The 115343-nt window shown below is 64.2% G+C and carries 101 protein-coding genes and 1 tRNA gene (1 of these 102 running past the window's edge); 67 read left to right on the top strand and 35 right to left on the bottom strand.

The genetic code is table 11. The features are described from left to right. The 3 genes from PI87_RS04895 to PI87_RS04885 all read left to right on the top strand — a co-directional run. Nucleotides 1-1729 carry the 3' portion of a 3-hydroxyacyl-CoA dehydrogenase NAD-binding domain-containing protein gene (locus tag PI87_RS04895; protein WP_039596573.1) on the top strand. Its footprint begins 398 nt before the window's first position, so 1729 of the gene's 2127 nt are visible here — the last part of the coding sequence; the start codon falls outside the window, past its left edge; it ends in the stop codon at nt 1727-1729. 29 nt (nt 1730-1758) lie between these two features. Next, complete coding sequence (locus PI87_RS04890) at nt 1759-2718, top strand: fatty acid desaturase family protein (protein WP_052321399.1); 960 nt, start codon at nt 1759-1761, stop codon at nt 2716-2718. A gap of 226 nt (nt 2719-2944) precedes the next feature. Beyond that, nucleotides 2945-5623 (top strand): bifunctional diguanylate cyclase/phosphodiesterase, encoded by a 2679-nt coding sequence (locus PI87_RS04885; protein WP_039596572.1) that lies wholly within the window; start codon nt 2945-2947, stop codon nt 5621-5623. Here the strand turns inward: PI87_RS04885 and PI87_RS04880 are convergent. From PI87_RS04880 to PI87_RS04840, 9 genes are all read right to left on the bottom strand, one after another. Beyond that, complete coding sequence (locus tag PI87_RS04880) at nt 5620-6717, bottom strand: diguanylate cyclase domain-containing protein (RefSeq protein WP_039596571.1); 1098 nt, start codon at nt 6715-6717, stop codon at nt 5620-5622. The two genes, PI87_RS04885 and PI87_RS04880, sit on opposite strands and share 4 nt — an antisense overlap. A gap of 53 nt (nt 6718-6770) precedes the next feature. Beyond that, nucleotides 6771-7778: a chemotaxis response regulator protein-glutamate methylesterase gene (locus tag PI87_RS04875; protein ID WP_039596570.1), complete on the bottom strand. Its 1008-nt coding sequence runs from the start codon at nt 7776-7778 to the stop codon at nt 6771-6773. Continuing rightward, complete coding sequence (locus PI87_RS04870; RefSeq protein ID WP_039596569.1) at nt 7775-10126, bottom strand: hybrid sensor histidine kinase/response regulator; 2352 nt, start codon at nt 10124-10126, stop codon at nt 7775-7777. The genes PI87_RS04875 and PI87_RS04870 overlap by 4 nt, the downstream gene beginning before the upstream one ends. Continuing rightward, entirely contained in the window at nt 10123-10827 is a 705-nt protein-coding gene (locus PI87_RS04865) for a chemotaxis protein CheW (RefSeq protein ID WP_039596568.1), read from the bottom strand. Before PI87_RS04865 ends, PI87_RS04870 begins: the two co-directional genes overlap by 4 nt. Continuing rightward, nucleotides 10808-12235: a CheR family methyltransferase gene (locus PI87_RS04860; protein WP_039596567.1), complete on the bottom strand. Its 1428-nt coding sequence runs from the start codon at nt 12233-12235 to the stop codon at nt 10808-10810. Before PI87_RS04860 ends, PI87_RS04865 begins: the two co-directional genes overlap by 20 nt. A 5-nt stretch (nt 12236-12240) precedes the next feature. Beyond that, nucleotides 12241-12717, bottom strand: a complete 477-nt coding sequence (locus tag PI87_RS04855) for a chemotaxis protein CheW (RefSeq protein ID WP_039596566.1) — start codon at nt 12715-12717, stop codon at nt 12241-12243. Between the two features lie 36 nt (nt 12718-12753). Continuing rightward, nucleotides 12754-14430 carry a methyl-accepting chemotaxis protein gene (locus tag PI87_RS04850; RefSeq protein WP_039596565.1) on the bottom strand — a complete coding sequence of 559 codons (1677 nt, stop codon included), beginning with the start codon at nt 14428-14430 and terminating at the stop codon, nt 12754-12756. 252 nt (nt 14431-14682) lie between these two features. Then, complete coding sequence (locus tag PI87_RS04845) at nt 14683-15516, bottom strand: anti-sigma factor family protein (protein ID WP_039596564.1); 834 nt, start codon at nt 15514-15516, stop codon at nt 14683-14685. Next, on the bottom strand, nt 15506-16156 hold the full coding sequence (locus tag PI87_RS04840) for an RNA polymerase sigma factor (RefSeq protein ID WP_039596563.1): 651 nt from the start codon (nt 16154-16156) through the stop codon (nt 15506-15508). The genes PI87_RS04845 and PI87_RS04840 overlap by 11 nt, the downstream gene beginning before the upstream one ends. A gap of 186 nt (nt 16157-16342) precedes the next feature. Here PI87_RS04840 and PI87_RS04835 point away from each other — a divergent pair, with 186 nt between their 5' ends. Together PI87_RS04835 and PI87_RS04830 are read left to right on the top strand one after the other, a co-directional pair. Next, complete coding sequence (locus tag PI87_RS04835) at nt 16343-17296, top strand: metallophosphoesterase family protein (protein WP_039596562.1); 954 nt, start codon at nt 16343-16345, stop codon at nt 17294-17296. A gap of 1 nt (nt 17297) precedes the next feature. Continuing rightward, the gene (locus PI87_RS04830) at nt 17298-17675 is read left to right on the top strand and encodes a cupredoxin domain-containing protein (RefSeq protein WP_039596561.1); all 378 of its coding nucleotides are present in this window, start codon (nt 17298-17300) and stop codon (nt 17673-17675) included. A gap of 214 nt (nt 17676-17889) precedes the next feature. Here the strand turns inward: PI87_RS04830 and PI87_RS28990 are convergent, their stop codons facing one another. Continuing rightward, a complete protein-coding gene (locus PI87_RS28990) occupies nt 17890-18294 on the bottom strand; it encodes a hypothetical protein (protein WP_157003080.1) in 405 nt (134 codons plus the stop codon). A gap of 272 nt (nt 18295-18566) precedes the next feature. Between PI87_RS28990 and PI87_RS04825 the strand changes: the two genes are divergently transcribed. The 3 genes from PI87_RS04825 (at nt 18567) to PI87_RS04815 (ending at nt 20337) form a co-directional block, all read left to right on the top strand. Then, a complete protein-coding gene (locus PI87_RS04825; protein ID WP_039596560.1) occupies nt 18567-18755 on the top strand; it encodes a hypothetical protein in 189 nt (62 codons plus the stop codon). 151 nt (nt 18756-18906) lie between these two features. Further along, on the top strand, nt 18907-19770 hold the full coding sequence (locus tag PI87_RS04820) for a hypothetical protein (protein ID WP_039596559.1): 864 nt from the start codon (nt 18907-18909) through the stop codon (nt 19768-19770). Nucleotides 19771-19944: 174 nt separating this feature from the next. After that, the gene (locus PI87_RS04815) at nt 19945-20337 is read left to right on the top strand and encodes a hypothetical protein (RefSeq protein WP_157003079.1); all 393 of its coding nucleotides are present in this window, start codon (nt 19945-19947) and stop codon (nt 20335-20337) included. Nucleotides 20338-20495: 158 nt separating this feature from the next. Here PI87_RS04815 and PI87_RS04810 read toward each other — a convergent pair whose 3' ends face one another. The 3 genes from PI87_RS04810 to PI87_RS04800 form a co-directional block, all read right to left on the bottom strand. Next, the gene (locus PI87_RS04810; protein ID WP_039596557.1) at nt 20496-21629 is read right to left on the bottom strand and encodes an AAA family ATPase; all 1134 of its coding nucleotides are present in this window, start codon (nt 21627-21629) and stop codon (nt 20496-20498) included. Further along, nucleotides 21629-22534: an RNA ligase family protein gene (locus tag PI87_RS04805; protein ID WP_052321398.1), complete on the bottom strand. Its 906-nt coding sequence runs from the start codon at nt 22532-22534 to the stop codon at nt 21629-21631. The genes PI87_RS04810 and PI87_RS04805 overlap by 1 nt, the downstream gene beginning before the upstream one ends. A gap of 330 nt (nt 22535-22864) precedes the next feature. Continuing rightward, nucleotides 22865-24127, bottom strand: coding sequence for an MFS transporter (locus tag PI87_RS04800; RefSeq protein WP_052321433.1), 1263 nt, complete (start codon nt 24125-24127; stop codon nt 22865-22867). Between the two features lie 284 nt (nt 24128-24411). Here PI87_RS04800 and PI87_RS04795 point away from each other — a divergent pair, with 284 nt between their 5' ends. The 5 genes from PI87_RS04795 to PI87_RS04775 all read left to right on the top strand — a co-directional run bounded on the left by PI87_RS04795 (nt 24412) and on the right by PI87_RS04775 (nt 30541). Next, nucleotides 24412-25017, top strand: coding sequence for a J domain-containing protein (locus PI87_RS04795; protein WP_039596556.1), 606 nt, complete (start codon nt 24412-24414; stop codon nt 25015-25017). Nucleotides 25018-25190: 173 nt separating this feature from the next. Then, the gene (locus PI87_RS28985; protein WP_157003077.1) at nt 25191-25520 is read left to right on the top strand and encodes a hypothetical protein; all 330 of its coding nucleotides are present in this window, start codon (nt 25191-25193) and stop codon (nt 25518-25520) included. Beyond that, nucleotides 25481-26770 (top strand): ABC transporter substrate-binding protein, encoded by a 1290-nt coding sequence (locus PI87_RS04785; protein ID WP_052321397.1) that lies wholly within the window; start codon nt 25481-25483, stop codon nt 26768-26770. The genes PI87_RS28985 and PI87_RS04785 overlap by 40 nt, the downstream gene beginning before the upstream one ends. Further along, the gene (locus PI87_RS04780) at nt 26767-29709 is read left to right on the top strand and encodes a bifunctional diguanylate cyclase/phosphodiesterase (protein WP_039596554.1); all 2943 of its coding nucleotides are present in this window, start codon (nt 26767-26769) and stop codon (nt 29707-29709) included. Before PI87_RS04785 ends, PI87_RS04780 begins: the two co-directional genes overlap by 4 nt. 316 nt (nt 29710-30025) lie before the next feature. After that, nucleotides 30026-30541 (top strand): AAA family ATPase, encoded by a 516-nt coding sequence (locus PI87_RS04775; protein WP_039596553.1) that lies wholly within the window; start codon nt 30026-30028, stop codon nt 30539-30541. Here the strand turns inward: PI87_RS04775 and PI87_RS04770 are convergent, their stop codons facing one another. After that, a complete protein-coding gene (locus PI87_RS04770; protein ID WP_039596552.1) occupies nt 30542-31447 on the bottom strand; it encodes a LysR substrate-binding domain-containing protein in 906 nt (301 codons plus the stop codon). A gap of 165 nt (nt 31448-31612) precedes the next feature. Here PI87_RS04770 and mdcA point away from each other — a divergent pair, with 165 nt between their 5' ends. The 14 genes from mdcA to PI87_RS04700 all read left to right on the top strand — a co-directional run bounded on the left by mdcA (nt 31613) and on the right by PI87_RS04700 (nt 43632). Next, nucleotides 31613-33292, top strand: a complete 1680-nt coding sequence (gene mdcA, locus PI87_RS04765; RefSeq protein WP_039596551.1) for a malonate decarboxylase subunit alpha — start codon at nt 31613-31615, stop codon at nt 33290-33292. Next, nucleotides 33292-34218 (top strand): triphosphoribosyl-dephospho-CoA synthase, encoded by a 927-nt coding sequence (locus PI87_RS04760; RefSeq protein WP_039596550.1) that lies wholly within the window; start codon nt 33292-33294, stop codon nt 34216-34218. The genes mdcA and PI87_RS04760 overlap by 1 nt, the downstream gene beginning before the upstream one ends. Next, a complete protein-coding gene (locus PI87_RS04755; protein ID WP_039596549.1) occupies nt 34205-34501 on the top strand; it encodes a malonate decarboxylase subunit delta in 297 nt (98 codons plus the stop codon). The genes PI87_RS04760 and PI87_RS04755 overlap by 14 nt, the downstream gene beginning before the upstream one ends. A 9-nt stretch (nt 34502-34510) precedes the next feature. After that, entirely contained in the window at nt 34511-35359 is an 849-nt protein-coding gene (locus tag PI87_RS04750; protein ID WP_039596548.1) for a biotin-independent malonate decarboxylase subunit beta, read from the top strand. Beyond that, nucleotides 35356-36171 (top strand): biotin-independent malonate decarboxylase subunit gamma, encoded by an 816-nt coding sequence (gene mdcE, locus PI87_RS04745; protein ID WP_039596547.1) that lies wholly within the window; start codon nt 35356-35358, stop codon nt 36169-36171. The genes PI87_RS04750 and mdcE overlap by 4 nt, the downstream gene beginning before the upstream one ends. A gap of 350 nt (nt 36172-36521) precedes the next feature. Further along, nucleotides 36522-36929 (top strand): malonate transporter subunit MadL, encoded by a 408-nt coding sequence (gene madL, locus PI87_RS04740; RefSeq protein ID WP_039596546.1) that lies wholly within the window; start codon nt 36522-36524, stop codon nt 36927-36929. Nucleotides 36930-36940: 11 nt separating this feature from the next. Then, nucleotides 36941-37705, top strand: a complete 765-nt coding sequence (gene madM / locus PI87_RS04735) for a malonate transporter subunit MadM (protein ID WP_039596545.1) — start codon at nt 36941-36943, stop codon at nt 37703-37705. Beyond that, nucleotides 37702-38337 (top strand): malonate decarboxylase holo-ACP synthase, encoded by a 636-nt coding sequence (locus tag PI87_RS04730; RefSeq protein ID WP_039596544.1) that lies wholly within the window; start codon nt 37702-37704, stop codon nt 38335-38337. The genes madM and PI87_RS04730 overlap by 4 nt, the downstream gene beginning before the upstream one ends. Beyond that, the gene (gene mdcH, locus PI87_RS04725; protein WP_039596543.1) at nt 38334-39269 is read left to right on the top strand and encodes a malonate decarboxylase subunit epsilon; all 936 of its coding nucleotides are present in this window, start codon (nt 38334-38336) and stop codon (nt 39267-39269) included. Before PI87_RS04730 ends, mdcH begins: the two co-directional genes overlap by 4 nt. 180 nt (nt 39270-39449) lie before the next feature. Beyond that, nucleotides 39450-40196, top strand: a complete 747-nt coding sequence (gene glnH / locus PI87_RS04720) for a glutamine ABC transporter substrate-binding protein GlnH (RefSeq protein WP_039596542.1) — start codon at nt 39450-39452, stop codon at nt 40194-40196. Between the two features lie 33 nt (nt 40197-40229). After that, complete coding sequence (glnP, locus tag PI87_RS04715) at nt 40230-40886, top strand: glutamine ABC transporter permease GlnP (protein WP_039596541.1); 657 nt, start codon at nt 40230-40232, stop codon at nt 40884-40886. After that, a complete protein-coding gene (gene glnQ / locus PI87_RS04710) occupies nt 40883-41623 on the top strand; it encodes a glutamine ABC transporter ATP-binding protein GlnQ (protein ID WP_039596540.1) in 741 nt (246 codons plus the stop codon). Before glnP ends, glnQ begins: the two co-directional genes overlap by 4 nt. Nucleotides 41624-41633: 10 nt before the next feature. Then, nucleotides 41634-42698 (top strand): C45 family autoproteolytic acyltransferase/hydolase, encoded by a 1065-nt coding sequence (locus tag PI87_RS04705; RefSeq protein WP_039596858.1) that lies wholly within the window; start codon nt 41634-41636, stop codon nt 42696-42698. After that, nucleotides 42667-43632, top strand: coding sequence for a MurR/RpiR family transcriptional regulator (locus PI87_RS04700; RefSeq protein WP_039596539.1), 966 nt, complete (start codon nt 42667-42669; stop codon nt 43630-43632). The genes PI87_RS04705 and PI87_RS04700 overlap by 32 nt, the downstream gene beginning before the upstream one ends. Before the next feature lie 44 nt (nt 43633-43676). Here PI87_RS04700 and PI87_RS04695 read toward each other — a convergent pair whose 3' ends face one another. Then, nucleotides 43677-45272 (bottom strand): peptide chain release factor 3, encoded by a 1596-nt coding sequence (locus PI87_RS04695; RefSeq protein WP_039596538.1) that lies wholly within the window; start codon nt 45270-45272, stop codon nt 43677-43679. A 371-nt stretch (nt 45273-45643) separates the two neighbouring features. Between PI87_RS04695 and PI87_RS04690 the strand changes: the two genes are divergently transcribed. Both PI87_RS04690 and PI87_RS04685 read left to right on the top strand, forming a co-directional pair. Then, nucleotides 45644-45871 carry a hypothetical protein gene (locus PI87_RS04690; RefSeq protein WP_039596537.1) on the top strand — a complete coding sequence of 76 codons (228 nt, stop codon included), beginning with the start codon at nt 45644-45646 and terminating at the stop codon, nt 45869-45871. Nucleotides 45872-46001: 130 nt separating this feature from the next. Then, on the top strand, nt 46002-46295 hold the full coding sequence (locus PI87_RS04685) for a hypothetical protein (protein ID WP_039596536.1): 294 nt from the start codon (nt 46002-46004) through the stop codon (nt 46293-46295). Here PI87_RS04685 and PI87_RS04680 read toward each other — a convergent pair. From PI87_RS04680 to PI87_RS04665, 4 genes are all read right to left on the bottom strand, one after another. After that, nucleotides 46292-47284 (bottom strand): YihY/virulence factor BrkB family protein, encoded by a 993-nt coding sequence (locus tag PI87_RS04680; RefSeq protein WP_039596535.1) that lies wholly within the window; start codon nt 47282-47284, stop codon nt 46292-46294. The two genes, PI87_RS04685 and PI87_RS04680, sit on opposite strands and share 4 nt — an antisense overlap. Before the next feature lie 94 nt (nt 47285-47378). Next, nucleotides 47379-47684 (bottom strand): hypothetical protein, encoded by a 306-nt coding sequence (locus PI87_RS04675; protein ID WP_039596534.1) that lies wholly within the window; start codon nt 47682-47684, stop codon nt 47379-47381. A gap of 26 nt (nt 47685-47710) precedes the next feature. After that, nucleotides 47711-47878 carry a DUF1328 domain-containing protein gene (locus PI87_RS28425; RefSeq protein WP_039596533.1) on the bottom strand — a complete coding sequence of 56 codons (168 nt, stop codon included), beginning with the start codon at nt 47876-47878 and terminating at the stop codon, nt 47711-47713. A 103-nt stretch (nt 47879-47981) separates the two neighbouring features. Continuing rightward, a complete protein-coding gene (locus tag PI87_RS04665) occupies nt 47982-49385 on the bottom strand; it encodes a sigma-54-dependent transcriptional regulator (protein ID WP_039596532.1) in 1404 nt (467 codons plus the stop codon). A 599-nt stretch (nt 49386-49984) separates the two neighbouring features. Between PI87_RS04665 and PI87_RS04660 the strand changes: the two genes are divergently transcribed. Next, nucleotides 49985-51115 carry a sigma-54 interaction domain-containing protein gene (locus PI87_RS04660; protein WP_039596531.1) on the top strand — a complete coding sequence of 377 codons (1131 nt, stop codon included), beginning with the start codon at nt 49985-49987 and terminating at the stop codon, nt 51113-51115. A gap of 209 nt (nt 51116-51324) precedes the next feature. Here the strand turns inward: PI87_RS04660 and PI87_RS04655 are convergent, their stop codons facing one another. Beyond that, entirely contained in the window at nt 51325-51660 is a 336-nt protein-coding gene (locus PI87_RS04655; protein ID WP_039596530.1) for a hypothetical protein, read from the bottom strand. Between the two features lie 321 nt (nt 51661-51981). On the opposite strand from PI87_RS04655, the gene PI87_RS04650 reads away from it, so the two are divergent. Together PI87_RS04650 and PI87_RS04645 are read left to right on the top strand one after the other, a co-directional pair. Then, nucleotides 51982-53505 (top strand): RNA polymerase factor sigma-54, encoded by a 1524-nt coding sequence (locus PI87_RS04650; RefSeq protein WP_039596529.1) that lies wholly within the window; start codon nt 51982-51984, stop codon nt 53503-53505. A 78-nt stretch (nt 53506-53583) separates the two neighbouring features. Next, on the top strand, nt 53584-54378 hold the full coding sequence (locus tag PI87_RS04645; RefSeq protein WP_039596528.1) for a DUF2334 domain-containing protein: 795 nt from the start codon (nt 53584-53586) through the stop codon (nt 54376-54378). Between the two features lie 81 nt (nt 54379-54459). Here the strand turns inward: PI87_RS04645 and PI87_RS04640 are convergent, their stop codons facing one another. Next, nucleotides 54460-56811, bottom strand: coding sequence for a hybrid sensor histidine kinase/response regulator (locus PI87_RS04640; RefSeq protein WP_052321432.1), 2352 nt, complete (start codon nt 56809-56811; stop codon nt 54460-54462). Between the two features lie 237 nt (nt 56812-57048). Here PI87_RS04640 and PI87_RS04635 point away from each other — a divergent pair, with 237 nt between their 5' ends. Beyond that, complete coding sequence (locus tag PI87_RS04635; protein WP_039596526.1) at nt 57049-58323, top strand: integrase; 1275 nt, start codon at nt 57049-57051, stop codon at nt 58321-58323. A 287-nt stretch (nt 58324-58610) separates the two neighbouring features. Here PI87_RS04635 and PI87_RS04630 read toward each other — a convergent pair whose 3' ends face one another. Then, on the bottom strand, nt 58611-59915 hold the full coding sequence (locus tag PI87_RS04630; RefSeq protein WP_039596525.1) for an NCS2 family permease: 1305 nt from the start codon (nt 59913-59915) through the stop codon (nt 58611-58613). A gap of 280 nt (nt 59916-60195) precedes the next feature. On the opposite strand from PI87_RS04630, the gene PI87_RS28980 reads away from it, so the two are divergent. Together PI87_RS28980 and PI87_RS04625 are read left to right on the top strand one after the other, a co-directional pair. Next, nucleotides 60196-60486: a hypothetical protein gene (locus PI87_RS28980; protein WP_157003076.1), complete on the top strand. Its 291-nt coding sequence runs from the start codon at nt 60196-60198 to the stop codon at nt 60484-60486. A 995-nt stretch (nt 60487-61481) separates the two neighbouring features. After that, on the top strand, nt 61482-62555 hold the full coding sequence (locus PI87_RS04625; protein ID WP_039596857.1) for a replication protein RepA: 1074 nt from the start codon (nt 61482-61484) through the stop codon (nt 62553-62555). A 78-nt stretch (nt 62556-62633) separates the two neighbouring features. On the opposite strand, the gene PI87_RS04620 is transcribed toward PI87_RS04625, so the two are convergent. Next, the gene (locus PI87_RS04620; protein ID WP_021193171.1) at nt 62634-62837 is read right to left on the bottom strand and encodes a cold-shock protein; all 204 of its coding nucleotides are present in this window, start codon (nt 62835-62837) and stop codon (nt 62634-62636) included. Nucleotides 62838-63242: 405 nt separating this feature from the next. Here PI87_RS04620 and PI87_RS04615 point away from each other — a divergent pair, with 405 nt between their 5' ends. Continuing rightward, nucleotides 63243-63911 carry an AAA family ATPase gene (locus tag PI87_RS04615; protein WP_039596524.1) on the top strand — a complete coding sequence of 223 codons (669 nt, stop codon included), beginning with the start codon at nt 63243-63245 and terminating at the stop codon, nt 63909-63911. Next, entirely contained in the window at nt 63908-64915 is a 1008-nt protein-coding gene (locus tag PI87_RS04610) for a ParB/RepB/Spo0J family partition protein (RefSeq protein ID WP_039596523.1), read from the top strand. The genes PI87_RS04615 and PI87_RS04610 overlap by 4 nt, the downstream gene beginning before the upstream one ends. A 302-nt stretch (nt 64916-65217) precedes the next feature. Here PI87_RS04610 and PI87_RS29520 read toward each other — a convergent pair whose 3' ends face one another. Next, a complete protein-coding gene (locus PI87_RS29520) occupies nt 65218-65361 on the bottom strand; it encodes a hypothetical protein (protein ID WP_232313942.1) in 144 nt (47 codons plus the stop codon). Nucleotides 65362-65364: 3 nt separating this feature from the next. Here PI87_RS29520 and PI87_RS04605 point away from each other — a divergent pair, with 3 nt between their 5' ends. From PI87_RS04605 to PI87_RS04585, 5 genes are all read left to right on the top strand, one after another. Continuing rightward, on the top strand, nt 65365-66069 hold the full coding sequence (locus tag PI87_RS04605; RefSeq protein ID WP_232313941.1) for a DNA-binding protein: 705 nt from the start codon (nt 65365-65367) through the stop codon (nt 66067-66069). A gap of 247 nt (nt 66070-66316) precedes the next feature. Continuing rightward, nucleotides 66317-67276, top strand: coding sequence for a UTP--glucose-1-phosphate uridylyltransferase GalU (gene galU / locus PI87_RS04600; RefSeq protein WP_084209886.1), 960 nt, complete (start codon nt 66317-66319; stop codon nt 67274-67276). Between the two features lie 287 nt (nt 67277-67563). After that, on the top strand, nt 67564-68904 hold the full coding sequence (locus PI87_RS04595; RefSeq protein ID WP_039596521.1) for an MFS transporter: 1341 nt from the start codon (nt 67564-67566) through the stop codon (nt 68902-68904). A gap of 3 nt (nt 68905-68907) precedes the next feature. After that, the gene (locus PI87_RS04590) at nt 68908-70809 is read left to right on the top strand and encodes a sensor histidine kinase (protein WP_039596520.1); all 1902 of its coding nucleotides are present in this window, start codon (nt 68908-68910) and stop codon (nt 70807-70809) included. 10 nt (nt 70810-70819) lie between these two features. Continuing rightward, nucleotides 70820-72181 (top strand): sigma-54-dependent transcriptional regulator, encoded by a 1362-nt coding sequence (locus tag PI87_RS04585; protein ID WP_039596855.1) that lies wholly within the window; start codon nt 70820-70822, stop codon nt 72179-72181. Nucleotides 72182-72190: 9 nt separating this feature from the next. Here PI87_RS04585 and PI87_RS04580 read toward each other — a convergent pair whose 3' ends face one another. Continuing rightward, nucleotides 72191-72991: a YhfC family intramembrane metalloprotease gene (locus tag PI87_RS04580; protein ID WP_039596519.1), complete on the bottom strand. Its 801-nt coding sequence runs from the start codon at nt 72989-72991 to the stop codon at nt 72191-72193. Between the two features lie 159 nt (nt 72992-73150). Here PI87_RS04580 and PI87_RS04575 point away from each other — a divergent pair, with 159 nt between their 5' ends. The 7 genes from PI87_RS04575 (at nt 73151) to PI87_RS04545 (ending at nt 81488) form a co-directional block, all read left to right on the top strand. Beyond that, nucleotides 73151-73564: a surface-adhesin E family protein gene (locus PI87_RS04575; RefSeq protein ID WP_232313949.1), complete on the top strand. Its 414-nt coding sequence runs from the start codon at nt 73151-73153 to the stop codon at nt 73562-73564. Nucleotides 73565-73674: 110 nt separating this feature from the next. Continuing rightward, complete coding sequence (locus PI87_RS04570; RefSeq protein ID WP_039596517.1) at nt 73675-76368, top strand: sensor domain-containing diguanylate cyclase; 2694 nt, start codon at nt 73675-73677, stop codon at nt 76366-76368. Between the two features lie 446 nt (nt 76369-76814). Continuing rightward, a complete protein-coding gene (locus tag PI87_RS04565) occupies nt 76815-77975 on the top strand; it encodes an ABC transporter substrate-binding protein (RefSeq protein WP_039596516.1) in 1161 nt (386 codons plus the stop codon). 108 nt (nt 77976-78083) lie between these two features. Further along, nucleotides 78084-78965 carry a branched-chain amino acid ABC transporter permease gene (locus PI87_RS04560; protein ID WP_039596515.1) on the top strand — a complete coding sequence of 294 codons (882 nt, stop codon included), beginning with the start codon at nt 78084-78086 and terminating at the stop codon, nt 78963-78965. Between the two features lie 13 nt (nt 78966-78978). Beyond that, nucleotides 78979-79875 carry a branched-chain amino acid ABC transporter permease gene (locus tag PI87_RS04555; RefSeq protein WP_039596514.1) on the top strand — a complete coding sequence of 299 codons (897 nt, stop codon included), beginning with the start codon at nt 78979-78981 and terminating at the stop codon, nt 79873-79875. Between the two features lie 7 nt (nt 79876-79882). Then, entirely contained in the window at nt 79883-80656 is a 774-nt protein-coding gene (locus PI87_RS04550) for an ABC transporter ATP-binding protein (protein WP_039596513.1), read from the top strand. Between the two features lie 106 nt (nt 80657-80762). After that, nucleotides 80763-81488, top strand: a complete 726-nt coding sequence (locus PI87_RS04545; RefSeq protein ID WP_039596512.1) for an ABC transporter ATP-binding protein — start codon at nt 80763-80765, stop codon at nt 81486-81488. A 108-nt stretch (nt 81489-81596) separates the two neighbouring features. Here the strand turns inward: PI87_RS04545 and PI87_RS04540 are convergent, their stop codons facing one another. Then, nucleotides 81597-82469 carry a LysR family transcriptional regulator gene (locus tag PI87_RS04540; protein ID WP_039596511.1) on the bottom strand — a complete coding sequence of 291 codons (873 nt, stop codon included), beginning with the start codon at nt 82467-82469 and terminating at the stop codon, nt 81597-81599. 198 nt (nt 82470-82667) lie between these two features. Here PI87_RS04540 and PI87_RS04535 point away from each other — a divergent pair, with 198 nt between their 5' ends. The 3 genes from PI87_RS04535 to PI87_RS04525 all read left to right on the top strand — a co-directional run bounded on the left by PI87_RS04535 (nt 82668) and on the right by PI87_RS04525 (nt 85571). Continuing rightward, complete coding sequence (locus PI87_RS04535; protein WP_039596510.1) at nt 82668-83666, top strand: zinc-binding dehydrogenase; 999 nt, start codon at nt 82668-82670, stop codon at nt 83664-83666. A 96-nt stretch (nt 83667-83762) separates the two neighbouring features. Then, on the top strand, nt 83763-84080 hold the full coding sequence (locus PI87_RS04530; RefSeq protein ID WP_052321395.1) for a YciI family protein: 318 nt from the start codon (nt 83763-83765) through the stop codon (nt 84078-84080). Between the two features lie 51 nt (nt 84081-84131). Further along, on the top strand, nt 84132-85571 hold the full coding sequence (locus tag PI87_RS04525; RefSeq protein ID WP_039596509.1) for a ClcB-like voltage-gated chloride channel protein: 1440 nt from the start codon (nt 84132-84134) through the stop codon (nt 85569-85571). Between the two features lie 6 nt (nt 85572-85577). Here the strand turns inward: PI87_RS04525 and PI87_RS04520 are convergent, their stop codons facing one another. Further along, nucleotides 85578-86855, bottom strand: coding sequence for an MFS transporter (locus PI87_RS04520; RefSeq protein ID WP_039596508.1), 1278 nt, complete (start codon nt 86853-86855; stop codon nt 85578-85580). Nucleotides 86856-86990: 135 nt separating this feature from the next. Between PI87_RS04520 and PI87_RS04515 the strand changes: the two genes are divergently transcribed. The 3 genes from PI87_RS04515 to PI87_RS04505 all read left to right on the top strand — a co-directional run bounded on the left by PI87_RS04515 (nt 86991) and on the right by PI87_RS04505 (nt 91176). Continuing rightward, nucleotides 86991-87893, top strand: a complete 903-nt coding sequence (locus tag PI87_RS04515) for a LysR family transcriptional regulator (protein ID WP_039596507.1) — start codon at nt 86991-86993, stop codon at nt 87891-87893. A 287-nt stretch (nt 87894-88180) separates the two neighbouring features. Further along, complete coding sequence (locus PI87_RS04510; protein ID WP_039596506.1) at nt 88181-90442, top strand: TonB-dependent receptor; 2262 nt, start codon at nt 88181-88183, stop codon at nt 90440-90442. Between the two features lie 47 nt (nt 90443-90489). After that, a complete protein-coding gene (locus tag PI87_RS04505; protein WP_039596505.1) occupies nt 90490-91176 on the top strand; it encodes a Fe2+-dependent dioxygenase in 687 nt (228 codons plus the stop codon). A 55-nt stretch (nt 91177-91231) separates the two neighbouring features. Here PI87_RS04505 and PI87_RS29395 read toward each other — a convergent pair whose 3' ends face one another. Continuing rightward, a complete protein-coding gene (locus PI87_RS29395) occupies nt 91232-91378 on the bottom strand; it encodes a hypothetical protein (RefSeq protein ID WP_198139510.1) in 147 nt (48 codons plus the stop codon). 197 nt (nt 91379-91575) lie between these two features. On the opposite strand from PI87_RS29395, the gene pip reads away from it, so the two are divergent. From pip to PI87_RS04485, 4 genes are all read left to right on the top strand, one after another. Beyond that, entirely contained in the window at nt 91576-92529 is a 954-nt protein-coding gene (pip, locus tag PI87_RS04500) for a prolyl aminopeptidase (protein WP_039596853.1), read from the top strand. A 9-nt stretch (nt 92530-92538) separates the two neighbouring features. Then, entirely contained in the window at nt 92539-93444 is a 906-nt protein-coding gene (locus tag PI87_RS04495) for a LysR family transcriptional regulator (protein ID WP_039596504.1), read from the top strand. A 94-nt stretch (nt 93445-93538) separates the two neighbouring features. Then, a complete protein-coding gene (locus PI87_RS04490) occupies nt 93539-94201 on the top strand; it encodes an HAD-IA family hydrolase (protein WP_039596852.1) in 663 nt (220 codons plus the stop codon). 11 nt (nt 94202-94212) lie between these two features. Further along, nucleotides 94213-95355 carry a DSD1 family PLP-dependent enzyme gene (locus PI87_RS04485; protein ID WP_039596503.1) on the top strand — a complete coding sequence of 381 codons (1143 nt, stop codon included), beginning with the start codon at nt 94213-94215 and terminating at the stop codon, nt 95353-95355. Nucleotides 95356-95638: 283 nt separating this feature from the next. Here PI87_RS04485 and PI87_RS04480 read toward each other — a convergent pair whose 3' ends face one another. Next, nucleotides 95639-97576 carry a sensor histidine kinase gene (locus PI87_RS04480; protein ID WP_039596502.1) on the bottom strand — a complete coding sequence of 646 codons (1938 nt, stop codon included), beginning with the start codon at nt 97574-97576 and terminating at the stop codon, nt 95639-95641. 256 nt (nt 97577-97832) lie between these two features. Next, nucleotides 97833-97917: transfer RNA gene (locus tag PI87_RS04475), tRNA-Leu, on the bottom strand. Nucleotides 97918-98107: 190 nt separating this feature from the next. Between PI87_RS04475 and blaOXA the strand changes: the two genes are divergently transcribed. After that, on the top strand, nt 98108-98935 hold the full coding sequence (blaOXA, locus tag PI87_RS04470; protein WP_039596501.1) for an OXA-22 family class D beta-lactamase: 828 nt from the start codon (nt 98108-98110) through the stop codon (nt 98933-98935). Nucleotides 98936-98955: 20 nt separating this feature from the next. On the opposite strand, the gene PI87_RS04465 is transcribed toward blaOXA, so the two are convergent. Beyond that, nucleotides 98956-99681: an ArsR/SmtB family transcription factor gene (locus PI87_RS04465; protein WP_039596500.1), complete on the bottom strand. Its 726-nt coding sequence runs from the start codon at nt 99679-99681 to the stop codon at nt 98956-98958. A 129-nt stretch (nt 99682-99810) separates the two neighbouring features. On the opposite strand from PI87_RS04465, the gene PI87_RS04460 reads away from it, so the two are divergent. After that, nucleotides 99811-101190 (top strand): MFS transporter, encoded by a 1380-nt coding sequence (locus PI87_RS04460; RefSeq protein WP_039596499.1) that lies wholly within the window; start codon nt 99811-99813, stop codon nt 101188-101190. A gap of 50 nt (nt 101191-101240) precedes the next feature. Here PI87_RS04460 and PI87_RS04455 read toward each other — a convergent pair whose 3' ends face one another. Together PI87_RS04455 and PI87_RS04450 are read right to left on the bottom strand one after the other, a co-directional pair. After that, on the bottom strand, nt 101241-103517 hold the full coding sequence (locus PI87_RS04455; protein WP_039596498.1) for a nitric-oxide reductase large subunit: 2277 nt from the start codon (nt 103515-103517) through the stop codon (nt 101241-101243). 41 nt (nt 103518-103558) lie between these two features. Then, entirely contained in the window at nt 103559-103846 is a 288-nt protein-coding gene (locus PI87_RS04450; RefSeq protein WP_039596497.1) for a DUF2249 domain-containing protein, read from the bottom strand. 230 nt (nt 103847-104076) lie between these two features. On the opposite strand from PI87_RS04450, the gene nirK reads away from it, so the two are divergent. From nirK to PI87_RS04435, 3 genes are read left to right on the top strand one after another with little or no spacing between them, the layout of a single operon-like run. Then, nucleotides 104077-105573, top strand: a complete 1497-nt coding sequence (gene nirK / locus PI87_RS04445; protein ID WP_039596496.1) for a copper-containing nitrite reductase — start codon at nt 104077-104079, stop codon at nt 105571-105573. Nucleotides 105574-105596: 23 nt separating this feature from the next. Further along, entirely contained in the window at nt 105597-106388 is a 792-nt protein-coding gene (locus PI87_RS04440; RefSeq protein ID WP_039596495.1) for an SUMF1/EgtB/PvdO family nonheme iron enzyme, read from the top strand. Further along, entirely contained in the window at nt 106385-106978 is a 594-nt protein-coding gene (locus PI87_RS04435) for an SCO family protein (RefSeq protein WP_039596494.1), read from the top strand. The genes PI87_RS04440 and PI87_RS04435 overlap by 4 nt, the downstream gene beginning before the upstream one ends. A gap of 432 nt (nt 106979-107410) precedes the next feature. Here PI87_RS04435 and PI87_RS04430 read toward each other — a convergent pair whose 3' ends face one another. Then, nucleotides 107411-107638: a hypothetical protein gene (locus tag PI87_RS04430; RefSeq protein ID WP_157003075.1), complete on the bottom strand. Its 228-nt coding sequence runs from the start codon at nt 107636-107638 to the stop codon at nt 107411-107413. A 173-nt stretch (nt 107639-107811) separates the two neighbouring features. Between PI87_RS04430 and PI87_RS04425 the strand changes: the two genes are divergently transcribed. The 3 genes from PI87_RS04425 (at nt 107812) to mctP (ending at nt 113099) form a co-directional block, all read left to right on the top strand. Beyond that, nucleotides 107812-110928 (top strand): autotransporter outer membrane beta-barrel domain-containing protein, encoded by a 3117-nt coding sequence (locus tag PI87_RS04425; protein ID WP_198139509.1) that lies wholly within the window; start codon nt 107812-107814, stop codon nt 110926-110928. Between the two features lie 483 nt (nt 110929-111411). Next, nucleotides 111412-111591 carry a DUF3311 domain-containing protein gene (locus tag PI87_RS04420; RefSeq protein WP_039596492.1) on the top strand — a complete coding sequence of 60 codons (180 nt, stop codon included), beginning with the start codon at nt 111412-111414 and terminating at the stop codon, nt 111589-111591. Beyond that, nucleotides 111591-113099, top strand: a complete 1509-nt coding sequence (gene mctP / locus PI87_RS04415) for a monocarboxylate uptake permease MctP (RefSeq protein ID WP_039596491.1) — start codon at nt 111591-111593, stop codon at nt 113097-113099. Before PI87_RS04420 ends, mctP begins: the two co-directional genes overlap by 1 nt. A gap of 141 nt (nt 113100-113240) precedes the next feature. Here the strand turns inward: mctP and PI87_RS04410 are convergent, their stop codons facing one another. Further along, nucleotides 113241-114827, bottom strand: coding sequence for an isocitrate lyase (locus PI87_RS04410; protein WP_039596490.1), 1587 nt, complete (start codon nt 114825-114827; stop codon nt 113241-113243). Between the last annotated feature and the right edge of the window lie 516 nt (nt 114828-115343).

Below are 115343 nucleotides of genomic sequence, written 5' to 3'. Positions count from 1 at the left end.
GGAAGTCACGCTGGGCTTGCTACCGGGCGGTGGCGGCACGCAGCGCCTGCCGCGCCTGATTGGCGTGCAGAAGGCACTGCCGATGCTGCTCGAAGGCAAGCGCATCAAGGCCGCCGACGCACTCAAGCTCGGCATCGTCGATGCGGTGGTCAATGCCGGTGAGGAAGCCGACGCCGCGCGTGCGTGGCTGTTGGGCGAAGGCCAAACCCGCGCGCAACAACCGTGGGATGTCAAGGGCTACAAGGTGCCCGGCGGCGGCATCTCAAGCCCTGCCGTGCAGCAGATCTTCACAGCGGCCAACGCCATGCTGCGTCAGAAGACATACGGCAACTACCCGGCGGCGGCCAGCATCCTGTCGTGCGTGTACGAAGGGCTCATCACCGATCTCGACACGGGCCTGAAGACCGAGGCGCGCTACTTCGTGCAGGCTGTGCTGTCGCCTGAGGCGCGCGCGATGATCCGTACCCTCTTCTTCAGCATGAATGCAGCCAACAAACTGGCCGCGCGTCCCGCCGATGTGCCGGTGCGCCGCTACGCGAAGGTGGGTGTGCTGGGCGCGGGCATGATGGGCGCCGGCATTGCGTACGTCACCGCCAAGGCTGGGCTGCAGGTCGTGCTGCTCGACAGCACACAGGAAGCCGCCGAGCGCGGCAAGGACTATTCGCGCAAGCTGGTCGAGAAACAGGTACAGCGCGGCCGCCTGCATGCCGAACAGGCGGAGGCGCTGCTCGCGCGTATCAAGCCCACCACGCGCTATGCGGATCTGGACGGCGCCGAACTCGTCATCGAAGCCGTGTTCGAGCAGCGCGACATCAAGGCCGATGTCACGCGCCAGGCAGAGGCCGTGCTGTCGCCCGATGCGGTGTTTGCCTCCAACACTTCCACGCTGCCGATCACCGGGTTGGCGGAGGCCAGCAGCCGACCGGGCAACTTCATCGGCCTGCACTTCTTCTCGCCGGTCGACAAGATGCCGCTGGTGGAGGTGATCGTCGGGCGGCAGACCACGCAGACCACACTGGCGCAAGCGCTCGACTACGTGCGCGCCATCGGCATGACGCCCATCGTCGTCAATGACAGCCGGGGCTTCTATACGAGCCGCGTGTTCTCGACCTACGTGCTTGAAGGGCTGGCCATGCTGGCCGAGGGCGTGGCACCCGCACTCATCGAGAATGCCGGGGTGCAGGCCGGCATGCCGGTCGGCCCGCTGGCGCTCATCGACGAGGTATCGAGCGAGCTGATCCACAAGGTCAACCAGCAGACCCGCGCGGACCTGGGCATCGCTTACATCGAGCGCCCGGGTGAAGCCGTGGCCGAGCGCATGGTGGCGCTGGGCCGTATCGGCCGCAAGGCGGGCCAGGGCTTCTACGACTATCCCGAGGGCGGCAAGAAGGCGCTGTGGCCAGGGTTGGCCACGGCGTATCCCAAAGCCGCCACGCAGCCCGATGTGCAAACCCTCGTCGATCGCCTCATCACCGTGCAAGCCGTGGAAACCGCGCGCTGCCTGGACGAACGCGTGGTGACGGACCCGCGCGATGCTGATGTCGGTGCGCTGCTCGGCTGGGGCTTCCCGGCGTTCCGGGGCGGGCCGGTATCGCACATCCAGCGCGTGGGCGTGGGTGCGTTCGTTGCGCTGTGCGATCGGCTGGCTGCCGAACATGGCCGCCGCTTTACGCCGCCCGCACTGTTGCGCGACATGGCAGCGCGGCAGGCTGCGTTCTACGAACGCTGATCGACATCAACAAGTACGGGGGCCGCACGATGTCCGTCCTGCACGTCATCGACAAGACCGAGCTGAAGGCGCTGACCACGCCGTCAGACTGGCGCGCATGGTGGGTCACGGCGGTCAACTTTGCGTTGATTGCCGCAGCGTTTGCGCTGCCCGCCGTGTGGCCGCATCCGCTTGCGTGGGGTGTGGCGTCTGCCGTGCTGGCAGGGCGGGCACTGGGGCTGGGCATCCTCACGCATGACACGGCGCATCTGGCGTTCTTCCGCTCACGGCGCATGAACGAATGGGCTGGCACGTGGCTGTTCGGCGGCCTGCCCAACGTGCCGTACCAGGCGTATCGCAAGGGCCATCTGGAACATCACCGCACTGCCGGCACCGCCAACGACCCCGACCTCGCCTTCGTGCACGGCTACCCCGCCACGCGGGCGAGCCTCGCACGCAAGCTCCTGCGCGACATGTCGGGCATCAACGGCGTGAAGAACCTCGTCTATCAGGTGCAGACCTTTCATTGGAAAACCACCGCGCCGTTCCTTGTCTCGCACGGCGTGCTGTTCGGCTCGCTGTGGGCGCTGGGCGTGCCGCAGGTGTACGCCTGCTGGTGGATCGGCATGGTGTTCGTGTTTCCGCTGCTGGTGCGCGTGCGGGTGATGAGCGAGCACGGCGGCGTGCCCGACCACCTCTCACGCGACCCACGTGAGAACACCGGCACCACGCTGGCCGGGCCGCTCGGGCGGCTGCTCATCGGCCCGAACCGGGTGAACTTTCACGTTGAACACCACCTGGCCGCAAGCGTGCCGTCTTACCGGCTGCCCGCGCTGCACCAGTTGCTGACGCAGCGCGGCTACTACGTGCACGCCCGCTGCATCGCACCGTCATACTGGGCTGTCATTCGCAGGTGCACGGCGGCACCTACCTCAGACAAGGTAGACGCCGTGTCCGCGGCCAACCTCCCCCGCGCCCGAGCGCGCGGCATGCTCGACAACATGCGCTGACCCCACGTGCGCTGAGCGTTGCGCCTGCACACCAGCCCCCAAGGCAAGCATGTGCTGGCAAACGATTGCGGTTCCTCCGTCTCCCTCCTACCGTTTGGCTTAAGACACATGTGATCTGCTCCGATATAGAGTGGGTGTACATGGAGTTGCCGAGCCCCGGGCCGCAACACGTCCCCACAGACGACTGGCCCCGGAAACAAATGGATAAGCACACCCTGGAGTGGGGATGGCCGCGGCGCAATCGAAGGCTTCAGATGACACGACGTCGGAGCGGTGGTGGCGGCCCAGTAGATCAACTGGGCTGCGCGGGCTGCTGTCGCCGCTCAACCTTGGGGTGGTGGCATGCCTGATCTTCATCTGGTGGTTCACGTTCCACCAGCTCACGAAAGAGCACGACCGCCTGATCCGCGACGCCGAGGCGCGCACCGAAGTTGAAGCGCAGGCCTTTGGCGAATACTCGCTCGGCAGCACGCGGCGCGTGTCGGAGTTCCTGCTCGACCTGCGCGCCAGCTGGCTGGCCGGCCGCGAGGTGTTCGAGCAGGTCATCCACGAGCGGCAGGAAGTCGTGCGCGACCTGACCTTCCAGGTGGCCGTGATCGACGCAAACGGCATGCTGCTCTACTCCAGCATCGGTCCCGTCACGGACCGCGTTGACCTGAGCCAGCGCGAGCACTTTCGCGTGCACAAGGAATCGGGCGGACGCGACACGCTGTTCATCAGCGACCCGGTCCAGGGCAAGGTCTCGAAAAAGTGGTCGATCCAGTTCACGCGGCCCATCCTCAAGGCTGGGCGCTTTGCAGGCGTGGTGGTGGTGTCCGTCAGCCCGGAACAGTTTGCGGGCTTTGCCAACACGCTCACCGTCGGCAAGGACGGCGTGGCCACCATCATCAAAGACTCGGGCCTGATCATCGCCCGGGTGCCCAACCCGACCGTCGGCATCGAGAAGCCGCCGCGCAAACGCCAGTTCAACCAGCCGGGCTCCCCGGAAACGGGCAGCTACCGCGTGGTCTCGGGCACGGACGGCGTGGAGCGCATCATCGGCTATCACCATGTGCCCGAGATCGGGCTCTACTTCCTGGTCGGTGAGTCGGTGGCATCGGTGCTGGAGCCGTTCGAGACATATCGGCACACGGCCGTGGTCGGGGGCTTTGCCTCGACCTTGCTGATCGGCCTGCTGTATCTCACGCTGCGTCGGCAGATGGCGGAACGCAAGCGGCACCTGGAAGAGATGCGCATGGCCTCGCTCGTCTATGCGTCGAGCAGCGAAGCGATGATGGTGACGACGCTCGATGGCGAGGTCGTCGACGTGAACCCGGCCTTTACCGTCACGACGGGCTATGGCGCGCGGGAGTTCAAAGGCCAGTCCAGTGACACCATCCGCTCCGAATGCAACGAGGACACGGTCGTCAATGCCATGCGCACCGCCGTTGCCGACAAGGGCACATGGAGCGGTGAATACCTGATCCGCCGCAAGGACGGCAGCGAGTTCCCCGCCTTGCTTACCATCGACACCTATGCAGGCAGCACGCTGGGCGGGCCGCGCCGCGTTGCGCTCTTCCATGACATGACCGAGAAGAAGCGTGCGGAAGAGGTCATCTGGCGGCAGGCCAACTTCGACACGCTCACCGAGCTGCCCAACCGGCACATGTTCTACGACCGCCTGCGCCAGGAGATCGCACGGGCCCGCCAGTCGCACACGCAACTGGCGCTGCTGTTCATCGATCTGGACCGCTTCAAGGAGGTGAACGACACGCTTGGCCACGACCAGGGCGATGTCCTGCTCAAAGAGATCGCGCGCCGCATCTCGGCCATCGTGCGCGGCACCGACACGGTGGCGCGGCTGGCCGGTGACGAGTTCACCATCATCCTGCCGGACCTGCCCGATGCCGCCACCGCCACCCCCATCATCCGCGCCCTGCTGACACGCATTGCCTCACCGCTGCGGCTGGGCGAGGAAAGCGTGGAGGTATCGGCCAGCATCGGGTTGGCGCTGTACCCGCGCGATGCGGACAGCGCGGAATCGTTGCTGGTGCGCGCTGACCAAGCCATGTTCGCGGCCAAGAGCGCGGGGCGGAATCAATGGGCCGTCTTCACCCCGGCGCTGCAGCGCGCGGAACAGGAGCGGTTGCGCATCACGAGTGACCTGCGCGTGGCGCTGGAGCAAGGTCAGCTTGCCGTGCACTACCAGCCCATTGTCGACATGCACACCGGCAAGGTTCGCAAGGCGGAGGCATTGATCCGCTGGACGCACCCGATGCGCGGCGAGATTGATCCGGCCGATTTCATTCCGGTGGCCGAAGACAGTGGGCTGATCGTCGAGATCGGCAAGTGGGTCCTGAATCAGGCATTGGACCAGCTCACGCACTGGCACGCCACGCTCGACAGCACGCTGCAGGTGTCGGTTAACAAGTCACCGGTGGAGTTTCGCGCCCACCAGTCGACGGCCGAATCCTGGCCCAAGGTCGTGGAGCGTCGGGCAATCCCGCCGCACGGTCTCGTGGTCGAGATTACGGAAGGCTCATTGATGGAAGACAACGCAGAAGTGGTCGAGCACCTGCACGATTTCCGGCGCGCCGGCATCGACATTGCGCTGGACGATTTCGGCACCGGATATTCGTCGCTGTCGTACCTCAAGCGCTTCGACATTGACTACATCAAGATCGACCAGTCGTTTGTGCGCAGCCTGGCACACGACCCGAAAGACATCGCGCTGTGCAGCGCCATCGTGAGCATGGCGCACGCACTGCGCATCAAGGTCATTGCCGAAGGCATTGAGACCGAAGAGCAGAAGGCAATCCTCGTTGCCGCCGGATGCGACTACGGGCAGGGCCACCTCTTCTGCCCGCCGGTGCCGCCGGCAGCGTTTGAAGCCTTCGTGGTCGAACGGCAGCTCGCAGAAACCTAGACGCCCCGGCCCGCGCCGGCCCCGACCACCGAGCGATTCTTGCCTTCGTGCTTGGCCTGGTAGAGCGCCAGATCTGCGGCTTCGATCAGCGTGGTGGTCGGCACATCGTGCACTGGGCTGACCACCGCACCGCCCACGCTAGCGGTCACGTACCCGCCCGTGGACGAATGCGCGTGCGGCACCTGCAGCGTCTCGATGGCGCTGCGGATTTTCTCGGCCAGCACCTTCAACCCCTCGGGGCTGGTGCCGGGCAGGACCACGGCAAACTCTTCGCCGCCAAAGCGCGCAGCCAGATCACCGGGGCGGCCCAGGCACGCTTCCACCGTACTGCCAATGCGCTTGAGCACCTCGTCACCCGCAACGTGGCCGTAGTTGTCGTTGTAGAGCTTGAAGTTGTCGACGTCGATCATCAGGAACGACAGCGTCGTGCCCTCGCGCGCGCCGCGCCGCCATTCCGCGCTCAAGTATTCGTCGAGGTAGCGGCGGTTGGCCAGGCCCGTCAGGCCGTCGGAGTTGGTCAGGCGGCGCAGCTCCAGATTGGCTTCCAGCAACTGCTGCTGCGACTGGCGCAGCGCGCGGTAGGCCTCGTCGCGCTGCAGCAGGTTCACATACGAGCGCGAGTGGTAGCGAATGCGCGCAAGCAGCTCGATGCGGTCCGGCAGCTTGACCAGGTAGTCATTGGCACCCGCGGCAAACGCGGCACTCTTGATGACCGGCTCTTCCTTGGTGGACAGCACGATGATGGGCACGTCACGCAGCACCGGGTTGGCGCGGTAGTCGCGCACCAGCGTCAGGCCATCGGTGCCCGGCATCACCAGGTCCTGCAGGATGACGGTGGGGCGTGTCTGGATGGCGGCGATCATCGCCTCGTCCGAGCGCGCGCAGTAATGGAAGTCAATGCGGTCTTCACCGGCCAGCGCCTGGCGCACGGCCTCGGCCACGATGGCCTGGTCGTCCACCAGCAGCACCATCACCGGTACGTCGGCGGCGGCCGGCGTACGCAGCAGGGCGCGCGCCGCGTCCAGCGCGGCTTCCGCAGCCCGTGTGGGCTTGTCGTCAGGGCTATCAGGGCTGTCGTGTGGTTGGTTGGTCATGTGATGCTCCCCGTTTTTTGGTTATGTGTTGTCGATACTGGCCCGTGCCGCTCTCATTGGCGCACGAGCCTCGTGAGTTCGTCGGCAATACGACCCAGCGGCAGGATCGCGCGCGCCGCATCCAGGGCTGCCGCCGCCTTGGGCATGCCGTACACCGCGCTGGTCGCCTGGTCCTGCGCGATGGTGTGATAGCCCTTGGCACGCATCGCCTTCAGGCCAATGGCGCCGTCACGCCCCATGCCCGTGAGCAACACACCGATGGCGGTGCCCTGCCAGTGCTCGACCAGGCTGTGAAAGAACACGTCCACCGACGGGCGGTACGGCGTGCTGGCCGGCTCGCGCGTGTAGCTGAACGTGCCGCCGGGCAGCACGTGCATGTGGTCGTTGGTGGCGGCCAGCAGCACCTCGCCAGCACGCGGGCGGTCGCCTTCCACGGCCACCCGCACCTTCAATTCGGTCTGGCCGTCCAGCCATTCCGCCATGCCGGCAGCAAAGGCCTGGTCCACGTGCTGGACCACGGCAATGCCCGCTGGAAACTCGGCCGTCAGCTTGCCCAGCACGGCCGCCAGCGCCGTCGGGCCCCCGGCAGAGGCGCCAATGGCCACCAGCGACGCGGCGCCGTCACGCACCGGCGTGCTGACACGCGGCCTGGGCACGATAGGCTTTTCCAGCAGGCGGCCGATCTGGTCGATTTTGGTCAGCAGCGGGTGGTTGCCCTCGGCATCGGTGCCGCTGGTCAGCGTGGGCGTATCCACGGCATCGAGTGCCCCCGCGCCCATCGCCTCGTACACACGCCAGGCGTTGGCGCCCACGCTGCTGGTGACCACCAGGATCGCGCACGGGTGGCTCGACGCCATGATGCGGCGGGTGGCCTCCACGCCGTCAAAGCGCGGCATGATCAGGTCCATGAGCACCACGTCGGGCGGCTGCGCGGCGCAAAAATCCACCGCCTGCGCACCATCGGTCGCCACCCACAGCACGCGGTGCTCGGGCCGGCGCGCAATCGTGCGACGCATGGCTTCCACCGCCAGCGGCATATCGTTGACGATGCCGATGTTCATGTCCGCGCCTCCCCAATCAGGTCATGCACCGCGTCGAGCAGTGCTTCATCGTGGAAACTGCCCTTGGCGAGGTAGTAGTCGGCGCCGGCGTCCAGCCCGCGGCGGCGATCCTCCTCACGATCCTTGTAGGAAACGACCATCACTGGCAGTGACTTGAGCACCGCATCACGCTTGATGAGCGTGACCAGCTCGATACCGTCCATGCGCGGCATGTCGATGTCGGTGACGACGAGGTCGAACTGGGCGCCACGCAGGGCGTTCCAGCCATCCATGCCGTCCACCGCCACGGTGACGGCGTAGCCGCGCTTCTCCAGCAGCTTGCGCTCCAGCTCGCGCACGGTGAGCGAGTCGTCCACCACCAGCACATGCTTGCGGTGCTGCACGGCCACGCCCTGCCCGCGCTGCACCTTATCGAGCTGGCCGCCGCGCACCAACTTGTCGACCGAGCGCAGCAGGTCATCCACATCGACGATCAACACCGCATCGCCGTTCTCCATCAGCGCCGCAGCGGCGATGTCGCGCACCTTGCCAAGTCGCGCATCCAGCGGCTGCACGACCAGCATGCGCTCGCCCAGAAAGCGGTCGACGGCAATGCCGTAAGTCTCTGCACCCTCGCCAATGACAACCACCGGCACGCTGTCGCGCGCCTCGCCCAGCGGCTGTGTGCCGAGCAATTGGTGCGCCGTCACCAGCCCAACCGGGCGGCCGTCGAAACGGAAGTGCTGCTGCCCTTCGAGCATGTCAATCTCGGTGCGGGCCAACTCCAGCGTGCGCCGCACGTAGGCCAGCGGAAACGCATACGCCTCGCCGCCCACATCCACCAGCAGGCTGCGGATGACCGACAGCGTGAGCGGCAACTGCAGCATAAAGCGCGTGCCGCGCCCGGGCTCGGTCTGGATGCGCACGGTGCCGCGCACTGCCTTGACCATCTCGTGCACGGCATCGAGCCCGACACCGCGCCCGGACAGATCCGTCACCTGCTCACGCATCGAGAAGCCCGGCAGCAGCAGGAAGTCGAGCAGTTCGTGGTCCGACAGGCGGCTGGCCGTATCGGCGTCTGACAAGCCGCGCCGCACCACCGCTGCACGCACGGCTTCCAGGTCGATGCCCGCGCCGTCATCGGCCACGGTAATCAGCAGCTTGCCGGCGCTGTGGCGGGCCTCCAGCGTGATGCTGGCCTCGGCCGGCTTGCCCTGTGCCTCACGGGCTTCGGGCGTTTCCACACCATGGTCGATGGCGTTGCGCAGCAGGTGACCCAGCGGCGCATCCAGCATGTCGAGGATGTCGCGATCGACCTGCGTGGCTTCCCCCACGATGGCAAAGCGCACGCGCTTGGCCAGCGAACGCGCCAGATCACGCACCACGCGCGGATAAGCGTGCGTGGCATCGCCAAAGGGGCGCATGCGGCATTGCAGGGCTTCGTCGTAAAGCTGCTGGGCGAGGTGCGTGCTGCGGCGGTCGAAGCGGTCGAGATCGTCGATGTGCTCGCCCAGCGTCTGCTGCATGTGACCGAGCATCTGGCGCACATCGTTGAGCGCGGCGTGCATGTCGGCATCGGCATGCGGGTCCAACCGTTCGACTAGCGTTTCGTACAGCGTATCGAGCGCCAGCGTGGTCGAGCGATGGCTGCGTTTGACGCGCAGCATCGACTCACCAAACGGCTTAAGCCAGCGCGATTCCACCAACGATTCCCCCGACAGGCTCAGCAGCCGGTCGAGGTTGTCAGCCCGCACGCGCAGCATGCGTTGTCCGTCGTGGGAACCCGGGCGCGTGGTGCCGATAGAGGCACGATGCGGCGCCGGTGCGATGGGTTCGGGCGGAGGTTCCGGTGGTGTCGCCGGTGCAGACAGGGCCGCCACCTCAGCGTTCAGCAGGGCCATCGCGGCCTTCAGCGTTGCGTCTTCGGCGGCCTGCTCGGGGTCAGCAAACGTTGTAGCGGTGGGTGCGGCGGAAACACCGTCGGCGGCAGAGAATGCGGCGAGCACGGCATCGATCTCCGCGCGCGGCACCTGCCCAGCGGTAGCGGGCTGACCCACGCGCAGCAACAGGTCGGTCCCACGCAGCAGCACATCAACATGCGCGGCAGTCAGCACCAGTTGCCCCCGCTGCGCGGCCACGAACCACTCCTCCATGCGGTGCGCGATATCCACACCGTCCTGCAAGCCAATAATGCGCGCGGCACCCTTGAGCGAATGTGCGGCGCGCATGCAGGCTTCCAGCGCGGCGGCATCGGTGGGCGCACGCTCCAGCGTCAGCAGGCCGGTGGACAGCACGCGTGTCTGCGTCTGCGCCTCTTCGTGGAACAGCGCGAGCAGCGACTGTCGGCCCAGATCGTCATCCATGCTCATCGCAGGCTCCGGGCGATCGAATCGAACAGGCGATCGGCGTCGAGCAGGCCGATCGTTGTCTCACGCCAGGCCAGCACACCGCGTGCGTGCGCCGTGGCGGCATAAGTCAAAGTGGACGGCACCGGCAGCAAGGCAGACGCGGGAAAGCGCAGCACGCCCTCCACCTCATCAACGGGGAAGACTGCCGGTTCATCCTGGTGGGCTGCCACCAGCAGGCGTGCATAGCCGTTGCGGCTCGCGTGCTTGCCGCCACCCGAGCGGTCCAGGCCGAGCAGCTCCCCCAGCGACACGGCCACCGTGAGCGCACCGCGAATGTTGACCAGCCCCAGCACCACCCGATTGCGCCGATGCGGCAACGAGTGGATGGCGCGTGGCTTGTCGATCTGCCGCAGTGCGGTGGCCGGCAGCGCCAGCCATTCGTCGGCAATGCGGAAGACGAGCACGGCCAGCTCTGCGTCGGCTTGGTCTTGTGCACGCAATGGCGCGGCGTTGCGATGGGCGCGTGCGGCGGCTTCCAGATCGTCCTGGCTCAGCGCGCGATCGAGCAGCGCTGCAGCGCCCTGCTCGAAAACGGGGCAGTTCAGGCAGCGCGTGTACGTCGGCAACTGCGGGCAGGAGTGGTCGCCGCGGGTGCCGATGCGGTTCCAGCAGTCGTCAACGAGCGTGGTCACGCCCGCGTGGTCATGGACGGCGTGCGCCATGCGTTCCTCGTGAGTACTGCGGTGGTTCGGATGGTGCGGATGATCCGGAAGGCGCCCTACCCTGGCGCGCCAGCGCCCGCTCCGCGCGCAGCATCAGCTGGCGCGCGCCCACCGTGTCGCCGGCCACGTCCAGCAGCGCGGCCAGGTGGGTCAGGGCCTCATAGTGAGCCGGTTCCAGGTACAGCGCCTTGCGGTAGAAATCACCGGCATCGGTATGGCGGCTACGCGCATCGGCAATCAGGCCGAGCAGGTAGAACGTATCGGCTTCGGGCGCGCGCAGGTTGGCGATCTCCAGCGCCACGTGCTCGGCTTCGTCAAAACGGCCCGCATCGGCCAGCCGGCGTGCTTCCGCCAAGGTCGGCGGCTCGGGCAGCACGGCGTCAAGAACGGGGATGGCAGGTACGGTCAGCGCCGCGGGCCGTGCTGCAAACGCGGGGGCCGGTTTGGCGGCGGGCACGCGCGCCGCCACCGGGCGCACAGGCACGGTCGGCAGCGTAATGCCGGGCAAACCCACCGGCAGCGCGGCTGGCAGTTCCGGAGGCAGCGGCAGGCGAAACGGCAGCGGTGTCCGCACACCCATCTCACCCGCCGGCGTGCGCTGGAAGGCAAAGGCCAACGGAATGCGCGCGGAACTCATGGCATGGCGCATCATCAGGCCGGTCTCCGCCGGGCCGACAAAGATCATCCCGTCCTCCGCCAGTTGCGCATCAAGCCGGCGGATCGCCTGGTCCTGCGCATCGCGGTGGAAGTAAATGAGCACGTTGCGGCAAAAGATGAAGTCGTAGCGCGTGTCCTCAGCGGGTGCATCCGACAGGTTGGCCTGCGTAAAGCGCACCAGCCCGCGCACGGTGTCGTTCAACTGCCAGCCGCCCTCGGCCTCGGTGAAATGCCGGTCGCGGAAGGTGAGCGGATGGCCGCGAAACGCGTTGCGCCCATAGACCGAGCGCTTGGCCGCTTCGAGCGCACGCGCACTGATGTCGATCGCGTCGATGGTGAAGCGCGCGGGGTCGATGCCCGCGTCGAGCAGCGCCATCGCCGCGGAATAGGGTTCCTCGCCGGTCGAGCACGGTGCGCTCAGGATGCGCAGCACACGCATCGGCTCGCGCACAAGCTTCTCGCTGGCCAGTCGAGTGAGCGTGACAAAGGCTTCGCGGTCTCGGAAGAACCAGGTCTCGGGCACCACCAGCGCTTCGATCAGCGCCTGGCGCTCTTCGGGCGAGGTGTTCAGGCGCAGCCAGTACGCATCCAGCGCTGCCGCATCCACGGCCTGCGACATGCCGCGCGCGGCCAGCATGGTGCGGGTGCGGTCCAGCACCACGCGCTCCAGCGTATTCGCGCCGAGCGACGGCGCATCAATACCGGTCTCGTGTGAGAGCCAGGCTTCAAAACGGGGGTCAACGGCCACCATAACGATCAGGCAACGGCGGCCGGAAACAGCAGCGCACGGGCCTGCGCATCGAGCATCGCCTGTGCGTCGACGCGCTGCACGAGGCCGCCCTCCAGGCTGGCAACAGGCCCGAGCCAACGCGCGTTGGGGGTGGCGACGCCGCTGTCGGCAAAACGCGCTTCGTCAATGCGGCGCGTGTGGGTGGCATGCTCGACGATCAGGCCGAGCAGCGGTGCAGCATCGCCGCGCATGGGGTCTTGCATGCGTGCCTCGTACTGCACCAGCACCAGGCGCGTGGAACGCAGCGGCCGCGCTGGGCGCCCGAGCGCGAGCTGCGGCACGTCAATCACCGGCACCGGCACGCCATGCCGCTCGATCACCCCGGCAACCCACGCGGGCGCGCCGGGGATCGCCTTGGGTGCGGCCAGCGGCAGCACCTCGGCAATCTGCGCCACATCGAGCGCATAGCGGTCGCCATCGAGTTCGAACAGGAGGTAAAGCATGGCGATTCTCGCTACAGCAAAAAACTCCGGCAGACGTCAGGCTTCGATCTTGAAACGCGACACGCCGGTACGAAGCTGGTTGGCCACCAGCGTCAGGTCATCAATCGCCTGCGACGACTGGCGCAGCGATTCCGCCGTCTGCTGTGCGGCCTCCGACAACTGCGACAGCGCCTGCGTGATCTGCTCGGCGCCGGTCGCCTGCGTCTGCATGCCTTCGTTCACCATCTGGAAGCGCGGCGCCAGCGTCTGCACCTCGGTAATGATCTGCGAGAGCTGCGTGCCGACCTGCTGCACATCGCGCATGCCGCGCCGCACCTCTTCCGAGAACTTGTCCATGCCCATCACACCGGCCGACACGGCAGACTGGATTTCCTTGACCGTCTGTTCGATGTCGTAGGTGGCCACGGCCGTCTGATCGGCCAGGCGGCGGATCTCGGTGGCAACCACCGCGAAGCCGCGGCCGTATTCACCCGCCTTTTCCGCCTCGATGGCGGCGTTGAGCGACAGCAGGTTGGTCTGGTCCGCCACCTTGGTGATGGTGGACACCACCTGGTTGATGTTGGTGGCCTTCTCGTTGAGGATGGCCAGCTTGGCGTTGACCGAACCCGCGGCTTCCATCACGCCGCGCATGGTGTCTTCCATGCGGGTGAGGCCGCTCTGGCTGGCACCGGCCAGCGTGGCGGACTGCTCGGCCACGGTCGACACCTCGTTCATGGTGCGCAGCAGATCGCGCGAGGTGGCGAAGATCTCGCGCGAGGTCGCGCCGATTTCGGTGGTAGTGGCGGCAGTCTCGGCAGCGGTGGCCTGCTGCTCCTTGGAGGTGGCGGCAATCTCGGCCACCGAGGTCGTCACCTGCAGCGAAGACTTCTGCGCCTGCGACACCAGGCTCGCCAGCTCTTCGGCCATGCGGTTGAAGCCTTCTTCCAGCGTGCCGAATTCATCGCTGCGGTGCAGGTCCAGCCGCCCCGACAGATTGCCGGTGCGCATGTTGTCGTGCACCTGCACCAGCCGCGCCATCGGCACGGTAATCGCCTTGTGCAGGATGTAGCCGAGCACCAGCGCCGCCAGCAGCACCATACCCAGCGCCACGGCCAGCGTCACCTCGGTGCCCTGCACAGAGGTGCGGATCTGCCGCGCCGATTCATCGGCCACGGTGCGGTTGTCGGCGACGAGCTTGTCGACGAGGCCGGTCGCTTCTTCCCAGACCGCCGTGGAACGCAGCACAACCGCCTGCGCCGCCGGCTTGGACGTGCGCGCCAACTGCATCGCCTCGTTGAAGAGCACCAGGTACTTGTCGACCGCCGCGCGATAGGCCCGGAAACGTTGGCGATCGTCTTCGCGGTAGATGGTGGACTCGTAAGCGGTCGAGTTCTGGTCGAGATCTCGCGCGATCTGGGCGGCGCGTTCGAGATCACGGTTAGCAGTCGCGGCGTCGGCGTCGACAAACAGCGCGCGCTCGAGCGTCGCGTGGCTGTTGCGCGTGGCCGCACGCAGCGAGGTCGACAGGTACAGCCCAGGCACAGAATCACGCTCCAGGCTCACGGCCTCTTCGTCAATCACGCGCAGGCGGTCGTACGCCACCGCTGCCATGATGACCATCAACACGAACAGCACGCCAAAACTGAAGACGATGCGGTTGCCGAGTGAGAACCGGCCGCCGCGAAGCATGCTTGCCAGGGTTGCGTTACTGATGCGGGGCGTCGCAGAAACCATGTTTAAACCTATGAAACAGATACCGGGAAGACATGGAAGCGGCTCGCAGAGCACACCCCACAAAACTGTGTTGAATGGTAAAGGAAGGTATCGGCCACAGGAACCGAAACCTTTGTGCTTGCAGACAAATTCGGGTAAGTCCTTGCCGTGCCAGTCATGGGCAACATTCAAGACATCCGGCAAGGTGCGGCGAAAGCGCACACGGCACACATGCGTTGCGCTTTCCGCAAACGCGCGAAAGAAACGCCGGTTTCAGCTACCGCGCACGGCACGCGCAAACGCTTGCACCACGTCTGCAGAGGCATCGGTGATGGCCCAGTAACCCATACCAGCGTTGCGCCAGTGCAGGAGCTGGTAACCGCGCTCGGTGCGCAGGGCGGGCTCGGTGTCGGCGCCGGCCTCGGGGCGTACGTACAGGTCCACCGGATGCTGCGCGGAGCGATAGACCAGCACTGCCACGGGGCGGCCGTCGATGTAGTCCAGCCGCCCGCCGATGAGCGGGAAGCCGCGCGTGGCCAGGTCCGTCACCGGCGGCGCGTAGTCGATACGGCCGTTGAACCATGGTTTGACCGTGTGGCGATCCGACGACAGCACGTCGGTCTCGCGTGCGCCCAGCAGCGCTCGCACGTGGCTGGCGGTGATGTCGTGTGCGGTGAGTGCAACGGTATCGGGCCGGCCGACCAGCACGCCCACACCCAGCGCCACTGCAGCCAGCGTGCCCGCCCCCAGGCCCAGACCGAGCCCGCGGGTGGGCGTCGTGAACCATCCGGCAAGGCGTTGCCAAGGGGATTCCGCCCGCGGCCGCGCACGCACGGGCGACGCTTGCGGCCGCGCACCTGCCTTGGCCTGCGCTTCCGCCCGCACGGTATGCAGCACGCGCTCGCTCAAACTGGCCGGTGCTTTCATATAGAGCGCGGGCGCACGCAGCCCCTGGCGCAGCGTGCGCACCACGGCGTCGTGACGTGTGGCAACGTCGGTGCAGGCAGAGCAGGTGCCCAGATGCGTTTCCATGCGCAGGCTGTCGGCCGCACCGAGTTCGCCATCGGCGCGCGCGGCCAGTAGAGCGCGGATGTCGTCACAGTTCATGGCGGGCCTCCTTGGTGCTGTTTCCCATCCCTCCCGCCGACGATCCGACCGGCGATCGAATGGGCGTGACATTGGTGCGCGGTGGCGCGTTGTCTTCGGTCAACAGGCGCGCGAGTTGCTGCCGCGCACGTGCCAGCCGCGACATGACCGTACCGATGGGCGCATCGACCACGGCGGCAATGTCGCGATACGGCAGGTCTTCCAGCTCGCGCAGCACGAGCACCTCGCGATACGGCACCGGCAGTTGCGCCAGCGCGGCATGCACCCGGCGCACATCGTCGATACGGGCGAGCAGCGCGGCGGGATCTACGCCGTAGCTGGCGCTGTCGTCCGTCGTCTGGCCCGCAGCGGCTTCGTCATTCCACGGTTGGGCCGGTGCCTGCTTGCGGCGCGCGCATTCCGAAAACCACGTGTTGCGCACGATCGCCAGCAGCCACGGGCGCCCATCGCCGCCCCGGAATCCGCCAAACAACCGGAACGCGCGCAGGCAGGCTTCCTGGACGATGTCGTCGGCGTCTTGCGCATCGCCCGACAGCCAGCGCGCCAGGTTATAGGCGGCATCGACATGCGGCAGCACCGCCTGAGCGAAGCGCTGGGCGTCAGCGGGCATTTCGAGCGTGGGGTCTGACAGGTCGGACATGGCGGCCTGGAGGCGGTTGACCTCCGTATACCCGGGTGCGATCCAGTTTATTCCCGCCACGTAAAAATTTTGTGGAAACGCGCATTTCCTGGAATACACCGCGGCCCTGGCCGGTATGACAGGCAGGACCGGCGTTCCATTCCTCTCCACCTCGCCGGATCAGCTACCCAACGCAGGGGACACCCCATGAGCAAGCAACCCGGACGACGCCAGTTTCTGCAACTGGCCGCGGTCGGCGGTCTGGTGTACGCCTCCGGCCTGCCTGGCTGGCAGGCGATGGCCGCCACCACGCGCGCAGCAGGCGCCAAGCAGGAGGACTTCTACTTCGTGCAGCTATCGGACTGCCACTGGGGCTTCAAGGGTGCACCCAACCCCGACGCACGCGGCACGCTGCCCAAGGCGATTGCCGCCGTGAACGCCCTGTCGCCCGCCCCGGATTTTGTTGTGTTCACGGGCGACCTCACCCACATCAGCGAAGACCCTGCCGAGCGCCGCAAGCGCCTGCTGGAATTCCGCGACATTGCCGCCAAGCTCACGGTACCGGTGGTGCATTACATGCCCGGCGAGCACGACGCTTCGCTCGACAACGGCGCCGCCTACATCGAACTGTTCGGCCGCACGCACTATTCGTTCGACCATAAGGGCGTGCACTTCATCGCCATCGACAACGTATCGGACCCGCGCGCGCAAGTGGGTGAGGCACAACTCGCGTGGCTGGCGGCGGACGTGCGCTCGGTGCCGGAGCACACGCCCATCGTGGTGTTCACGCACCGGCCGCTGTTTGACCTGTACCCGCAATGGGACTGGGCCACGCGCGACGGCCAGCAAGTGGTCGACGTGCTCATGCCGCACCCGAACGTGACGGTGTTCTACGGACACATCCACCAGGAACACCACCACATGACCGGGCACATCGCGCATCACTCGGCGCGCTCGTTGATGTTCCCGCTGCCCGCGCCGGGCTCGCAACCGAGGCGCGACCCGATCCCGTGGGATGCCACTCAGCCGTATCGCGGCCTGGGCTGGCGCAGCATCACCGAGCACGGCAAGCAGGATGCCGCCACCTGGGCACTGGCCGAACAGCCAATCCAGGCCAGCAGCGAAGCCAGCAGTATCACCAAGAACCCGGAGACCACCTGACATGCGCCCCCTCATTGCACACAACCCCAAGCGGCGCCTGGCGCTGCGTCAGTTCACCGTGCTGGCCGCCGGTGCCGCACTCGCCTGCGTCGCGCACGGCGAAGGCCCGCAGGTGATTCGCGTGCATGCGCGCAAGTTCACCTTCACGCCCGACAAGATCACGCTCAAGCGCGGCGTGCCCGTGGTGTTCGAGCTGACCGGGCAGGACATCCTGATGGGCTTTTCGATTCCCGACTTCAATGTGCGTGCGGATGTGGTGCCGGGGCAGACCGTGCGCCTAGCGCTCACACCTGACAAGACCGGCACGTTTGATTTTCTGTGCGACATCTTCTGCGGCACAGGGCATGAGACGATGAATGGCATGTTGACGGTCACCTGATGCGCTTGGTGAAAGCGGGGGAGCCGGCGCGCGCCGCTCGACCACACTCAACCTACAAAGCGTTCTTGATGCCCTGCAGAGTCATGGAGTCTGCATGATGGGGGAGGCTGACACCGGCCTCCCAGCTCGCGAACGCTCCGGGAAGAACAGGTTGGCTGCCAATTCTCCCAATCGCCCGGTTTCGTATCTCTCGATAGGGTCGCAACCATTGCAATCACCCAGCTTTCAACCGCCAGGTCTCCTCGTCGCAAAGAGAAACGGTATTCCGATTCTCGTACCATCCACTGACCAATGGCAGTGAGGCAATTGCATCGGGGATACCGCCCTCGAACTTCACAAGGCAAATGGTTTTCCAGCCATGAGGAATTCCGCCAAATGGCTCGGCGTACTGTTGCGTTACCGCGAGGATTTGGCAGCTTGTCCGTATGACAATTTCTGGAGCGTCTGTAGGAAACACCATCGAGAACGTATGCCCCAGTGGAATATCCGCGTACGAGAAGGAAACAAACAAGACTTCGGAGTTGGCTGGCTTATCTTGCGGGAGTCCGCGTCGAATATGAGCCAGTGCTGCCTCCGAAGCGCGGCCCTCGACAAGGAGCACGCGTTCATGCAAGGGCACGTCATTCTCAGAGCACACGTATCGAATTCCTGGCAGTTTGCGAGAAGGCGAGGCATCAATCGGCCCCGTATTGTTGGCGATTTCCGAGCGCCACGTCGAATGTCTTGCTTTGGTCAGGAGGGGGCCGGCACAGCGTTGGCAGTTCGCTCTCGGCCAGATGCAAACATTCAACTGCATAGCCGCAAAGCAATCACTCACACCACCCATCACCCCACCCGACCTATTTCGGCAACCCGCGCCGGGTCGGCAAAGCGAACTTCGGACGAGCCGATATGACGGTTGACTGGATTGAAGTGAGCAGGGTCGCGCACCAGGTTGAAGCTGACCACGGACGCAACGGCTATCTATTTGCGAAGCAGCTTGCGACGGAAGCCAAAGAAGATGCTCGCCTTGACGAAGGCGATTTCTGGGAGGCGGTCGCGGCGGCGCTGCGTCCACGCGGGGTCATGCCCAACAGTTAAATCAACCCAAACACGCTCACGCGTGCCGGCCAGTTCAACTAGATTAGCCTTCGGCAGTTGACGCGCCCCAATAGCGCTGCGAAAGTCCGCTGCAGGCCAGAAAAGCAGATCACCCACAATGGCCATCTAAGAACTGGAAGGATGAAACGCGATGTTTCGGCTGATCTCGACGATTTTGATCGTAGGCGCGCTCGCTGGAAAGGCGACGGCCGGGGAAGTCCCCGATGTCGTCCTCCAATACGCAGATGCTTTCGCACAATCGCAGACGAAGGCTGAACGATTGTCCTCAGGCCTGTCACTGCGCGAAGCGTATTCGGTCTGGTTCTTTCAAGGCTTTACCCATCCATCTGGTGGGATTTATACAGATTCGGACCTAATGAAGGACGCGTATACGCACGGTCAAACCTACTGGCGTGATTACCCGTCCGAACGCGACGCGCTTTTGGCGGCATACGGGTACGACGCTGTCGAGCTAGAAGGCGTTTGGTCACAAGGCTTTGAAAAGAGTGCTTTCTGGCCAACCGACGCTGAAGCTGGAGAGGGCGAATGGTGGATTACCCCATTCGGTAGGCGTACATGGCGCGATGTAGGGCTGGATAACGTCCAACGAAGCAACAAGCCGGTTCGAGTACGCATCGCTGGGTATCTCAGCCAAAACGGGCACTACGGACATCTTGGCGCTTACGTTCGCGAGGTACTCGTTACGTCGGGTGTGCCGGTTGATACGGGCAGTCAACGATTGCCGACAGCGATGTCCCTTGTTTTCTTTGACCACCTGACCTTTTACAGCCACGTGATTGGCCCGTATGTCTGCGAGGACGACCTCAATATCAATTGGCTTAACCCTCGTGCCGAATTCTCTACGCAGGGCATTGGCTCGGCCGAAGTGAGAACGCAGTTGTTGCACCTTGCGGTTGGTAGCTGGGCTGCAGTGAAGCCTTGCCGAGTGCGTCCAGTTTTCACAGTCTCCGGGCCTGTGGAGAACGACTGGTTTGCAAACCGCCCCAAGCGCTGAGTCAGCGGGCTTTTGCAATGGCCGCGCCGTGACCATCGTCGTGGCGTACGGTTCTCTCTGGAGTAGCCACTCGACTGCTAACCGTGAACTTGCTGCCATCTGGCCAGTGAGGCCTGGAGGAAAAACGTGACAGCGGTGCGGCAACGCTTCAATCTACGCAGGTACGTCTGCGCCATGCTTCTGATGGCATCGCTGCTCTTTGTTGTGGGGTTCGTGGCGGGGATGTCGGGCGCCCCGCCATCGGTAAGCAGCACATTCCCTCAAATGGGCCGGGTACCCAGAAGCCTGGCACTGGGAGTCCTGATCTCCGGCGCCATATCGTTTCTGGTTTGCTGGGTCAGCGTGCTGTTCAACTTCCTGGAGGTGATTGCATCCAAGAGGAGCGATGCCAATCAGGAAGAAGCGAAGTCCTATTTTGGCTACTACGTGCTTAGTGCTCGCTATTTGAGTGAAGAAGGCGTTGCTGCGCGGGCCAGGCTCTTCTTCTTTTTCGTCGCGAGCCTTGTTTTCTGCGGCTTCACTGTAGCGGTGTTTAGCTGTATAGGCCGCGTATTTGGTCTCTCTTGAGAAAGATATCCCCCTCGACAACCTTTTCGATACAGCGCCGGGTACATCGTAGGTTCACCCGATCAATCGGGAACGTAGCTCTCAGCGCCAAGGGCGACTCCATCACGGTTACGTTCCTGAGCCCCAAAAGAGAAGACGCCTCTCCTCAGGAGCATCCTCTACACCAGGTATTGGATACGGTGCACTTCAGTAGGAAGAGGCAAATCCCACCGATGAAGCATGCCTTCCAGCGTCTTGTTAGTCAGCGAGGTATCCCGCTTCGAATTCCGACGCAACAGCTCGGTACGTGGTTTTTCCAGGTACACCAACTCAACTTCTGCGCCGTATGCGAACAGCAGATCAAGCGTCTTCTTGCGCATCAGCTCGCTAAGGTTCGTTGCATTCCACACGAACGGCTTCTTGGCACGCAGCAGCTCCTTCGCTCGATCCACAGCCCGATGCGCCACCATGCCTTCATTCTTGCCATGGCGCAGTCTCAACTCTTCCCGCGCATCGTCAAAAGAGACAACTGGGAGGTCCGGGTGATTGGCGGCTACCCATGTGTTCTTGCCAGACGCCGGCAAGCCCGACATCACGATGACCTTGGAGCCTTCCTCCTGAAAGAGCGCGAAGTCCGGATGAATTTCCGCACCTCGGAAGTAGCTGACCGCGGTATGAGCATCAGCAAAGGCCCTCGGTTGACCGTAGCATCCATCGTCCCGAGCGATCTCCCGAAAAAGCTCGATGTTGTCGAGCACGCTCGCGCTGTCGCCGCAGATGCGGCCACGCATGTCAGCCTCTGCCAGCATGGCGAGCAACGGGATGCTGAGCTGCCAGGAAAGCTCGCGCACAAGAAACTCCGGCGAGCCTCGACGCGCCCCCTCCAGTGCAAAGAACGGCAGCTGGTGCACACTGATCAGCCGGCTGATGGCTTCCCGCACATCAAATGGCACACCGGCATCCCACAGGGCGATACGCGCATCAATCGCGCCCTTGCGCGAATGCCCGGGCTGACCGATAGCCCCCGTCACCGGATCGATGACGGTGGTGCTGTACTTGGCCATGTCATGCAACAACGCCGCCAGGAATACCGTCTCCTGCTCGGCACGCGTGGCACTCTGATAGCCCGGTAGCGCCAGCAGCGCTTCAACCACCATCTGCGTATGGGTCCAGACATCACCTTCGGCGTGATACCTCGGGTCCTGCGGCGTCGTCTTGGCAAGTTCAAGCACGGGAAACGCCGCAAGACACGCCTGGAAATCGGGCGACATGCCCGGTGCGGGCACCAGGGCCCGCAAGTGTTCGTAGCGCATCATGATCTCCTCTCTTGCACGGCATCCGCCCACGCGCCCGTGGGCGCTGCGATTGCGCGCAATGTGTCCCACGTTACCGTGGGACGTGGCGTATACAGATCGACACCAGGCAACAACAAGTTCGGGATGAACGGCTGCTCGGAATGGTGCTTCTCCGACTCCAAAATGGCTTGCACAAAATCCTGCCGAACCCACTTGTATCGACCGACCGTCTCACCGTCGATCTCCACCTTGATGTACAGGCCCTCCGACAGATCCGACTTGTCGCACTGCCGCCATGCGAGCGTCAGATCGAGCCCGGCTCGTTGCACGGTCTGCTCGAAGGCGCCTCGCCAATGCGCCGTCTTGGCCAATGACGGCCGCAACAGCGCTTTGAGCGCAGTGAGCGTGGCCGGAGCCGTTCCTTCGTACAACACTGGAACGGAAAGCACCGGTCCATCTGCCAGCAGCACGCGACGCGCAGCGGTGGACAGGAACGCCCCCGTATGGCGGTCAAGCACGTCGAACTCGAAGAAGTGGTGAGGCAACGCGTCGTAGAAAACCGCGTGCTTCTTGGAGACGGTCTCGCCGTACATCACGTAGCGGTCTTCCAGGCGCTCCAGCAACCAGGCTTCATGCGCCGCAGCCCACGCCTTGACGAAGCTGAACTGGCGCTCCCGCCCACCACCTACCAGGTAGTGGCCTCTGGACTGCAGCAGCAATTCGCCAGCGGCACTGAAACTGATGCCCGTGTTGGCCCCGTCGATCTTCTCTTCGACCACGAGGTACTGCCCGTGCAGCGGGCGATAGGGTATGTGTTCGTAACCAGCATCACCGTCCTGCAAACGCGAACCTTCCAGATGCGGCGTGCGCGGATAGCGAAACAGGTCGAGTGATTGCGCAAGCGCGCGATGATCCAGCGTCATGGTTTTCTCCAAGCCAATGTGGGAAAAGCCGACGACGCGGAAAAACGGAAAGGGAGAGGCGAAAGATTGGGTGTAGCGCGCGCTCCCGGAACCGCGCCTGCCGAAGTGTTCCGATCCAGAACGGCACTGCGTTCAGTACGGACGGGCAGGCAACCGCGATACCAGGAAACTGGTAGTCGTCGGCGTCAGGCGATGTGACGGAGAGCTACGGGCACTTTATTCACCAATCGAAATAGAGGTGGAACGGAAATTGAGGGCGGAGCTTAGAGAGGCGCGCAAGCCTTGTCAATTGCATGCAGGCAACAGCTGTTGGCACATTCGGTTCGGCGTCTAAGTCGGCTCCGTTTCCCGAACCTCGCTCACCACCTCAGCCTCGACTTCCGGATTGGGCTCACCATCCCTCGTGGCAATCAACCCCTTCGGCACCAGCGCGATCAGGGGCAGAATCAGCGCGTACACCACGGTTGTCGCGATCACGCAGTACGCGAATCCGTGCGTTGGGCTGCTGCTGTAGATTCGTGAGCCCAGCAGATCGCCGGCACGTGCAGAGAGCGCAAGCACACCATCCACCAACATCATCAACGTGCCTTGCAGCCCTGGCGGACAGGACCGCATGGCAAGGTCGAAGTACGCTGCCGTGGCGACGCCGCCCATCAGCCCGATCGGTGCCGCCAGCACGAGCGCGAGGTCGGCCGAGTGAATGAATGCCAGCGGCACCATTTGCGGCACGGCGACGATCGTTCCCCACCACAGCAGCCTGTTCAGCGGAACGGTCTTGCACAGCACGGCATACAACAGAAAGGTCGGGATGAACGCGGCAGCAAAGATTCCGTTGTAGTACGAATAGACGGAATCCGATGCATGCAGTTCGTTGGTCAGATAGAACTGCAGCGGCGTGGCCGCGCCTGGCGCGAAGTTCCACAGAAAGCAGATGAGCACCGCCGGATACACAGCCCGATGCCTCACCAGTCGCCTGACATTCCCCACGAAATCCACACCCCTGGCTTGCGGCTTCTCATAAGCATGACCGAAGACGGAAACGGGCTTCCATAGCCCCAGCATGGCCACAAGCAACGTGAGTGCCGCCGCCAAGAGAAAGGCCTGCTTCGGAGCAAGATGATCAGAGACGTATCCGGAGGCAAACGCACTCGCAACGACAGGCAGCGTGCCGACAATATTCAACAGCACGCTCAGGCGCCCGGACATGCGCTTCTCCTGGCCCACCAGTGCAATCAACCCCTGGTACGCCGCGGCGACAAACCGAGACGACAACATCGCGAGCAACATCCCCACGAGCAGCGCCGGGTATGAGAGCCCCGACAACGCCATCCCGACAAGTGCCAGTGCGGTGATCGGCGCGAATATCAGGAAGAAGCCGCGATCGCGCAAACCCAGCGGGTTCCACTGGTCGCGCGCGAGGCCGAACGCGAACGCCAGATACACCGGGATACCCGTTACCAGCCGGAACATCGCGATCTGCGTCGCTGTGGCATGCAACTGGTTCTTGAGCAGGTACGACGTCTGGATGTCCACCAGATAACCCGCCGGCGATGCCAGCGCGATGAACAGGGTCAGGCAGCCGAAGTACAGCAGGGTCTGGTCGCTGCCCTCTGAATGTTGACGGCCCCACCCCGCTGGAAAGCGCGCAAGCCGTAAAGCGTGCCGGCAATGGGCGACCGCTTTTGACAGGCCGGATGATTTCGTTGCCACGGCACTCACCCTATGGGTGACGACTCGATAGCAGCATGCACCGCGCGAGCGCCAGGGGTCAACGCGACTCATTCGAAGAGAGGAGTGCGCGCGACCGGGAATCGGCCATAAGAGGTTAACAACCGCATGCTAGGATCATCGCTCCCCCGGCAGCCGCCCCTTCCGCCATGACGACCATCTACGCGACCCTCGGCGTGCAGCCGGACGCGACCCTGGACGAGATCAAGCGCGCTTACCGCCGCGCCACGATGAAGTGGCACCCCGACCGCAACCTTGGCCGCGAGGCAGAGGCCTATGCAGCGTTCCAGGAAATCCGCGAGGCCTACGCCATCCTCTCCGACGCGGAACAACGCCGGGTCTACGACGAAGTGTTCGCACAGGAAACGCAGCGCTGGCAGACCGAGCGCGAAGCGCAAGAAGCGAAGGAGCGCGCCGCTCAACGCGAGCGTGAACGCATTGCCCAGGAGCACTACGAAAAGATGGTCGCCATTGCGATGCGCTTTGCAGATGACGGCCACAACCGCGACACCCTGTTCGGCGTGCTGCTTGGCCGGGATTGCGAGGCAGAACTCGCAGCGCGCATTGCAGACAGCGTATGGGCCCTGCAGGAAGCGCGGCGGGCGAGTGTGGCTGCCGCAGACGCGCCGGACACGCAGGCTACCCCGACACCTGACGAAGCACCAGAGTCAAAGGCCGATGAGCCGACGACACACGCGCGGCACCCCAGTACGTTTGAGTCGTTCTGGCAGGGGTTGTTTGGCTTGCGTCCATAGGTGCCGATAGGTCTGCCCGCTAGCTGCGGGTGATTGGAGGCAAGCCCATCTCGCCCCGCGAGCGAGATCGCCGAGGTCATGCTGATGGCGACCGGCAACGCCTTCGTCATGGGCCAAACGATTGCGGATTGCCGTTTGCCGAGGTGCCGGGTTCATTTGGGCGCTTGGGCCGCATGAGCAACAAACACCCGCGCCTCGCGACCATTAAAGGATTCATGTTGGCTGCCGATGAGCTGATTGCGTCTGTTGCGGTCAATCAGCTTATTCGTCGTCATGCCCAACTATCCGCATTCTGGCTGCCGTATGGGCTTTCCGATCTGGTCGGCGCTGCTGGCGCACGCCGTCATCTGCAGGCAATCGATGGTCAGCAATATCGAGCACTCCGATCGACAGGCGCCCACGAGAAGTCTCTCCTGCTGCGCGAGCCAGACCAGCCCGTACCGAACTCCAAAGCGAGCCTGATGTGCGACAAAGCCACTTTGCCCGGCTGCTATCCGGCCTGATCGGTTTGCTGGTTCTGTGCGGTTGCCACCAGCAAGACGCCCCCATCACCAGTTCGCCCCCGCCACACCGGACCAGCATTACGGCATTGATCTGGGCGCCGGACTGGCCCGAGCAGATGCTTCAGATGGCGGCCGAGTTCAGCAAGTTCAATCCCGATGTGCAGGTGGACGTTCAGTTCATGATCGGCAATTCGGTCGAAGAGAACATCAAACCACGCGTCGCCGCCGGCACGCTGCCCGATCTGTTGAGCGTCAACCCCAATGCCTATTCAGCCGAACTGGCCGATCAGAGCGTCCTTGCCGATGTCAGCCAGACATCGGCGTGGACGCACATGCTCGCCCCGCTCAAGCGGGACTGGACCAGCCGCCGCGGCAAAGGATTCGGCATCTCGGGCGGTGTCGCGACGACGATGATCTACTACAACCGTGAGATGTTCACAAAAGCGGGCGTCGACAAGCTGCCGGCGAATTTCGACGAGTTCCTGCGTGTTTGTGCGCAGCTCAAACGGGCAGGATTCACGCCCATGATGTTGAACGGCGCATTCCCGAACATGCTCGGAAACGGACCGTTTGCCTCGGGCTTCGCCAACAACGTGGTCGCGCACGAGCCGAACTGGAAAAGCAAGATGGCCGAGGGCACGCTGGATCTCGGCACGCCCGAGGTCGCCGATATCTTCGCCAGGATGGCGCTGCTGCCCGAACGCGGTTACGTCCAGGCATCGTTCATGGCAACCGGCTACGACGACGGCATGCGTCTTTTCAAGGAAGGCAAGGTGGCGATGGCTTTCCAGGGCAGTTGGGCAGCGGGCCTGCTGCTGCACGGCAATCGCTTCGCGGTCGGCGTGTTCATTCCGCCATGGAATAAGCGCGGCGAGCAGGTGGTGCCCGTGCTCGGCAGCGAGACAGGCTTTGCCGTGTGCGAGACGCCCAACAAAGCGGCTGCGATGCGCTTTCTGGAATTCATCGCCGGCAAAGGCTTCCCGATTCTGCAGAGAAAGCGCCACAACATCTCTCCGTTCCAGCAAGGCGCAGAAACGGCCGTCAGCGACCCGGAAATCGTCGACTACACGAACACGGTCAGCCGCTATCTGGTCACTGCCAGCCCGTACTATTCGACGCTACCTTCAAACACGCTCGAGTCACTGCATGGATTGATGCAGGACGTGTTGCTCAAAAAGATGTCGCCCAGGCAAGCAGCAAAGCGCCTCGACGAATCGGTCAAGAATGAAGCGAAGATGCACTACAAATGAACTCGATCCCAAGGTTGCTGCGACGCGCTTTCGACTATCTCTCACAGGACCTGCTTCGCCGCGTTGAGATTCGCCACCGGTTGGTTGCCGCGTTCATCCTGCTGTCTCTGCTGCCGATCTTCATTTCGGCGTGCATTTCGTATGTGAACTCGATCGCGGCAATCAAGGACAACGCAGAGATATTCTCGAAGGAGGTGGTCAAGCAGGTATCGAGAAACATCGAGTTGCGCATGCAGCAGATCGAGACGGAAAGCAACTTGCTGGTGCTCTCCAATCGGGTTCAGGGCGCGCTTTCCAGGGCGGCAAGCGGCAACGGCAAGGAGCAGAGCGAGGCACGCCAGGACATGGCGCGGCTGCTCCTCGAGCATTACGGATCGGTTGATTTCATCAACCAGAAGTATCTGCTCGACAAGAACAACCGAATTCTGGACACACAGGCCGCCACGCAATTGACCCAGGGTGTGACGCGCCTCGTTGGGCGCGCTCAGGACGAGCGTGGGCACACGTACTGGGGCAGCTACGACAACGGTGTCGGACAGCAAAACCTCGGGGTAGTGCGCGCCATCATCGACAAGAACAGCAACCAGCAGCTCGGCAATCTGGTTCTGATCCTCCGCCCGGCCTACTTCTCGACCATCTTCAACGACGTTGCTACCGGCAGTGGTACGCAAATCTACATCCTCGATGCGAGCAACGAGGTGATCATCCGGGCCGCCGACGCATCGAATGACACCGGCGCGGCACCCGAACCCGGCCTGCTCGAAAACATCGCGCGCAACGCAACTTCGGGCGAAGCGCAAAGCTTCGTCGCGGTCGAGGGAAAGCGCGGCGGACGTTACCTGGCTGCGTACGCGAAAATCCCCGGCACGACCTGGTTCGTGGTGAGCACCATCGCGGAGAAAAAACTGACGGCCGAGGCACAAGCCGTGCGAAACCAGATCGCGCTGGTCGGCATCTCGGGGGTGTTGCTGTCGATCTTCCTTGCTTACTTCATATCGCACAGCATTTCTGCGCCGCTCAGGGAGCTGGTGCGCAAGGTGCACGATACCGGCGACGATGCCGGTGCCCAGGTGGACGACGGGAAGCAAGCCGACGCAGGGGCCCGCGCCAAGGACGAACTGAGCAGGCTCGCGCAGCGCTTCGAGAGAATGCGCGAAGCGATCAAGCAGAAGATCCAAAAGATCAACGAGATCAATGCCTCGCTCGAGCAAACCGTCATCGAACGGACGGCAGAGCTTGTCACGCGGGAGCGGGAGTCGCGCACGCTGATCGAGAACTCGCCCGATACGATTGCCCGCTATGACCGCGAGTCTCGCCGCATCTACGCCAATCCCGCGTTCTGTGCGTCGGCGGGGTGCAGTCTCACGGAAGCGCTCGGCAAGCGGCCCTCGGAGCTGCCTGGTGGCGCCAACGCGCGCGTCTACGAAAAGATCATCAGCGACGTCATTGCAAGCGGAACCAGCGCGCAGTTCGAACTGAGATGGGCCGGCAAGGATGGGCAGGAACAATGCACGCACGTCCGCCTCACGCCGGAGGCCGACCACGCTGGCCATGTGCATTCCGTGTTGGCTGTCGGTCGTGATCTCTCCGACCGGATGGCGTTTGAGGCAACCATCTGGAAACAGGCCAATTTCGATGCACTGACGGGCCTGCCGAATCGCCAGATGTTCCATGAGCGCCTCGCTCAGGAAGCCGGACAGCCAAGCCGCTTCGGGCAGCGCATGGCGTTGATGCTGATCGATCTCGACCGCTTCAAGGAGGTCAACGACTCGCTCGGGCACGACATGGGCGATGTTTTGCTGATCGAAGCCGGCAAACGCATCGCTTCATGCGTGCGCCAATCGGATACGGTCGCCCGTCTTGGCGGCGATGAGTTCACCGTCATTCTGCCCAATCTGGATGACGCAGAGAGCGCTGAGCGGATCGCAAAGACCATCATCGGCAAGCTGGCCGAGCCATTCAAGCTGGGCACGGACGAAGCGTTCATTTCTGCCAGCCTCGGCGTCACGTTTTACCCCGACGACGCCCGCGATCTCGATGCGCTGTTCAAGAACGCCGATCAAGCCATGTATGCGGCCAAGAACGCCGGGCGCAATCGCTTCAGCTATTTCAAGCCCGATATGCAGGTGGAGGCCGAAAGGCGCCTGCGGCTCACCAACGATTTGCGCGCCGCGCTGCCAAGCCAGCAGTTTCAAGTCTGCTATCAGCCCATTGTCGACCTCGCAACGGGCGAGGTTTGCAAAGCCGAGGCGCTGATCCGTTGGCTGCACCCCGAGCGCGGCACGATCAGCCCGCACGATTTCATTTCCGTGGCGGAAGACACGGGCCTCATCATCCCCATCGGCGATTGGGTGTTCAAGCAAGCTGTGCAACAGGCGCGTCAATGGCGCGATCAATTCCATCCTTCTTTCCAGATCAGCGTCAACATGTCTCCGGTCCAGATGCGCCAGGATGGCCAACTGTGCGCGCGATGGTCCGACTTCCTCGCGCGCGAAGGCTTGCCGGTGCAGAGCGTGATGGTGGAAATCACGGAAGGGCTGCTATTGCAGGCCGAATCGCGGACGGACGAGGCGCTGCTGACCTTGCGCAGCGCTGGCATTGGGATCTCGATCGACGACTTCGGGACCGGTTACTCATCGCTCGCCTATCTCAAGCGCTTCGACATTGACTACCTGAAGATCGATCGTTCATTCGTCCACAACCTGAGCTTTGATGAAGACAACCAGGCGCTGTGCGAGGCAATGGTCGTCCTCGCGCACAAACTGGGGCTCAAAGTCATTGCCGAGGGTGTGGAGACCGCAGAGCAACGGGATTTTCTCAAGGCGGTCGATTGCGATTTTGCGCAGGGCTTTTTCTATTCGACGCCGGTCCTGCCGCATGCGTTTGAACAGCGGGTGTGGCCGCAGTCTGCAAAACGCGCTGCTGATGCTGAGGCATGAGGGACTGAGACGCCCTGACCCGCTCAGGGCGTTTTTATTTGCGGTTGCGGCTATCGACGCTCCACCGCTTCCAGTGCAAGCAGGATGTACGCGCCAATGGCATCAAGGAACACCAACCGCAATCCACCGTTGACAACACCAACCCAATCCACCAAGCTCCCCACCATGCCTCGCCATACCGCCTGCCTCGCGTCGATTATTCGCACCATTCCTGGAATGGTGGGTTAGCGCGCGTCAGCTAGTAGCGAACAAACCCGCCCCCGAGGCGGGTTTTTTTGTGCCCGCCTCCTGAACCCTCCCCTGTCAGGAGCTTGTCATGACGCAGCAATCGCACACGCCCGCCGCCGCATGCACCCAGGTCACGCTGCATCTGGTGTGCGGCAAGATTGGCGCAGGAAAATCGACGTTGACGCAGCGGCTAGCCGACGCGCCCGCCACCGTGCTGCTGAGTGAAGACACCTGGCTCGCGCATCTGTACCCGGACGAGATCAAGAGCGTGGCCGACTACGCCCGCAGTGCGCGCCGCTTGCGTGGTGCATTGACTGACCACCTCTGCGCGCTGTTAGGCACGGGGCTCTCCGTTGTGCTGGATTTCCCGGCCAACACGCCCATCAGCCGCGCGTGGATGCGCGAAGTCTTCGAGCGCGCCGGTGTCGCGCACCAACTGCATTACCTGGACGTTCCCGATGTGGTCTGCAAGCAGCGTCTGCACGATCGCAATGCAGCCGGCGCCCATCCGTTCGCGCCGACCGATGCGGAGTTCGAAGAGATCACACGCTACTTTGTCCCGCCCACGGCGGAAGAAGGCTTCCACGTGGTGCGGCACACATGATCATCTGGCGCCCAACAACCGACACTCCGCCGACAACGCCAACAAATTCGGATCCCGCTCCCGATTGCGCTGCATCACCAGCACGATGTGCTGACTGATCGCGTAGCGCGCCGCCAGCGGAATCAGCTGCACCTTGGGGCTGAAATCCGCCACGCGGCGCGGCAGCAGTGCATAGCCGATGCCGCCGCTCACCAGGTTCATGAGCGAGAAGATGTCGCCCACGCGCAGCGCGATCTGCGGCGCGTAGCCCGCCTTGTCGAACGCAGCCATGAAGTCGTGATACGTGGCGAAGTCGTCCCCGAGTGCGACGAACTTCTCGCCGCGCACGGCCTGCAGATCGATCTCCGCCGATGGCGCATACGGCGAACCGAGCGGCGCGGCAAACAAAATCTCATCATCGAACATCGGCACGGTCAGCAAATCGGGATTGCGCAGCGGCTCGCCCAGCGCGATGACGATGGCGTCGAGCTGGCCGTCTTCCAGCTTGGCCAGCAGGCTGCGGTTCGAGCCCAGCGTAAGTTCGATGTCGAGCGCAGAGCGCCGCGTCTTCAGCCCTGCGAAGATGCGCGGCAGCGTGCCGACCGTCATCGAATAGAGCCCGCCGATCTTCAGCGTCGTCGACGAGAACCCCGCTGCCTCGCGCGTGCGGCGCACACCGGCTTCGCATTCGGCCAGGATGCGCTCCACATGCTCGGCAAACACATAGGCGGTGGACAGCGGAATGAGCTTGCGCCCGTCGCGCTTGAACAGCGGACAGCGTAGCCCTTCCTCCAACGAATGCAGCGCGCGGTGCACGCTCACCGTGCTCTGCCCAAGCGCCTCCGACACGCGCGCCATATTGCCCAGCGTCATGAAGGACTGGAACACCTCCAGCTTCTTCAACGTGATGTCTTCATCAATTGCCATGGTCCTGTCTCCGCCGGGCGTGGGCTTGCTGCGCCGCACTTTGCCGTGATTTGCCCATTGTTTCATTAACTTCAAGTTAATGAAACCGCGACAAGGTTGATTGAAGTGCATGGCCTTCCGGCATACGGTACAGCCCATCGAGTTCACGGTTGGAGCTGCCCACTCATGCAAGCGATGTCCAACAATCCGGCCAACGCCGCCATCCCGCCCCAGTGGCGCAAGCGGCGCGACGAGAAGGAACGCCGCCTGGCCGCCGCCCGCCGGATCGCCAACGGCAAGGTCATCCCCACCGGCGATATCGTCGCCGCGCTCGAAGCGCTGCTCGCCCCGGGCGACCGCGTGGTGCTGGAGGGCAACAACCAGAAGCAGGCCGACTTCCTGTCGCGCTCGCTGGCCAAGGTGAACCCCGAGCACCTGCACGATCTGCACATGATCATGCCGAGCGTGAGCCGCGCCGAGCACCTCGACATCTTCGAAGCCGGCATTGCGCACAAGCTCGACTTCTCGTTTGCCGGGCCGCAGAGCCTGCGCATCAGCCAGCTGCTGGCCGACGGGCTGCTGGAAGTCGGCGCCATCCACACCTACATCGAGCTGTATGCACGGCTGGTGGTGGACCTGATCCCCAACGTGTCGCTGGTGGCCGGCTTCAAGGCGGACCGCCAAGGCAACATCTACACCGGCCCCAGCACCGAAGACACACCCGCGCTGGTCGAGCCCGCGGCGTTCTCCGATGGCATCGTCATCGTGCAGGTCAACGAGATCGTCGATGACCCGGCCGATCTGCCGCGCGTTGACATTCCCGGCTCATGGGTCGACTTCATCGTGCAGGCCGACAAGCCGTTCTACATCGAGCCGCTGTTTACGCGTGACCCGCGCCTCATCAAGCCCGTGCACGTGCTGATGGCGATGATGGCCATTCGCGGCATCTACCAGCGGCACAACGTGCAGTCGCTCAACCACGGCATTGGCTTCAACACGGCGGCCATCGAGCTGATCCTGCCGACCTACGGTGAACGCCTCGGCCTCAAGGGCAAGATCTGCCGCAACTGGACACTCAACCCGCACCCGACGCTGATCCCCGCCATCGAATCGGGCTGGGTGGAAAGCGTGCATTGCTTCGGCACCGAACTCGGCATGGAACGCTACGTGGCCGCGCGCCCCGATGTGTTCTTCACCGGGCGTGATGGCTCGCTGCGCTCGAACCGCATGCTGTGCCAATTGGCCGGGCAATACGCGGTGGACCTCTTCATCGGCGCGACGCTGCAAGTCGATGGCGATGGGCATTCGTCCACCGTCACGCGTGGTCGCCTGGCCGGCTTTGGCGGTGCGCCCAACATGGGCCACGACCCGCGCGGCCGCCGTCATGCCACGCCCGCATGGCTCGACATGACTGAACCGGTGACGATGCTGGAGCGCGGCAAGAAGCTCGTCGTGCAAATGGTCGAGACGTTCCAGGAAGGCGGCAAGCCGACCTTCGTCGACACGCTGGATGCGGTGGCCGTCGCCAAGCAAAGCGGCATGCCGCTTGCGCCCATCATGATCTACGGCGACGACGTCACCCACCTGCTGACCGAAGACGGCATCGCGTATCTCTACAAGGCGCGCTCGCTGGAAGAGCGGCGCGCGATGATTGCCGCCGTGGCGGGCGTGACCTCCATCGGCCTGCGCCACGATCCGTCCAAGACGGAACAGATGCGCCGCGACGGCCTGATCGCCCTGCCCGAAGACCTCGACGTGCGCCGCAGCGATGCCAGCCGCGAGCTGCTCGCCGCCAAGAGCATCGCGGACTTGGTGGAATGGTCCGGCGGCTTGTATGACCCGCCTGCACGCTTCCGGAGCTGGTGATGGAAAAGATCCTGAATCGGCCCCTGCCCGCCAGCCCGAAAGCACGCGCAAAGCGATTAGCCGCGCTCGTGGAGTCCGCGCTCATCGACGAGGTGACGCTCTCGCCCAAACCTGGCCTCGTCGATGTGCGTGGCAACGGCGCGCATCACGATCTCGACTGGACGCTGATGGTGCATTCGGCCCAGACGCTGCGCCCCGCGTTTGAAGCCATGGCGCTGGCTGGCGCACAGATTGATTCGCCGCTGGCCCTGCGTGAACGCATCGGCCGCCTGGGCCGCGAAGGCGAAGCGGCCATGCTGGACGCCACCGGTGGCATCAACACACACCGCGGTGCCATCTGGGCACTCGGCCTGCTGGTGACGGCGGCTGCGCAGGCACCGCATGCACTGGGTGCTGCCGCTGTTGCAAGCCGCGCAGCGCGCCTGGCCAACATCCCCGATCGCTTTGCACCCATGTCGACCGGCCACAAGGGCGAGCGCGCATGCAATGACTATGGCGTCGGTGGCGCCAAGGGCCAGGCCTGTGCCGGTTTTCCGCATGTGATCAAGGTGGCGTTGCCGGCGTTGCGTCAAGCGCGGGCAGCGGGGTTGCGCGAAGACCACGCGCGCGTGGATGCGCTGCTCGCCATCATGGCCACGCTGGACGACACCTGCGTGCTCGCGCGCGGTGGCGCCGATGCGTTGCGCGTCGTGCAAACCGGCGCGGCAACGGTACGCGCCGAAGGCGGTCTCGCCATGCCGCAGGGCCGCCACGCGTTCCGCTTGCTCGAACAAGACATGCTGGCGCGACACGTGTCACCCGGCGGTGCAGCCGACCTGCTGGCCGCCGCGCTATTCCTCGACCGACTGCCCGCCAGCGCACACGCATCCGACCTCGAATCCGAATCTGCGTCCCTCCTTCAGGAAACCGAACATGGAGCATCTTGATTTTCAGTTCACTGGCGGCGCACCCGCCGGCCGGCGTGCGTATGCCGGCGTGGTCGGCTCGGGCGACCTCGAAGTGCTGCTGACCCCCGGCAACGCCGGCCAGATCGACGTGGCCATCACCACCTCCGTCAACGGCATGGGCGCGACGTGGCAGGCGCAGCTTGCGCGCGTGTTCGGCTCGCATCCATGGCCCGCTGCCAAGATCGTCATCAACGACTTCGGCGCGACACCGGCCGTGGTGCGGTTGCGACTTGAGCAGGCGCTCGAAGCGCTCACGTCGTAAGGAGAGGCCATGTCACGCAACCCGATTGAACGCGACAGCTTTATCGAACGCGATGCGCGCCGTCGTGCGATGGCCCTGCTCGACCCCGGCACCTTCCGCGAGCTGCTTGACCCGTTCGAACAACTGACCTCGCCGTGGCTGCCGCGCCAGGGCATCGTCACGCAGGCCGATGACGGCGTGGTGGTGGCGCGCGGCACATTGGGCGGACAACCCGCCGTGGTGCTCGCCATTGAAGGCGCCTTCCAGGGCGGCAGCATGGGCGAGGTGTCCGGCGCCAAGATTGCCGGCGCGCTGGAGTTGGCGGCAGAAGACAACCGCAACGGCATTCCGACGCGCGCCGTGATCGTCTTCGAGACCGGCGGTGTGCGGCTGCAGGAGGCCAACCTTGGCCTCGCCGCCATTGCCGAGATCCATGCGGCCATCCGCGCGCTACGTGAGTACGGGCCGGTGATCGGCATCACCGCGGGCGTGGTCGGCTGCTTTGGCGGCATGAGCATCGCAGCGGGCCTGTGCAGCTACCTGCTGATGACGCGCGAGGCACGCTTGGGCCTCAACGGCCCGCAAGTGATCGAGCAGGAAGCCGGCATCGAGGAATATGACTCGCGCGACCGCCCCTTCATCTGGAGCCTGACCGGCGGCGAACAACGCAATGCTACCGGCCTGGCCGATGTCTGTATCGAAGACGATGCCGTCAGCATCCGCGCGCAGGTGATCGAGTGGCTGCGTGCCGGTTCGCCCAAGCACCAGCGCAGCGAACAAGTCGACCATTACCTCGCACAGCTCGCCGCTGTCGACACCTCGCGTCAGGCCATGGCCGAAGATGTGCGCACGCTCTACGCTGCCAAGGATCAAGCATGAGCCAAACAGAACTCTCCACACGCGGCGCAACCTGGATGCGCGCGCTCACCGGCGGCACACCGGTTGCCGGCTACGGCAGCACGTTGCAAGTCATCGATGCCACGCTGGCGGATCAACCCGCCCGCTACATCGCCGTGGTGCCCGATGCCAAGAACCGCTTCCCGCGTGCTCGCAATGGCGAGGTCGGCCTGGTTGAAGGCTGGCAGCTCGCGCGCGCCGTGCGCGATGTCATGGCCGAAGACGCCGGGCAAGACAAGAAGCGCGCCATCGTCGCGGTGATTGATGTGGCAAGCCAAGCCTACGGCCGCCGCGAGGAAGCCTACGGTATCCACCTCGCACTGGCCGCAGCAGCCGATGCCTACGCTGCCGCGCGGTTGGCTGGGCATCCGGTGATCGGCCTGATCGTTGGCCGCGCCATGTCGGGCGCGCTGCTGGCGCACGGCTATCAGGCCAATCGACTGCTCGCACTCGACGATGCCGAGGTGATGGTGCACGCGATGGGCAAGGCGGCCGCTGCACGCGTGACGCTGCGCTCGGTGGCCGACCTCGAACGCCTCGCGCAGGAGATCCCGCCCATGGCGTACGACATTGCCAGCTTTGCGTCGCTCGGGCTGCTGTGGAAGCTGCTGAAGGTCAAGTCCGCCAACGCACCGGATGCAGGCGACGTCGACGCCGTGCAGACCGCACTTGCAGCGGCACTCGCTGACATTGCAGCCGACCCATCGCGCGGGCTGGAAAGCCGGCTGGGCGCACCGCTGCGCAAGGCGTCGTCGGAAGTACGCGAACGCCTGCGCGCGCAATGGAACGCGTAACGAACAGGAGATGACACCGGCGCCAACCCAAGCGCCCAGTCGGTTTGGCCGTACCTGCCCTAGATGGCGCCTTGAATTTCTGTGAGCGGGCGGAAAAAAGAAGGAGGCCTGTTTGAGCGAAGCGAGTTTGCCTCCTTCTCCGCCCGGTTACAGAAATTCAAGGGATGGGTCGCCATCTCGGGCGCGCCTTTCTTTGCTTACTTTCTTTGGCAAGACAAAGAAAGTGAGTCAGCCCCGGCAGGGGATGAAACAAGGGATGCACCACTAACGCAAACAAGCAGTCTTCACACCTCGATCACCACAACACCCATAACAGGCGACCCATCGCCGTTCCTTCAGGAGACAAAGACGTGATCATCTACGGTACGACCCTGCTGGCGCTATGTCACATCGCCGGCCTCTTCCTGGGCGACTTGCTCGGCCAGGCCATCGGCGTGAAAGCCAACGTTGGCGGCGTAGGCATCGCCATGTTGCTGCTGATCTTTGCGCGCCTCTACCTGCACAAGCGCGGGCTGATGCCGGCCGCCACCGAGGCCGGCGTCTCATTCTGGGGCGCGATGTACATCCCGGTGGTGGTGGCAATGGCCGCCACGCAGAACGTGGTGACGGCACTGCGCGGCGGCCCCGTAGCACTGCTCGGTGCCATCGGCGCGGTCGTGGTGTGCGGCGTGTGCATCGCACTCATCAACCGCACAGGCAGAGCAGAAGACCGGCAACCACTGCCACCCCTGCCTGAATCCGAACAAGCCCGCGCCTAAGGAGCCTCACCATGCTGTCAATGCTGGAAAAAGTTCTGCAGCACAACGGGCTCGTCGCCGCCTTTGCGCTCGTCGGTATCGTGATGGGCCTGTCGATGTGGCTGTCCAAGAAGCTGACCTTTGGGCGCGTGCACGGCTCGGCCATCGCCATCATGATCGGGCTGGTGCTGGCCTACTGGGGTGGCATGCAGACCGGCGGCGAGCGCGGCCTGGCTGACCTCAAGCTGTTCGGCGGCATCGGCCTGATGGGCGGTGCGATGCTGCGCGACTTCGCCATCGTCGCCACCGCATTCGAAGTGCAGGTGACCGAGGCACGCAAGGCAGGCCTGATCGGCGCCATCTCGCTGCTGCTGGGGACGGTGCTGCCGTTCATCGTCGGCGCGTGCGTGGCCTACGCCTTCGGGTACACCGACGCGGTGAGCGTCACCACCATCGGCGCGGGTGCGGTCACGTACATCGTCGGCCCGGTGACGGGCGCGGCGCTGGGTGCCAGCTCCGATGTGATGGCGTTGTCGATTGCCACGGGCCTGGTCAAGGCGATCCTGGTGATGGTCGGCACGCCCTTCGCAGCCAAGGCCTTGGGCCTGAACAACCCGCGTGCGGCCATGGTGTTCGGCGGGTTGGCGGGTACGGTCAGCGGCGTATCGGCTGGGCTTGCGGCCACGGATCGGCGCCTGGTGCCCTATGGCTCGCTGGTGGCGACGTTCCATACGGGCATCGGCTGCCTGCTCGGTCCGTCGGTCCTATTCCTCGCGACGCAAGCGCTGCTGCGATGACACACATGCCGCTGCGTGCGCACGATCTGCTTTGGGTATCTGAGATGCCCACGACAGCGGACGGTGCACCTTTGCCGGATTGGGCCGTTGCGGCATGCCGGCAAGGTGCGCCGGTCGTCGTGCGCCGTGCGCCGCGTGGTGCCGATGGGTCGATCCCGGTAGGCCTGCGCGGCAGTGGCCGCAGCGAACGCTGTGCGGCCACCGCGGCTGCCAGCACGGTCACACGCGTGATCACACCCGAAGCATTGGCGACCACCACCGTCGCCATCGCCGACAACGCACCGTTTGCGGCACTCCGCACCGTGCGTGCATTGGCAACGGAACTCAACGCACTCGGCTGGGCATGGGGCCCAACTGGCGGTGCAGGCTTTGCGCTCGCCACCGGTTTGCCCGTGCTGCATGCGGATAGCGATCTCGATCTTGTCGTACGCATGCCGCATGCTCCATCGGCTGCACAGCGTGATCACCTTGTGCGCTTGCTGGACGACATCGAATGCCGTGTCGATCTGCAGATCGATACCGGCCACGGTGGTTTCGCACTACGCGATTGGCTAGCGTCACCGCACAAGACGTTGCTCAAGACCGACCACGGCCCCCGCCTCGTCGCAGACCCGTGGAGCGACGTGGCATGAGCATCCTCTTCATGTTCCCCGGCCAGGGCAGCCAGCGTGCGGGCATGCTTCACGCGTTGCCTGATGACCCGGCCGTCGCACAAACACTGGCCGAAGCCGGTGATGTGCTGGGTACGGATCCGCTCACGCTCGATACCGCAGAGGCATTGCGGTCGACCGTGGCGGTTCAACTCTGCCTGCTGATTGCCGGTGTGGCGGTGGCACGCACGCTCGTTCGCCAGGACGCTGCGCCGGACATGGTAGCCGGCCTATCCATCGGCGCGTGGCCCGCGGCGGTCGTGGCGGGCGTGCTGGATTTCAGCGATGCGCTGCGCCTCGTCCGCCTGCGCGGGCAGCTCATGGAGGACGCGTATCCAAGCGGCTATGGCATGGCCGTCACGGCCGGTTTGACCGAACCCGAAGTCACCGCCGTCGTCGCGCAAGTCAACTCGCCGGCAACGCCAGCTTATGTCGCCAACCTGAATGCAGAACGACAGATTGTCGTGGCGGGCAGCGATGCGGCACTCACACAAGTCATGGCGCTCGCGCAGGCGGCAGGCGCATCAACGGCGACGCGGTTGTGCATGGCCGTGCCGTCGCACTGCCGATTGCTCGATGTGCAGGCGGCTGAACTGACCGCTGCTGCTGCAAAGGTCACGCCACACGCACCGCAGCTCACCTACGTCAGCAGCAGCCGCGCGCGGGCGCTCTTCCGCGCGAATCTCATCGTCGAAGACCTGACATGGAATATGGCGCGGCCGGTACTCTGGCACGACACGCTACGCCATGCGCTTGAGCGCGGTGCGCGCATGGCGGTGGAGGTACCGGGCGGGGGCGCGCTGGCGCGTCTCGCGCAAGGCGTGTTTGCGGACGATGCGGTGTTGGATGTGGGCGGCGGATTGGATGCGGTGCGGGTGCGGATACAGCGCCAAGCGCGCGCCGACGGCAGATAGGACAGACCAGTCATCAACGAAACGGGGCTCCAACGCCCCGTTTTTTTATGCCCTGACGGGTATACCCGATGTTGCAACCTGATTTGCTCCCACCGATACTTCGCAAACAGATTTGCGTGTATTTCATCAATGCAAATCTGCTTGCCTCATCAAGCACATCCACATTTCAAGGGGTTGCACATGAAATTCGCTGCAAAACTGATCGCGGCAGTGCTCGTCGCGGCGTCCTTTGCTGGTCAGGCCGCACGGGCTGAGACGCTGCTGGTCGCATGTGATACGGCCTTCGTGCCGTTCGAATTCAAGCAGGGCGACCAGTACGTCGGGTTCGACATCGACCTCTGGAAGGAAATCGCCAAGGACGCCAAGCTTGACTACAAGCTGCAGCCGATGGACTTCAACGGCATCCTGCCAGCGCTGCAGACGCGCAATGTCGACGTGGCGCTGGCCGGCATCACCATCAAAGACGAGCGCAAAAAGATCGTCGACTTCTCCGACGGCTACTACGACAGCGGCTTCACGCTGATGGTGCCGGCGGCCAGCACGATCAAGGGCGCGGATGACCTAAAGGGCAAATCGCTCGCCATCAAGACCGGCACCTCCGCCGCCGACTACGCCAAGGCGCACTTTGCCGGCACCGACCTGCGCCAGTTCCCGAACATCGACAACGCCTATCTGGAGCTGGCCACTGGCCGCGTCGATGCCGCAATGCACGACACGCCCAACGTGCTGTACTACATCAACACCATCGGCAAGGGCCGCGTGAAAGCGGTGGGCCAGCAGATGATGGCGCACCAGTACGGCATTGCCTTCCCCAAGGGCAGCCCGCTGGTGCCCAAGGTCAACGCAGCGCTGGCAAAGATCAAGGCCGATGGCCGCTACACGGCGATCTACAAGAAGTGGTTCGGCACCGAGCCGGCCAAGCTGTGATGCCTTTCATGCAACACAGGCTGGAGATCGTTTATGGAGTTTGATCTGTCGGTTGTGGTCGACGCGCTGCCCGCGCTGTTGCAGGGCGCGCGGCTGACGGTGTGGATCACAGTCGTTGGCCTTGTCGGCGGCGTGCTCACCGGGCTGCTATTCGGCCTGATGCGCGCCTACGGCAATGCGCTGTGCCAGAAGATCGCCTTCGCCTACGTCGAGTTTGTGCGCGGCACGCCCATCGTCGTGCAGGTGATGTTCATCTACTTTGCGCTGCCCATACTGCTGCACATTCGCGTGGATGCGATGACCGCCGCGGTGGTGTCGATCATCGTCAACTCGGGCGCCTACATTGCCGAGATCGTGCGCGGCGCATTTCTCTCCGTGCCGCGCGGGCTGAAGGAAGCCGGGTTGGCGCTGGGCATGCCCGCCTGGCGCGTGCTGGCCTTCGTGATCGGACCGGTGGCGCTGCGTCGCATGACACCACCGCTGGGCAACCAGTTCATCGTCAGCCTGAAAGACACCTCGCTGTTCATCGTCATCGGCGTGGGTGAACTCACGCGGCAGGGGCAAGAGATCATGGCGTCCAACTTCCGTGCGGTGGAAATCTGGTCCGCCGTGGCCATCATCTACCTGTGCATGATCGGCACGCTCACGTTCGGGCTGCGCACGATGGAAAAGAGGATGCGGATGCTATGAGCACCAACGACCCGATCGTCCAATTCAAGCGCGTCACCAAGCGCTTCGGCCAGACCACCGTGCTCGATGGCGTGGACCTGAACATCATCAAGGGGGAAGTGGTCGTGCTGATCGGCCCCTCCGGCTCGGGCAAGTCGACGCTGCTCCGTTGCATCAATGCGCTGGAACAGATCGACGGTGGCGACCTGATCGTCGACGGCATCAGCGTGCTGGGCGGCGCAAAGAAGGTGCGCGAGATCCGGCAGGAAGCCGGTATGGTCTTCCAGCAGTTCAACCTGTTCCCGCAATTGACGGCGCTGGAGAACGTCGCATTCGGCCCGCGACAGGTACGCGGCATGGGCAAGCAGGCTGCCGAAGATCTGGCGCGCGAGCTGCTCGCCAAGGTCGGGCTGGCAGCACGCGCCGGTCACTACCCAAGCGAGTTGTCCGGCGGCCAGCAGCAGCGCGTCGCCATTGCGCGCGCATTGGCCGTCAAACCCAAGCTGATGCTGTTTGATGAGCCCACTTCCGCGCTCGACCCCGAGTTGCGGCAAGAGGTGCTGCGCGTGATGCAGTCACTTGCCGAAGAAGGCATGACGATGGTCGTCGTCACCCACGAGATGGCATTTGCGCGCAAGGTCGGCACGCGCCTAATCTTCATGGAGCACGGCCACATCGCCGTCGATGGCCCTGCCGTGAACGTGCTCGATGCGCCGCCCAACCAGCGCCTGCGCGATTTCCTTCAACACGTCGAATGATTCCTGGCACATGCCGTCCTTAGCTTTTGTCGAGATTTCCGGCACGCCGTTTGAAGCGGGCCAACAGCTGGGGCGCTTCGGCGCCGCCGCCGTTCACCAGCATCTACTGAAGACCGAGTCCTGGCAAAGCGTGATGCGCTGGCGCGGCAGTGCAACGGCAGACGCCATGGCCGCACTTGTGCGCGAACGCTTTCCGCGCATCTGGGCCGAACTGCAAGGGCTGGCAGATGGGCTGCAACTGCCGTTCGACGACGTCTTCCTGTGGAACTGCCGGGGCGATGTCTGGGCCGCCACCAACGACGGCTGTACCACCGTGCAGATCCCCGACACCAGCCAGCGGCAGATTGCGCACAACGAAGACGGCGACCCTGGCTTTGCCGGGCACTGCGCAATCGCGCAGTGCCGCATCGAGGGCGGCCCCGGGTTCGCGGCGTTCGTCTATCCGGGCTCGCTTCCCGGCCACACCTTTGCTGTAACTGATGCCGGTTTGGCAATGACCGTGAACAACCTGCGCCTGCGGGATGTGGCAACTGAGGCGGTGGCTGGCGTGCCGCGCATGGTGCTGACGCGCGCGGTGCTCGATGCCGCCACGCTCGACGCCGCCGTGTGGCTGCTACGCGAATCCCCACGCGCAGGCGGTTTCCATCTGACGCTGGGGCAGTGCGCGCACCCTGCGCTATTGAGCGTTGAGTTTGGCGCACGCGGCTGCTCGGTGCGCGAGATCACCGAACCCTCGCTGCACGCCAACCATGCGATCCATCCGTCGATGCTTAACGCGCCGCAGATCATCACCGACTCTTCCGGCCACCGGCAAGCGCGCGGCGATGCGTTGCTGGCGCATGCACAGGCCAGCGGTCAGGCCATCGACCCGCTTGCCATCCTCGCCGACCAGGGCGATGCGGCGCTGCCAATCTACCGCGCAGACCCACACGACCCCGACAACGAGAACACGCTGGCCACCGCCCACATCACCATCCTGCCGGCTCACATAGAATGGGCGGTTTATGAACATCCCGGGCGCCCAGCCCGGTATCGGATGGTCAATGGACACCAGCAAACAGAGGTCACGCCGTAAGACGGAACCACAGCAAGCCGAGCCGCCACGCAGCGTCGACGGCCTGCGCGAACTGCTGCTGCGCATCGGCCGCGACGAGGCCGATCTGTCGCTCGGCACCAAGGCGCATACGGTATTGGCCAAGCTGATCGAGCGTCCGGAAGAAGTCGCCGTGCGCACCATTACCGATCTGGCCACGTCGCTCGATATCAACGCCTCCACGTTGACGCGGTTATCGACCAAGCTCGGCTACGCGGGCTTTGCCGATTTCCAGAACGTGTTCCGCGACAGCGTCGCGCAGCGTCATCGCCACTTCTACAGCCAGCAGGCCGAACGGCTGGTGGCTGGTAAGAAGACGCGGGCACAGGCGGCGAACACGTCGCCCGAAGTGGAAACGGTGGCCCAACTCGCGCGTGAATCCATTGGCAATATCGAGCGCTGCCTTGCGCAGCTCTCGCCCACGGACCTGCAAGATGCCGCACACCTGCTGGCCAGCGCGCGGCGCGTGCGCATTCATGGCCTGCGGCAGTTCAGTGCATTGGCCAGCTTCCTTTGCTACGGCCTCGGCATGATCCGTACCGATGTCGCCCTGCTCGATACGCAAGGGCTTGGCGTGGCTGAAGGGCTGGCGCAACTGCAGCCGGGCGACGTGGTGGTCGTGACGAGCGTGGCGCCATACACGCGCAGCGTGGCCGAAGCCGCTGCCGCGGCCAAACAGGCCGGGCTTTCGGTGATTGCGTTGACCGACACCCTCGCCTCGCCGCTGGTGCCGCCGGCGGATCACGCCTTCCTCATCCCACACGAGAGCAGTTTCTTCAGCAACAGCATGGGCGCCTATCTGGTGTTTTGCGAAGGACTGCTGAACCTGGTGGCGACGCGGCTTGGCAAGCGCTCATTGCAGGCGCTGGAGCGGCGCGAGCGGTGGATTACCGCGCTGGGGATTGAGACGTCGTAATAAAAAACGGGGCACTTGGCCCCGTTTCTTTTTGACTCGCCCGCTTAGACGATTTCCCGCGTCTCCATGAACTGGATGTCCGGGAAGCGCTCCTGTGTCAGCCGCAAGTTCACCTGGCTCGGTGCCAGGTAGACGTAGTCACCCGCACCATCCAGGGCCACGTTGTGGCCGGCCTTGTCAATCAGCTTGTCAATGTCTTCCTGCTTGCCGCGCAGCCAGCGGGCCGTGGAGCATTCGTGCGGTTCGAAGATGGCATCGACGCCGTATTCGTGCTCCAGACGATGCGCGACCACGTCGAACTGCAGGATACCGACCGCACCCAGCACGAGATCGTTCGACGACAGCGGGCGGAACATCTGCGTGGCGCCCTCTTCGGCCAGCTGCTGCAAACCCTTCTGCAGCTGCTTCAGACGCAGCGGGTTGTTCAGGCGCGCACGGCGGAAGAATTCCGGCGCAAACGACGGGATGCCCGTGAACTTGAGCGTCTCGCCTTCGGTAAAGGCATCGCCCAGGCGGATCGTGCCGTGGTTGGGCACGCCGATGATGTCGCCGGCAAAGGCCTCTTCCGTGGTATTGCGGTCCTGCGCCATGAAGGTGATGGCGTTGTTGATGGCGACCGTCTTGCCGGTCGACACCTGCAGCAGCTTCATGCCGCGCTCGAAGCGGCCCGAGCACACACGCACGAAGGCGATGCGGTCACGGTGCTTCGGGTCCATGTTGGCCTGGATCTTGAAGACGAAGCCGGTGAATTTCTCTTCCAGCGGCTTGACTTCGCGCGTCTCGGTGGGGCGCGCCAGCGGCTCCGGCGACTGGCCCACCAGTGCATCCAGCAGCGACTGCACCCCGAAGTTGTTTACGGCCGAGCCGAAGTACACCGGGCATTGCTTGCCAGCCAGGAACGCCTCTTTGTCGAACGTGTGCGAGGCACCGCGCACCAGTTCGATGTCGATGCGCAGCTCTTCGGCTTGCGAGCCGAGGATGCGGTCCAGCTCCGGGTTGTCGAGGCCTTGAATCAGACCGGCGGTCGCACCCTTCTCGCTGTCGGCATTCGGGTCGAACAACTGCACCGTGTCGTTGATGAGGTGATACACGCCCTTGAACGACTTGCCCATGCCGATCGGCCACGTCATCGGGGCGCACTGGATCTGCAGCACGTCTTCAATTTCATCGAGCAGTTCGATGGGCGCGCGGCCCTCGCGGTCAAGCTTGTTGATGAACGTGAGGATGGGTGTGTGGCGCAGGCGGCAGACGTTGAGCAGCTTGATGGTCTGCGCTTCCACGCCGTTCACGGAGTCGATCACCATCACGGCCGAGTCGACGGCCGTGAGCGTGCGGTACGTGTCTTCCGAAAAGTCTTCGTGGCCCGGGGTGTCGAGCAGGTTGACGATGTAATCGCCGCCGTCGTTCTGGTACGGGAACTGCATCACCGAGGACGTCACCGAGATGCCGCGCTGCTTTTCCATCTCCATCCAGTCGGAGGTGGCATGGCGGTTGGCCTTGCGCGCGCGCACGGCGCCGGCCATCTGGATGGCGCCGCCGAACCAGAGCAGCTTTTCAGTCAGCGTGGTTTTACCCGCATCCGGGTGGGCAATGATGGCGAACGTCCGGCGGCGCCGGATCTCCTGCTGCAGCGTACTCACGGGCAAAAACCGAAAGGGAGGGGTGAAAAATGCGGATGAATGCGCACGTGGCGTGTGCGCTGGCCGGCAGGGGTCATCCTGACGGCCGATGGATGCCCCAAGCGGTGTTGTCAATCCGGGGCAGCCGAGATTGTACGCGATCGGCGATCTTGCTTAGGATCAACTGACCCTGTACGCAAGCAAGGGAAACTCCGTAGGAACCGTCCACCGGATGGTGGAGACCAATACGGTGTCGGAATGCTCCGACAACCCTTTCGGAGACGGTGTTATCGAAGTTGTCATGAAGCTCCCGTATTGTGGAGGCCGTCGCGAAACCCATCGGTATGGTGCTTTGCGACATTGAAAGAAGGTAAGAAGTAAGGAGTCCAATCGTGCGTAGTCGAACCCCTGTCGATCCCGCAGTGCAGCGCATTCTCGAGACCACCCGCAAGGCGTGGCAACTCGACGCAGAAAGCCTGCGTGCGGCGCGTCAGCAGCGCGCCGCCAATCGCCGCAAGCGGATCAAGGCTTTGCCGCAGGACAGCCTGCGGGCACTCGCAGCACTCGCCCTGCAAGCGGAAATTCTGGCAGTGCGCAAGACCGTGGTGACGGTCGGCTAGTCGCGCAGTTTTTGTTTTCACCAGTATCCAGGGCCACGGTTGTGGCCCTTTTGTTTTGGGCCACAGCGTATTGGGGCATGGCGGTTGCTGGGCAGTACTGACCATTGCCACTGCACCGCAGGAGCCCTTCATGACAGAGCTAAACCCCAGACCACCGTCTGACGGCGCCACCGTCACTCCCCTGCACCCGCAGATCGACCACACCGCACAGCGCGTGAAAGAGGCCGCGACAGAAGGCATCGACCGGCTGGCGGGCGCGGTCTCCGGCGCGCTCACGCAATTCGACCGGCACACAGCACAACTGAAGACACTGCATGCGAACGCGTCGGAGCAGGCCAGCAGTTCCATGCGCCAGCGTCCGGCGCTGACGATCTGCCTGGCCTTTTTGGCAGGGGTGCTGCTGGAGCAGTTGACGCGGGATTAACGCCCGCTGTCGCGCGTGCCGTTGGCGGCACCGGCCGCCAGCGTCGGGTTGAGCAGCGCCGCTTGTGCGGCAGACCCCGTAGCGCCCGCCGCCCCGGTCGCCTCATGCTTGCGGCTGCCGAACAGCAGCGCGTATTGGCGTGTCACCAGCGCGCCAAAGAAGAAAATCTGCGCGGAATAGTAGATCCACAGCATCAGTGCCACCACGGACCCGGCCGCGCCGTAGGAAGACGCCACCGCGCTGCTGCCGAGATACAGCCCAATAAAGCGCTTGCCGAGCGAAAACAACATGGCGGTCACCACCGCGCCCAGAGCCACGTCGCGCCAGGCCACGCGCGTCTCGGGCAGCATCTTGAAGATGGTGCCGAACAACAGCGACACCACCGCAAACGCAAACACGGAAGACACGGCCTGCGCCACCGGTGCGAAGAAGCCTGCGCCCGCCCAGATCTCGCCCCAGAAGCGTTGGATCACCGCCAACGCGGCATTGACGATGAGCGAGACCAGCAGCAGGAAGGCCAGCACCAGGATCAGGCTGAACGACAGCAGCCGCGCGCGCAGCAGCCCCCATAGGCCGGACTGCTGACGCGGCGGGACTTCCCAGAGTTCATCGAGACTGCTCTTGAGTTCAGAGAACGCGCTGGTGGCGCCCACCACCAACAGCGCGACCGCGGTGACGGCGGCAAACAGACCGTGGCCGGAGCGCTTGGTGGCGGCCAGCACGGTCTCCACCGCAGCGGCGCCCTGATCGCCCACCAGACCTTTGATCTGCCCGAAGATCTCGCCGCGTGCGGCTTGCTCGCCAAAGAACAGCCCGGCAATCGAGATGACCAGCACCAGCACCGGTGCCATCGAGAACAGCGTGTAGAACGACAGCGCCGCGCCCTTGCTGGCCGCACGATGCACAGACCACTGCCGTGCCGCCCCAATCAGCACCTGGGCAGAACGCTTGAGCACATCGCGGTCGATGAAAAAAGCAGCCAGGCGCATGAACGGTCCTTGGTGGAGGCGGCACGGCAAGGCCCGCGCCGCCTTCGAGCGTAGTCAGCCCGCAGCATACGCGCAAGCAAGGGCAGGGGCTCGGTCAGTCGTCGTCGCTGCCCAGTAGCCGGCTGATGAGGAAGCCGGCGCCGAAGGCCAGCGCGATCGTCGCCAGCGGATGCGTGCGCATGCAATCCACCGCATCGTTCGCAAAGCGCTGCCGTGATACGCGCCACTGCTCGCGCCGGGCGGCGGCTTGATCCAGTGCATCCGCGGCTGCGCCGGCGGTGCGGTCGATGGCCTGGGCGGTGGTCGCCTTGACGCGCTCGGCCGCCTGCGCCACGTCTTCGCGGATCAGGTTGCCGTTGTCATCGGATTTGGGAAACGGGTTGGGCTGTGACGGTTCCATCGGTCTGCGCTCCTGTTATTGCACCCTCACCTGCGCCCGGCCATCAGGCCCCACAGCAGACTCACCACGAACAGCACCACGAAGATCATGAACAGGATTTTGGCAATGCCGGCCGCGCTGGCAGCAATACCACCAAACCCAAGCGCGGCCGCGATCAGGGCGATGATGAAGAAGATGACTGCATAGCGCAGCATGGCGGTCTCCTGTGCGGTGGGATACGTTTGCCGCCGCGACGGCGGATACCCCCAGCGTCAGCAAGCCGCGTACCGCGCCTGACAAATCACCTGTGTGCGCCGTTTATGCCTCGGTGGCGTGCGAACGGCCCGAACTCGAGCTGGCGCCAGCGTCGCCGTCATCGCTGTTGCCGTATTCCTCCAGCCGGTTGTAGAGCGTCTTCAGGCTGATGCCGAGCAGCTCGGCCGCACGCTTCTTCACGCCGCCACACTGCTCAAGCGTGGCCAGGATGATCTTCTTGTCGGCACTGGCCAGCGATGTACCCACCGGGATCGTCAGTGTGGAGCCGCCAGACGTGGTTTGCGTGCTCGACACCTGCAGCGGCACGTTGGCCGTGTCGATGCCCGCGTCGTCAGACAAGATGTACGCGCGCTGCACATAGTTGCGCAGCTCGCGCACGTTGCCGGGCCAGTTGTAGGCGCGCAGCGTGTCCATGGCGGGTGGCAGGAAGGCCTTCTTGGTGTTGTTCTGCGCGTTGAGCTGGTCCAGGAAATGCTGTGCCAGCAAGTCAACGTCCTTGCCGCGCTCGCGCAGCGGCGGCAACTGCAGCGGGAACACATTCAAGCGGTGATACAGATCCGCCCGCAGCTTGCCGTCGGCGACAGCCTCTTCGGGGTCGCGGTTGGTGGCGGCAATCACGCGCACGTCGGAATCGATCTCGCGGTTGGTGCCCACGCGCATGAACACGCCGGTCTCCAGCACGCGCAGCAGCTTGACCTGCAGCTCGATCGGCATTTCGGTAATTTCATCGAGAAACAGCGTGCCGCCGTTGGCGCGCTCGAAGTAACCCTTGTGTTGGCGGTCGGCGCCGGTAAAGCTGCCGCGCTCGTGGCCGAACATTTCCGACTCGATCAGGTTGGGCGAAATGGCGCCGCAGTTGACGGGCAGGAAGGGCTGCTTGCGGCGCAGGCTCAGGTCGTGGATGGTCTGGGCGGCCAGTTCCTTGCCGGTGCCGGACTCGCCGATGAGCAGCACGGTCGCCTCGGTGGGCGCCACGCGGCTGACCTGGTCATACAGCGTCTGCATGGCCGGCGAGTTGCCGAGCATCTGGCCAAACAGGCCCAGCCGGCGCAGCTCGCCGCGCAGGTTGCCGATCTCAGCCTTCAGGTCACCTGGGCGCGGGATGCGCGCGAGTACGGATTTGAGCCGCTGGAAGTTAACCGGCTTAACGAGGTAGTCGGCCGCGCCCATGCGCAGCGCCTCGACGGCGGTCTCCACGCTGGCGTGGCCAGTCATGACGATGATCTCGGTGCCAGAGTGCGGCGCGATGTCTTCCATCAAATCCATGCCGTTGCCGTCGGGCAGCAGCAGATCGATCAGGATGGCGTCGGGGCTGTGACGCGTCATCTGAATGCGCGCATCGCGCAGCGAGCCGGCCTGCGCGGTAGTGAACCCTTCGGCACTCACCAGTTCACCCAGGGCGGCGCGAGCGTTGGCATCGTCTTCGACAATCAGGATATGTGGCATCTCGATTCGGTTGGATGGCCGGCGATTCGATCGGATCGCCGGCGGTCAATGCGCGGGGCAACTGCGGGCCCATCATGACGAACAGGCGACGCGACCAAGCGGCAGGTGCAAAAAGTATTCCATCGGCGACACGCGCGGCGATGGGCGCGGCGGTTGCGTGGCAAGGCCCATGTCGCCAGTGCGGAGACCGGTAACTTTTACACGTTCTCGTGCAACAAAAGACTCGGAGGCATCACTCCGGGCGGCCAGCCCGACCAAGCGGGCGTGATCTCAGCATAGGTGAGACGGCCAAGGCTTCGCCACCTATCGGCCATATGAGGCCCGAACGGACGCCGAATGAACGCCGCCCGCCGCTTGCGGGAGTGAAACCTGCGCCCCGCCAGCGTCTCGGGCCCGTTTCTTGTCAGCGTTTGGCCGACAGGATGGCCGAAACGTCAGCGCATGCCTGACATACAACGCGCTAGGGCGACCCCGATAATGGCTCAACTTTTTAACACAATGTGACGGGATGACGACGCGCCAAGCCATCGGGAGCCAGCATCGCTGAACAGGCGGCTCCGTGCCGGGACGTCCCCGTCGTGACCGACCACGAGGGAGCCATGTCCTTGAGCGAAGCCTTCGCTGACGACCGCGCAGTCACTGCCGGGCGCCTACGCTGCCCCCCGGGCCTGACCGACATCGCTGAATTCGACGATGCCGATCACGTGCCGGCTGAAACCGACACCCCTGCAAGCCAAGCCACCCCAATCGCACAAGCCATCGCGGAACCTGATTTCGGCCACCTCTACGGCCGCTCGCCGGTGATGCGCGCGCTGTACAAGCAGATCGGCAAGGTATCGAACACGCTGGCCACCGTGCTCATCATGGGCGAATCGGGCACCGGCAAGGAGCTGATCGCCAGCACCGTGCATGACATGAGTGCGCGTGCCGACCAGGCCTTCATCGCCGTGAACTGCGGCGCCATTTCGCCCAACCTGATCGAGTCCGAGCTGTTCGGCCATGAAAAGGGCAGCTTCACCGGCGCAGCGCAACGCCATATTGGCTACTTCGAACACGCCAGCGGCGGCACCATCTTCCTGGACGAGATCACCGAGATGCCGGTGGAGATGCAGGTCAAGCTGCTGCGCGTGCTGGAGACCGGCATCTTCATGCGCGTGGGCGGCACCGAGCCAATCCAGACGCGCGTGCGCATCATCGCCGCCACCAACCGCAACCTGATGGAAGCGGTGGCCGACGGCGCGTTTCGCGAAGACCTGATGTACCGCCTGGCCGTGGTGCCGCTGCACGTGCCACCGCTGCGCGAGCGCGACGACGACATCGAAGAACTGGCCCTGCATTTCCTGGCGCAGTTCAATGCAGCGCACCAGACCGACAAGGTGCTCTCGCGCGCAGCGCTCAGCGTCTTGCGCAACCACGCCTGGCCCGGCAATGTGCGCGAATTGCGCAACGCCGTGCAGCGCGGCTACATCCTCGGCGAGAAGAGCATCGAGCTGACTGCGCCGCTGACATCGCCACGCGGCCCCGCGCAACCGAGCGTCAAGGAAGGTGTGCTGAGCCTGTCGGTGGGCGTGACGCTGGCCGACGCGCAACGCACGCTGATCCTGGCCACGCTGGAGCACTTTCACGGTGACAAGCGCCAGGCGGCCAAGACGCTCGGCGTGAGCCTGAAAACACTGTACAACCGGCTCGACCTCTACCAGACCACGGCCACCGCCAGCATGGCGGCCTGATCCGGCCCGTTCTCCACGTTTCATATCGCACGCATCCACGCTGAAGCCTCAGCGCGGATGCGTGCGCGTGCGCCCGCCTGGGTGCTCATGCGGCGTACGACGTGGTGCAGGGTCGATTGCGGTGTGCCTGTATCGGCCCGCCTGCCATAGCGTCAACCATTGGACTCGCACGGCGGGCCTCCTCACGTGATGTTGGTCGGACGGGTCGGTTACTGGCTTTGCTTGGCCGCACCCGACGGCGCCATACCGGCGCCTGCTGCTGCGTCGTTGCCGCCGGCGGCCTTGCCCGAGCTTGACGTGTCACCCACACTGGCGCTGCCTGATCCACCTGACTTGCTCGAAGACTTCGCGTGATGCGATTTCTTATGCTTGGCCTTCGGCTTAGCGCCTTCAGCACTGCCATCGGCAGGCATGGCATCCGTGCCCGCCTTGGGCGCATTGGGCGGCGCATCTGCCGGAGCGGGGTTGGTCTGAGCCATGGCTGTCGTCATGCCGAGGGCCAGGATGGCGCCCGCGAGGGCGGCAGTCAGCGTGCGTGATTGCATCAGTTTCTCCTTACGTGTGACGGTGATGGAACGCGAAGCCGGCGTTCGACTGACAGCCGGCTCCCTGGCCGTGGCAGCAACCTATGTACCTGCCATGCCACCTGTTGTGATCATGCGATGGGCCCCATGTGCGGCCGCCGCGCTGTCATGTGCCGGCAACAATGCGCATATAAAAACGACATGACCATGTAGAAACGGCGTGCCAGCCACCTGCAAAGCCTTGCCGCACCTAGGTTTTCTGGCATGGCACACGCTTTGCATTGATGGGGGAGTCATGCCGGTTGCAAGACCGGCGCCCACTCACCCAAGGAGGCAAGGCGAATGGTCAAGGCCGCTCTCGAAATGCGTGCGAAGCAGCATCTCGCGCTGACGCCGCGGCTGCAGCAGTCCGTGAAGCTGTTGCAGTTGTCCGCCAACGAATTTGCGCAGGAAATGCAAGAAGCGCTCGCCAGCAACCCGTTCCTGGAAGAGGTCGAACAAGAGGCCGGCACGCAGCCCGACATGCAGCCTCAGGCCGACGGCATGGCCCGCACGGGTGAGGTGTCCGCCTCTGCTGAGCCGAACGACGCTGCCGCTGACACCACGCGCGCAGAAGAAGTGCCGCCGGAGACCACCACCAGCGCCATCGAAACCGATCCGGCCATCGCCGCATCGGAAGAGTTTCCTGCGGACTTCAGCACCTACTACAGCCACAACGGCAACCGCCACGGCGATGGTGAAGACAGCGACATCGGCGAATGGGTGCACGCCACCCCAAGCTTGCGCGAACACCTGCACGAAGAGCTGCTCAGCTATCGCTTGTCAGAGCGCGACCGTGTGCTGGCGCAGACCGTGGTTGAAGCGCTGGACGACGATGGCTACCTGCGCCAGTTGCTCTCTGAGCTGATCCCGCTGGCCCCCGTGGAACCCGTGCCCACCGAGAAGGAAATGCAGATTGCGCTGGCGCTGGTGCAGAGCATGGACCCGCCGGGCGTGGCAGCGCGTGATCTGTCCGAATGCCTGCGTCTGCAGATCGAAGCACGCCCGGCAGAGACCGAAGCCGAAGAACGCATTCAGGAGATCGCGCAGGACATCGTGCGCAGCCACCTGTCGCGTCTGGCCAAGCGCGAGTTCGTGCTGATGCGTCGCACACTCGCCTGCACCGAAGACGAACTGCGCGACGCCTGCGCCTTGATCCGCGCGTTGGATCCGCGCCCGGGGCAGCGCTTCTCGCAGGCGCACGCAGGCTACGTTGTGCCCGATGTGTTCGTCACCAAGATCAAGGGCAAGTGGATTGCCGTCACCAACCCGGCCGTTGCACCGTGCGCGCGCGTCAACAAGGTCTATGCCGAACTCTTTGCACAGACGCGCGGCCACCATCGCACGCCGCTGGCGCATCAGTTGCAGGAAGCACGCTGGCTGATCCGCAATGCGCAGCAGCGTTTTGCCACCATCCAGCGCGTGGCGGAGGCCATCGTCGCGCACCAGAAGCACTTTCTGGAATATGGCGAAGTGGCCATGAAGCCGCTGGTGCTGCGCGATGTGGCTGAAGAGTTGGGCCTGCATGAGTCGACCATCTCGCGCGCCACCGGCAACAAGTACATGGCCACGCCGCGCGGCATCTTCGAGTTCAAGCACTTCTTCTCGCGCCAGCTCGCCACCGACACGGGCGGCGCATGCTCGGCCGCCTCGGTGCGGGCGCTGCTCAAGGAGATGATCGAAGCCGAAGACGCCGATGCGCCGCTCTCCGATGTATCGCTCGCCAAGATGCTGGCCGAGCAGGGCGTGATCGTCGCGCGCCGCACGGTCGCCAAGTACCGCGGGCTGATGCGCATTGCACCGGCCGAGCTGCGGCGCCAGGTCTGATCACGCTGTCCACCCACAAGACGCCTGTGCGCAAGCCGCCGAACCACCACACGTACCCGATAGACGAGCCCATCCATCATGTCGCGCTACCTGGTCATTGCCATGCACGATGTCACGCCCGCTACCTGGCCGGCATGCATGGCCCTGCTTTCTGCGTTGGATGAGGTGTGCCCGGTACCGAAATCGCTGCTGGTCATTCCCAACTGCCACCGCGGCCCAACCGCGCGCAACAGCGAGCGCTTCTGCCGTGTGATGACCGAACGCCTGGGCGCGGGTGATGAGTTGGTACTGCACGGCTACGCACACTTGGACGACCAGCCCCCCGGCGGTTTTGTCGACCAGTTGATCCGCACCCGCTACACAGCGGGCGAAGGCGAGTTCTCGGCCATTCCGCTGTCGGCTGCGCGTGCGCGCATTGAAGCCGGCGCGGCGTGGTTTGCCGCGAACGGCTGGCCGCTGCACGGCTTTGTCGCACCGGCATGGCTGATGAACGCGGCGACGTGGCAGGCGCTGGATGGGCTCCCGCTACGCTACACGACCACGCTGCGGCGCTTCTACCTGTTGCACCCAACGCGCGCGCTGAAGGCGCCCTGCCTGACCTACAGCGTGCAGTCCAACACGCGCCGGCTGATGTCGCGCTACTACCTGCGCTGGCTGGCGCAGCGGCATGCCAACACGCCGCTGCTGCGCCTGGCCCTGCATCCGGCGGATGCGGCTCATCAAGATGTCATCCGCCACTGGCAGGACCTGCTGGCCGCCTGCCTGGAAACACGCACGCCGGTCACCAAGAACGGCTTCGCGCAGGTGTTTGCGCAGACGGTGATGGGCGGGCCGGAAACCGCCGTCGCCGGTCGCCCGCTGACGTCGTACTAGAACAGCCACGCCGTTCAGCTTCTACGGCCAGTTTGTTGGCACTGCGGTGTGACGCTTGTGCGGAGCGAATGCGTCCACCGCCTACAACCGCGCCAGCACGCGCAGCGCACGCACCAGATCGTGCGGCGATACCGGCTTGACCAGGTGCTCATGGAAACCGCTCGCCAGTGCGCGCACGCGATCATCCGGCTGCGCAAATGCGGTCAGGGCGATGGCCTCGATCGGTGCTGTGCCGACGGGCAAGCGTTGGCGCTCCCACCAGCGGACCTTCTGCAGGATCACATAACCATCTTCATCGGGCAGCGCGATGTCGCACACCATGACCTGCGGGCGCGCCGATGGCCCCCAGGCATCGAGCTGCAGGATGGCTTCCTGACCGGAGCCGACACTGCCGACGTCCGCTCCAACCTGCGTCAGCAACGTCGCCAGCGCATCGCGTGCGTCTTGTTGATCATCGATGAGCAGCACGCGCAAACCGGTCAGCGAAGGCAGTGGCCCATCGCGTGCGGGGTCTTCTGCCAGCGGCGCGGTCAACTCGGCGCCGGCGTGCAACGGCAGGTAGACGGTGAACGTCGCACCCCGATGTTCGCCATCACTGTGCGCATGCAGACGGCCGCCATGCAGTTCGGTCAAACGCTTGACCAGCGCAAGCCCGAGTCCCAGACCGCCGGTGTGCCGCGTGTGCGAGTCATCTGCCTGGCGAAACGGGTCAAACAGATACGGCACGAAGGCCGGCGCGATGCCACGGCCGTTGTCGCGCACCACGATGCGAGCCACTTCGCCCACCAGGTCTGTCGATAGCCAGACGTCACCACCTTCCGGGGTGAACTTGATGGCATTGGTCAGCAGGTTCCAGACGATCTGCTGGATGCGATCGGCATCACCATCGATCTCGTGCGCCTGCAGCGCAGAGGAGGTGTGCAGCGTGATGTGGCGATCGGCGGCCAATGTGCGCACGCTGTTGAGCGCACTCTCCAGCGCGTGGCGCAACGTAAAGGGTTCACGCGTCAGGCGCAGCTTGCCGCTCATCACCCGCGTGGCGTCGAGCAGGTCTTCGATCAACCGTACCTGCTGCTCCACACCGGCCTTGATACCGGCCAGCGCCCGTTGCATCAACGGCGCGCCACCCGAGATCTGGTTCTCAAGCACGTAGGCCCAGTTCTGTATGCCGTTGAGCGGCGAGCGCAACTCGTGCGACACCACCGCCAGGAACTGATCGCGCGCCAGCGCGGCGGCTTCTGCCTGGGCACGCGCGGCTTGCTCACGCAGCAGCAGCGCATTGCGCTCGCGCTCGGCCTCGGTGCGCTCGGTCACGTCATAGACGATCAGCAGTGCTGCCTCCATCTCGCCCAAGCGGTCGGCTTCGGGAATCACGCGTGCGTTGTAGTGCGTGATGCACGCGCGCTCCGCGTTGGCTTCCAGATGCAGCGTCAAGGTCTGCTCGGTGCCGGTCTCGAATGCCAGGCGTGTTGCCTCGTCCAGCGGCTTCGCCACGCTGGCCGGCAACGGCGACTCGGCCAACGTCTGACCGGTCATGTCGGCTGGCGTCACGCCAAAGGCTTCGGTCACGGCGCGGTTCACATAGACGCAGCGCAACTCACGATCAAGCCGCGCAATCACGTCCGGCGAGTTCTCGACCAGCGTGACGAACTCGCGCTGATGGCGAAAGCGTTCACGCTCGACTTCCTTGCGCTCGGTAATGTCCTCCACCACACACACCAGTGCCTGCACGCTGCCGTCCGGTCCGTGCTGCGGCGTGTAGGCGGCGTGCACAAAGCGGCGGCCGATATCGCGCGGGTACTCCAGCTCCATCTCGAAATCGACACGGCGGCCGGCAAAACCCTCAGCCAGTTGGGCCTGCACGCGCGCGTAGGCCCTGTCCCCCATCAGCTCGCGCAGATGGCGCCCCAGCACGTCGTCCACCTGCAACCCGAAGCGTTGCGCATACGCATGGTTGGCAAAGCGCACGCAGTGCGCGATGTCGATCTGCACCAGCGGAAACGGCACGCTCTCGGTCAGCCATTGCAACTGGAATTCGGATTCAGTGAGCGCGGCCAGTGCCTGCTGGCGCTGCGTCACGTCTTCGAGCAGGCCCACGGCATGGGGCGGTGCGCCTTGGGTACGCGGCATCAGGTCGCCGCGCTCGCGAACACGGTGCTCGACATGATCCGCACCAATCCAGCGGTACTCGAGCGTAAAACCCTGCCCACGCGCCAGGCCACTCCAGGCCGCGCGCAGCGCCGCATGATCCCCCGGGTGAACATGCGCCAGCCAGTGCTCGCGCGCACCGCACAAGATGTCGGGCCGTACGCCCCAGCTTTGCGCGGCGGCGCTCACGTGCAGGCGTGTTCCTGTCAGTGGATCGTCAACCCAGAACACGTCGAGATGCCGGCTGCCCTCAGGCGCAGGCGGTACAGGCTGTGTGTCGTGCATCGTTGCCGGCAGGTTGACTGCAGATTCGCTCATCCCATCCCCCAGGGCCGGCCATGCATGTGCCGGCGCATGAACGCCATGCCCTCACGTAGCAGATTTCGTTCCCGAGGGAGGCACGAACGAAACGTGCTCACGCCTGTTCAATCCACATTCCGGCGATGCACGCGCCGCTGTGTGCAATCGCGTCTCGCTATACTTGCGCGATCCAAACCGCCCTCGTACACCACGCGTTCCAGCATGTCCGAACCGCGCCCGGCAGACGCCGCGCCCCTTCCCGATAACGCCGCCTCGCAGGCGGATCTGCAAGCGCTCGTGCAAGATCGCGAACGTGTGCAGGCATGGCTCGACGCACGCGCAACGGGCGCGCGCGCGGTGGGTGCGTCCACGCTGTCGCAATACCGAGTGGAAGCAGAACGCGTGTGCTGGTATGCGCGCACGTTCGGCAAGCCAATCGCCAGCTGGTTGCGTGACGACGCCGTCGCGTATCTGCGCTTTTTGCAGGAACCACCCACGTGGGCAATCAGCGCGCGCGGCATCGAACGTGACGCCGTCGACTGGACACCGCTGCGCGGCCCGCTCTCGGCGCGCTCCACGCGCCAGAGCAGCGTGATCGCCGCCAACCTGTGCGGCTGGCTGCAGCGCACCGGCTATCTGCGCACGAACCCGTTTCTCGACGACGACGCAATCGTCATCACCGTACCGGCGCCGAGCACCGCATCGTCCGCACTCTCATCACCGCCAGCGATGGCTGCCGAATCCGATGCCTCGCTGAGCGCCGCCGACATGGCACTGCTGGTAGATGCCGTGCGCGCACGCGTGGCGTTGGGTCGTGAAGCGCGCCTGCGCCAGGCACGCGATCGCTTCCTCGCCGAGTTGCTAGCGCACGCTGGCCTGCGCGTATCGGAACTCGTGAGCGCGCGTATGGGTGATGTCACCTTGCACGCCGTACCCGCTGCGCAGGCGGCATCCGATGGCGCGCTGCCGGCGTCGGTCTGGCTGTTGACGGTCGGCAGCGGACGCGCGCAGCGCTGGTTGCCATGCGATGCGTTGATGGTCACGTTGCGCGAGTATCGTGCGGCATTCGGTCTCTCGCCGCTGCCGTTGCCCGACGAACCCACGCCACTGCTGCTGTCGATTCGCAAGCGCTCGCCGCGGCGCGCTGACGGCAGCATCATCGATTCCCCCGCCCTGCGCCGCGATTTTGGCGAACGCAAGGGCATCGCCTCGCGCTCGCAACTGCTGCAGATCGTCAAAGCCATGCTGGACGAAGCCGCAGACTACGCGCGCGCCGCCGGCCAGATCGATGCGGCGGCACGCCTGGCGAATGCGTCGCTACGCGGCGTACGTGGCGCGCACCTGCGCGAGCGGCTTGCCGCCGGAGAGGCTGCCGCCGACGTAGCCCACGCACTCGGCCTGGCAGCGTTGCCGACTGCCGCCGCGCGCGCACGCGAAGCCAATCTGGCCGCCAGCATTGCCGAAGCGGCACGCAAACTGGCCGCCCCGTCGGCCTGACATTCCTCCACATATCACGCAGAAACGGGTACGCATGACAGGCGTTTGCCGTGTTCGGCCGGATCGTTGAAACCGATTGTCGGCGCGATTCTCGCAACAGTTGTCGCTCACATCGTCCGCAGAAATGGGTACGCTCGGCCGCACGATCGTCCACAAGAGCCCGCAGAAACGGGTACGCTCATGCTCAAAATCGCACGCAGAAATGGGTACGCTTTTGGCACGCGGGCATAGAAAACGCGGACTCGAAGGTCCGCGTTTTTTGATTGCCGGTCAGCGATACTGGGTGTTCAGTGCCCGCCCGAAAGATAGAAGAAGCGGAACAGGAACACCGCCGAGATGATCCATACGATGATCGGCACCTCGCGCATGCGACCCGTGAACAGCTTCAGGCCGGAGTACGTGATGAAGCCAAAGGCGACGCCGTTGGCGATCGAGTACGTGAACGGCATCATCAGCGCGGTCAGCACGGCTGGCACGGCTTCGGTGGTGTCTTCCCAGTTCAGATCCACCAACTCGCGCAGCATCAGGCAAGACACGTACAGCAGTGCGGGCGCAGTCGCATAGGCGGGCACCACGCCAGCCAGCGGCGAGAAGAACAGGCATAGCAGGAAGAGCACAGCCACTGTCAGCGCGGTCAGGCCCGTGCGGCCGCCGGCCTGCACGCCCGAAGCGCTTTCGATATACGCCGTCGTGGACGACGTGCCCAGCAGCGAGCCCGCCATGATGGCCGTGCTGTCGGCCAGCAGCGCCTTGTTCAGGCGGTCCATCTTGCCTTGCTTGAGTAGGCCCGCGCGGTTGGCCACGCCCATCAGCGTGCCGGTCGCGTCAAACAGCTCCACCAGGAAGAACACCAGCACCACGTTCAGAATGCCCACCGACAGCGCGCCCATGATGTCGAGCTGCAGAAGCGTCGGCGCCAGCGAGGGCGGCATCGACACCACGCCGTGGAAGGTGTTGCCGGCAAAGAAGAAGCTCGCCGCCGTCACGGCCAGAATGCCGATCAGGATCGCGCCCTTCACGCGCAGGTGGTCCAGCGCCACGATCAGGAAGAAGCCGATCACCGCCAGAATGACCGAGGGCTGATGCACATCGCCCAGCGTCACCAGCGTCGCCGGGTTGCCGACGATCAGCCCCGCGCCGCGCAGCGACACGATCCCCAGGAACAGCCCGATGCCCGCCGTGATCGCCACGCGGATCGAATGCGGAATCCCGTTGACGATCATCTCGCGGATGCGGAACACGCTCACCAGCAGGAACAGACAGCCGGAGATGAACACCGCGCCCAGCGCCGCCTGCCATGGAAAGCCCATGCCCTTGACCACGGCGTACGCAAAGTACGCATTCAGGCCCATCCCCGGCGCCATGGCAATCGGGTAGTTGGCATACATCCCCATGATGATCGTGCCGATCGCCGCAGCGATACAGGTGGCAACAAACACGGCGTCGTGCGGCATGCCCGCATCGGCCAGGATGTTCGGGTTGACGAAGATGATGTACGCCATCGTGAGAAACGTCGTCAGACCAGCCAGCACTTCCGTGCGGACGTCGGTCTGGTGTTCCTCGAGCTTGAAGGTGCGCGCGAGCCAGGTCATGCGGGTTGTCTCCTCTTGTTGTGAAGTGTCATCGCTGGCCAGCCCAGGGTAGGGCAGGGTCCCCCCGATGCACGCCCACCACGGGGCGAGGCTACTCTGAACAAGATTCCAACGCGCCAAAGCAGGCCGATCGAAATACTGTGCATTCAGACGAAATGATGGAGAACGCGCCGGCCAAGTGCTAGCTGGCCGGCGCGAGGGATGCGCATGATGCCCGAAACACAGGCCGTCTGCACGCGTCCTTCCACGCGTGTCCGTCTACCCGAACACGGCCCGCCGTATGGCAGAAACCGTACCCATTTCTGCGAAATCGCAATGTGATGCGATCTGGCTGGCGATTGGTGTACCCGTTTCTGCGTGCCAGTTCGCAGAAACAGGTACGCCTTGCGCTGAGAAAACCTCTCGCCTCGCGAAAATTGAGGTGATGATGACCAGGCGTACCCATTTCTGCGTGAATCTCAATGCCCAGGCGTACCCGTTTCTGCGGCAAGACGCATCCGCAGTTGCGGACGATGCGAACCCGTTTCTGCGTAAATCCGAAAGAAGTGGCGTACCTGTTTCTGCGGCGTAGCCCATTCTCCGATGCAGGCAGGTCGTACCCGTTTCTGCGGAGATCTCGCGGGCTGGGCGTACCTATTTCTGCGGAAGGGGGAGTTCCTCCACAGCATGAGAAAGCGAACCCGTTTCTGCGTTCCTGTCCGCAGAAACGGGTTCGCCTACCGTGCTGTCGTGCAAGCCAAGCCGTTGGCGAATAAGGTTTTTTGCCCGCAGAAACAGGTACGGTCGCGCAGGACGATGCCTGCTCAGCCGGCCTGCATCCGTGCGGGCACGTTCAAGTTTCAGCGATGAAAGTTCTGCTTCTCGGCACGAATGGCAATTCGGGAGGCTGCGCATCGACACTACCGCCACCCAACGCTCCGCAGAAACAGGTACGCACGAATTCGACATAGATGACTTGAAGCGTGTGCTTGCTTCTTTGCAGATCGCTTTAATGCGGGGGCCCCAGGAGCATACGTTGTTCAACCGCGCGCAGAATTGGGTACGCATGAATGCGAGCCACTTGCCAGTTGGTACGCAGAAACAGGTACGCTTTGGGCCCGCACGCGCGAATTTTGGCTGTTTCAGCCGCAGAAACGGGTACGCGTCGCCTGAGACAGCGCAAATTTCGACCGTCCCCATCGATTTTCTGTGGATAACACTGTGGACAACCCCATGTTGTCCCCGCAGAAACGGGAACGGGCTTTGCGCAGAAGCGGGTACGGTTTCGCGCAGAAGCGGGTACGCCAACACGCAGAATCAGGTTCGCCCCTTCGCAGAATCGGGTACAAAATCACCCCCTAAACCCAGTGCTGACAAGGCTTTGCGGGGCGCGTATACGGTTTACCTGTAGTAAACGTAGAAGGTATAGATAACTTGTAGTGAGGAAAGGTCTTCCGTGGACAACCCTTCAGGTTGCCCACCGATGCCCTTCCCGCAACAACGAGTGAAAATCAGAGAACGTACCCAATTCTGCGTGACAAGCCGAAGGCGTTTTAGTACAAAGGCTCTGAACAAATCTTGCGCACCATGGTCACCAAACGCCTTACACCCAACGGGAAGCCGGACGACACTTCGCCCAGCCGCATCATCGTCCCCTCGGGAGGGCAAGTCATTGCCGCACCGGAGAAGTTCCAACGCCTGTTCGATGAAGCCCAGGCGATGGAACGCGAAGACGCTTGGCAAAGCGGTGAGGTCGGTTTCCTCAGCCGCGCCAGCGTTCAGGTCACCCTCCCCTACCGGGCGCCCAAAGGATCGCCACCGGTCTGGACGCGCTCCAGCGGCAACATCTCGCTGATGATTCAGCCCGGGTACTTCACGCAGCAACGCTCGGAGCGGGCCACCAATGGCCGGCAGCGCATCGTCTCGGAGACCGTATCCTTCGGCTATCCCTATGGCTCATATCCGCGGCTGATGCTGGCCTGGATAGGCAAGGAGATCATGGCCAAGAAGAAGCGCGGCGAGTTCCAAGGGACAGTGGAAGACCGGCGTATTTCGCTCGGCAACTCGTTGTCCGAGTTCATGTACAACCTCGGCATTCCGATGGCCACGGGGGGCAAACGGGGCACCATGACGCTTGTTCGCCAGCAGATGATCCGTCTGTTCTCGGCGACCATTGCCATCGTGCAGAACAAGTCGGCGCCCACCCAAAATCAGAATCAGGAACCGCTATCGATCGACCGCATCGGCTATCTGCTGGCTGATCAACTGTCGACCTGGTGGGATCCGATGCAGCCAGGCCAGGGCTCGATGTTCGAGAGCTTCGTGGTGCTGTCCGAGCCGTTCTTCAACGAGCTTGTGAATCGCCCTGTGCCGGTGGATATGCGGGCGTTGAAAGCGCTTAAGCAATCGCCGTTTGCGCTCGACGTGTATTCGTGGCTCACCTATCGCTTCTTTACGATCCAGAAGCGCACGGAGATCCCGTGGGAAGCCCTGCAGATGCAGTTTGGTACCGAGACGGAGAGCGAGCGGAAATTCCGTGCGCTGTTCCGTAAGGCCTTGAAGGACGTGCTGGTGGTCTATCCGGACGCCAAGGTGGACGCGGATTCGTCGAAATCGCTGATCCTGCAGCCGTCACGTACCAGTGTGCGAAAGCTGGCCTGAAGCAAAATTTGCTGCGGGCAAAAAGAAAGGGGAGCCGAAGCTCCCCTTTTTTCATCTCAGGCGGTCAGCCCGAAATGCTTATTCCGGCTTGATCGCCGAGGCTTGCAGACCCTTCGGGCCTTGCTTCACCTCAAACGAGACCTTCTGGCCGTCCTTCAGGGTCTTGAAGCCCGAACCCTGAATTTCGGAGAAGTGCGCAAACAGATCTGCGCCGCCGCCGTCCGGAGTGATGAAGCCGAAGCCTTTGGTTTCGTTAAACCATTTGACAGTACCCGAGGCCATGCAAAAATTCCTTTAAAAAAACAAAAAATACAAGTCATCCAGCCGATCCGGACATCGCACGAAGAGTCCGGCTGATTCCGAATCCTGCGTAGACAAAGTCTTCAGACGACTGTCTAAGCATCATAACCAGTTTGGGGCACAGTGTCGATGGTCGGCATTTTTTTGCAATGTCGCTTTTCTGCACACTGGTAAACACCTAGGAAGCACGCAGATGCCGGGCTGAACGCGTGAGGTTATGCGCTAAAGGCCGCATTTACATCTCAATTTAGCTGAATTGAAGGTCGTCTGTGCATGCGGGCCCTCATATTCCAATTTGTATAAATTGAATTTTATTGATCTTGTGTTTTTACGTCCTCTTCCCTAAGATGAGCGCTACTGACTTTCAGCGCTGAAAGTGGAGGACCAGTGAGCGCCAAGATCGTAACGGTATTCAATCAGAAGGGCGGATGCGGCAAGACCACGGTCAGCATGCACATCGCCGGAACTCTCGGCTTGCGAGGTAGTAAGACACTGCTGGTCGATATGGATGAGCAAGGGACGGCGACCCGCTGGGCTGCACAGGCCTCAGACGACAAGCCTTTCCCTGCCTCTGTCATTGGGCTGGCGCCCTCAGGCGGCGCAATGCATCGAGAGGTACGCAAGTTTGTGGGGGACTACGACTACATCGTGGTGGATTGTCCGCCTGCGGTGCATTCTCCCTCCTCGTCGAGCGCGTTGCTGATTTCCGACATTGCCTTGATTCCAGTTGTGCCTTCGCCACCCGATCTTTGGGCTGCGGTGGCTGCAAAGGCGCTCGCCCAGCAAGCACAGGTGACCAACGAGACGCTGCGGATTCGCGTGCTGGCCAATATGGTTCAGCGACGTGTATCACTCGCCAAACAAGCAATCGAAATTCTTGGTGATGATGGCGATATTCCGTTGATGGATTCCATGATCGGTTCGCGATCCGCATTCCGTGAATGCCAGGCAATCGGTGCCACGGTGCACGGCGTGCAGGGCGCGCGGGAAGCGGTCAATGAAGTCGACATCATGGTCGACGAGGTGTTGCAGTTGCTGCAGGAGGAACGCGTATGAGCGCGAAGTTGAAATCGCTCAAGGATGGGATGTTGGCGGGCATTGCGGCGGAGAAGACCAAAGCTGCGCCAGTTGACAGGTTTGCGCTGGCTGAGCAGGCCATCACCTCGCATCCGCGAGGCCTGCTCGGGCAGCCTGCGGCTCCCGCTTTCAGCGCTGAAAGTCCTGCCCCCGCGAACACTTCCGAGCGCCGCGTCATCAAAGTTCCGTTGGATCGCCTGCAGGAAAATCCGCTTAACGCCCGGCGTATCTATGATCCGCAGATCGTGCAGGAACGAGCAGCTTCGATTGCCACGCACGGACAGCAAACGCCCGGCTTGGCTGCACCCGATCCCGCTAGACCGGGCTGGTATGTCCTGATCGACGGTCACTACCGCAAGCGTGCCTTGGCCGCAGCGGGCAAGGCTGAGATGGACTGCTTCGTTGAAGACGGTCTGTCTGACATTGATTTCTATCGTTTGTCGTTCGTGCTGAACGAGCAGCGCTCGGGTCAGTCTGTGCTCGACAATGCGATTGCCTGGCGCCAGTTGCTGGACGAAGGAAAAGTAAAAAAAGAAGAAGATATTTGCGAGATTACCGGTGTGTCAGCCGGTACGGTGAATAAGACCCTGGCGCTGCTGAAGCTGCCGGAAACCGTGCTGGATGTCATGAAAGAGCGCCCGGCGGGGATCGGGATCGCGACGGGCTACGAACTAACGCTGTACTTCAAGAGCGCCGGAGAGGAACGCACACGTGAACTCGTCCATCGGGTGCTGGAAGAAGGTTTGTCGAGCCGGGATGTTGAGCAGATCCGAAAAGTGGCCCAGGAGGGGCGTACCCGAAAGGTCAAGGAAGTCAGTCGTCAGTACAAGATTCGCAGCAGTGAAGGTGATCTTCTCGGCACAATCAAGGAGTGGGATTCCGGCCGCGTCATGCTGGATGTGAAGCTGGCAGATCGAGCTGCTCGTGAATCCCTGGTGGAAGCGCTGAAAAGCCGCTTTGGCCTAGATATCGCATTGCTGTAACCGCCTCCTCGGATCATCGAAAGCGCCCTCAGGGGCGCTTTTTTTTTCCCCAATTCGCCAGGTTCTGGAGCCTCCAGGGGGCCGAGCGTACCCATTTCTGCGTGCGGAAATGCAGTCTGCGCGGCTAGCCAGGCGACGGACCATTCACCGACGAAAGCGCTGCCAGAAACGTATTTTGAGGTGCCTGTGTCGCATGCTGGCCGTGAAAACGCGTCTGCAACTTCATATCATCTCAATAAAAATAATGATTGATTTAATGATTAGATTGATGTTTTTAACCCTTAATGTACACTATATGAACATCAAGAACGTCCACCATGGCTAGACCCGGTCTTCATTTCTCCACCGAACAGCAGCAGCGAATCGTTGATGCGGTCCAGCGGCTGGACGTCGCTTTCCCGCATGACAACGCGGTCTTCCTTGATGAAGTGATTGAGGCGGTCCACGTTGTGACGCGTCGCGTTTATGGCGCGCGCCGGTATACGCAGTGGTTGGCACAAGCCGGTGTGCAGCGCCGGCCCAGCAACACGACGCTGCAGAAGGCGGTGGATCGTGCGCGGGGGCGGGGTGATGTGTCTGGCGGTCCTGCGGCGGATGCGGTGGAGCCTTGGCCGATCCCGTGGGCGCTCGCAGAAACGGGTACGCTTTTGGCGCCAGCCGGCCGTTCAGCCCGTGAAGAACGAGACCGGGTGGCCTCACGCGCCATCGGCGCGCCCGGTGCTGGCGCGGAGTGGATGGAGGCACGCATCCGTGCCGAAGTGGCAGAACGGGCGCTGGAGCACGAAGCGGCGCGCAACCGGCAACTTCAGGCGGCAATGGCCGATCTGGAGCGCCGCCTTGGGGAGGCGCTGGCCACAGCACCTACCACCCCGCCCAAGCTGACTGACACAACGCTTGAGCGCCTGGAGCAGACCTTCGAGACCGTCACGCGCCTGGAAGGCGCCGCCAGCGCGTTAGCCGGCACCGAGCGTTTCCTGCGACTGCAGAACGATGCCGTGCGCCAGCAGACGCAGAGCGAGGCCGACCAATTGCGCCAACGCATCCGCGCGCTGGAAGCCGAGGTCACACAACTGCGTACCCAGATCGACGCCTACCGCCGTACGCCGGAGCGGGCCGCGCCGGTCGTGCGCGGCTGGGTCAAACCTTCCTCCTGACGCGCCGTTGGCGTGTACTTACTGGCCCACGGTGCCCCGAGCGAGCGTTGAAGCGTACGCAGAATTGGGTACGCTTTTCGACTTTCGGCGCTGAAAGTTGGCTCGGCGGACTTGCAATCGGTTGTAGGAAAGACCTGCCGCAAGGCAGCGCGAACATTGCCGCGCTGCGCTCACCCCGCTCCACCAAAGGGCTGAGCGGTAGGCATATGACTTGCTCATGACGCTACGTCTCACCGATGGAGTTGTCATGAACGAGAAGATCACCAAGGCCGTGTTTCCCGTGGCGGGGCTCGGTACGCGCTTTTTGCCCGCCACCAAGGCCAGCCCGAAAGAGATGTTGCCGATCGTCGATAAGCCGCTGATTCAATATGCGGTGGAAGAGGCGGCCGCTGCGGGCATTACGGAGATGATCTTCATCACTGGGCGCGCCAAGCGCGCGATTGAAGACCACTTTGACAAGGCGTATGAGCTGGAATCGGAGTTGGCGGCCAAGAACAAGCACGCACTGTTGGAGATGGTGCAGTCGATCAAGCCGCCAGGCGTGGAGTGCTTCTATGTGCGCCAGCCTGAAACGCTGGGCCTAGGCCACGCGGTGCTGTGTGCGCAGAAATTGGTACGCGATGAGCCTTTTGCGGTGATCCTGGCGGACGATCTGTTGGACCACCAACCCCCCGTCATGCAGCAGATGACCGAGTTGTACGACCACTACCGCTGCTCGATCGTCGGTGTCGAGACGATTGCGCCGGAAGCCTCGCGTTCGTACGGCGTGGTGGCCGGTCGCGAATGGGACGATCGTCTGATCAAGCTCGACGGCATCGTCGAGAAGCCCGCACCGAAGGATGCGCCGTCCAACCTGGGCGTGGTCGGCCGCTACATCCTGACGCCGCGCATCTTCGATCATCTGCGCAACCTGACGCCAGGTGCCGGCGGCGAGCTGCAGTTGACCGACGCTATCCAGAGTCTGCTGGCGGAAGAACAGATCCTGGCCTATCGCTATCGTGGCCAGCGCTTCGATTGCGGCAGCAAATTTGGCTACCTGCAGGCGACCGTTGAATTTGCGCTGCGCCATCCAGAAGTGCGTGCTGACTTTGAGGCGTACCTAGCCAAGCGCATGGGTCTGCTACCCACACAGGAGATGGTGGACGTGGTGGTGAGCGAGGTGGACCCACTGGTTCATGACACCATCCCGCTGGGCGTGGCTGCCTGACTTGTCTTGACGATTGCCCCAGGTCGGCCGTGCGGGTTTTCGCACAGAATGCGCGGCTGATTCTGGAAAACCGCACACTTCCACCGCGTGCCTCTGATCAGGTGATCTCCCGCAAAGCCTTGTATCAACGGCATTTGCGGAGGACTGCCGCGTCCGCGTTCTACATGGAATGCTTCTTGAGTAAGAGCGACCACCCATAAACCGGCGGGCCGCTCGCACGTCGCGCACCTCTGTATGTGCCGACGTGTCACGGGCAAAGACCGCCGCCAACGCTCCAAGGAGACACCATGACTCAGCCCCAGGCTGGCGCGGTCACGGGCGAATTCACGCCCGCCCAAGCCCCCGTCAAAGACACCCCCGCAGACGTCCGTCGCCGTCTGCGCTCGATCTTCTCCGGCTCTGTCGGCAACCTGGTTGAGTGGTACGACTGGTACGTGTACTCGGCGTTTGCGCTGTACTTTGCCAAGTCGTTCTTCCCCAAGGGCGACCAGACTGCGCAGTTGCTGAATACCGCTGCGGTGTTCGCCGTCGGCTTTCTTGCACGCCCGGTGGGCGGCTGGCTGATGGGCATCTATGCCGACCGCTATGGCCGCAAACGCGCGCTGTTCTTCTCGGTGGTGTTGATGTGCCTGGGCTCGCTCATCATTGCGCTCACGCCGAGCTACGCAACCATCGGCGTTGCGGCACCGGTGCTGCTGGTGCTGGCGCGTCTGCTGCAGGGCCTGTCGGTTGGCGGGGAGTACGGCACGTCGGCCACGTACCTGAGCGAGGTCGCCAACAAGGAAAACCGCGGCTTCTTCTCCAGCTTCCAATACGTCACGCTCATCGCCGGGCAATTGGTGGCGCTGGCATTGCTGATCGTGCTGCAGCAGTTTGTGCTGACGCATGAGCAGCTGGAGGCCTGGGGCTGGCGCATTCCGTTCTTCATCGGCGCGCTGTGTGCGCTAATTGCGATGCGCATGCGCTCGCACATGGAAGAAACGCAATCCTTTACCGCCGCGAAAGAGAACAAGAAGCGCGGCACGCTGGCCGAACTCGCCAAGCACCCGCGTGCGGTGGCTACCGTGGTGGGCCTGACGCTGGGCGGTACGGTCGCGTTCTACACGTACTCGATCTACATGCAGAAGTTCCTGGTCAACACGGTGGGCCTGTCGAAGGACCAGGCTACGCTGGTGTCCGGCGCCACGCTGTTGTTGTTTGCCATCTTGCAGCCGATCGTGGGCGGGTTGTCCGACCGCATCGGCCGTCGCCCGATCCTGATTGCGTTTGGCGTGCTGGGTACGCTGTTTACGGTGCCCATCTTGACCGGCATCAGCCAGACCACCAACGTGTGGACGGCCTTCTTCCTCATCATGGCCGCGCTGGTGATCGTCTCGGGTTACACGTCGATCAACGCGGTGGTGAAGGCCGAGCTGTTCCCCGCGGAAGTGCGTGCACTGGGCGTGGGCCTGCCGTATGCACTCACGGTGTCGATCTTTGGCGGCACGGCCGAGTACATCGCGCTGTGGCTCAAGCAGATTGGCCATGAGTCGTTGTTCTACTGGTATGTGACGGGCACGATCGCCGTGTCGCTGTTGGTGTACGTGTTCATGCGCGATACTCGCGAGCATTCCCGTATCGAACACTGATCCATGCACCCATCCGACGGTCATGCTGACCTTGCCCACCCCGTACGCGGGCGTGGCTGGCGGCTGGCCGTTGCGCTGGCCATGGCCGCGTGCTGCGTGGCGGCAGGGTGGGGTGCCTATTCCATCGCCCTGCAGCGCTACGTTGCCACGCGCGCTGAAGAAGCCGGCCAACGCACCACCTTCTATGCGCAGAACCTGCGCAGCACGCTGGCGCGCTATGAATCCTTGCCACGGCTGGCGGCGCTTGAACACGTGCTGCACGTTGCGCTGCTGGAAGGCCCGCAGGCGGGGGACGCCACCATGCGTCGCGCTGCCAATGCCTATCTGAAAGAAGTCCAGGCAGCCACCGATCTGGCTGCCGCTCACCTGATCAATACGACGGGCCTCACGATCGCGGCCAGCAACTGGGATCTGCCGACCTCCTTCGTCGGTCAGAACTACGCGTTCCGCCCCTACTTTGCCGAGGCCATGCGCGAGGGCCTGGGTCGCTTCTACGGCGTGGGCAACACGACGGGCGAGACCGGCTACTTTGTCGCGGCCCCCGTACGCGAAGGTGCCAAGCCGATCGGCGTGGTGGTCGTGAAGGTGAATCTGGACGCCTTCGAGGCATCACTCTCGCGCAGCGGCGATACGGTGCTGCTGGTGGATCGCCATGGCGTGATCTTTCTGTCTTCCGTACCCGAGTGGAAGTACCGCACGCTCGGCACGCTGAGCCCCGAACAGCAAACCGCTCTTGATGCGACGCGCCAGTACGCGCCGCATACCCTGACGCCACTCGACTCCCAAGCTGGGGGCGTACCCTTTTCTGCGGACCAACCGCCCCAGACTGTGCGCGTCGCGCTGCCCGGGAAATCGGTGTCGACACTGCGTGTGCAGTACCGGCCCGTGGGCCTGCTTGGCTGGCAGGTCGCCGTGCTGATCGACCCGCGCGACGAGCAGCGCACCGCCCTGGTAGCCGGTGCCAGCGCCGCGTTTGCGATGGCATTGGTCTTTTCCGTGTTTGTCGCGCTGCGCCTGCGTACTCGCCGACGCGAAGAACAACGCCGTGCACGCGCCGCCTTGCGTGAAGTCCAGCGCGACCTGGAAGCACGCATCGCTCAGCGCACCGCTGAACTGACAACCGCCAACACCGCACTCGCCGGCAAGGTCGAGGCGCTCGACGCTGCGCAGCGCATCCTGCGCGAAACGCGCGATGCCGCGGTGCAGGCAGGCAAGCTCGCCGTGCTCGGCCAGATGGCAGCGGGCATCACGCATGAACTCAATCAACCGCTCACCGCGCTGACTACGCTGTCCGACAACGCCAACCAGCTCGCCGAGCGCGGCCGCATCGACGAGGTGCGTGGCAACCTCACGCACATCAGCCAGCTCGCCGAGCGCATGGGCCGCATCGTGTCGCACATCAAGGCGTTCTCGCGCAAGGGCGATGCGGCACGTGCGACGGTTTCGGTGGACGAGGCCATCCGCCAGGCGCTGATGCTGGTGGAAACGCGCCGCCGTCAGGTGGGCGTGACGGTGCAGGCACCACCGGTGCCGGCGGACCTCGCGGTCTGGGCCAACGCCGTGCGCCTGGAGCAGGTGCTCGTCAACCTGATCCGCAATGCCATTGATGCGACGGCCGAGGCTGCACAACCGGAATCTGCCGCCGTGCACGTGCGTGTCGAAACTACGCAGAAATGGGTACGCATCACCGTGCGCGACTTCGGCCCAGGCATCCCAGCCGATGTGCTGCCGCGTTTGTTCGAGCCGTTCTTTACGACCAAGGACGATGGCTTGGGTCTCGGGCTCGGGCTGGCGATTTCGCTGGCCATCATTGAAGATTTCGGCGGGCGGCTTGAAGGCCGCAATGCTGAAGACGGCGCGGGCGGCGCAGAATTCGTCATCGAGCTGGAACGCGCTGGCCCCTGAGTTTGAACCCATGTCTGAACCCATTTCTTCTGACCTGTCTTCCCCCATCGACCACGCGCCCGTCTTCCTGATCGAAGACGACGACGTGGTGCGCCTGGGCTGCGAGCAAGCGCTCACGCTGGCGGAAGTGCCGGTGCAGTCCTTTGCCGATGCGGAGAGCGCGCTGGCCGCGCTCGTCACACAAACGCCCGCGGTAGTCGTGACCGATGTGCGCCTGCCCGGCCGCGATGGACTGGCTGTACTGCGCGAGATGCTGCAACACGACCGCCAGTTGCCCGTCATCCTCATCACCGGCCATGGCGATGTGACGATGGCTGTGGCCGCCATGCGTGCCGGCGCGTACGACTTCATGGAGAAGCCGTTTCACTCCGAGCGTTTGGTTGACGTGGTACGGCGCGCGCTGGAAAAGCGCAGGCTCACTTCTGAAAACCTGCGCCTGCGCGAGGCGTTGCAGGGCCGGCAGGCGTACCCATTGATCGGCCAGAGCGCCGCCATGCAGAACGTGCGCCGGCTCGTCACCGCGCTGGCGCCGACGGATGCCGACATCCTCGTCACCGGTGAGACCGGCTCGGGCAAGGAAGTGCTCGCGCGCGCCATCCACGAGGGCAGCCGGCGGCGCGGGCCGTTCGTGGCGCTCAATTGCGCGGCGCTGCCAGAGTCCGTGTTCGAGAGCGAGATGTTTGGCCACGAGTCCGGCGCGTTTACCGGTGCCAACCGCCGCCGCATCGGCAAGATGGAATACGCCAACGGCGGCACGCTGTTTCTCGACGAGATCGAATCGATGCCGCTGGCCTTGCAGGCCAAGCTGCTGCGCGCGCTGCAAGAGCGCAGCATCGAGCGGCTTGGCAGCAACGCGAGCGTGCCGGTCGATTGCCGCGTCGTGGCCGCCGCCAAGGTGGATTTGAAGGAAGCGTCAGACCGCAATGCGTTTCGCGCGGACTTGTACTACCGCCTGAACGTTGTGTCGATTGCGCTGCCACCGCTGCGTCAGCGTGCAGAAGACATCCCGCTGTTGATGGCCCACTTTCTGCAGCAGGCCGGCCTGCGCTACGACCGCGCCGCGCCGGACTGGTCCGCGCAGGACATGATGCGCTGGCAGCACCACGACTGGCCCGGCAACGTACGCGAGCTGAAGAACGTGGCCGAACGCTTCTGTCTCGGTCTTGACGATGGTCTGGTGGCTTCTGAAGCGAGCCAGCACTCACTGGCCGGCCGCATGATGGCGGTGGAGCGCACCACCATTGAAGAAGCGCTGCGCGCCACCGAGGGCAACGTCGCACGCGCGGCCGATCTGCTGGCCGTGCCGCGCAAGACGCTGTACGACAAGCTCAACCGGCACGGCATCGAGCCAGACCGATTCCGAACCAACTGATTCGTCCAACTAACGCAGCGACGATTCGCCCACCTTCCTGCCGCCCTGCGGCGGCCAGCACGTTGCTGCCAGCAGCACGGCCACAACGGCATACACAGCTTCCGTCACCGCCAGCGGCAGAACGTGCACCTGGTACAGCGCAGCAGGCAGGTCGGCCAGTGCGTGCAGCAGGATCGCCAGAACGACAATCGCAAAGCGCCGCTGCCGCACCGCGTACCAAACCACCAGCGTCAGGGTGAACTGGATCAGCATTGCCGCGATGCGTTCCACCGCCGCACCCGCGGCCAGCCATGGCGAGAGCTGCGTGAGCATCGCGTGGATCGTGCCGATCATGGACTCTGCGCCGCTGGCCGCAAGGCGCGTGTCCAGATCCCCCCGGTTGGCGGCAATGCCGAACATCACCATCTGCGCTTGCGATGCCGTGCCGACCAGCCAGGCTTCAACGCCCGCATGGCCGAGTGCGTAGGCGACGGGGGTGCCCGCATCGCCGGGCTTGCGGGTGAGAAAGCGCAGGCCGAGCCAGCGGCCGATCTCTTCGAACAACCCCGCCATCAGCGCGCCGTAGATGATGAACAGCACCGGCGCGCGCAGCCATTGCGCCGTCACCGGATTGAGCTGCAGCAGATAGACATGCAGCAGGCGCTCCAGCACCAGCGCAAACACGACGAACACCCCCGCACCCACGAAGATGTCGCGCCATGCCAGGTCAAAGCGCCGGCGTAGCCAGAGCCACGCGCCAATCGGCACACAGGCGATCAGCACGGCGGCAAAGGCATGGGCGGCGAGAGTGAAAAGCGGGACGGTTGGCATGGCGAATGGCGCAATCAGGTTGCCCGCATGCTACCTGAGGGCCGTGGCCGCGCCCTCGTGCGCCTTCATCGGCCCCTTGTGGCGCGATTGTTACAATGTATGCGGGCGGCAGCAGGTGCCGCGCTTCTTGGCAGGGCAGGGCTGACGGTCGTGAAACGCATGATGTGGCGGTGGATCTGGGTATGTGGTGTGGGCATTGGTGCCATCGGCATGGTGGCACCCGCGCGAGCGGCACGCTGGCACGAATATCTGACGACGACGTCGGTGGCGGCCTCGATCGACCGCAATTCCCTGCGCTCGAACCAGATCGGCCACAAGACCTTTCTTGCCCGTACTGTGCTCAAGCGCGGTGAGCGCCGTGCCCGCGGCACACGCTATCGGCCCGGCACGATGATCCTCTCGCGCCAGGAGATCGACTGCCGTCGCCAGCGCATCCGTCTGGTCGATTACGTGGTACGCGACCCCGGCGGCGCCACGCTCGACACCGGCACCGCTGCCGGCGCGCACTGGATGCGCATCCGGCCGGGTACGCTGGCAGCGCGTTCGGCCGCCTATGTCTGCGCACGTCGCTAGACCGTTGCACGCGCGCGCCGCTGGCCCGATGGCGACTCGACAGCGGCCCGCAGGCATAGCACTATCGTGAGCGCTCCCTATCACTGCTCGCTGGCTATCGTTCCTGTTCGATGAAACTCACACTGAAGTCGCAGGCGGCCATCATGGCGACCGTCATCAGCGTGACGGCGGTGAGCCTGTTCGGCTGGTCGCAGCGCGAGCCGATCCGCCGCGAGGTGATGGCGCAGATCAAGGCGCAGCAGACCGCGCTGGTGCGGGAATCCGCCGACGATCTCAAGCAGCGGCTCGACACCTACCTGGGCGTGCTGGAGCGCACCGCCCAGCAGATGCACACGGTGCGGTTCGATACGCCGGAGCAGCGTACCCATTTCTTCGAGGCCATCCTGCCCACCAGCGGCCTGTTCGACGGCGTGTTCCTGGCCTCGGCCGACGGCAAGGTAACGGCGACCTCGCCGTACCGCGAAGGCGTGATCGGCATCGATATTGCCGATCGAGATTACTTCAAGCAGGTCATGGTGGTCGACCAACCGACCATCTCCGCGCCGCTGCGCAACCGCGTGGGCGGTGAGCCCATCATCATCCTGGCGGCGCCCGTGCATGACCAGGATGGCCGTTTTGTCGGGCTGATCGGCGCGTCGCTGTACCTGCTCAAGCCGAACTTCCTGGGTGACCTGCGCGACATGCGCGTTGGCCAGACCGGTCACGTGTACCTGGTCGAGCGTGGGGAGCACCCCGTCTACATCGTGCACCCCGATGCGGACAAGACGCTCGCGCCGCTTGATGCCGATCCGGCCATTGCGGCGGCGTTCCGCAGTGATCCGTCTGTGCTGCCCGGGGGCGGTGATGACGTCGTCACTACGCAAGACATCATCGCCACCGGCTGGACGCTGGGCGCCGTATTGCCCGGTGCCGAGGCCAATCGGCAGCTCTTCATCATGCGCCAGCGCTTTCGCTGGTCACTCGTGTTGCTGGCGGCGCTGATTGGCGCGTCGGTGTGGGCGGCGATGCTGTGGCTGCTGCGCCCGCTGGGCCGCCTGCATGCCGCCATGACGCAGCTCTCCAGCACCGATTTGCGCCTGGACTTGTACGACAGGCAGCCGCTCGAGCTGTCCAGCGCCTCGGTGGAAATCGAGGCGGTTTCCACCGCGTTCCACAAGCTGATGGGCGAGGTGGTCCGCCAGCGCGCCGAGCTGGAAGCTGTGAATGACGCATCGCCGATGGGCCTGTTCCGCACCGACGTTGCAGGCCACACGGTCTACGCCAACGAGGCGTACCGCCAATTGCTCGGTGCCACGCATGAAGAGGCGCTGGCCGACGTGTGGCTGGCGCGCCTGCACCCGCACGACCAGGACGCCACGCAGGCTGACTGGCATGACGCTGTCGCGCACGGTACGGGCTACCGCGCCGAGCAGCGCGTGATCGTGCCGGGCGTCGGCGAGCGCCTGCTGGTCGTCAACACCGCGCCCGTGCGCGTGGACGGCAAGGTGGTCGGCCACGTCGGTGCAATGGAAGACATCACCGAGCGCGCACGCGCCGAACAGGCTTCGCGCGTGCTGACCAAGATTCTCGATTCCACCACCGACTTCGTCGCGCAGACCGACTTGCACGGCAACGTCACCTACATCAATCCGGCTGGCCGGCGCTTTGCCGGCATCCCGCTGCAGGCCGACGTGCGTACCCTGACCGTCGGCGATTTCTATCCGCCGGAGACGATGGATTGGCTGCGCGAGGTGGCCGTGCCTGCCGCAGCGCGCGACGGCGTGTGGATTGGCGAGACCACCGTGCGCGGCGTGACCGGCGAGGTCGTGCCGATCAACCACATGATCATCGCGCACCGCAATCCGGGCGGCCGCATGGAGCACTTCTCGTCCATCATGCGCGACATCACGCAGGACAAGGCCGCCAAGGAAGAGCTGCAGCGCAGCCGCGAAACGCTGCAGACCGTCACGGACGCCATGCCCGCGCTGGTGTCCTTTGTCGATACGGACGAGCGCTACCGCTTCCTGAACGCCGCCTACGAGAAAGCCTACGGACGGCCCGCCGCCGCCATGCTTGGACAGACCGTGCACGACGTGGTGGGCGAGGATGGCTACAGCATCCTGCGTGACTCCCTGCGGCGCGCGCTGGCCGGCGAGACCGTCGTCTTCGAACGCGAGTACCGCGGCCGCGACCTGTACCGCTGTGAAGAGATCAGCTACCTGCCGCAGTTCGACGCGCAGGGGCATGTGGCCGGCGTGCATGCCGTCACCCTCGACATTACCGAGCGCAAGAAGCAGGAGCTGCGTTTGCGCGCGCTCACCACCACTGACCACCTGACCGGCTTGCTCAACCGCGCCGGCTTTGACGAACGCCTGCTCGCCGCGCTGGACCAAGCACGCGTGACCGATACCGTGGGCGCGCTACTGCTGCTCGATCTGGACGGCTTCAAGGCAGTCAATGACACGCACGGCCATTCTGTGGGCGATGCGTTGCTGCGCGCCTTCGCGCAGCGTTTGGCGCGCGCCGTGCGGCCGTATGACTGTGTGGCGCGCTTTGGTGGCGACGAGTTTGCCGTGGTGCTCGAGCAGCTCTCTCAGCCGGAAGATGCCAAGACCGTCGCGCGCAGTGTCCTCGCTGCGTGCAACAAGCCGTTTCGCCTGGGCGAGATCACGGTGCAGATCGGCTCCAGCATCGGCCTGGCCGGTTTCGACAGCCGGACGCTTGCGCAGAGCGCGGTCTTTGAGGCCGCCGATGAGGCGCTGTACGAAGCCAAGTCGCGCGGCAAGGGCCTGTTCGTGAGCGCGGACGAGCTTTCTGCGGGCTGATTTCGCGTTGCCGCACGGCACGCAGAAATGGGTACGCTCGACGGCGATTTGGTGCTGTTGCGCAGGCAATATTGCGCCGCAACATCCGCCCCCCAGGCCGGGCGGCGGACAATCCCCTATCGCACGGTCGTGCGCTTTCCGGTAAAGTCCCGCGACTGACTGCGCGCGCCGGACACCCCGGCGCGTCGCACAAGAGCGCTGTACCCATGGCGCCTTCGCTTCACACTCCGACGCACTCCGATGCGCGCGTGCCCGATCCGGCATCGCTCGCACGGGCAGGTCTCTCGCGGTTTTGCACACGTTCTCCCGTGGCGTGAAACCCGTGCAGGCACGCGGCCGGACGCGATGCAGGGCGCATGCGGGGAGCGACGGTGTTGGGCCAGCGCACTCTTAAAGACCGAAAATTGCCATCGGCAATCGCGACGGACAAAAAGGAGCAGGTTCGCATGCAAAAAATGATCAAACAGCTGCTGTTGACGGCAGTGGCTGCGGGGGCGGCAATCGCAACGGGCACGTCGTTCGCGGCCCAGGACATCAAGATCGGCGTGGCCGAAGCGCTGTCGGGCGGTGCAGCCCAGTACGGCGTGGCCATCCGCAACGGCTTCCAACTGGCGGCTGACGAGATCAACGCCGCTGGCGGCGTCAACGGCAGCAAGATCGCGTTGGTGATCGAAGACGAGCAGGGCAAGAAGGAAGAGGCCATCAACGTCTTCAAGAAGCTGATCTTCCAGGACAAGGTGGCGATGGTGTTTGGACCCACGCTGTCCAACTCGGCCCAGGCGGCTGACCCGATCGCACAGGCTGCCAAGACCGTCGCGTTCGGTACCTCCAACACGGCAGACGGCATCACCAGCATTGGCGACTTCGTCTTCCGCAATTCCGTGACCGAAGCCGACGTGCTGCCGGCTACCATCCAGACCGTTGTGAAGAAGGCCGGCGTGAAGAAGGTTGCCGTGCTGTACGGTAACGACGACGTCTTCACCAAGAGCGGCTACGACAACTTCAAGAAGGCGCTCGAAGACCTGAAGATTCCGGTGACGACCACCGAAACCTTCGCCAAGGGCGACGTGGACTTCAAGGCCCAGCTCACCAAGATCAAGGCAACCAACCCGGATGCGATCGTGCTGTCGGCACTGATTGCCGAGGGTGGTCCGATCATGGTGCAGGCACGCCAGCTCGGCCTGAACGTGCCGGTCATCGGCGGCAACGGCATGAACTCGGTCAAGGTGTTCGACCTGGCCAAGGACAAGTCGGATGGCCTGTGGGTGGGCAGCCCGTGGTCGATCGAGAACCACACGGCCGAGAACACCAAGTTCATCACCGCCTACACCGCCAAGTACAAGGCTGCGCCGGACCAGTTCGCTGCGCAGGCGTATGACGCCATGTACATCGCGGCTGCGGCACTGAAGACGGTCAAGTTCAGCGGCAACCTGGAAGGCGACCGCAAGGCCATCCGCGATGCGCTGCCGGCGGTCAAGCACACGGGTGCAACCGGTGCGTTTGCGTTCCGCCAGGTGACGGCGCGCGGCAAGCCGGCCGGCTATGACGCTGTGCAGACGCCGATCGTGAGCGTGACCAAGTCGGGCAAGTACACGATCGAGAAGTAATCTTCGGTTGGCTTTGAACCGAACCGCGGGGCGTAGCTAAACCTACGCCCCATCGCTTTTTCTGTGGCCGCTTTGGTGACATCCGGCCGCACCTCACTCTGATTCATCATGCTGGAACAGCAACTCGTCAATGCGCTGTCGCTCGGCTGCGTGTATGCGTTGTTCGCCCTGGGATTCACGCTGGTTTTCGGCATCCTGGGCGTGATCAACCTGTCGCACGGCGCGGTCTTCATGCTGGGCGCCTATGCGGCGCTGCAGGCGGTCCTCCATTTCGATCTGCCGCTGTGGGCGGCGCTGGCTGTCGGCTTTGTCGTCAGCGGCGTGGCCGGGCTCATCATCGATGTGCTGCTGCTGCGCCCCCTGCGTCGCCGCAATGCGCCGCACCTGATCCCGATGATCGGGACCATTGGTGCGGGCATCGCCATCAATAACGCCATGCAGGGCGTGTTCGGTGCGGAGAACATGCGCTTCCCCGCAGGGCTCGTGTCGGATGCTTCGCTGGACCTGGGTGGCATTCACCTGACGCCACTGGAGCTGGGCATCATCGTGCTGTCGTTCGTGCTGATGGCGGCGCTCATGCTGCTGCTCAAGCGCACGCAACTCGGTCGCGCACTGCGCGCGATTGCAGAGTCGCCCAAGGCGGCGGCGCTGCTCGGCATCAACGTGGAAGGGTTATTCCTGCTGACCTCGTTTGCGGCGGCTGCGCTGGGCGGATTGTCTGGCGTGCTGATCGGCCTGTACTCCAACGCCGTGTTCCCGCTGATGGGCCAGCCGATGCTGCACAAGGGCATCGCGGTCATCATTCTGGGCGGCCTGGGCGATATTCGTGGCGCGATGCTGGGCGGGCTGTTCCTCGGGTTTGCCGAGGTGCTGTCGGTGGCCTACATCGGCTCGACCATGCGTGATGCGGTGGCGTTCGGTTTGCTGTTCCTGATCCTGCTGGTGCGGCCGCAAGGGCTGTTCGGCAAGGTACTCGAACGCAAGGCATAAGGAGGCCGACGACATGGAATGGTTCGACAATTTCTGGTCGGTCTACAGCAACCTGGTGCTCACGCTGGGCATCAACGCACTGCTGGCGCTGTCCATCTATCTCACGCTGTCGTGCGGCTTGCTGGCGATGGCGAATGCGGCCTTCATGGGCATCGGTGCATACACGGCGTCACTGCTGACGATGAACGCGGAGATGCCGTTCTCGGTGGCGCTGGCCGGCGGCATGGCGGCGCCGGCGGTCGTGGCGCTCGTCATTGGCGTGCCGGTGCTGCGGCTGTCGGGTGTGTACCTCGCCATGGCCACGCTGGGCTTTGGTGAAGTGGTGCGCGTGCTGATCCTGAACACCGAAGACTGGACCGGCGGCGCGCTGGGCCTGAACGGTATTCCGCAGCTCACGCAGTGGTGGCACGTGGCGCTGGCCGTGTTGCTCACGCTGTTCGTGCTCGCACGCATGTGCCGCTCGAAGGTGGGCCGCGCGTTTGAGGCTATCAAGGAAGACGAAACCGCCGCTGGCCTCATGGGCATCAACGTGGCCGGCACCAAGCTGCTGGCGTTCACGCTGGGTGCGGCCATCGCCGGGCTGGCAGGCGCGCTCAACGCGCATCTGACCTTCTTCATCGGCCCGAACGAATTCGGCTTCGACCGCGGTGTGGAAATCCTCACGATGACCATCCTGGGCGGCACCAACGGCCTGACGGGTCCGGTGCTCGGCAGCCTGATCCTGTCGTTGCTGCCCGAGTTGCTGCGCGCGTTCAAGGATTTCCGCCTGGTCGTCAACGGCGTGATCCTGATGGTGATCGTGCTGTTCCTGCCCAAGGGCATCTGGGATCCGGCGCGTTTCGCGCGCTGGTTTGGCATCAAGCGCGGCGGCACCATGCCCGGCGCGGCTGCTTCCAATGAATCGCACTGAGGCCGCCATGCTCAAACTCGCATCCATTTCCAAGCGCTTCGGCGGCCTGTCGGTGCTGCAGGACGTCAACATTGAAGTGCCGCAGGGCTCGATCTTCGGTTTGATCGGCCCGAACGGCGCCGGCAAGACGACGGTGTTCAACCTGATCACCGGGTTGCTTGCGCCCACGGGCGGTTCGCTCACCTTCAACGGCGAGAACCTCGTCGGCAGGAAGCCGCACCAGATCACGCAGATGGGCATTGCCCGCACGTTCCAGAACATCCGCATCTTCAAGGAGATGACGCTGCTGGAGAACGTCGTGGTCGGCATGCACCGACACCTGGACTACAGCGCGCCGGGGCTGCTGCTGTCGCTGCCCAAATACCGCGCCGCCGAGCGCCGCGCACGCGATCGCGCGCTGGAACTGCTCTCATGGGTCAAGCTCGACCACAAGGCGCACGACATTGCCGACAACCTCTCGTACGGCGACCAGCGCAAGCTCGAACTCGCACGGGCGCTGGCCACCGAACCGAAGCTGCTGCTGCTCGATGAACCTGTCGCCGGCATGAACACCGGCGAGAAGGTCGACCTGATGGCCGAGATCGAGAACATCAAGGCGCGCGGCTACACGATCTTCATGATCGAGCACGACATGCGCTTCGTGATGGGCCTGTGTGAACGCATTGCCGTGCTGAACTTCGGCCGCATCATCGCCGAGGGGCCGCCGGAGGCGATCCGCAATAATCCGCAAGTCATCGAGGCCTACCTGGGCCGGGACGATGATGATGAGGTGGCAGCATGAGCAGTAAGCAGGGGCCCCGCGCAGCGGGGATGCGCACGGCCGCGAATGCTGCCGGCCACCGACGCCACCCAGGCTGGATGATCGATACGCGTATGGAGGTGGCAGCATGACCACGCTATTGGAAGTCAAAGGGCTGGACGTGTCCTACGGGCACATCGCAGCCGTCAAGGGCATCGACTTTGCGCTCAAGACCGGCGAGATCACCTCGCTGGTGGGCGCCAACGGTGCGGGCAAGTCGACCACGCTGCTGGCGCTGTCGGGGCTGATCCCGAAATCGCAGGGCGAGGTGCGCGGCCAGATCCTGTTCGAGGGCGAGGACGTCACGCAGTGGTCGGCCCACAAACGCGTGCAGCGCGGCATCGTGCAGGTGGCCGAGGGTCGCGCCACGCTCACCACGATGACGGTGCGCGAGAACTTGGAGCTGGGCGCTTACACGCGCAAGGACCGCAGCCAGGTTGCCTCGGACCTGGAGCGTGTGTTCCACCTGTTCCCACGCTTGAAGGAGCGCATCGACGGCCTGGCCGGCAACCTGTCGGGCGGCGAGCAGCAGATGCTCGCCATCGGCCGCGCGCTGATGGCCCGCCCGCGCGTGCTGTTGCTCGATGAACCGTCGATGGGCCTGGCGCCAATCATCGTGCAGGAGATCTTCCGCATCCTGCGCATGATCAACGCCGAAGGGCTGACGATCTTCCTGGTCGAGCAGAACGTGCGCCAGGCACTGAAGATCGCGCAACACGGCTACGTGCTCGAAACCGGCCAGATCGTGCTGGCTGACAGCGGGAAAAATCTGTTGGGCAATCCGCGCGTGCTCGAAGCCTACCTGGGCGGCTGAGTGCCCTGAACGTGCTCCGGCATGCAACATTGCCGGAGTGCGAGAACCGCATATCCATTGGGTTTGCGGTTCATCTTCATCAAAAAGCGTACCCGTTTCTGCGTACGCTCAAATCCCCGCTAAAACATGTCGCTGCGCGTCGAATAGTGCGATCAGCGTGTCGGCGACCGCTCGCACGCGCGGTGAGCGCCGCACGTCTGGATGGATCGCCAGCCAGATTTCCCGGTGCAGCGCAGGGTCGTCTACCGGCAACCGGCGCAAAAGCGTACCCGTTTCTGCGGGCGCGCCAAGGAAGTGCGGAAGCGCTGCGACACCCAGTCCGGCCAGTGCCGCCTGGTGGATTGCGGCCAGATCGCTACAGCGCAGAACCACGCGGCGCTCGCCTGCGTACGCATCCAGCCAGCGCTGCTGCGGCACGTGACGCAGGCGTTCGTCGTAGCCGATGAACTCCCACTCCGCTTCGGGTTGCCCGAGTAATTCGGGCGTTGCGTACAGGCCGTAGCCGAGATCACCCAGTGGCCGCGTAGCCAGCGTGGATGCGGTCGGGCGCGACAGCCGGATGGCGAGGTCGGCCTCGTGCGCCATCAGGTTGGCGTTGCGCGTCTCACCCAGCAGGACCAAGTTGATGCCGGGCCACTGGCGGTGCAGGGCTGCCAAGTGCGGCGCGATGAAGTGGCTCGCGATGGTGGGCGGCGCCGAGATGCGCACCGTACCGCGCAGGCTGCCCGCACCCGCCGCTGCGCGTGCGAAGCCGGCGGCTTCCTGTTCCATGCGCTCGGCACGCTCAGCCAGGGCGCTGCCTTCGGCGGTCAGGCGCCAGCCGCGCGGCAGGCGGTTGAACAGGCGCACACCCAACGATTGCTCCAGCGCTTCGGCACGCCGTGCCACCGTGGTGTGTTCCACCGCCAGCCGCCGCGCCGCGGCTGACAGGCTGCCCTCGCGCGCCAGCACGAGGAAGTAGCGCACGTCATCCCACTGCAAGGAAGAAGAAGGTTCGGCTGCCGCAGCACCTGTCAGTGCACGCTTGAGCCGATCTGGGCTTTTTTGCACAGAAGGTGGTCAGTTTTTGTGAATTCCCGGGTGATTCTGAACGGAATACGCTTGTTTCACAACGTGACGGCAGCAATACCCCCCGTCATGAAACTGAAAAGCGTACCTATTTCTGCGAGGACATTTGCCATGCATGCCAAGGTGATCCAACTCCGTGAACCCGCTTCTGCATTGGGTTTACAGCCCGCCAGCCTGATGCTGCCGCCGCCCGCACCCAATGCGCTGACGGTGCACCACACCGCCGTCGGCGTGAACTTTGTCGATGTGTATCACCGTGCCGGGCTGTATCCGGTGCCGGCGTTTCCGGCGGTGCTGGGCGTGGAGGGAGTTGGCGTGGTCGCAGAAATGGGTACGGACGTGCGCGGCTTTGTGGTGGGCCAGCGCGTAGCGTGGGCCGGGTTGATGGACGGCGCGCCTGGAGGCTATGCAAGCCATCGCAATATTCCCGCCGATCGAGCGATCGCCTTGCCGGATGCACTGGACGACGAGACCGTCGCAGCCACGCTGCTACGCGGCATCACCGCACACATGCTGCTGTCGCGGGTACGCCAAGTACAGGCGGGCGATACGGTGCTCGTGCATGCAGCAGCCGGTGGCCTGGGTCTGCTGCTGGTGCAGTGGGCGAAGCGCCTGGGCGCGCGTGTGATTGGGTCGGTCGGTAGCGAGGCCAAGGCGGCTATCGCGCTTGGTTACGGCGCAGACCACGTCGTGCTCCACCGCCGGCAGGACGTGCGCGAAGCCGTGCTGCAACTCACCGGCGGGGAAGGTGTGGACTACGTCATCGACGGCGTTGGCGGGGCGATGCTGCAAACGTCCATCGCTGTGACGCGGCCGTTCGGCATGGTGGCGAGCATTGGCCAAGCAAGCGACGTCGGCAATGCGCAAACGAACGTCATCGACCTCTCGGCGCTGGGCCCGTCGCGCTCCATCGCACTGGCGCGGCCGGGCGTGTTCCGCTACATGGCCGATCTGTCGCGCTACCGCGCCGGCGCACAGGCGGCGCTGCAACGCATGCTCGAAGGCGTGCGGGTGCCGGTGGGCGGCACCTATGCGCTTGAGGAGGCGGCGGCCGCGCATGCGGCGCTGGAGGCCGGCCAGACCTCGGGCGCGTTGCTGTTGCGACCGTGAGCGTACCCATTTCTGCGTAGCGCTCGGCGGGGTCATCCAGCCTTGCGTCGCGTTGTTCTACCCCACTGTACCCACCCTGCATAAGGAGTTATCGCCATGCTGTACCTGATTCTTTTCACCTACCGCGCACCGCTGTCCGAGATGGATCGCGTGCTGCCTGCCCACCGCCAACACCTGGATGCGCACTACGCGAGTGGGCATTTCCTGATGTCCGGGCCGTTCTTCCCACGTGAGGGCGGTGGCATCCTGGCGCGCGCCGCGTCACGCGAGGAGATCGATGCCATCGTGGCGCGCGATCCGTTCGTGCTGGAGAACCTTGTCGATGTGCGCGTCATCACATGGGGCCCGAACCGGCGCGTGGCCGGCTTGCCGGAAGCGTGGTTTGTTGACGGGGCCGTGAGCGCGTCGACGTAAACCCGCGCAGTGCGCCCGCTATCATGATGGTCTGCCGTTCACGGGGCCGTCATGACCCAACCACCGGATACACCGACACCGTCGCCCACCCCATCCCCGCGCCCTGCGTGGTGGCAGCGCGTGGCTGCGCGGTTACCGTTCGGCAGCGAGCATCTGGTGTTCGTCTATGCCGCCGTGATCGGCTGCGCGGGCGCGTTGTCGACGATCCTGTTTCGCGAATGCCTGCGTCAGCTGCAGTGGTGGCTCTCCGGCACGGATCAGGGGCTGGTGGCCACGGCACGTGCGCTGCCGTGGTGGGCGCGCCTGCTGGTACCGGCCGTTGGTGGTGTGCTGGCAGGTCTTACGCTGCAGGTCGGGTTGAAGTGGATTCCGCGCAAGGGCTCGGAAGACTATATGGAAGCCATCGCCGTGGGCGACGGTGTATTGAGTGCGCGGCAGAGCTTGGTACGCAGCGCGTCGTCGCTGTGCTCGGTGGCCAGCGGTGCGTCCATCGGGAGGGAGGGGCCGATGGTGCAACTGGCGGCGATGTGCGGCTCGTTGCTGGGCCGCGTGCTGCGGCACGTGACACCGGTCTCGGTTGAGCAACTGCGCCTGCTGGTTGCCTGCGGCGCAGCAGCGGGCATCACGTCGGCGTACAACGCGCCCATCTCGGGCGCCGTGTTTGTGAGCGAGATCGTCTTCGGCGTGATTACCACGGCCACGCTCGGGCCGCTGCTGGTCTCAGCCGTGACCGCCGACATCGTGTTGCGCCAGTTCTTCGGGTACGGCGCGGTCTACGAGATGCCGCATTTCGATTTCGTGTCCGGCTGGGAAGTGCTGACGTACCTGGGGCTCGGTCTGGCGGCGGGTATGGCGGGGCCACTGCTGCTCGGGCTGATTGACCGCGCACGCGATGCCTTTGCGCGTACCAAGCTGCCATTGACGTTGCGCTTGGCGCTGGGCGGTTTGATCGTGGGCGGGTTGTCGACGCAACTGCCCGAGGTCTGGGGCAACGGCTACAGCGTGGTGAACAGCTTCCTGCATCAGCCGTGGTTGTGGCAGACGGTGGCGCTGGTGCTGATCTGCAAGGTGGTGGCGACGGCGGCCAGCGCGGGTTCGGGCGCGGTGGGCGGGGTGTTCACGCCCACGCTGTTCTGCGGGGCGGCGCTGGGGTTGCTGTACGGCACTGGCATGCACGCGCTGTTGCCGGGCGCAGCGCCCGTTCCCATCAGCTATGCGGTGGTGGGCATGGGTGCGCTGCTGGCGGCCACCACGCACGCGCCGCTCATGTCGATCCTGATGATCTTCGAGATGACGCTGTCGTATCAGGTGGTGCTGCCGCTCATGCTGGCGTGCATCACGGGTTATGTGACGGCGCATGCGGCGGGCGCGCCGTCGGTGTATGCGCGGGCGCTGGCGCAGAACAAGGAGGAAGCGCGTGAAGATGCGGGCAGCGCACAAAACCCCTCGGCGTCGGCGCTTTCTTCGCCTGCGGACCGTACGCAGAAATAGGTACGCTCAGCTGGTGATGCCGGGCGCCCGTGGGCTCGCGCCCGCATTGTCGGCAGCCATGCGGGGCTTGCGACCATACGCTCGCATCATCACGAAGCTGAGCAGAAAGCCGATCCCGCCAACCAACAGCAACCCGGTCTCGCCAAGCACCGGCAGCAGGTTGGTCAGGAAGCCCGTGACGACCCACGCCACCGCCATGACGGAGCCCGCGACGCCAAGTGCCCAGCCTTGGCGGTCTTCTGTCACGGCATCGGAGAACGCGGTGTACATCGTGGTATAGGCCACCATGTCAAAGCAGCCGACCAGCGCTGCCAATGCCCAGAGCACGTCTTCATAGGGCAGCACGCTCGACAGAATCTGGGCGACGCCGGCCACCAGCAGACCGGTCTTGGCGATATCAATGACGCTCCACACCCGCAGCATCAGGCGCACGACGCACAGCAGCCCAAACACGAAGCACACGCCGATCGCCCCGCTGAACAGCCCCAACTGCGCGCTTCCGTAGTGAAAGCGGGTCTGGAGCAGCATCATGATCGTCTGCAGATAGAGGCCGTAGCCGATCTGCATCAGAAAGAAGACCACCGACAGATAGGCCACCGCCTTGTGCCGAACCGCTTCGTGCATGACACGCAGCGGCAGGAGTACGTCGACGCGGCCCGTGCCCGAGGGCGTGACGGTGTTCCGGTATGACGCGCACATCCACACACCGCACGCCAGCGCCAGCACGCCAACCAGCAGGAACGGCGTTTCGTGGCCGAAGATGGGGGCGATCTGCCGGTCAGAGGCAACGCCGCCGAGCACCGGCCCGACAATCACCCCGACGCTGAAGGCCAGCGACATGATGCTCATGTTGAATGCCTTGTTTTCAGCCGTGCTCATGTCGGTGATGGCCGCTTGCGCGATGCCCTGGCAGCCCGCCATCAGACCGCTCAGTCCGCGGCCGAACAGCAAGAGCCCGACGCTGGGCCAGAGAACGCCGAGCGCCATCAGGAAGTAACTGAGCGACAGCCCGAACACGCACAGCAGCAGGATCTTGCGGCGGCCGTACCCGTCGGACAGCTCGCCCATCAGCGACGATCCGAAGAACATGCACAATGGATAGACCCCGTAGCCCAGTCCCAGATAGAAGTTGCGCAGGTAGGCACTGGTCTCGGGCGCTAGCAGGCTGCTGTGCGGATCGCCAAAAATGACCGACATCATCGGGTAGACCAGGCCGAAGCCCATGGCATCGATGGCGATGGCGAACAAGCACGGGCCGAGCCGTTTGAGGTTGAGTGAGGACATGAGCAACTGGCGCGATGGGCCGGGCGGATGATTGATGGAGCCAGCGTAGCGCTGGCGTCTGGCGCCCCGGTAGACCCGCGCCGCAGATGACTCTTATCGGTTTGGCCGATGAGGGACCCTGCTACGATTTGGCCCATGGACCTTCTTGCAGCCATGCGGATCTTCGTGCGCGTTGTCGAACGCGGCAGCCTGTCGGCGGCCGCGCGCGATCTCGGCGTCGGCCAGCCGGCCGTCAGCGAGCGCGTTCAGCAACTGGAGCGGCATCTTGGCGCGCGCCTGCTCCTGCGCAGCACGCGCGCGGTGTCCTGCACCGACGAAGGCCACGTCTTCTACGCGCGCTGCAAGCAGGTGCTGGAGGCCGCTGACGATGCTTGTGCAGCGGTCTCGCCAGAGCACCACGCCTTGCGCGGGGTGTTGCGAATTGCCGCGCCGCACGGGTTGGGTGAGGTCGCCCTGCCCGCGTTGTTGCAGCGCTTGCGCGAACAACACCCCCAGTTGCGAATCGATCTGATCCTGAACGACCGCCTTGTCGACCCGGTGACTGAGGGCGTTGATCTGTCGCTGCGCCTCGGGGCCACCGGAGACGGCAATTTCATTGCGCGCCGGCTCGGCCAGGTGCGCCGCGTGCTGGTGGCCGCGCCGGACTATCTCGTCCGGCAAGGCACACCGGAGACACCGCAAGCGCTGGCGGCGCACGCCTTCATCCGCGTGACGGGTTTGTTTGGCGATGGCCAGTTGCCGTTGATCGACGCGCGGCAAGTGCGCATCGCCGCGCCGGTCAGCGTGGCGATGAGTCTGAGCCATTGGCGGCCGGTGTATGAGTTGCTGCTGAGCGGCGCCGGTATTGGCGTACTGCAGGAGCCGGTATGCGCTGCGGCCCTGGCAGCAGGGCAGTTGACGCGGCTCTTGCCGGACCATGTTGTGCCCGGTTTCGAGCTGCACGCGTTGATTCCTGCCGCCCGGCCAATCCCGCCAAAGACGCGTGCGTTTGTGGCGCTGCTCGAGGGGCATATCCAAACCTTGCCCGGCCTCACCTAGGGACGGCGTTGCGGGTGCGCTATGCCCCGTTCACGGTTTCCGACGGCCAAACGCGCTCGCTATCAGCAAGGTCTAAGGAAAAATGCCTTTTTGATCGCTTTTCAATGTGCGTTTCTGGGAACTTTCCACAGAAAATGTGATAAGTGATTGCTGTTGCGAATCATTATCATTTATATTTGCGTCCGCATTTCGTAGTGCGCTCTTGTGCACGGCGGCACGGGCGCAGGAGGGCGTTCCGCAGCGGCCGGCATCCAGAAGGAAGGGCGCCGCCCGGAGAAACCACCCAGATGAATCGCCCGAATCGCTTGAGCCCCAGGCCCGTCGCCAGTGCGCTGCTGGCCCTGTTTGCCACGCCCACCGTCGCACTCGCCCAGCAAGTCGCATCCACCCCCGTTGTTGCCACCAGCGCCGCGACTGCCACGGCCACGTTGCCTGAAGCCGTGGTCAAGGCCACCGCCCCGCGCGATGACTACAACGCCGCCAAAAGCTCGATCTCCAAGCTGCCCGAGAACCTGCGCGACATTCCGCAATCGGTCACGGTGGTGCCCAAGGCGCTGACTGATGCGCAAGGCGCCAGCTCGCTGGCCGATGCGTTGCGCAACGTGCCGGGCATCACCATTGGTGCGGCCGAGGGTGGGCAGATCGGCAACAACATCAACCTGAACGGTTTCTCCGCGCGCACCGACATCTACCTCGATGGCTTCCGTGATCGCGGCCAGTACTACCGTGACCTGTTTGCGCTCGAGTCGGTGGAAGTGCTGATGGGGCCGTCTTCGATGCTGTTTGGCCGCGGCTCGACCGGTGGCGTGATCAATCAGGTGACGAAGAAGCCGTCGCTAAAGGCCGCCACCGAAATCACGGGCTCGGTGACCACCAACGGCCTGGTGCGCGCCACGGCTGACGTCAACACGCCGATCTCCGATACGTCTGCGTTCCGCATCTCTGCGATGGCGCAGAACGGCAAGACCAGCACGCGCGACGAGATGGCCGCGCAGGATTTCGGTATCGCGCCGTCGTGGCGCTTCGGTATCGGCACGCCCACCGAGGTGACGATCTCCGCGCTGCTGCAGCACAACCGCGACATGCCTGACTACGGTGTGCCGAACCTCAACGGCCACCCCGTCAACGTTAGCCCCAAGACGTACTACGGCTACACGGACGACCGCACCACGCAGGACGTGGCAGCCTTCTCGGCCAACATCGATCACAAGTTCTCGCCCAACCTGCGCCTGCGCAACCAGACGCAGTTCAACTACGTGCAGACCGATGCGCGCGAGACGGCGCCCAATGCGGTGGGTACGGTCAGCGCGTCGGGCGTGTTCACGGCGCTGACCAACAGCAATCTGCCGCTCTCGGCACTGTCGGTGCGCTTGCAGAGCCATGACCGCCGCATCCGTGATTACTCGCTGTTCAACCAGACCGAGCTGACGGCCAAGTTCGATACAGGTTCGGTCAAGCACACACTGCTGGTGGGCACTGAGTTCGGCCACGACGGGTACGACAACCAGAACTACTACCGTAATGGCGCGTGCAACGGCACGCCGCTGGTGCAGTCGAGCATGACGAGCGGGTTTGTCTCGTGCGAGCCGCTGGTCAACCCGGGCTATACCAACTCGCCGTCGAACGCACCGTCCACGCTGGGCAACCTGCAGGGCGGCTCGGCCAACACGGTGGCCGCGTACTTCAACGATTCGATCGAGTTCACCAAGCAGTGGAAGGCGGTGGCGGGTCTGCGCTTTGACCGCTACGTCGCCAGCATCTCGAACTCGTTGAATGCGGCGAACACGCCGGCGTCGGCCAAGATCACCGCGCTGCCGTACGCGCAGCAGGCGGTGAACTTTGTCAGCACGCGCCTGGGCGGCATCTGGCAGCCGACGGACTGGCAGTCGTACTACGTGTCGTATGGCACGTCGTTCAACCCGTCATTGGAGCAACTGGTGGGCACCACGGGCCAGCAGAGCCTGGACCCGGAGAAGAACAAGTCGTATGAAGCCGGCGGCAAGTGGGATCTGCTCAATGGGGATTTGTCGGTGTCGTCCGCGCTATTCCAGATCACCAAGGACAACGCGCGCACGCAGGTCGACAGCACGACGTACACGCTGGCCGGCAAGATCCGCGTGCGCGGTGCGCGTCTGGGTGCCACGGGCCACCTGACCGACAAGCTGCAGGTGTTCGCGGGCTACACGTATCTGGATGCGGACATCATCAACGGCATTGGCGTGGGCACGCAGGGCATGGTGCCGGCCAACACGCCCAAGCATGCCGCTACGGTGTGGACGAGCTACACCTTCCTGCCGAACTGGGAAGCGGGCGCGGGCGCGTTCTACATGTCGCAGCGCTACGCCAATAACACCGACACCGTGCAAGTGGGTGGCTTCGTGCGCTGGGATGCGATGCTGGCCTATCACCAGCCCAAGTACGACGTGCGCCTGAACGTGTTCAACCTGTTCAACAAGACGTATTACGATGCGCTGATTCCGTCTGATGGCGGTCGTGCTGTGCCGGGTACCGGCCGCGCGGCGATGCTGTCGGTGGTGTATCGCATGTAACGGCTGGGGGATGGGCCCCCGGCTGCGTACCCGTTTCTTCCAGCGCCATGCTTGTCTGTATTCCCAACGTCTTCAACGCTGCGCAGGTGGCTGCGCTGCGCGAACTGCTCGACAGCGCGGGCGAAGCCTGGGTGGATGGCCGCGTATCGGCCGGCTATTCGGGGGCGCCGGTCAAGGTCAACCAGCAGATCGATGAGCGTGCGGAAGTGGCGCTGCAGTGCCAGCAGCTCATCCTGAGCGTGCTGGAGCGGCACCCGCGCTTCATCAGCGCGGCGTTGCCGAATGTGGTGTACCCGCCGATGTTCAACCGCTACGGCGAGGGCATGACCTTCGGCGCGCATGTCGACGGTAGCGTGCGCATCCACCCGCACAACGGCGCCAAGCTGCGCACTGACATCTCGGCCACGCTGTTTCTGTCAGACCCCGCCAGCTACGACGGCGGCGAGCTGCAGATCGAAGACACCTACGGCATGCACAGCATCAAGCTCAATGCCGGTGATCTGGTGATCTATCCGGCTACGAGCCTGCACCAGGTCACGCCCATCACGCGCGGCGTGCGTGTGGCGAGCTTCTTCTGGATCCAAAGCCTGATCCGTGATGACACACAGCGCGCCATGCTGTTCGACTTGGACAACGCCATCCAGACGCTCAACCAGACCGACGCGGATGCCGGCGCGCGCCGCACACTCATCGGCGTGTATCACAACCTGATGCGGCAGTGGAGCGAGACCTGAGCGGAGCAGGCGGCGTCACACCGGGAAATGGTGCAACGCAAAAACGCAGTTGGGCTTAGCGGCCCGAACGGCGATACAGCTCGGCCATCATGCCGCAGCTTTCCACATGCAGCGCGACAGCGCGCGTGGCTTCACGGCGCAGGACTTGCCAGAAACGGGCGAAGCGGGAGGTGGGGGCGGCGTTGAGGGCGGCGGCTTCCATGATGATTCCTTTCTGAGCGATAACCTAGGGATTACCCTAATGTTAGTCGCAATATTGCGCCGCAGCAAATTGTGGCTTTCCATGTCGTCAGATCGCCACATTCTTGTGACGATTGCATCGCCTTTGCGGCGTGCTGTGCTCTTGCCTCTGCCTTTGTAGAATCGGGGCATCGCTCCTGTATGGAAACGGAAACCGACATGTCCGAACTGCGCACCCTGTACCCGCCCATCGAACCGTATGAAACCGGCATGCTCAACGTGGGCGATGGCCACACGATCTACTACGAGCGCGTCGGCACGCCCGGCGCCAAGCCGGCGGTGTTCCTGCATGGCGGGCCCGGCGGCGGCGTTTCGGCTGACCACCGCCGCCTGTTTGACCCCGCCCGCTACGACGTGATGCTGTTCGACCAGCGTGGCTGCGGGCGTTCCACGCCCCATGCGGGGCTGGAGGCCAACACCACCTGGCACCTCGTGGCCGACATCGAGCGCCTGCGCGCGATTGCCGGCGCCGAGCGCTGGCTGGTATTCGGTGGCTCCTGGGGCTCGACGCTGGCGCTGGCCTATGCGCAGAAGTACCCCGAGCATGTGAGCGAACTGGTGCTGCGCGGCGTCTACACCGTCACGCAGGCCGAACTGCGCTGGTACTACCAGTACGGTGTGTCGGAGATGTTCCCCGAGAAATGGGCACGCTTTCAGGCACCCATTGCCGAGGCCGAGCGCGACAACATGATCGCCGCCTACCGCAAGGTGCTCACCGGCAACGACCTGGCCAAGCAGATCGAAGCCGCCCGCGCCTGGAGCGTGTGGGAAGGCGAGACCATCACCCTGCTGCCCGATCCGGACAACAGCGCCAAGCACGCCGACGACCATTTCGCGCTGGCTTTTGCGCGGCTGGAGAACCACTACTTCACGCACCAATGCTGGCTGGAAGAAGGCCAGTTGCTGCGCGAGGCGCATCGGCTGGCAGGCATTCCGGGCGTGATCGTGCACGGCCGCTACGACATGCCGTGCCCGGTGCGCTACGCGTATGCACTGCACCAGGCGTGGCCCGACGCGGATTTCCACCTGATTGAGGGTGCAGGCCACGCGTGGAGCGAACCCGGCATTCTCGACCAGCTCGTTGCAGCCACTGATCGGTTTGCCGACAAATAAAGCGCGCTTATGACGGACTCCGCCGATCTGCGCTTCCTGCTGGCCATCCAGGAGAACGGCAGCCTGGTTGCCACAGCGCGGGCGTTGGGTTTGACGCCCTCGGCGGTGTCGCAGCGCTTGCAGCAGTTGGAAAAGAAGCTGGGCGCGCGGCTCGTTGACCGCACCGCGCGCAGCCTGCGCTTTACGCAAGAGGGCGCACTGTTGTGCGAGCGCGGCGCGGAGCTGATCCGTCAGCTCGATGCGCTGTCGGAAGACCTGCAAACACGCCAGGGCGGTCTGGTTGGCACGCTCAAGGTCAACGCGCCGCTGGGTTTCGGGCGGCGCTACATCGCACCCATCATCAGCGACTTCCAGCAGGAGCATCCCGACGTCGACATCGAATTGATGCTCTCCGATGCACCGCTGACGGAGGCGGCTGAGCGCTTTGACGTGGTCATCCATATCGGCGCGCTGCAGGTGTCCAACCTTGTTGGCTACGCGATTGCGCCGAATGCGCGGCTGCTCTGTGCATCGCCCGCATTCATCAAGCGTCATGGCTTGCCTGAGACGCCCGACAATCTCGCCACGCTGCCCTGCATCGTGCTGCGCGAGAACAAAGAGGACGTTTCGCTCTGGCATTTCAGCAAGGGCCGGACGAGCCGCAGCGTGCGCGTGCCATCCAAGCTCATCTGCAACGACGGCGATGTGATCCGCCGCTGGGCGTGCGAGGGGCGTGGCGTGATCCTGCGCTCGGAATGGGATGTGGCGGAGGATTTGCGTGCCGGGCGGCTGGTGCGGTTGCTGCCGGGTTGGAAGGCGCCAGACGCCAATGTGATCGCGCTCACGCACAACCGGGCGGGGCTGCCGCAACGTACACGCCACTTCATGCAGTTCCTGCAAAGCTGCTTTAAGCCGCAGCCGCCGTGGCGCGCATGATGTAGCCAGACTGAATCTTTGAGTCAAACTGGCTTCACCTAAAGGCGGTTCTCACTGCCTACAATCGGCTGCATCGATCAACGCCGATTTGCAGGTGACACGTGTGACATCCTCTACGTCTTCCCCGGGTTATCCCAAGGCCATCCTGTTTGACTTGCTGACTGCGCTGCTGGATTCGTGGTCGCTGTGGGACCGCGCGGCGGGTACGCAGCAGGCGGGCCGCACGTGGCGCGCGGCGTATCTACAGCTCACGTACGGTTGCGGTACGTATGTCCCCTATGAAGACATGGTGCGGCAGGCCGCGCAGAACGTCGGCCTGCCTGCCTCGGCACCCGATGCGTTGGAAGCTGGCTGGTTGCAGCTTGAACCTTGGGCGGGCGCTGCAGAAGCCCTGAAGCAACTGCAGCCACACTGCAAACTGGCAGTCGTCACCAACTGTTCCGAACGACTGGGCCGGCAGGCGGCGGCGCTGTTGCCGGTTGCATGGGATGTCGTCATCACGGCGGAACAGGCCGGTGTGTACAAGCCCGACCCCAAGCCGTATCGCATGGCGCTGGAGCAACTCGGCGTGCAAGCGTCGGATGCCGCATTTGTTGCCGGTTCCAGCTACGACATGTTCGGTACGGCCGCAGTGGGTTTGCGTACGTACTGGCATAACCGCATCGGCCTCGCGCTGGTCGAGGGCGCACAGCCACCGGAAATCGAATCGCCAACCCTGGACGGGCTCGTGCCCTGGGCCAGCCGCTTTGCCGCATGAGGAGCACATCCATGACAACCAGCACCCTTGATGCCCTCGACACGCCCGCTGCGCTGATCGACCTGCCGCGCATGCAGCACAACATCGCGCGCATGCAGCAGCGCATGAACGCGCTGGGCGTGAAATTCCGCCCGCATGTGAAGACCACCAAGTGCCTCGACGTCGTGCGTGCCCAGGTGGCAGCTGGCGCGCAGGGCATCACCGTATCGACGTTGAAAGAGGCCGAGGCGTTCTTTGCTGCGGGCATCATCGACATCCTGTATGCAGTGGGTATCGTCGCGTCCAAGCTGCCGCGCGCGATGGCGCTGCGCAGCCGAGGGTGCGATCTCAAGCTCGTCGTCGACAATGTGGAGGCCGCTAACGCCGTGGTCGACCACTACCGCACACATCACGAACGCTGCGAGGTGTGGATCGAAGTCGATACCGACGGCCACCGCTCCGGCATCACGCCCGAACAGGATGCCCTGCTGGAGGTCGGCCGCGTCCTGCAGGCAGGCGGCATTGACGTGGGCGGCGTGATGACGCACGCCGGCTCCAGCTATGACCTGCACGACCAGGCCGCCCTTGCCGCGTTGGCCGAGCAGGAGCGCGCCGGTTGCGTGCGCGCAGCACAGCGCCTGCGCGAGGCCGGCATTCCGTGTGCGGCAGTCAGCGTCGGGTCTACGCCCACCGCATTGGCAACCGAGCACCTGGAAGGCGTGACCGAAGTGCGTGCAGGGGTCTACGTGTTCTTCGATCTGGTCATGCACAACGTGGGCGTGTGCAAGCTGGACGAGATTGCCCTGAGCGTGCTGACCACCGTGATCGGCCATCAGCCGGACAAGGGCTGGGTGATCGTCGATGCCGGCTGGATGGCGATGAGCCGCGACCGTGGCACCGCCAAGCAGTCGCACGACTTCGGCTACGGACAGCCCTGCGCGCTCGACGGTACGCCGCTCGACGGGCTCACGTTGATTGGCGCGAACCAGGAGCACGGCATCCTGGCCGTCAGCGATGGCTCAGTGAGCGACGACCTTGCAGCGCGCTTCCCGGTCGGGACGAAGCTGCGCATTTTGCCGAACCATGCGTGCGCGACTGGCGCGCAGTTTCCGGAGTATCACGCGGTGTCGTCGCGCGGCGGGGTGGAGGTGTGGGGGCGGTTTCACGGCTGGTGAGCTGCATCATGCATCCAGGCACGCCGCAAGCAAAAGGCCCGCATTGCTGCGGGCCCTTGCCTGAATCGTTGGTGCCATTCTGGCCCGCGAAAGCGTGCCGGAATGCGCTCCTTGCGCGGTTGAGGACGCAGAAGCCCACGTTGTTCACGACGATTCCGATATGACCGGGGAGCGGCTCGGAACCGGCGCCAGCGACGACATGGTGTCGAGATTGTAAGTGGCCGATGCAGCGTCCCGCTGTCGCACATTTGTTCTACAGACTGGATGCTCGCGGTGTGCGCCATTACGCCTGGGCGCTGCGCATCAGCGGCAGCCAAAGCGCAAAGCGGGTGCCGTCCGGCCCTGAACGCCAGCTGACGGTGCCATCGAGCGCCTGCGCGCGGCGCTGCTGGTTGCGCAGGCCGTGTCCCTTGCCGGTGCACAAGGTGTGCTCCACGTCAAAGCCGTGGCCGTTGTCTTCGATGATGACGCGAATGCCGTCCGGTTCTGCCGCGGTGCCGACGCGGATCTCGCTGGCGTGCGTGTGGTGCAGGATGTTGGCAATGCTCTCCTGCACGATGCGCAGAATATGCAGCGCACTGGACGGATCGAGCCACGCCAGGGTCGGCAGTTTCTGCACCTCCCAGCGCAGCGCGATGCCCGTGCCCTCCAGGCGCGGCTCGAGGCGAAAGCGCAGCGTGGCCAGCAACAGCAGCAGGTCCGCCTCGACGGGTTCCATCGAGTCGATCGTCAGCTTCAGGTCATCCAGGCAGCCCTTGAGGATGTGCGAGATTTCGGTCTCGTCGACCGCGCCATGCTCGACAGAGCGAATCGCGTTGATGAGCGACGCACCGAGACCATCGTGCATGTCCTGCATCAGGCGCTGGCGTTCTTTGCTGATTGTCTGTTGGCGTTCCGCTTCCAGCAGCCGCCGATGGCTCAGTTCGAGTTCCGCCTCGCGTGCGTTCAGGCGCAGCGTGAGGTTGGCGTTCATCAGCTCGACTTCGTCAATCGCATTGACGTAGCGCCGGTACATCAGCGTGCCGAAGATGCCGAACGTGATGGCATTGGTGTACGCCCCGAAATACCAACCCTCTGGGCTGACGAAGTTGTTCTGCAGCAGCCAGTCCGATACGCCCAGCAGGGTACAGACCGCGACCCCCATTGCGACCAGAATCCCCTCCTTGGAACGGCGCCAGGCGTGGATGCCACCCACCAACCCAACGGCGGCCCCCATGAGCGCCGCAAGCGGATAGAGCAGCGGCGTGACCTTGGGCGTGTTGGGCAGCACCGCCAGCATCGGCAACGTCAGCACGCCAATCAGGCAGGTCGCCCCGACCAGCACACGGGTGAACCACGCAAGCGGGCGACCGTGCAACTGACACAGGAAGAAGTGCACCACGAGCACCAGCCACAGCAGGGAGTTGACGGTCAGCCAGGCGAACCAGTCGTTGGCGACCGGCAGATCCACATAGAAGTGCAGCCCCCGCAGAAATGACGTGACGGCGAGGTTGAAGAACAGCAGATAGCTGGTTTCATGCCGCCGCCTGAGCCACACAAAGAGCGAGAAAATGCCGACAGCCAGGAACGCCGCACTCAGGATGGTCGGCAGTTCCTGCTGCAGCCATTCACGCATGTGGTAGCGCCCCGCCAGTGCGGCGGCAGGCCCCAGCCATAGCGAGGACATCGCCACCTGCGTGCCCTGGGAGTGCTCCAGGCGGATGAGGATCTCGTTCACCTGCGTGCTGTCGACATGCCTGTCCAGCGCGACCCACAGCGGCGTTCGCGTGCTGTTCCACAGTGGACCGTGTTCCTGCGCCTGATGCACCAGCCGGCCGTTGACGTACACCGCGATCGTCCCGTCGGTCTTGATGCGGATGCCGTACAGCGCCAGCGGGCCGGAAAGCGTGGGCGATCGTGGTACGGAGAGCCTGAGCCAGGTGGTGTGCACCACCGGGGCGTTTGCCTTCGTGCCGGCCTGTCGGAGCAGGGCGATGGGCGGGGCCAGGGGCAGCGCGGCAGGGTGCCACGCGTTCGGCAGGGATGCGCTGTCCACCGTGGACGGCGGTGCAGTGAAACCCGGCGCATCCGTGACCTGCCAGTCGGCCTGCGTTAGATGCAGGCCCGTGACCGTCGCTTGCGCGCCGCCGGCTTTCGAGTAGAAGACGCCCACCATGACAAGCAGCGCCACGGAAAAGACGAAGACCGCGTTGGCAAGGAGGGGCGCGGGACGGTATCTCATACAGTGCCGGTATCGCAACGCTCAAAAAAATGGACGGGCCACTATGAAAGGCGTTTGGGCGCGGCTTGGGAACCCTCATCAAAGGGGGAGGCGAGCGGGCAGCGTCTGGACTTGTCGGTCTGCTGGCGTGATGGCGTTCCTGCCATTCCACGGATGCCGGCACAGGGGGCGCCGCGTTGCCGTGGACAACAAAAAACCCGCGAGGCTTGTCGCCACGCGGGTTTCTGGTCGTCCCTGAACAGCTTGGGACTGTATTTGGTGCCCAGGAGAGGACTCGAACCTCCACGGAGTTACCCGCTAGTACCTGAAACTAGTGCGTCTACCAATTCCGCCACCTGGGCTAGGTGAGCGGCGCATTTTACAGACCGCCGGGAAATTTGCAAGCCTTTCTTGATCGGACGGAATTTACGCCCCCGGATGCCTGTCAGCGTTACAGCTGTTACGCGCGTGGCGGTCCGCAAAACATGCACCCCGCTGCTACGCTGCCGCGCAGTTCCCCGTACCCCCCATTTCCCTTCAAGAGGTTGATCGATGATGAAACTCCGCCACGCCGCGACCGGTGCCTTGTTGGCCGCGCTTGCCACGTTTGCCCATGCCGAGCGCACGATCTGCACGATCGTGGCCGATGCCGCCACCGGCAAGACCGTTCTGCAAGAAGGCCACTGCGCTGAACGTGTCACGCCCGCGTCCACCTTCAAGCTCGCGCTGGCCGTCATGGGCTACGACCACGGTTTCCTGAAAGACGAACACGCCCCCGTCGAGCACATGAAGGCCGGCGACCCCGATTGGGGCGGCGAGGCCTGGCACCAGCCCATCGACCCCACGCTGTGGCTCAAGTACTCCGTGGTCTGGTATTCGCAGCGCATTACGCATGCGATGGGCGCGCAGACGTTCCAGTCTTACGTGCGCAAGTTCGACTATGGCAACGCCGATGTCAGCGGCGACCCAGGCAAGAACAACGGCATGGACCGCTCGTGGATCACCTCGTCGCTAAAGATTTCGCCGGAAGAGCAGGTGGGCTTCCTGCGCAAGATCGTCAACCGGCAGTTGCCGGTGTCTGCGCATACGTATGAGATGGTCGACCGCGTGGTGCAGACCTGGCCGGTGCTTGGCGGCTGGGCCGTGCAGGGCAAGACCGGCACAGCCGGGCCGGGCCCCGGCAATACGTCGCCCGATGGCACGTGGGATCAGGCGCACGCGTACGGCTGGTTTGTCGGCTGGGCGAAGAAGGGGGACAAGACCTACGTGTTTGCGAACCTGATCCAGGATGACAAGCTTGAACCGACCTCGGGCGGCCTGCGCTCGCGCGATGCGATGCTGGCACGCTTGCCGGAAGTCCTGGCCTTTTCTGGCCACTGATCGATCACTGCTTGATCGCGTTACGTATGACGGTGTTCGGCCTCGCTGCGCACCGTCGCTTCATTCACGCCCAGGCGCTGGTGCAGTTCCTGCCAGCCCTTGGGGGTGACCAGCACCGCGCGTGAGTTGCGCGAGCGCAGCATCCAGCCCGCGTCACACAGGCGATGCAGGAACTGCACGCCGAGCGGCCCCGCCAGGTGATGCGTGCGTTCGGTCCAATCCAGGCATTGCCGCGCCAGCCCGCGCCGCGTTGGGCGGATACCGCGCACGTCGAGCCCCATATCGCCAAACCAGATGACGCCTGCCGTGCTGATCTCGTATTGCTTGTCGGGCATCGGCAGCAGATAGCCGCGAGATTGCAGTGCCTGCGTGACGGCCACGCCAACCTGCCCGGCAAGGTGGTCGTAACAGCAGCGGCAGAAACCCAGTTCGCGCGCCTTGGGGCTGGGTGCTGTGCGCCGCACGGCTGCTGCCGGCGTGATGGCGGCAAGGTGCTCCAGCGCTTGCGCCACGTGCCCACCCGCCAGCCGGAAGTACCGGTGCCGTCCCTCTGTCTCTACCGCAAGCAAGCCCCCATCCAGTAGCTTGGCCAGATGGGTGCTGGCCGTTTGCGCAGTGATGCCGGCGGCATGTGCCAGCTCGCCCGCCGGCAGCGCGCGCCCGTCGAGCAGCGCTGTGAGCATGGCGGCACGTGCCGGGTCGGCAATCAGGAAGGCCGTGCCGGAAAAGCTGTTCAGATGCGACATGTCGGACTCCTTCAGTTACACCCATTTTAGGGACGCCCATGCCGCGATGCTTCGACACGCGTCGAAACGTCGTGCGGGGTGTGGGCCCTACGCTCGGGTCATCGTTTCGTTTTATCGGGGAGCCCAAAGATGGATGGCATGACGCTGCAACAAGCACACACCGCGACCGTGCCACGCAAGCGGCTGGTGCTGTGTGTACTGTCGATGGCCGTACTGGTCGCACAGATCGACACCGCCGTAGTCAACCTGGCCGTACGCCCGATCGGCCAGTTCTTTCATGCAGGCGTTGGCCCTCTGCAGTGGGTGATCGATGCCTACAACCTTGCCTATGCGACGCTGCTGCTCACCGGCGGCTTGCTGGCCGATCTGTACGGGCGGCGGCGTGCGTTCGTGTCGGGGGCGGTGGTGTTTTCGGTGGCTTCCGTGCTGTGCGCGCTGGCGCCGTCGATTGACTGGCTGATTGGTGCGCGGGCGCTTGCGGGGTTGGGGGCGTCGCTGATGCTGCCGGCCTCGCTGGCGATCTTGCGGGTGGTGTGGCGTGACCCGGTCGAGCGTGGGCATGCGCTGGGCGTCTGGGCGGCGTGCAACGGCCTGGCCATGACGATCGGCCCGACGGTGGGCGGCTTGCTCGTCACGCATTTCGGTTGGAGTTCGGTGTTCTGGGTGGTCGTGCCGGTGAGCGTGGCCGCCATGGTGCTGGCTGTGCGCGTGGTGCCGGAATCGTCGGATGCCACGCACCGCCGCTTCGACGCGTTGGCGCAGGTGCTGGGTGCCGTCGTGCTGGGTGGCTTGGCGTTTGCCGCCATTGAAGCGCATCAGGACTGGCGCCTGGCTGTGAGCGTGCTGGCGGTGGCCCTCGGTGCGCTGGTGTGGTTCATCCATGTTGAAGCGCGTCATGGCGGCGCGGCGCTGGTGCCGCTGGATCTCTTCCGCATTCGCGATTTCCGAGGGGCCGTGGTCGCCACGGCGGGCATGACCTTCGGCATGTACGGTGCGCTCTTCCTGCTGCCGTTGATGTGGCAGAGCAGCGGGCGCTTGAGCGTGACGGGTGCGGGTATTGCGCTGATGCCGATGGCGGTGGTGTTCATGGTGGTATCGCCCACGTCGGGCACGGTGGCGCGCCGCGTTGGCGCACGGGTGGCGATGGCGGGCGGCGTGGGCATCATCGCGCTGGGATTGCTGACGCTGGGCGGGTTTGCCGGTGATGCGTCCATCGTGCCGACGGCCATTGGGCTGGCACTCACCGGGCTCGGCATGGGCTTTGCCACCGGGCCGTTGATGAACACTGCCGTGGGTGCAGTCGGGCCGGAGCGCTCGGGCACGGCCTCTGCGCTCGTCAACGTGGCGCGCATGAGCGGTGCGACGCTGGGCGTGGCGATTCTGGGCGCGGTGTATGCGATGGGCGGTGGAGGTGCGCAGGGCCTGCGCATGGCGATGCTGGGTGGCGGTGCGATCCAGCTTGTGTGCGCCGCCTTTGCCTGGATGCAATGCACCCGCAAGCGCGGGTGAGGTGTGATGAGGCTGGGGGCGTACCTTCCCCCCAACCTCGATACGGTTGACTAGCGCGCGGCTTCCGCAGACACGCTCACAGCCTCAGGCTGGCGCGCATTCGGGCGACGCAGCAGGCGAAGCGCATACCACGCCAGCAGTACCGCACCTGCCGCGAACACGATGTCGCCCGGGACGCGCAGCCACACCAGTGTCTCCATCACCGAGGAGTGCACCACTTCCGGCGAGCGTGCATACCACATGCCCTTGGTAACGCTGGCCCAGGCCTGGTAGATGCCGGCGGGCAGCAATGACATGAACACCATCATCGCCAGCCCGAGGTTCAGGCCCCAGAACGCGGGCTTGAGCAGGCGATCGGCATGCAGGCTGCGCGCATAGAGCCCGCGCAGGCAGAACAGCATCAGGCCGATGCCCAGCATGCCGTACACCCCGAACAGTGCGGCGTGCCCGTGGGCCGCCGTCATGTTCAGGCCCTGCACGTAGTACAGCGAAGCCGGCGGATTGATGGCAAAGCCGAGCAGCCCGGCGCCGACGGTGTTCCAGAAGCCCACCGCCACGAAGCACAGCACCGGCCACTTATAGGCACCCAGCCATGCCGCGCCTTGCGTGCGGCGATAGTTCTGCAACGCTTCCAGCCCGATCAGTGTGAGCGGCACCACTTCCAGCGCCGAGAACACAGCCCCCACCGAGATGATCGAGGTCGGTGTCCCCGTGAAGTACAGGTGGTGCAGCGTACCCAGGATGCCGCCGAACAGGAACACGATGGTCTCCGCCACGATGGCACGGTTGGCGCTGGCGGCACGGATCAGACCCAGGCGCGTGAAGATCAGCGCGACGACGGCAGTGGCGAACACCTCGAAGAAGCCTTCGACCCACAGATGCACGAGCCACCAGCGCCAGTACTCGATCATCGAGTAGTGCGTGTGTTGCCCCCACACCAGCGAGGTCGAATAGAACCCGCCGATGCACGTGGCCGACAGAAACACCATGGCGATCAGCCCACGCGATTCTGATGGCGTTTTCAACGCCGGCCACAGCGCGCGGCCCAGCAGTACCACCCAGAACAGCAGGCCCACGAACAGCAGCAGTTGCCAGACGCGGCCCATGCTGGTGTATTCCAGGCCCTGGTTGCCGAGCCAGAAGCTGAAGTCCACCCCGCGATGCTGCAGCGTGCCGAGCCAGCCCGTGGCGGTAGAACCCACCACGATGAAGATCAGCGCCCAGAACAGCAGGTCGACCCCCAGCTTCTGAAGCCTCGGCTCACGCCCCGACAGCAGCGGCGCGATATACAGCCCGGTGGCCAGCCACGCCGTGGCAATCCACAGCACGCCGAGCTGCGTGTGCACCGTGCGGCTGATCACATAAGGCAGCACCTGCGCCAGCGGAATCCCGAAGAACGATTCGCCTTCCACCGCATAGTGCGCGGTGATGGCGCCCATGCCGATCTGCACCAGCATCAGCCCGATCACAGCAAAGAAGTACTTGCGCGTGGCCTTCATTGACGGGGTGGCAACCACTTTGAGGAACGGGTCGCTCGCCAGCGGTGCGGCGTCTTCCTCATGCTTGCCCGCGCCGTGAATCCACAGCATGGCGGCAATGCCGGCCAGCAACAGGATGATGCTGACCATCGACCACATGGCCGCGCCGCCGGTCATGGTGTTGCCCACCAGCGGTTCGTGCGGCCAGTTGCTGGTGTAGGACACATCGGTTTCGCCTGGGCGGTCGGCAGCGGCTGCCCACGAGGTCCAGAAGAAGAACGCGGCCAGTGCTTCACGGTCTGCCGGATCCGGCAGCGCACCGGTGGCCATGGCGTACTGCTCACGCAGCTTGGCCAGTGACGGATCGGTGCCGAATAGCGCCTCAAAGTGCCGGGCCACGTCGCGGATGGCCTGCGCGCGCTCTGGCGATACGGTGATGCTGTTGCGGCTCGCGTCGTACGTGTTGCGGCGCATCTCCTCTTTGACGGTGGCGTCGAGTGCCGCCTGTTCGGCAGCGTTCAATGGCTTGGCCGCGCCGTACAACTGCTGTGCGCGCAGGGTTTGCAACGTGGTCGCTTCCCGGTGCAGCCAGTCGGCTGACCAGTCCGGGGCGACATAGCTGCCGTGGCCCCAGACGGTGCCGAGCTGCTGGCCGCCGGCCGACAGCCAGGCCTGCTGACCATGCTCGATTTGCTCACCGGTAAACAGCACGTCGCCGGCCGTGGTGACGACCGCCTGCGGAATGGGCGGCGCGGCCAGATAGATCTGGCGCCCCAGATACCCAAGCGCCCCGAACGACAGGACAAAGATCAGGCCGAGCCACCGCCACAGCCTACGGTTGGTGTTCATGACAGGTTCCTCGCAAGGGTGCGATCAGGAGAAGTTCAGACTCAGGCGCCGCCGCAACCGCCGCAGCATTGGCCGGTGCTGGCTGCCGACGCCACCCGGGTGATGGCCACGCGCCACGTGTTGGGGCCGCGTTCCAGCGTGTCCCACGCGAACTGGCCGGGGCGCTCGATCTGGAACTGAGATCGCAGCGGTAGCGGATCGTGATCGTTGATCAGCACCAGCGCCTGGCCGATTCCCAGCGTGTTGAAGGTCGAGAAGATCAACGGATGGCGCTCGCGCGGTGCCAGCACGCGCAAGTCGAGTTGGAGGGAGGATGCGATCTGTGTCATGGGAACTCCGCTTCGTGGGGTGCAGCATCTAAAAGATGCATTGAAGATGCATTTATATTAGTGAGCGCAATCTGGCGCGCTATTGATGTAGATCAGATGCTTGTTTAATGCGTGGCTTGATGTCCGATGGCAGGCAAAGCGGCCCTCTGCGTTTGCGCTGCGTCAAAACCCGGTTGGCAAGCCGCTTCTAACGTGGAGTGGACAACATCGATCAACCAACGGGAGAAAAAATGAGCCCCCTACAAACGGTTCGCCGCCTGATCCGCGCGAGCTTCGCTTCCATGGCGTTGGGTGCGCTGCTGGCGGGTGGCGCGGCGCAGGCTGCATCCAAGTTGCCGGGCGATTTCGGTCCGCCGCGCGGTGCGCCCATCCGCGCCGTGCTCACCAGCCCGCCGAATGTGCCACCCGCGGTCAACCGCAACTACCCGGCCAAGGTCATTGTCGAGCTGGAGGTGGTGGAGAAGGAGATGCAGATCTCCGAAGGGGTGAGCTACACCTTCTGGACGTTCGGCGGCACGGTACCCGGCAGCTTCATCCGCGTGCGGCAGGGCGACACGGTGGAGTTCCACCTGAAGAACCACCCAGGCAGCAAGATGCCGCACAACATTGACCTGCACGGCGTGACCGGGCCGGGTGGCGGCGCGGCATCGAGCTTCACCGCACCGGGACATGAATCGCAGTTCACCTTCAAGGCGCTCAACGAGGGCATCTACGTTTACCACTGCGCCACGGCACCGGTCGGCATGCATATCGCCAACGGCATGTATGGCCTGATCCTGGTCGAGCCGCCCGAGGGCCTGCCCAAGGTCGACCATGAGTACTACGTGATGCAGGGCGACTTCTACACCACCGGCAAGTACCGCGAGAAGGGCCTGCAGCCGTTCGACATGGAAAAGGCCATCGACGAACGCCCAAGCTACGTGCTCTTCAACGGCGCAGAAGGTGCACTGACCGGCGACAAGGCGCTGCACGCCAAGGTGGGCGAGACGGTGCGCATTTTCGTCGGCAATGGTGGGCCCAACCTGGTGTCGAGCTTCCACGTGATCGGCGCGATCTTTGACCAGGTGCGCTACGAGGGCGGCACCAACGTGCAGAAGAACGTGCAGACCACGCTGATCCCGGCAGGCGGCGCGGCCGTCGTCAAGTTCACGGCCAAGGTTCCCGGCAGCTATGTGCTGGTTGACCACTCGATCTTCCGCGCCTTCAACAAGGGCGCCCTGGCCATCCTCAAGATCGATGGCCCTGAGAACAAGGCCATCTATTCGGGCAAGGAGCTGGACTCGGTGTACCTGGGTGATCGTGCTGCGCCCAACATGACGGCCGTGACCACGGCAACGCTGGCATCGGCGTCGGGCACGCTCACCGTGCAGGATCAGGTGCAGGCCGGCCGCGCGTTGTTTGCGGGTACCTGCTCGGTGTGCCACCAGGGTAGCGGTGCCGGGCTGCCCGGCGTGTTTCCGCCGCTGGCCAAGTCGGACTTCCTGGCCGCCGACCCGAAGCGCGCGATCAGCGTTCTGCTGCACGGCCTGAACGGCAAGATCAAGGTGAACGGCCAGGACTACGACTCGGTCATGCCGCCCATGACGCAGCTCAACGATGACGAGGTCGCCAACATCCTGACCTACGTGCTCAACAGCTGGGACAACCCCGGCGGCCGGGTGAGCGCGGACGAAGTCAAGAAGGCCCGCGCTCAGCCGGCCCCGGCCAAGGCCGCGGCCGAGCACTGACCCCGTCGCCAAGCGAGATCGTCATGACCTGCCTGCCCCGCCGCCTTGCCGCCGCCTTGCTGGTGCTGGCCAGTGCCGTCGCCCAGGGCGCGGACTATGTGCGGCTGCCCGGCGGCGACTTTGACAGCGTGCTGCCGCAGAACGCGCCTGGCTTGCCGCAGCGCGTGCGCATCGAACCCTTCGCACTGCGCACGACGCCCGTGACCATTGGCGAGTACCTGGCCTTTGTGCAGACGCACGCCGCATGGCGCCGAGACCGTGTGCCCGAGGTGTTTGCCAGCGCGTCGTATCTGGCGGATTGGGCCGACGCACTGCACCCGAATCCGCAGGCACCCCTGCAGGCACCTGTAACGGGCGTGGGCTGGTTTGCCGCGCGCGCCTATTGCGAGACCGAGGGCTCGCGCCTGCCCACCTGGCTGGAGTGGGAGTCTGCCGCCGCCGCCGATGCCACCCGTGCCGACGCGCGTGACGACCCGCAATGGGCCCAACGCATCCTGGGCTGGTACGAGCGGCCGGCACAGCGCGTCCTGCCGCCGGTGGGCGGCCCACCCGATGTGCACGGCGTGCGCGACCTGCACGGCCTGATTTGGGAATGGGTCGACGATTTCAACGCGCTCTTCATTGCCGGTGACAGCCGCACCCAGGGCGACCCCGACAAGCAGCAGTTTTGCGGCGCCGGTGCCATCAGCATCGTACGGCGCGACAGCTATGCCGTGCTGATGCGCGTGGCGCTGCTGTCTTCCCTCAATGGCGCAGATACCACCGCAAGCCTCGGCTTCCGCTGTGCCCGAACCCTTCACGGAGAAACACCATGACGTTGTTGAACCCCATGCGCCGTGCCATGTTGGCGCTGCTTCTTATGACTGGCCTGGCTGTGGCTGGTACTGCACAAGCCGCAGACACACTTGCCTCCGGTTCGCTCTATCAATCCGACGTGACGTTGACCGACCAGAACGGCCGCGCCTTCCACCTGGCCGACCTGCGCGGGCAGCCGGTGCTGATCAGCATGTTCTATGCGTCGTGCCAGATGGTCTGCCCGATGATCTTCGAGACCATCAAGGCCACGCTGGCCAAGGGCGGCAAGCCCGCGCAAGACGGCGTGCGGGTGGTGATGATCACCGTCGACCCCGAGCGCGATTCGGTTGCGGCGCTCAAGCAGACGGCCGCCGCACATGGCGCGGGCGACCACTGGCAGATCGCACGTACCGACAGTAGCGGCACCCGCGCCGTTGCTGCCCTCCTGGGTGTGCAGTACCGGCGTCTGGCCAGCGGTGATTTCAACCACTCCAGCACCATCCTCCTGCTCGATGCCGACGGGCGCATCAACGCGCGCACCAACACGCTCGGCGCGACCGACCCGAAGCTGGTGGAAGCGATGCGCAAGCTGGTGGCGGCCAAGCCCTGAACCTGGGGTGCCTTGCGACGCAGGGTCGCAGGCGCCCTATTTGACGCTCGCCCAAAAAAATACCCGGCGAGGGGAATGCCGGGCTAAGTGGGATGGGAAAGCAAGTCGGTGAAGTGACATTACAAGAGTTCTTTTATTGAGATTGAAAAGAATCTTAAAACGGAGTGGTTTTTGGAGGGATCACTCTAATTAAATGGGCGCTTAGTCGTGCGCAATCGATTGGGCTTAGTCCTTTGCTGGTAAGGGTTTGCGAGGGGTGGCAAACGATTTGCAGAAATCGTCACGGTGCAGTTTTCATTGTCCGGATCATTAAAGAATGGTGGCCTGATTTGGCGGATAAAAAACAAAACATACGTCTGAATCGGCCTAAACAAACACCCAAAAAATTGGCGTGCCAATCGTATGCGGTGATTGCATTGCGCATCTCCGCAATCATTTATCTGCCTGAGCAGACTCTTTACATTTGTTGAATTTTCGATCGCCGGGGCTGCCCAGAATCCACCCCATCGACGAGTCAGTGTCGCCTGCACACCCAACGGGGCCGTGCAACTGAATCGTTTGCGGGCCGGAGCCGCCATCAGAGTGGCCCGCCTGCTCGCCCGGCATCGTGATCTGCATGCCGGTTGCAAGGCGGCAACGAACGGGGAAGTTCGTTTCCATCCATCCACCCATTGTTTTCTCGGAGCGGTGTCTGCTCCGCTGACGAAGCCTTGGTGTGTCGGGTCCAGCGTTTTGAGACGAGCGTGGCGCGGTATGCAGGGATGTCGTCGGCGGTGCCGGCACGGGAAATCATTATGCCGACGACATCTCTACGCCGCTGCAAGCGGCAACGCATGCTTTCTATCGCGCTAGTGGCCTCGCCGCTGGCACTCTGCGGGCTGGAGGCGCAAGCCACCTGCACCACCACCGGCACCACCACCACGTGCGATGCCACCTCGCCCAACCCCTGGACGCAAACTGTCGGCACCGGCAACAAGGCCGTTGAAGACAACCGTACAGTAACGGTGCAGACCGGCAGCACGATCAGCGTGGGCAGCGCCAACGCCATCAGCTTGCGCGACAACGCCAACATCAACGTGCAGGGCGGTGCCACCGTCAGCAACAACGCCACCAGCGGCCCGGGCCTGTTCAACACCGGCAACAACACGATCGAGTTCCGCAACAACGGCACGCTCACGGTGGCCGAGGGCGGCAGCGTGCTGTCCAACGGCCGGCAGAACAATGGCGAGGCCGTCAACGTGATGGGCTCGGGCAACACCGTCATCAACAACGGGACGATCCGCGCGAACAACGCGGCGGCCATCTGGTTCGACAACCTGAGCGGCAGCAACACCATCATCAACAACGAGACGGGCGTGATCCAGGCGCCGGGCAACGTGATCGGCAGCGCGGGCAATGCCAGCGTGGATTTCACCAACAAGGGCATCGTGCGCGGCAACCTCGTGTTTGCGGGCGGCAACGACACGCTGCGCCTGTTCACGGGCTCGACCATCACCGGCAATTTCAACGGTGGCGGCGGCGCCAACACGATCTATCTGAGCGGCACGGGCGATAGCGCATTGCCCGGCAACATCAGCAACTTCCAGACGCTCATCAAGAACGACACCGGCACCTGGACGCTGACCGGCACCGTGAGCGGCGTGCAGAACGCCACCGTGCAACAGGGCACGCTCATCCTCACCGGCAACAACGCTGCGTACACCGGCAACATCACCGTGGATGCGGCGGGCACGCTGCAAGGCCGCGCGCAGAGCCTGATGCCGACCATCGTCAACAACGGCCTGGTGCGCTTTGACCAGCCGGATGCCGGCACCTACGCGGGGTTGATCTCCGGCGCGGGCGCGGTGGAGAAGACTGGTGCGGGCACGCTTACGCTGGCGCCCACGGCTGCTGGCGGCAATACATACACCGGCGGCACCAGCATCAACGGCGGCACCGTGGCCATCAGCGCAGACAACGCGTTGGGTGCCGCCACAGGCGGGCTGTCGTTCAACGGCGGCACGCTGCAGCTGAACCAGAATCTCGATCTGGCCGGCACGCGTGCCGTCACGCTCAATGCGGGCGGTGGCACGATCGATACGCAAGGCTTTTCGTCGACGCTGTCGCAGGGCATCACGGGCAGCGGCGCGCTGACCAAGCTCGGCAGCGGTGTGCTGACCCTCAACGGCAACAACAGCGTTGGCGGTGGCACGACCGTTGCGGTCGGCACGCTGGTGGTGGGCGATGCCACGCACGGCAATGCGTTGCTGGCGGGTTCCACGCTGGTCAACAATGGCGCCACGCTGGGCGGCTTTGGCAGCGCGCGCGGCAGCGTGCGCAACGACGGCACGCTGGCCGTGGCCGATGCCGTACCGTCGCTCGCAGGCTCCGGCACGGGCACCTTCGCCATCAACGGCGCGCTATTCAATACGGGCCTGATGCAAGTCGGCGGCGCGAGCGTGGGCAATCGTTTGGCAGTCAACGGCAGCTTCATGGGCGCGGGCGGCACGCTGGCGCTCAACACGCAATTGGGCGCCGACAACTCGCCGACCGATCAGCTCGTTCTGTCGGGCGGCGGCGCTGCGGGCAACACAGCCGTGCGCATCACCAACGTAGGTGGCGCGGGTGCGCAGACCACGGGCAACGGCATTCCGGTCGTGGTGGCCATGAATGGTGCGACCACGCAGGCGGGTGCGTTTGCACTGGCCGCACCGGTGGTTGCGGGGCCGTACGAGTACACGCTGGTTCGCGGCGGCAATGGTTCGGCGGATAGCTGGTACCTGCGTTCGACGCGCCCAGCCCCAACGCCGGATCCCACGCCCGATCCGCAACCGCAGCCGCAGCCTGATCCGAAGCCGCAGCCCCAGCCGGACCCCAAGCCGCAGCCCGATCCGACCCCGGACCCCAAGCCGCAGCCCGATCCGACCCCGGACCCCAAGCCGATCGACCCGACGCCCAACGAGACGACCAACCCCACCGTGCCCGAGGTGCCGAACTACCGGCCCGAGGTGTCGCTGTACACCGCAGTGCCGTCGATGGCGCTGATGGTCAGCCGCGCCATGCTCGACACGCTGCACGAGCGCGTGGGCGATGAAACCCTGCTGCGCACGGGTGTGCCGAACGGTGACAAGGCCTTCAACGGTGCCTGGGCACGCGTGATCGGCCAGAAGGGCAGCCGCATGTCGGACGGCGGCATCTACGGCGCTGACGGCCCGGCGTTCGACTACAAGCTGGCCGCCGTGCAGCTCGGCGGTGACCTCTACCGTGCGCAGAATGCCGATAACAGCCGCGACCACGCCGGCGTGATGTTCTCCACCGGCCGCATCTCCGGCGACGTCACGCATGCCGATGGCACCAACGCTGGCAGCAACGGCATCAACGCCACCACGGTGGGCGTCTACTGGACGCACTTCAGCCCCAACGACTGGTACGTCGATGCGGTTGCACAGGGTACGCGCTACGACGTCACGTCGTCGCCGACGCGCATGGCGGGGCTGACCTCGCATGGCCTCGGCTATGCGCTGTCGTTGGAAACGGGCTACCCGATTGCGCTGGAAAACCGCTGGCGCGTCGAGCCGCAGGCGCAGTTGATCTACCAGCGCATCGGCTTGGCCGATGGCGCGGACCCGGCAGCGCAGGTGCACTTCGGTAACGCGCAATCGCTGCTCGGCCGGGTGGGCGTGCGTGTGGCGAAAGACTGGGGCGACACGCCCGAGCGTCCGCGTTCCACGTGGTTCCGGGCGAGCGTGTGGCAGGAGTTCCGCGGCACGACCACCACGTCGTTCTCGTCGGCCAACGGCTGGGTGCCGTTCACCTCGAGCATGCCCGCCACCGTGGTCGACCTGCAGGCCGGCGTGACGGCACAGTTCACGCGCACGGCATCGTTCTATGCCAGCGTGGGCTACCAGATCAGCACCGATGGCCGCCTGCACGGCTACGACGGCAAGCTCGGCCTGCGCTGGAACTGGTAATGCGAGCGCACTGAAGCCGCGTGCAACACGCGCAGCAGGAATACCCCCGGACGCGCCGGGGGTTCTGCTGCAATGCGGTATCCACAATGCGCCACGACGGGGAGCCCCGGCCTATGCCGGTGGCTCCCCGTTTTGCTTGGCGCCAGGCGGTGCGATGGTTGGCTTGCGCATTTTTCTCACGTATTCGAAGCGCAAGACGTGATGCTGGAATTCGTGGAAACCCTAGGAAACCCGCGCCAACCTTAGCGATTGGTTATTTCACGCGAAAAGCATACGCTTACTACGTAGTACTACGTGTGGTGAGTGCGTACAGGTGCGGATGGTATTGCGGGGATGGCGCGATCACAGTGCGCCGGACAACAAGAAAGGCGGAAAGCATTCCGTCAGAAATCCGACCGGCCACGCATCGGGGCGTGGCACCTCACCGGTTCAAAACAACATCCGAACAACAACTGAAGTCCCTCGAGCATCAGGAGACAACCCATGAAGTTCTTGCTCGCACTCCCATTCATCGGCCTGCTGTGGGTGCCGTTCTACAACCAGGAAGCGCCCGCGCTCTTCGGCTTTCCGTTCTTCTACTGGTACCAGTTCCTGTGGGTGCCGATCACCTCATTGCTGATCTGGATCGTCTTCAAGAACGGTCAGAGCAAAGGAGAAGAATGATGGACGGACAGATCAACTGGACTGCGCTCGCGGTCTTCGTCTTCTTCTTTGCGCTGGTGACGGTGCTGGGCTTCATCGCCTCGCGCTGGCAGCGTGGGCAGTCTGACAAGGGCGCGCACATTGACGAATGGGGCCTGGGCGGCCGCAACTTCGGCACCTGGATCACGTGGTTCCTGGTGGGCGGCGATTTCTACACCGCCTACACCGTGATCGCCGTGCCGGCACTGGTGTATGCCGTGGGTGCGTACGGCTTCTTCGCGCTGCCGTACACGATCCTGGTGTACCCGATCGTGTTCCTCATCATGCCCAAGCTGTGGAAGGTGGCGCATGCCAACGGCCACGTCACGGCGGCTGATGCGGTGTATGGCCGCTACGGTTCGCGCTCGCTGGAGTTTGCGGTGGCACTGACCGGCGTGGTGGCGACGATGCCGTACATCGCGCTGCAGCTCATCGGCATGGAGGTCGTGATCAAGGCACTGGGCCTGACGGGTGAACTGCCGCTGGCGGCCGCCTTCGTCATCCTGGCGCTGTACACGTACTCCGCCGGCCTGCGCGCCCCGGCGCTCATCGCCTTCGTCAAAGACATCATGATCTACATCGTGGTGCTGGTGGCGGTGGTGCTGGTGCCGGCCAAGCTGGGCGGCTACGGTGCGGTGTTTGCCACGGCGCATGACGCGTTTGCCCTCAAGGGCGGCGCGACGGGCCTGACGCTCAAGTCGGCGCAGTTCCTGCCGTTCGCCACGCTGGCGATTGGCTCGGCGCTGGCGGCGTTCATGTATCCGCACACGCTCACCGGCATCTTTGCCGCGCGCAGTGCAGACACCATCCGCAAGAACGCCGTGTTCCTGCCGGCCTACACCGTGCTGCTGGGCCTGATTGCGCTGCTGGGCTTCATGGCCTACGCGGCGGGCATCAAGGTCACCAACAACAACGACGTGGTGCCCGCGCTGTTCAACGCGCTGTTCCCGAGCTGGTTCACGGGCTTTGCGTTCTCGGCCATCGCCATCGGTGCGCTGGTGCCGGCGGCGGTCATGTCGATTGGTGCGGCCAACCTGTTCACGCGCAACTTCTGGAAGCCCTACGTAACCCCCGATCTCACGCCGGCCGGCGAAGAGAAGGTGGCCAAGGTGATCTCGCTGATCGTCAAGGCGGGCGCGCTGGTGTTCATCCTGTTCCTGCCCACCAAGTTTGCGCTGGACCTGCAACTGCTGGGCGGCGTGTGGATCGTGCAGACCTTCCCGTCGGTGGTGTTCGGGCTGTTCAACCTGTCCAACCGCTTCCGCGCACCTGCGCTGCTGGCGGGCTGGGCGGCAGGCATGATCAGCGGGAGCTGGCTGGCGTTCTCCGACGGCATCAAGCCCGTACACACCTTCGTGATCGGCGGCGACAAGTACACCATCTACACGGGCCTCGCGGCGCTGGTGTTCAACATCGTCGTGGCGGTGGTGGTGCAGCTGATCTTCGGTAAGCGTGGGGAAGAATCGCCTGCGCTGCGTCAGGCACGTTGATTGATCGCGCGACGCATTGCGTAGCAGGAAGGGCCGGTGCCGAAGGGTGCCGGCCCTTCTTGTTTGGGCCTTCGCGTCATCACGCAGGACAAAAAAAACGCCAACCCGTAGGTTGGCGTTCTGCTTAGGGTACGACCAGGATCAGTGGAACTGATTCATGGTGTTGTCCTTACCCGCGGCCTTCAGCGCTGCTTCACCGCTGAAGTATTCCTTGTGGTCGTCGCCGATGTCCGAGCCCGACATGTTCTGGTGCTTCACGCAGGCGATGCCCTGACGGATTTCCTTGCGCTGCACGCCAGCCACGTAGCCCAGCATGCCCTGGTCGCCGAAGTATTCCTTGGCCAGGTTGTCGGTCGACAGCGCGGCGGTGTGGTACGTCGGCAGCGTGATCAGGTGGTGGAAGATACCGGCTTGGCGCGATGCATCTGCCTGGAACGTGCGGATCTTCTCGTCAGCCTGCTTGGCGAGTTCGGTGTCGTCGTATTCCGTGCTCATCAGCGCGGCGCGCTCGTAGGCCGACACGTCCTTGCCGGCTTCCTTCATGGCGTCATACACCTGCTGACGGAAGTTCAGCGTCCAGTTGAACGACGGGCTGTTGTTGTACACCAGCTTGGCGTTCGGGATGACCTTGCGGATCTCGCTCACCATGCCGCCGATCTGGGCGATGTGCGGCTTTTCGGTTTCGATCCACAGCAGGTCAGCACCGTTCTGCAGCGAGGTGATGCAATCCAGCACGCAACGTGCTTCGCCCGTACCGGCGCGGAACTGGAACAGGTTGCTCGGCAGACGCTTCGGACGCAGCAGCTTGCCGTCGCGCTTGATGATCACGTCACCGTTGCCCAGTTGGTCGGCCGACAGTTCTTCGCAGTCGAGGAACGCGTTGTATTGGTCGCCCAGGTCGCCCGGCTCGTTGGTCACAGCGATCTGCTTGGTCAGGCCAGCGCCCAGCGAGTCGGTACGCGCCACGATGATGCCGTCGTCCACGCCCAGCTCCAGGAACGCGTAGCGGATCGCGCGGATCTTGGCCAGGAAGTCCTCATGCGGCACGGTGACCTTGCCATCTTGGTGGCCGCACTGCTTCTCGTCCGACACTTGGTTTTCGATCTGGATGCAGCATGCACCCGCTTCAATGAACTGCTTGGCCAGCAGGTACGTGGCTTCTGCATTGCCGAAACCAGCGTCGATGTCGGCAATGATGGGCACCACGTGCGTGACGTGGTTGTCGATCTTCTGCTGGATGGCGGCCTTGGCGGCGGCATCCTTGGCAGCGTCCAGATCGCGGAACAGGCCGCCCAGTTCACGGGCATCAGCCTGGCGCAGGAAGGTGTACAGCTCGCGGATCAGCGCGCTGACCGACGTCTTCTCGTGCATCGACTGGTCCGGCAGCGGGCCGAACTCCGAGCGCAGCGCAGCAACCATCCAGCCCGACAGGTACAGGTAACGGCGCTCGGTGCTGTTGAAGTGCTTCTTGATGGAAATCATCTTCTGCTGACCGATGAAACCGTGCCAGCAACCCAGCGACTGCGTGTACTTGGCCGGATCCGCATCGTAGGCGGCCATGTCGGCGCGCATGATCTTGGCGGTGTACTTGGCGATGTCCAGACCCGTCTTGAACTTGTTCTGCGCGCGCATGCGGGCAGCGTACTCAGGGTTGATCGCATTCCATGCGCTGCCGTGGGTTTCCTTCAAACCGGCAACTGCCTTGATGTCGTCTTGGTACTGGGCCATGTCAATTTCCTAGAGGTAAAGCGCGTTTGAGAAGAATCGGTTGCGTGTGCAGCTACGGAGTTCGAAGCGAGCAGCGTGGAATCATTGTAGGACGGTTGTGATGCACCGCGGCAAAGTCTTATATAAGACATAAGAGTTATGTTTTCTTTATTTTTCAATGGGTTAGGTGACTAATTTTGCGATGCGGAATGCTTTTTCAGCAAACGGGAAGGCCGCGCCGGGAAAATTCGGCGCAGATTTCGTAATGTGAAACGATCTTTCGGCGGGCGAAGGCGGGGGCTACGCGGGGAAGAACGCTCGCCGTGCATCAGGCGCGCCGATTGGATGTGCGGAGCGTGTTTGCAGCAAAGAAGAAGGAAGGGCTGGTGCCGAAGGGGGGGCCGGCCCTTTCAATTTGGTTCAAAGGTCTGCCCAGCTCGAGGTGTCAGTCCCGTAACGGCGGCTGTGCCGATCCGCACGTGGTTTCACGCGGTATGCGCCTACTTTCACTTCACGGCTGGAGCAGCCCCCTGAATC

Source organism: Ralstonia sp. A12 (assembly GCF_000801955.1).
Lineage (GTDB): Bacteria > Pseudomonadota > Gammaproteobacteria > Burkholderiales > Burkholderiaceae > Ralstonia.
Note: the sequence above shows the minus strand (reverse complement) of the source record. Positions and strands in the feature narration are given on the sequence as shown.

Excerpts from the sequence above, each read along its gene's own strand:
- PI87_RS04590 (WP_039596520.1), top strand. The coding sequence starts at position 68,908 with ATGCACCCATCCGACGGTCATGCTGACCTTGCCCACCCCGTACGCGGG.
- PI87_RS04575 (WP_232313949.1), top strand. The coding sequence starts at position 73,151 with ATGATGTGGCGGTGGATCTGGGTATGTGGTGTGGGCATTGGTGCCATC.
- PI87_RS04845 (WP_039596564.1), bottom strand. The coding sequence starts at position 15,516 with ATGAACTGTGACGACATCCGCGCTCTACTGGCCGCGCGCGCCGATGGC.
- PI87_RS04425 (WP_198139509.1), top strand. The coding sequence starts at position 107,812 with ATGCTTTCTATCGCGCTAGTGGCCTCGCCGCTGGCACTCTGCGGGCTG.
- PI87_RS04420 (WP_039596492.1), top strand. The coding sequence starts at position 111,412 with ATGAAGTTCTTGCTCGCACTCCCATTCATCGGCCTGCTGTGGGTGCCG.
- PI87_RS04795 (WP_039596556.1), top strand. The coding sequence starts at position 24,412 with ATGACGACCATCTACGCGACCCTCGGCGTGCAGCCGGACGCGACCCTG.
- PI87_RS04585 (WP_039596855.1), top strand. The coding sequence starts at position 70,820 with ATGTCTGAACCCATTTCTTCTGACCTGTCTTCCCCCATCGACCACGCG.
- PI87_RS04645 (WP_039596528.1), top strand. The coding sequence starts at position 53,584 with ATGTCGCGCTACCTGGTCATTGCCATGCACGATGTCACGCCCGCTACC.
- PI87_RS04825 (WP_039596560.1), top strand. The coding sequence starts at position 18,567 with ATGACGGTTGACTGGATTGAAGTGAGCAGGGTCGCGCACCAGGTTGAA.
- PI87_RS04820 (WP_039596559.1), top strand. The coding sequence starts at position 18,907 with ATGTTTCGGCTGATCTCGACGATTTTGATCGTAGGCGCGCTCGCTGGA.
- PI87_RS04485 (WP_039596503.1), top strand. The coding sequence starts at position 94,213 with ATGACAACCAGCACCCTTGATGCCCTCGACACGCCCGCTGCGCTGATC.
- glnP (WP_039596541.1), top strand. The coding sequence starts at position 40,230 with ATGGAGTTTGATCTGTCGGTTGTGGTCGACGCGCTGCCCGCGCTGTTG.
- PI87_RS04655 (WP_039596530.1), bottom strand. The coding sequence starts at position 51,660 with ATGCAATCACGCACGCTGACTGCCGCCCTCGCGGGCGCCATCCTGGCC.
- PI87_RS04780 (WP_039596554.1), top strand. The coding sequence starts at position 26,767 with ATGAACTCGATCCCAAGGTTGCTGCGACGCGCTTTCGACTATCTCTCA.
- PI87_RS04665 (WP_039596532.1), bottom strand. The coding sequence starts at position 49,385 with ATGCCACATATCCTGATTGTCGAAGACGATGCCAACGCTCGCGCCGCC.
- PI87_RS04760 (WP_039596550.1), top strand. The coding sequence starts at position 33,292 with ATGGAAAAGATCCTGAATCGGCCCCTGCCCGCCAGCCCGAAAGCACGC.
- glnH (WP_039596542.1), top strand. The coding sequence starts at position 39,450 with ATGAAATTCGCTGCAAAACTGATCGCGGCAGTGCTCGTCGCGGCGTCC.
- PI87_RS04625 (WP_039596857.1), top strand. The coding sequence starts at position 61,482 with ATGGTCACCAAACGCCTTACACCCAACGGGAAGCCGGACGACACTTCG.
- glnQ (WP_039596540.1), top strand. The coding sequence starts at position 40,883 with ATGAGCACCAACGACCCGATCGTCCAATTCAAGCGCGTCACCAAGCGC.
- PI87_RS04650 (WP_039596529.1), top strand. The coding sequence starts at position 51,982 with ATGGTCAAGGCCGCTCTCGAAATGCGTGCGAAGCAGCATCTCGCGCTG.
- PI87_RS04835 (WP_039596562.1), top strand. The coding sequence starts at position 16,343 with ATGAGCAAGCAACCCGGACGACGCCAGTTTCTGCAACTGGCCGCGGTC.
- PI87_RS04675 (WP_039596534.1), bottom strand. The coding sequence starts at position 47,684 with ATGGAACCGTCACAGCCCAACCCGTTTCCCAAATCCGATGACAACGGC.
- mctP (WP_039596491.1), top strand. The coding sequence starts at position 111,591 with ATGGACGGACAGATCAACTGGACTGCGCTCGCGGTCTTCGTCTTCTTC.
- PI87_RS04890 (WP_052321399.1), top strand. The coding sequence starts at position 1,759 with ATGTCCGTCCTGCACGTCATCGACAAGACCGAGCTGAAGGCGCTGACC.
- PI87_RS04855 (WP_039596566.1), bottom strand. The coding sequence starts at position 12,717 with ATGCTTTACCTCCTGTTCGAACTCGATGGCGACCGCTATGCGCTCGAT.
- PI87_RS04640 (WP_052321432.1), bottom strand. The coding sequence starts at position 56,811 with ATGCACGACACACAGCCTGTACCGCCTGCGCCTGAGGGCAGCCGGCAT.
- PI87_RS04880 (WP_039596571.1), bottom strand. The coding sequence starts at position 6,717 with ATGACCAACCAACCACACGACAGCCCTGATAGCCCTGACGACAAGCCC.
- PI87_RS04465 (WP_039596500.1), bottom strand. The coding sequence starts at position 99,681 with ATGTCGCATCTGAACAGCTTTTCCGGCACGGCCTTCCTGATTGCCGAC.
- PI87_RS04815 (WP_157003079.1), top strand. The coding sequence starts at position 19,945 with ATGCTTCTGATGGCATCGCTGCTCTTTGTTGTGGGGTTCGTGGCGGGG.
- nirK (WP_039596496.1), top strand. The coding sequence starts at position 104,077 with ATGAGCCCCCTACAAACGGTTCGCCGCCTGATCCGCGCGAGCTTCGCT.
- PI87_RS04680 (WP_039596535.1), bottom strand. The coding sequence starts at position 47,284 with ATGCGCCTGGCTGCTTTTTTCATCGACCGCGATGTGCTCAAGCGTTCT.
- PI87_RS28980 (WP_157003076.1), top strand. The coding sequence starts at position 60,196 with ATGGCAGAAACCGTACCCATTTCTGCGAAATCGCAATGTGATGCGATC.
- PI87_RS04580 (WP_039596519.1), bottom strand. The coding sequence starts at position 72,991 with ATGCCAACCGTCCCGCTTTTCACTCTCGCCGCCCATGCCTTTGCCGCC.
- PI87_RS04705 (WP_039596858.1), top strand. The coding sequence starts at position 41,634 with ATGCCGTCCTTAGCTTTTGTCGAGATTTCCGGCACGCCGTTTGAAGCG.
- PI87_RS04595 (WP_039596521.1), top strand. The coding sequence starts at position 67,564 with ATGACTCAGCCCCAGGCTGGCGCGGTCACGGGCGAATTCACGCCCGCC.
- PI87_RS04660 (WP_039596531.1), top strand. The coding sequence starts at position 49,985 with ATGTCCTTGAGCGAAGCCTTCGCTGACGACCGCGCAGTCACTGCCGGG.
- PI87_RS04870 (WP_039596569.1), bottom strand. The coding sequence starts at position 10,126 with ATGAGCATGGATGACGATCTGGGCCGACAGTCGCTGCTCGCGCTGTTC.
- PI87_RS04630 (WP_039596525.1), bottom strand. The coding sequence starts at position 59,915 with ATGACCTGGCTCGCGCGCACCTTCAAGCTCGAGGAACACCAGACCGAC.
- PI87_RS28985 (WP_157003077.1), top strand. The coding sequence starts at position 25,191 with ATGAGCAACAAACACCCGCGCCTCGCGACCATTAAAGGATTCATGTTG.
- PI87_RS04480 (WP_039596502.1), bottom strand. The coding sequence starts at position 97,576 with ATGAGATACCGTCCCGCGCCCCTCCTTGCCAACGCGGTCTTCGTCTTT.
- galU (WP_084209886.1), top strand. The coding sequence starts at position 66,317 with ATGAACGAGAAGATCACCAAGGCCGTGTTTCCCGTGGCGGGGCTCGGT.
- PI87_RS04565 (WP_039596516.1), top strand. The coding sequence starts at position 76,815 with ATGCAAAAAATGATCAAACAGCTGCTGTTGACGGCAGTGGCTGCGGGG.
- PI87_RS04455 (WP_039596498.1), bottom strand. The coding sequence starts at position 103,517 with ATGAACACCAACCGTAGGCTGTGGCGGTGGCTCGGCCTGATCTTTGTC.
- PI87_RS04510 (WP_039596506.1), top strand. The coding sequence starts at position 88,181 with ATGAATCGCCCGAATCGCTTGAGCCCCAGGCCCGTCGCCAGTGCGCTG.
- PI87_RS04810 (WP_039596557.1), bottom strand. The coding sequence starts at position 21,629 with ATGCGCTACGAACACTTGCGGGCCCTGGTGCCCGCACCGGGCATGTCG.
- PI87_RS04875 (WP_039596570.1), bottom strand. The coding sequence starts at position 7,778 with ATGAACATCGGCATCGTCAACGATATGCCGCTGGCGGTGGAAGCCATG.
- mdcE (WP_039596547.1), top strand. The coding sequence starts at position 35,356 with ATGAGCCAAACAGAACTCTCCACACGCGGCGCAACCTGGATGCGCGCG.
- PI87_RS04450 (WP_039596497.1), bottom strand. The coding sequence starts at position 103,846 with ATGACACAGATCGCATCCTCCCTCCAACTCGACTTGCGCGTGCTGGCA.
- PI87_RS04775 (WP_039596553.1), top strand. The coding sequence starts at position 30,026 with ATGACGCAGCAATCGCACACGCCCGCCGCCGCATGCACCCAGGTCACG.
- PI87_RS04550 (WP_039596513.1), top strand. The coding sequence starts at position 79,883 with ATGCTCAAACTCGCATCCATTTCCAAGCGCTTCGGCGGCCTGTCGGTG.
- PI87_RS04430 (WP_157003075.1), bottom strand. The coding sequence starts at position 107,638 with ATGGAAACGAACTTCCCCGTTCGTTGCCGCCTTGCAACCGGCATGCAG.
- PI87_RS04530 (WP_052321395.1), top strand. The coding sequence starts at position 83,763 with ATGCTGTACCTGATTCTTTTCACCTACCGCGCACCGCTGTCCGAGATG.
- PI87_RS04865 (WP_039596568.1), bottom strand. The coding sequence starts at position 10,827 with ATGGCGCACGCCGTCCATGACCACGCGGGCGTGACCACGCTCGTTGAC.
- PI87_RS04570 (WP_039596517.1), top strand. The coding sequence starts at position 73,675 with ATGAAACTCACACTGAAGTCGCAGGCGGCCATCATGGCGACCGTCATC.
- mdcH (WP_039596543.1), top strand. The coding sequence starts at position 38,334 with ATGAGCATCCTCTTCATGTTCCCCGGCCAGGGCAGCCAGCGTGCGGGC.
- PI87_RS04505 (WP_039596505.1), top strand. The coding sequence starts at position 90,490 with ATGCTTGTCTGTATTCCCAACGTCTTCAACGCTGCGCAGGTGGCTGCG.
- PI87_RS04860 (WP_039596567.1), bottom strand. The coding sequence starts at position 12,235 with ATGGTGGCCGTTGACCCCCGTTTTGAAGCCTGGCTCTCACACGAGACC.
- PI87_RS04685 (WP_039596536.1), top strand. The coding sequence starts at position 46,002 with ATGACAGAGCTAAACCCCAGACCACCGTCTGACGGCGCCACCGTCACT.
- PI87_RS04520 (WP_039596508.1), bottom strand. The coding sequence starts at position 86,855 with ATGTCCTCACTCAACCTCAAACGGCTCGGCCCGTGCTTGTTCGCCATC.
- blaOXA (WP_039596501.1), top strand. The coding sequence starts at position 98,108 with ATGATGAAACTCCGCCACGCCGCGACCGGTGCCTTGTTGGCCGCGCTT.
- PI87_RS04885 (WP_039596572.1), top strand. The coding sequence starts at position 2,945 with ATGGCCGCGGCGCAATCGAAGGCTTCAGATGACACGACGTCGGAGCGG.
- PI87_RS04435 (WP_039596494.1), top strand. The coding sequence starts at position 106,385 with ATGACGTTGTTGAACCCCATGCGCCGTGCCATGTTGGCGCTGCTTCTT.
- PI87_RS04840 (WP_039596563.1), bottom strand. The coding sequence starts at position 16,156 with ATGTCCGACCTGTCAGACCCCACGCTCGAAATGCCCGCTGACGCCCAG.
- PI87_RS04535 (WP_039596510.1), top strand. The coding sequence starts at position 82,668 with ATGCATGCCAAGGTGATCCAACTCCGTGAACCCGCTTCTGCATTGGGT.
- PI87_RS04545 (WP_039596512.1), top strand. The coding sequence starts at position 80,763 with ATGACCACGCTATTGGAAGTCAAAGGGCTGGACGTGTCCTACGGGCAC.
- PI87_RS04830 (WP_039596561.1), top strand. The coding sequence starts at position 17,298 with ATGCGCCCCCTCATTGCACACAACCCCAAGCGGCGCCTGGCGCTGCGT.
- PI87_RS04525 (WP_039596509.1), top strand. The coding sequence starts at position 84,132 with ATGACCCAACCACCGGATACACCGACACCGTCGCCCACCCCATCCCCG.
- PI87_RS04850 (WP_039596565.1), bottom strand. The coding sequence starts at position 14,430 with ATGGTTTCTGCGACGCCCCGCATCAGTAACGCAACCCTGGCAAGCATG.
- PI87_RS04770 (WP_039596552.1), bottom strand. The coding sequence starts at position 31,447 with ATGGCAATTGATGAAGACATCACGTTGAAGAAGCTGGAGGTGTTCCAG.
- PI87_RS04495 (WP_039596504.1), top strand. The coding sequence starts at position 92,539 with ATGACGGACTCCGCCGATCTGCGCTTCCTGCTGGCCATCCAGGAGAAC.
- PI87_RS04610 (WP_039596523.1), top strand. The coding sequence starts at position 63,908 with ATGAGCGCGAAGTTGAAATCGCTCAAGGATGGGATGTTGGCGGGCATT.
- PI87_RS04635 (WP_039596526.1), top strand. The coding sequence starts at position 57,049 with ATGTCCGAACCGCGCCCGGCAGACGCCGCGCCCCTTCCCGATAACGCC.
- PI87_RS28425 (WP_039596533.1), bottom strand. The coding sequence starts at position 47,878 with ATGCTGCGCTATGCAGTCATCTTCTTCATCATCGCCCTGATCGCGGCC.
- PI87_RS04515 (WP_039596507.1), top strand. The coding sequence starts at position 86,991 with ATGGACCTTCTTGCAGCCATGCGGATCTTCGTGCGCGTTGTCGAACGC.
- PI87_RS29395 (WP_198139510.1), bottom strand. The coding sequence starts at position 91,378 with ATGGAAGCCGCCGCCCTCAACGCCGCCCCCACCTCCCGCTTCGCCCGT.
- PI87_RS04555 (WP_039596514.1), top strand. The coding sequence starts at position 78,979 with ATGGAATGGTTCGACAATTTCTGGTCGGTCTACAGCAACCTGGTGCTC.
- PI87_RS04440 (WP_039596495.1), top strand. The coding sequence starts at position 105,597 with ATGACCTGCCTGCCCCGCCGCCTTGCCGCCGCCTTGCTGGTGCTGGCC.
- PI87_RS04460 (WP_039596499.1), top strand. The coding sequence starts at position 99,811 with ATGGATGGCATGACGCTGCAACAAGCACACACCGCGACCGTGCCACGC.
- PI87_RS04730 (WP_039596544.1), top strand. The coding sequence starts at position 37,702 with ATGACACACATGCCGCTGCGTGCGCACGATCTGCTTTGGGTATCTGAG.
- madM (WP_039596545.1), top strand. The coding sequence starts at position 36,941 with ATGCTGTCAATGCTGGAAAAAGTTCTGCAGCACAACGGGCTCGTCGCC.
- PI87_RS04560 (WP_039596515.1), top strand. The coding sequence starts at position 78,084 with ATGCTGGAACAGCAACTCGTCAATGCGCTGTCGCTCGGCTGCGTGTAT.
- mdcA (WP_039596551.1), top strand. The coding sequence starts at position 31,613 with ATGCAAGCGATGTCCAACAATCCGGCCAACGCCGCCATCCCGCCCCAG.
- PI87_RS04755 (WP_039596549.1), top strand. The coding sequence starts at position 34,205 with ATGGAGCATCTTGATTTTCAGTTCACTGGCGGCGCACCCGCCGGCCGG.
- PI87_RS04750 (WP_039596548.1), top strand. The coding sequence starts at position 34,511 with ATGTCACGCAACCCGATTGAACGCGACAGCTTTATCGAACGCGATGCG.
- PI87_RS04805 (WP_052321398.1), bottom strand. The coding sequence starts at position 22,534 with ATGACGCTGGATCATCGCGCGCTTGCGCAATCACTCGACCTGTTTCGC.
- PI87_RS04700 (WP_039596539.1), top strand. The coding sequence starts at position 42,667 with ATGGACACCAGCAAACAGAGGTCACGCCGTAAGACGGAACCACAGCAA.
- PI87_RS04410 (WP_039596490.1), bottom strand. The coding sequence starts at position 114,827 with ATGGCCCAGTACCAAGACGACATCAAGGCAGTTGCCGGTTTGAAGGAA.
- pip (WP_039596853.1), top strand. The coding sequence starts at position 91,576 with ATGTCCGAACTGCGCACCCTGTACCCGCCCATCGAACCGTATGAAACC.
- PI87_RS04620 (WP_021193171.1), bottom strand. The coding sequence starts at position 62,837 with ATGGCCTCGGGTACTGTCAAATGGTTTAACGAAACCAAAGGCTTCGGC.